The sequence below is a fragment of the Sphingobacterium bambusae genome (assembly GCF_033955345.1).
GTDB lineage: Bacteria > Bacteroidota > Bacteroidia > Sphingobacteriales > Sphingobacteriaceae > Sphingobacterium > Sphingobacterium bambusae.
Window position 1 is genome coordinate 4497328 of sequence record NZ_CP138332.1, and the last position, 115343, is coordinate 4612670.

Sequence of the window (115343 nt, forward strand, 5' to 3'; positions counted from 1 at the left end):
AATGGGGTTAGTAGTCAATTTCAGCTGTCCTTAGCTTTACCCTAGTAGTTTTCGTAGTAAAACAATTTGGCCCAAGTGATAGTAGCTATGTTCCAATACGCCTTCTATATTACGCAGGTAGTTTCCATACCTCTCATCGAAAAAAGGCTTTTTCCATTGTTCATCTTCAAAATTTTCTATTTCGTTGGCAAATTTTTCGGCATGAACAAATAGCTTTTCGCGAAGACCATTCCAATCGCTAGCCGAAGCAATAGGGGGAAGATCGAAACTGAATTTATCTAGGATGGTCAGTTCACCGGTTTTGAAGGCTTGAAGAATACCCTCTAGGTAGTAATTGATATGAAAAGTAAGCGCAGCAATGCTGTTTAATTGGTCGATTTGCTGTGTTGCCTGCCGCCAATCTACAAGGCTAAGCGCTGCTTTGTAATTACTGTTGGCAATGAATGTTCCGCTGAGGAAAACTTCGCGGATCCTGTCTGCTAAATCTCTTGATAGCGTTTCCATGTTTGTAATTATTCTGTTTACTATTAGTTCTTTTATCGGTGAAACAATCCAAAAGCGATGTTGTTTACATGAATCTACAGAGGCAGTGATCGACTTTTGAAATGTGTAGTAGTTCATTATGATGTGATTTTATTTTTTTACATTTGTGCATAAATTATTCAATCGATGATGCTGTATGTTTCGGCATACAATCGATGATTATTAACCTTTACGTTTTACAAATCAACATGAAGAAAAATCTTTTGGTGGCAGCTTTGCTAATTGGGGCTGCAACTGCTGTATCGGCTCAAAGCACATTTGGTCTGCGAGCTGGACTAAATCTTGCCACGGAATATGCTAGGCAAAACAATCAATCGTCGACAACTAAAATTGCGCCTTCCTTTCACATTACAGGTTACTACGATGCAAGGGTGTCAAATGGGTTTTCTATCCAGCCGGCGCTGTCGTTGCAAGGGAAAGGTGGTAAATCGGATTTGAACGGCGAAACATTGACGGATAAGCTTCTTTACGTTGAGGTACCTGTTAACTTTTTGGGTAGGGTGCAAGCAGGTAATGGGGAACTGTTTTTTGGTGGAGGACCTTATCTAGCGTACGGCGTTAGCGCGAGGGTTACCTCGGGGCGCAATGCGCAGCATCTTGAATTTGGAAGCAATCCCGATCAGTTAAAGCCATTTGACGCAGGATTAGGGTTTATGACTGGCTACAGATTTTTTAGTGGATTGGTCTTAAGCTTGTCTAGCTCTGCTGGATTTGTTAATATCGGCAATATCGAAGGTACGACTTTCCAAAACCGAGTTACGTCCTTCAGTATCGGTTATGAGTTTAGTAAACGCTAATTAATTTCTGCATAAGAGACGAGTAACAGTAGAAAAGCGCATCAATCCGGAAGGTTGGTGCGCTTTCTATTTTTGTGTTCTTTCCCTATTGATTGAATACGGAATGCTAACTAATGTAATGTTTAACAAATAAGTAACACCATTTTATGACAACGTGGGTACACTCTATTATGACCATCAGCAAAGGAATGCTGCAATACATCCATATCCTGTAGGGCTTGAATTTATTCGTTTTCGTAACAATATTCCAAACGGCATAGAGCTTTGCTCGTTCGCGATGCAGAATAAGTCCGCAAAGTACGAGATAGAACGTCAATCTAAAGATAAAGCCGATCTTGAGCGCTTTTGGCATAATCATAATATCGATAACAAGAATGTTCAATAGAATAGGAATGAGTATCGCTACACCAATAATAAAAGTTCGTCGAAACAATAGTAATAGGGCAGCGGTAATTTGACTAATACCGACAAAGCAAGAAAATAGTCGATCCTCAAAAAGATACCACGCTACTTTAAATAAACTTAAATCTCGAAGTGCTGTCCCCATTTCAGTATCGGTAAGATTGCCAAATTGTAAACCAAATAATTTGCTGACCCCATAAGAAATAAAGACGGCGGCAAGGAGATAGCGAACTGAAAGTAAGGTGAGATCCCATAGCTGCGGTTTGATGCTTGTTTTTTTTTCCATGTATTCAGGTGCTTATGTTAATTCGGTAGATAGCAGCTTTATCAGCTACTACCGTTAAAGATGCTTAACATAATAACATTCCATAAGGAAAAAATAAATTTTCTTACTAGTGATGCTTATGGTTTTAAAGGTACGGATGGATAACCTTGAAGAAAATGTCTTGATGATTCGGTGCGGCAGCTGATTTTGTTATAAAACGCTTACCCAAAAAGTCTAGAAAAAAAGCCTTTTTTCCTGTTTTTTAATACCCAGATTAGTTCTGTAGGATGTCTTTGCGCAAGCTGGTTTGGTCCGAACTTTCCCCATGCAAAGCCCATTCCGTTTTGTCCTTGACTAAGATCGGCGATTGTCCAATCGTCACCGACAAAAGTTGACAGAAATTCCGAGTAGTCAGGTTGTTGTTCCATGAAATCAACTTTGGAAAGAAAACCGTTTTGCTGTTCCCAAACCGTTGTGACTGTATTAATTTGGAAATTTTCGATGTAATTGTCGCCTGGGTTTTGGTGAAAGTCGAGTAAGTGTTGCAAATACTCGTTGATATTTTGTGAATGCACAATAAATACGGCAGGATCGTGGCAAGCAAAGAATACCTTGCCCAAGCTTCCATCACTGTCGATATCAAGCACCCAATAATTTCCAAATCCATCATGTCCAAGCGTGATTGAGTTGGGAGATAGCTCCCAAAAACCAAATTCGTCGATAGAATCAAAATAAACCATACTGAATATTGGGCTGTCCCATCCACGGGTCACCTGTAGGATCTCGAGGATTTCCGTCGCGATATGCTTGTTAGGGAAGGACGCGCGTAAGTTTTCTATTTCTAGATCGCTCAGTTGGTCATGAAAATCTAGGGTATAGCTTTCCCCATCTTCGTCAAGGAAAGTAGTTTTTTTTAATGTATCTATTATCTCAAGGTTTGTCATACTGTTCCGCTAAAAGGTCTTCCAAATAAACAAACGGAGGAAAATCCTGATTAAACTCTAATATACGAAACAGCCTCGTTTCTACCAAGAATGCTAAACCTGAAAGCTATCTAACATACATATGGAAGGATCGAAAAACATAAATATCCACGAGCCACTTTGTAAAATTAAACTTATAACCCTATTTTAGCTTGCCAAAACCAATACGATATACACCGCTTTATGCCGTTTTTAGGGAAGTTTTTATTGCTGTTTATACCTATGTATTCCATGGTCTCTGCTACATGTGCACAGCAGGGAAAAGCCTACTATTTTCAACATATCAACAAAAACAATGGTTTATCCCAGAATACGGTAAACACTATTTTACAGGATCGACAAGGATTCATGTGGTTCGGCACAAAGGATGGATTGAATAGGTACGATGGTGTTTCGACGAAGGTTTACAGAGATGAGCATACAAGCGGTTATGGCTTAAAACATGCATTTGTTACCACATTATTTGAGGAGTACCAAGGCAACATTTGGATCGGTACCGACGTTGGACTCTATGTTTATAACCCCATTTATGAGCGTTTTGTTCGTTTTACAAGTAAAGCGGATGATGGTATCTCTATTAGCAAAACCGTCAACAAGATCGTTAATGGTGTAGGACAGCATGATGTATACATTGCGGTGCATGGGCAGGGACTTTTTGTTTTTGACACGATGCGGAAGCAGCTCAAGCACTACGCGTTTGAAGACAAAGGGCCTGTGCGAGATATACAGAGCGATAATCATGGACGTATATGGATCAGCTTTTATCGTGGTCTCTACTATTCCGATGATAAACTAGCTACCCTGAAACCGTATTTGGATCAGGACGGTAATGAGCCTTTTAAGCTAGAGGCAGTTACTGCAATAGCGCTAAGCGATGCTGGGAAGATGTATGTCGGTACGGAAAAGAATGGGCTTTTTGATGTCAACTTGTTGGAGCGGAGTCTGCAAAAAGTAAATTTGTCGAGAGGCTCAGCTACACCAATTTTTGTGCGTTGCTTGTACAGCTACACCGGCAATGAGATTTGGGTAGGCACAGAAACGGGAATCTATATTTACAATACCGCAAATAAATCACACAGGCAGTTACGACATGACCCTTCCGATCCTTATTCTATCGCCGACAACGCAATCTATTCGCTCTACAAAGATCGAGAAGGAGGGATGTGGGTAGGATCTTACTTTGGAGGTGTCAACTATTATCCCAAGCAAACATCGCATTTCGAAAAGTATTACCAAACGAATGTCGTAGGAAGCCTTCAGGGGAAGCGTGTACGCGAGATACGCGCGGGAAAAGGTGCTGATCTTTGGATCGGAACGGAAGATGCTGGAGTTTTTCGTTTCAATCAACAGACGAAAAAGTTTACACAGCTGGAAGCTAGCCGAGACTTTTCAAATGTACATGGGCTCGCGGTAGACAATGATGATCTTTGGGTGGGTACCTTTTCCAAAGGTGTCCGCGTGGTCAACAGCATTTCGGGAGCCGTTCGGTTGTATACTGCCGAAGATAATCCGCGTACCATTGGCGACAATTATGTGTTTTCTATTCTGAAAAGCAAGAATGGTACGATTTATCTAGGCACATCCCAAGGCTTAGTAAGCTATGACAAACAGTCGGGTCGCTTTCAAGATATTGATGCGCTAAATCATAACTTGATTTACGACATCAAGGAGGATAGCGACGGAAATCTATGGGTCGCTACCTATACCAACGGGGTGTTTCGCTATGAGCGTAGCAGCAAAACCTGGGAACAGTTTCAGCATAGCGATAAACAGGGAAGCCTGCCCTATGACAAAGTGCTGAGTGTTTTTGAGGATTCCAAGCAAAGGATTTGGTTGACAACGGAGGGTAAAGGCTTCTGTCGCTTTGATCCGAAAAAAAAGAGCTTCATTACCTATGCCAAGCAGGAAGGGTTGATCAATAGTGTGGTTTATCAGATCACCGAGGACGATAAAGGCTTCTTTTGGTTGACCACCAACAATGGTTTGATTCGCTTTCAGCCGGATGATGGAACGATTAAGACTTTTACCACCGCGAGCGGTATTTTAAGCGATCAGTTTAATTACAAGTCCAGCTTCAAAGCGAAGGACGGTAGTTTGTTGCTTGGTAGCATCAGCGGATTGATTGCCTTTAATCCCAATGCCTTTGTCGATAACACTTACGTTCCGCCAGTTTATATTACCGACTTCTTGCTTTTTGGGAAAACTCCTGAGGTAGCTGCTAAAAACTCTCCCTTGCAGAAAAGTATACTATTTTCGGATTCTATTAGCTTGGCACATGACCAAAATCATTTTTCATTGCGCCTAGCTGCGTTAAGCTTTCAAGTGCCGCAAGCAAATAACTTGCAGTATAAACTGGACGGTACGGGAGAGGACTGGCAACAGGTGACCGAATCATCGTTAATTAATTATTCCAATTTGCCAAGCGGAAGGTACACGTTTCGGGTACGCTTGGCAAACGATGGAACAGATGAAAGTCCAGCCCAACGAACCTTGTTCATCGAAATTAGGCCACCTTTCTATTTAACTGTTTGGGCTTTTCTGTTTTACGCACTGGCTACCTTGTTGATAAGCTATATGCTGTGGCGATTCTTTAAGCATCGGGCTAAATTGAAGCGATCGTTGTTTGTGCAGCAGTTGGAACAGCAGAAAGAACGGGAAATTCATGATGCGAAGATTAGTTTCTTTACCAATATAACCCATGAGATCCGAACGCCGCTGACCTTGATTAAAGGTCCTTTGGAGAATATCATCATCCAGAACCAAGTGTCGGATGTGGAAACCAAAGATGATCTTTTCGTGATGAAGAAAAATACGGACCGTTTATTGGATCTAACGAATCAGCTTTTGGATTTCAGAAAAACAGAGTTGGAAGGTTTCGGTCTACATCGAACGGAAAATAACATTAGCGAGATCTTATCGGAAATTTACAGCAGCTTTAAACCGCTGATCAAGGAATATGATCGTGATTTTAGATTGCAACTTCCGCCAGCGGGCTGCCATGCCGTAGTAGATCGAGAGGCATTTATCAAAATATTAAGCAATCTTTTCAGCAATGCCATTAAGTATGCCGATCGTAATATCATCGTACATCTGCGAAACGATGTGAAGGAAGAACAATTCGAAGTTTATGTGGAGAGTGATGGAGAACCGATTGCGGAGGAATATCAGGATGATATTTTTAAGCCTTTTAACCGTGGAAGCCAGCCGGAACATTTGTATCGCCCTGGCACAGGCATTGGCCTGCATCTCGCCCGTACGTTAGCTGAACTGCATGGCGGATCCCTTCGCCTCGAAATAGCGGGAAACAGCAATGCCTTCGTCCTTACTATACCATCAGCGTTACCATCTGTAAAGGAGTTACCAGCCGAGCCAATCGATGATATGTCGATGACAACTGCGGAAACTGAAGGCCCAACATATACCTTACTCATTGTAGAAGATAGCTTGGATATGCAGCAATTTATTCGAAAAACGCTTGCCTCAAAGTATCAGGTTATCATCGCCTCCAATGGAGAAGAAGCATTAACGCTTATTGCGCAACATTTTGTGCATATGATCATCAGCGATATCACCATGCCAAGGATGGATGGTATTGAACTGTGCAGAACATTGAAGTCCGATATACAGTATAGCCATATTCCTCTGCTGCTGCTCACGGCAAAATCTAGCTTGCAAGCTAAAATTGAAGGCATGGATGTGGGGGCTGATGCTTACGTGGATAAACCCTTTTCGCCGTCCTATCTGTTGGCGGTGGTGGCCAATCTAATCAACAGTAGGGAAAAACTGAAAGATGCATTTATGCGGAATCCCATGGTGATGTCTAGTTCGGTCATTAATACCGACACAGATAAAGCGTTTTTGAACAATCTCCGCGAGGTCATCTTGCAGAACATACAAAATGCCGATCTGAAGATGGAGGATATTGCCGAATCGATGAATATGAGCCGCGCAAGTTTTTATCGAAAAATCAAAGGATTGGTTGATTTAAGACCAAATGAATACCTGCGGTTGGAAAGGCTGAAAATGGCCGCACAACTTATTAAGGAAAATAAGTACCCTATAGGTGAGGTCTGCTACCTCGTAGGCTTCAACTCACCGTCTTATTTTGCCAAATGTTTCCAAGATCAATTTGGGATGTCTCCAAAAGACTACAAATAGCTAAGTTATTGTTTGTTAGTATTTTATAAAATAGTTTCATTGAAATTTGATACGATTTTGCTATTTAATGAGACTTTTTTAATAACAAAGATAGGCCGTCTGCTCTAAATTTGTTCCTGTTATTTCATGCTCACGGAGCATAGGGAAACAAGCTACCAAAAACATTATAAACGTATTATTTAAAACCAATGAAATCTATTCGCAAGAAAATTATTCGTGATTGTATGGGAGCATGTATTGCACTCTCATCGCTGTGGCTGTTGGCATGCAGCTCGGAGGTTAAGCCCGATCCGATTGGAGATCCCGTTGTGGAGGGGTTTTCTCCAGAAGTTGGTCGCGCAGGAACAGAACTCATCATCCGGGGCAACCATTTTGGAGATGATGTTGAACGTGTGAAGGTATCGGTCAACAACATATCAGCACAAGTTTTGGCTGTAACCGCTACGAAAATCTACGCACTCGTTCCAGCGGCCGCAGGAACCGGAGCTGTTAAAGTTACTATTGACAGTAAAGAATTTCAACCTACAGCCTCCTTTACCTATGAATTTGTACGCAAAGTGCAGACCTACAGTGGAAGTGGCGCAGCCGTATCGGTGGATGGCAGCTTAAGACAGGCGAGCTTTAATCGCCCCTATTGGTTGGCCTACGATCGTAAAGATGATGCCCTATTTGTTCTGGAAGAAGGTCGGCGGGTGCGTCGTATCAAAGATGGCCGTGTAGAAACAGTAGCCTCCTTAAGCGGCTCGATCAACAATCCTCGGAGCATAAGTATGTCTCTTAGCGCGGATACGCTCTTTATCGGTAATGATAACGCCGGTAATAACAACAATGTGAGCGTTGCCATCCTTACACGCAATACGGGTTTTCGTGTGCAAGAAGATTATGTGCGCTCAACAAATGAAACACGACATGTGAATTTTGCAGGTGTACATCCCGTGGATGGAACGCTTATGTTTTACTGTTGGCCGCGCAAACTCTACACGTGGAATAAAACCGAAAATAGGGTAGAGTTACTACAAGATTTGGTGAATGTGGCAGGTATTTCGGGCGATTATTACGCGAATTTCTCGTTCTCTCCAGATGGAAGAGAGATTTATCTGGTGGTGAAATATCCATTTATAGGCGTGCTTAAGGCAGGTTATGACGCTTCCAGCAAGCGTATTGTCAACGGATTTCAACGTTTGGCAGGAACCGGGTCTTGGGGCGCTCGCGACGGACAAGGCACGGAAGCCAGCTTCGATCAACCAGCACAATCCGTCGTAGCCGCCGATGGCAGCATTTTTATAGCCGAGAAATACAACCATATGGTGCGTCGTGTTACACCGGCCGGTGCGGTGACACGGTATGCTGGTGATGGCGGTCCCGGCAACCAAGGTTTTTTGGAAGGAGATCAGTTTGCTGCAAAATTCAACGAACCTGAAGGGATTGCTATCGATAAAGACGGGAATATATTCATTGCCGATCTACGCAATTCAAGAATTCGCGTAATCCGAGAAGAATAGTCAAAATAAGAGATGAAAAGAAATAAAAACATAGTGCGAAGTTTATTGGCCTGTACGTTGCTGTCCATGTCATGTAGTAGCCAAAAATTAAATCAGGAAAGCAACTTGCCTTTGGCTGATCCGTTTATCCTACGACACAACGATCGCTATTTTGCGTATGGTACGAGCTCGGACGAAGGGTTTGAAGTTTACCACTCGACGGATCTGCAGTCTTGGACGAAGCATAACCAATTGTTGCTGAAAAAAGAAGACTCTTATGGTAACAAGTGGTTTTGGGCACCCGAGGTTTACTACAATGCCAAAACAGCTAAGTTTTACCTGTTCTACTCTGCGGAAGAACATATCTGTGTGGCTACTGCCGACACACCATTGGGGCCGTTTAGACAGGACGAGCCTAAGCCTATGCGTGCAGAAAAGGGGATTGACTCTTCGCTTTTTATTGACGAGGATGGCAAAGCTTATCTCTATTTCGTTCGTTTTACCGATGGCAACGTGATTTGGGTCGCTGAATTGGAAGACGATTGGCAAACGATCAAGGAAGAGACATTGACAAAATGCATCGATGCGTCGACCCAACCTTGGGAGAAGGCACTGGGTAAGGTCGCGGAAGGAGCCTCCGTCATAAAGCATGAAGGGACGTATTATCTGCTCTATTCGGGTAATGATTTCCGCAGTCTAGACTACGGCGTTGGATTTGCTACGGCGAGCTCCCCAACCGGACCATGGACAAAGGATCCAAACAATCCCATTTTGCAACGTCCCGAGAAAGGCCTCGTTGGTACCGGTCATGGCGCATATTTTACCGATGAAAAAGGGAAGTTAAAGTATGTTTTCCATGCGCATCGCGATACTTCGAATGTCAACCCTCGATTACTGTATATGGTCGACATGGCCATCAAGAATAAGCAGGTAACGATGGATAAAAGTAGCATCATTCGGCCACAAGTAGTGGAACCGAATGTGCAAGGTAACTAATGGATAATAAACGTATAAAATTATGATAAGGATATTTTTAATACTTCTATTTGCAGTTTGGTCTAGCTCAATGTATGCACAGCAGGCAAACGTAAAGGGAAGCGTGCTTGATGGGCGTGCTGCGGCCTTGCCCAGTGTAAATGTGAGCGCTAAAGGCAAGCAAATTGCTACCCAAACAGATGCAATGGGTGATTTTTCTATCGCTATAGCAATGGGCGATACCTTGGTGTTTTCAAAAGTAGGCTTTAAAGGTGTAGAGCATCCGTATACAGGGGAAGTACCTTTGCAAATCACGATGACCGAGGATGATCGCGAGCTGGATGAGGTGGTTGTCATTGGTTACCAAACCGTTCGTAAAGCAGATCTCACGGGGGCCGTGTCTGTATTCAAGCCTGCGGAGATGAAAAACACGATTGTGACGGGAACTGTGGGCGATGCATTGGTTACCGTGCCTGGCGTCAATGTGCGTACGGCGGGTGCGCCTGGGAGCGAGGGTAAGGTCGAAATTCGTGGTACGGGAACCTTCGGAAACAGCAATCCACTCTATGTGGTGGACGGTGTGATCTCCGGTGCGAACCGTGACTTCAACTTCAACGATATCGAGAGCATACAGGTGTTGAAAGATGCCTCAGCTGCCGCTATCTATGGTTCACGCGCCGGTAATGGGGTGATTATCATTACCACTAAGCAAGGTAAGGAAGGCAAGATGAAAATTGATCTTTCCTCCGTACGGACATCACAATGGTTGCCCCGTTACAACTTGACCGATAGGGAGCAGTGGATAAAGTTAAATGACTTGGCTTTTATGAACGCGATTTCCAATGGAAACACCAATATCAAGGGGCTTGCAAATCATTTTGAAGGAAATACCGACTGGCAGGATGAAGTTTTCAAAACTGGCGTCGTGGAAGATCACAACATCTCTTTTTCCGGCGGCAGCAGTGCTGGTCGTTATTTTATCTCCGGCAACTATCAGCGTAACGCTGGAACTACAATCGGTTCGCAAAGTGAACGTTTCACCCTTCGATCCAATACGTCTGCTACGCGCGATTTTGGTGACCATGTTAAGTTCACCATTGGTGAAAACATCGTGTTAAGTCATTATGGTGTCGATGAACTGGATACCAACCCGATCATCGATGTGTATCGGATGTTGCCTACCATTCCGATCTATGACGATAGGAATTTTGGAGGTTACGGTTATGGTAACGGTGCTTACAATATCACCTTTGGTACAAATCCGTTTGCAAAAGAGGATTTTACGGATACCAGAAACAGCAACCTGCGCGTGCGTGGTAATGCATTTGCCTCTTTGGATATTTTCAAGATGTTCAAATACAAGTTTAATTTTGGTTTTGATTTCAGCAATGACAAATACCGCTACCTGCGCAAAGTAGGCTCGTGGCAGGTAAACCAGCCTATAGATCCATCCTCGCTCACCAAACGGCAGGCTCAGTCGCAGGAATTCGTATTCGACAACACACTAGAGTTTAACAAGCAGTTCGGAAAGCATGCGCTATCTGCTGTTGCGGGTGTCAGCTTTCAACCCTTTGCTTACGAACAGATATGGGGATCCAAGAACGATGTGTTGCTGAACAGCGGCACAGGCGCTTATTACGAACAGCTAGATGCAGCCCTGCGTGACCCACGTACCGGCGGATTCGAAAACCTGTCAAAGTTGTATTCGGTATTCGGCAGGGTGAACTATAGCTACGACGATCGCTATCTATTGAGCGGAACCTTGCGTCGAGATGAGTCTTCACGTTTTGCTCCTCAATATAACACGGGCTATTTTCCCTCCGCATCGGTGGGCTGGCGCATCAGTGAGGAGCGTTTCTTCAACGTGCCCTGGATCAACGACTTGAAGATTCGCGGAAACTACGGTATACTAGGAACATCCAATATCGGTTTTTGGGATTGGGTCGAGCTAATCAATTCCTTTCCACAGGCTTCTTTTGGGGACAACATGACATCGGTACCGGGGATGACTCAAATACAGTTGGCTAACGTGGATTTACAGTGGGAGAAATTATCGCAAATGAATGCCGGATTGGATGTAGCGCTGTTGGATAATCGACTTAACCTTTCGATGGAGTATTTTATCAAGACGACGAAAGATGTGCTGACACAGATGCAGATTTTGCAGTCTACAGGTAACAACGGAGGTAATCCGTTCGTTAACGCCGCCAGTTTGGAGAATAGAGGCGTTGAAATTGCCTTGAGCTGGAAAGATAAAATTGGCGAAGATTTTCAGTACGGCATAGACCTTAATGGTTCCTATCTGAAAAATACGATCAAAGAGTTAGGATATGGCCGTACAGAGTTCACCCAGTGGGATACCAAATCCGTTGTTGGGCGGTCTATTGGCGAATGGTATCTGATTAAAACCGATGGTCTTTTTCGTTCTATGGAGGAAGTTATGGCACATCGCAATGGCGATGGTCGGTTGATTCAGCCCAATGCACGCCCCGGAGACGTCAAATATATAGATTTCAATGACGATGGCATGATTACCGATGCCGACCGCCAATATTTGGGCACCACCATCCCTAAGTATCAACTGGGCATGAACCTGATGTTTGCTTACAAAGGCATTGATCTACAGGTGCAAATGACCGGTGCCTTTGGACATATGGTATACAATGGTCCACGTTCAGGGTTCGATCGTTTCGACGATAATTCCAATTATCGTGCAGATTACGATGCCTGGACACCAGAGAACCCAAATGGTAAAGACCCAAGGCCGATCTTCGCTGATTCGCGCAATGCACGCCCAGATCAAGATCGCTGGTTGGAAAATGGCAACTATGTACGCGTGAAACAGATCGCATTTGGGTACAATCTGCCGAAGGCCGTTTTGGGAAAGGTGTTTACTGGTGCAAGAGTGTTTGTCAACGGTCAAAACCTGCTCACTTTCACACCTTATACAGGGCTTGATCCTGAATTCCTTAACCGGAATATTTGGGATCGTACTTACGATGGTGGCGCATTTCCCAATCCGAAAGGTTTTACGTTTGGCGCTCAACTATCCTTTTAACTGAAAAACAAGAAAATGGGTTAACAACGAAGGAAAGTTAGACCGTAGGTCAGCCTTAGCAACCCTTTTAACGATATATCATGAAAAAATTAATCTATATATTTTGCGCCTTATGTCTGCTTCAGGCATGCAAGGTGGATGTAGAAAATCCGAATTCGTTGATCAAAGAGAACTTTTGGAAAACGGAGTCCGATGCCTTACATGGTGTAAATGCCATCTATAATATGTTTTATAAGCCGGGTACTTATGCGCGCTGGATGTGGTTTCGCCATGATCTGACATCCGACGAGGGCTTCAGCCAAAGCCCTTGGGCGGAACTGCGAGAGTGGACGCAGTTTACCTATAACAATTACAACTTCGCGGAGGGTAATGGCATGACCTATTCGGAGTGCTATCAAGCAGTTTTTCGCGCAAATCAAGTGTTGTTTCACGTGCCGCAGATAGCCTTTGCGAATGAAACAAACCGGGAACAGCTGCTTGGGCAAGCTTATTTTCTTCGGGGCTTATATTACTACAATTTAGCGGTGCTATGGGGAACGGAGAACAAAAGTTTACCGATCATCTTGGAGCCCTCTACGCCGGGGATGCAACCGGAAGGACATACCGAAACCGAAGTCTTTCAACAGGCTATTCTCGACCTAACCGAAGCACAACGTCTTTTGCCTAATGCTTGGAGCGGTTCCGATAAAGGACGTACAACAAGAGGAGCAGCGCTCGCCTTACGTGCTAAATGTTATATGCAACTGCACCAATGGCAAGAGGCACGTGCCGACTTGGCTTGGCTCGTCGATGGTGAAGGACGCAGCTTTTACGATTTGGTGCCAAACTATGCCAATAACTTTAGCTCGACGCAAGAAAATAACATCGAATCGGTGTTCGAAATCCAGTATTCCGATGTGAATAAGGCGCCAGCGGGCGATGGTGCGTTTTCCGTAGACCCCAATTTGGGACTGCATCGGGGACAGTTTTTTGCACCTCCCGGCGTGGGCTGGAATGATGGTGAATTACGTCCTTGGATTGTAAGCGAGTTTAAAAAGGAAAAAACTAGAACCAACGGTAATGATGTGCGTCTGAAATTTACAGCATTTTACCAAGGAATGGAGAATGACTATGCGGATAACACCAAGATTTACAGCCTCACCAGCAACAACGCCTTATGGCAACAAAGCAATTGGCAGGGAAGGGTCTTCTTTAGGAAATATTCCTCAACCGATAGAGGCTTGGATGACTACTACAATCCGATCAATGTGCGCGTCATTCGATTTGCGGATGTATTGTTAATGTATGCGGAATGTATTGCCGAGAGTGATGGAAATTTGGATGAAGCTGTGGCCTTGGTGAATCGTGTGCGTGAACGCGTTAATATGCCTGCTTTAACGGTTAATCATTTCGCGAGTACAACGGATAAAGCCCGTTTTCTAAAACGCTTGCAGATGGAGCGATTCTTGGAACTGGCGACGGAAGGCCATCGGTGGGCAGATATCAAGCGCTGGGGCTTGTTGAACAACCAAGCCGGTATTGATGAATTGAAACAGCGGGATGCCGACTTCAATAACTTTGTCATTGGACGCCATGGAAGTTTACCGATTCCTTCTGATGAGGTCAACAACAATCCGAACGTGGTACAAAATCCAAATTATTAATGCTTTATTACTAAGATTATGAAAATCATACCTTATATACTTTTCGCACTTAGTTTTCTGCTGTTTACAGGATGCGAAAAAAATGAAACAACGGATGTCCCGTATACGACGCCCGTTTTATTGGGTGACCCCAATATCATGTTGCACGATGGCGTTTATTATGCTTATGGCACCAATGCCGCTGACGGGATTGAGGTTTATACCTCGGAAGATCTAAAAAGCTGGACAAAGTCCCCTAAGCTAGCGCTGCACAAGAACGATACGTGGACACAACGATGGTTCTGGGCTCCAGAGGTCTATTATATAGCTTCCAAAAATAAGTTCTATATGTATTTCACCGCTGATGAGCACATCGGCGTCGCTACCGCAGACTCGCCACTTGGGCCATTCACGCAGGATGTAAAGGAGCCGATGTGGAAAGATGCCAAGGCCATTGACAATTCACTATATATCGACGAAGACGGAACTCCCTATCTTTATTTCGTTCGATTTACCGACGGGTCTGTCGTTTGGGTAGCCGAACTGGAAGACGACCTCAAGACAATAAAAAGTGAAACATTGAAAAGCTGTATCCAAGTGTCCCAAGGCTGGGAAAATATTCAAGGTCGAATCAACGAAGGGCCTTTTGTTATCAAGCATGAAGGCCTTTATTACATGACCTACTCGGCCAATCACTTTGAAAGCCCGTATTATGGTGTTGGTTACGCTACAGCGACTTCACCCACCGGTCCATGGATGAAATACAGTGGCAATCCTATTTTACAAAAACCACAAAATTATATTGGCGTGGGACACCACTCTTTGTTTTGGGACAAAGAAGGGCAACTGAAGATTGTCTTTCATGCCCACTATTCCACGGGTAGCGTGTTGCCCAGGGTAATGCTTATTGCTGATGTTAATTTCTCCAACGATGATGTTCCGGTTATGGAAGTCAGTGAGGAGGTTTTATATCCCGTTGTTGTACGTTAAATTATGTGCCGTATCTAAACTTAAATGAATTAATAAACGAAAAAATGATGAAAAGAATTCTAGGTGTTGTCCTGTTGACCTGTATGCATGTGTTATCATGGGCGAAAGATGATGGGACAACATCCGAATGGCGTATCGCCCTCAAGAAACCTGGTAACAAAGCTACAACCTACGTGCTGCATGCAGGCGCAACCAATCAATTGCAGGCGGATAAGCCATTGCCAGTATTGGTTACGCGAACAGTAGAGGACGCTGCTGATGTGAAACGCATCACCGTAACCTTGGAAGCAAAGGAAACGCTGTATTACAACTTTGAAGAAGTGCAGCAGCTTGCAGGCTTTGTACATCAGGACTGTCAATTCCTGATGCCCGGCTTTTGGTACCGCAAAAATTTGCGTTCGCCGAAAGAAGCTCCTTCCTTTGCCACGAGCGACAACTGGCAGGTGCGTGAAGATCGCTTGAGCACACCATTGACAGGCATATACAATGAGCAAAGTCAGGATTACTATACGGTGTTGCGTGTAGACAAGCTTGACGAGGAGGCCTTGACGACGCACAGCACTGGGGAGGTCATTCTCTCCGGTAGAACCTCGCTCGGATCGACAGGATTCAGAAACCACAACAATACGGTAGCGCTTGTCTTTGGCTTTCCCTACAGCGAAGCACCATATACTTACCTTCGTAAACTGACTTTGGCGCCGTCCGTTCAGGCCTTTGAGAAGTTAGAGCAAGGGGAGAAGCGAACGCTAACCTGGGAGATCAGAAAAGGTCGTGCCGTAGATTACTCGACTTTTGTCGCCGACGTGTGGAACTACTCGTTTGATGTGTTGAAGCCGGCAGTTTATCCTGATGCGCTGTCTACAGCTGATGCGAAGAAAGCACTTTCCGGTTTCTTTGCACAAAGCTACGTAGATCGTCACGAGCTAAAATACTTTTCTGGTATACACATGCGTGTAGACGATTGCGCGAGCAATGATTTGACAGAAGTCGGTTTTATTGGCCGTGTACTCTTAAATGCTTTCAATGCCTTGGAGTATGCGGAGGCAAATGGCGATGCCGAGTTGGCCAGAAAGGCCAATAGCATATTTGATTCGTATCTTCAATTTGGCTTCACTGCTAATGGATTCTTCCGGGAGTTTGTGGATTTAAAAAACAAAAGCGAAACCCAAGAGCTTAGTATCCGACGACAGTCGGAAGGGCTCTTTGCTGTGCTCAACTATTTAGCCTACGAAAAACGTCAAAAGAGGATGCACCCAGAATGGGAAGAGCGTGTAAAGAAGCTGTTTACAAATTTTGACAGATTACAGCAGCCGGACGGCAAGTATCCGCGTAAGTTTGATGACGCTTTTAACGTGGTAGATCCCTCGGGAGGAAGTACCCCATCCGCGGTATTACCTTTAACAATGGCCTACAGCTATTTTAAGCAGGAGGCTTATCTGAAAAGTGCAAAACGTTCAGCAGGATACTTGGAACGTGAATTAATAAACAAAGCGGACTATTTCTCTTCTACGTTGGACGCCAACTGTGAAGACAAGGAAGCCTCCCTTTATGCCTCTACGGCGATGCACTACTTGGCACAAGTTACCAAGGGGAAAGAGCGCTCGAAATATGTTGACCTTTGCCAGAAAGCAGCATACTTCTGTCTCTCTTGGTACTACCTATGGGATGTTCCTTTTGCACAAGGGCAGATGCTTGGCGATGTGGATTTTAAAACGCGCGGATGGGGCAACGTTTCCGTAGAGAACAACCACGTGGATGTATTTATCTTTGAGTTCGCCGCCATTTTGGATTGGTTGGCTGTCGAGAAGAAGGAAAGCCGTTTTTCGGCATTCTCCTCGGTAATCAAAACCAGCATGTTACAGCTCATGCCTGTAGAAGGTGCCATGTTTGATGTTGCGAAGACAGGTTATTATCCGGAAGTGGTGCAACATACCAATTGGGATTATGGCAAGAATGGAAAAGGATTTTACAATGATATCTTCGCTCCGGGCTGGACGGTGGCCTCGTTGTGGCAACTGTTAAGTCCCGATCGCGTTTCAACCTATTTTAACAAGAGCGGTAAATAAAATCGTACTTAACGCATCGGGGAGCCTGTCGAAAATCCAAGCGAACCTGATCACAAAATGGAAGGATATTGACGAAGCGATCTGACATTTTTCGAAATGTAGATGGCTTCGTCATGCTTTCTCGCAAAAATACATTTTTCAATATTCAACAGGCAATCTGGAAATCTTCTGTTGTTTTTCTTGCGTTTTGGCTGCTGCAGCGCTGGTAAAAAGGATGCAAATAGCTATTGTTTTCTGAGCGTAATAAAAATGTTTTAGCTTCTTTTTTGTTGCGCTTTATTTTCTAAATAATATGTACCTTTGCAGCATCAATTCAAGCTATGAGTGACGCTATAAAACATGAGTGCGGTATAGCACTCGTTCGATTACTGAAACCCCTATCTTATTATCAGGAAAAATACGGTACGCCCTACTATGGCATCAATAAGTTGTATCTCCTTATGGAGAAACAGCATAACAGAGGTCAGGATGGAGCTGGTATTGCAACGATTAAATTCGATGTAAAACCCGGTAACCGCTATATTTCCCGCTATCGAGCGATGGGATCATCTGCTGTAGCCGATATTTTCGAATACGTGCAGAAGAAGTTTGCCGCGGTGAACAAGGCTTATCCGGTAGAATCCAAAGATACCGATTGGCTGAAGGAACATGTGAGCTTTACAGGGGAGGTTCTATTAGGACATCTTCGCTATGGAACGCATGGTAAAAACAGTATAGAGAGCTGTCATCCTTTCCTACGTCAGAACAACTGGATGACGCGTAACCTCGTCGTTGCTGGAAATTTTAACATGACCAACGTAGACGAATTGTTGCAGCAATTGTATGAACTGGGGCAACATCCGAAAGAGCAAGCAGACACGGTAACGGTATTAGAAAAAATAGGTCACTTCTTGGACGACGAAAACCAAGAACTCTTTGACCAATTCAAACAGGAGGGTTACTCCAATATTGAGATCAGTGCACAAATTGCGAAGAATTTGGACGTTGCCAAGATATTGACCCGCTCCGCGAAAACTTGGGACGGTGGATACACCATCGCGGGTATTTTCGGTCATGGCGATGCGTTCGTTATGCGCGATCCTGCAGGTATCCGTCCGGCATTTTATTATCAAGATGATGAAGTGTTGGTCGTTGCTTCTGAGCGTCCCGTTATCCAAACAGCATTTAACGTGCCTTTGGGCGCTGTACAGGAGATCAAACCTGGACATGCTTTGATTGCTAAAAAAGATGGTACCATTACGCAAGAGATGTTCCGCCAGCCGGCAGAACAAAAATCTTGTTCCTTTGAGCGTATTTATTTCTCTCGCGGATCGGATGCCGATATCTATAAAGAGCGTAAAGAATTGGGTCGTTTGTTGTGTCCACAGATCTTAGAAGCAGTAGGTAGTGATATAAAAAATACGGTATTTTCCTTTATTCCAAACACGGCAGAGGTTTCCTACTACGGCGTGATGGAAGGGATCAATACCTATGTGCGTAAGTACCAAAAAGATGTCTTGCTTAACAGAGCGGATAAGATTTCAGACGGTGAACTGGAAGAGATGATAAACATTACGCCGCGATTCGAGAAGTTGAATGTGAAAGATGCGAAATTGCGTACCTTCATTACACAGGATGCCGACCGTACGGATATGGTGCAGCACGTGTACGATACGACTTATGGTATTGTCAAAGATCATGAAGACACGATTGTGGCCATTGATGATTCTATTGTTCGTGGTACAACCCTAAAGCAAAGTATCTTGACGATTTTGGATCGCTTGAACCCAAAGAAAATCGTGATTGTTTCTTCCGCTCCACAGATTCGTTACCCCGACTGTTACGGTATTGATATGTCTAGGATGGGCGAGTTCGTTGCATTCGAGGCAGCAATATCCTTGTTGAAGCAAAAAGGGCTAGCACATGTTGTGGATGAAGTGTATCAACGTTGTTTAGCTTCTGTTACGAAGCCTAAGCATGAGGTGGAAAACTATGTAAAGGCAATCTACGAACCTTTTACAGACGTGGAAATCTCTGCAGAAATTGCACGTATTATACGCCCACACAATCTTAAAGCCGAATTGGAAGTGGTTTATCAAACCTTAGACAATTTGCACCAAGCTTGTCCAAATCACTTGGGTGACTGGTATTTCTCTGGTGATTATCCAACGCCAGGAGGAAATAAAGTTGTGAACAAGGCGTTTATGAACTGGGTGGAAGGAAAGAACGTTAGAGCATATTTTAGTAATTAAACATTAGGAGTGCTTAGCGCACTTCCTACGATGTAAAAATACAGGATGAAAGGATTGTTTTGATAAGGCAATCCTTTCCCGTTTTTTCGGATATCCATGCGTTACGACAGAGCGCTACTTTTTTTACTTTTTACTTTTTCTTTTTTACTTTATTTCATATCTTTGCAGCTCATTAAATATTAACATATATATTATATAACAATGTACGCAATAGTAAATATAGCAGGACAGCAATTTAAAGTTGCTAAAGACCAGTACCTTTTTGTACACCGTTTACAAGGAGATGAAGGCGCTAGTATTGAATTTGACAATGTATTGTTAGCAGAAGACGGTGGTAAATTCACTGTAGGTACGCCAAGTATCTCAGGCGCTAAAGTTTCGGCTACTATTTTGTCTCATTTGAAAGGTGATAAAGTTATCGTTTTCAAGAAAAAACGTCGTAAAGGCTACAAAAAGAAAAACGGTCACCGTCAACAATTCACTAAAATCCAGATCACTGGTATCAGTTTATAATCGAATTTTTAATCTGACTTTTTAAGAGTCATAAATTAGGATAAAGAAATGGCACATAAAAAAGGTGCGGGTAGTTCCAAGAACGGCCGTGAGTCACATAGTAAGAGATTAGGTATCAAGATTTTCGGTGGTCAACAAGCTATTGCTGGTAACATCATCGTACGTCAGCGTGGTACATTGCACAATCCTGATGCGAACGTAGGTGTTGGTAAAGACCATACATTGTACGCATTGGTTGATGGTACGGTAGTTTTCCGTAAGAAAGCAAACAACAAATCTTATGTATCAGTAGTTCCAGTTGTTGCTGCTGAACAAAACTAATTAGGTTTACACCTGAAGAATTAAGGCCGTGAAGATTTTCTTTACGGCTTTTTTGTGGATTAACGTTGTCTGAAAGCTTGATTGATTTGTGTTCGTAGCTCAAACATGACTACTTGCTATTCATCACGTATAGTTTCTCGATATGCTGTGCTTGATGCTCTTGTAGCAGTGTTTAATTTTGAATGGTGGTTTGCTTCCCTCGGAAATAAAGGAAAACACCAAAGGCAAAGGTTGGGATGCTACCAAATAGGTAAAGTTGAGCGATAGAACCAGTATCACTATGGCCATGACTGCTGAATTGCGATAAACAAATAAATAGCATAATTATTCCGGCGATCATCATGAATTTTCCTGCGTTGCTCATCTTTAGTGTTTTATTTGAAGTGAATGTAAGCAATCTTAAGGGGTAATCAAATTCTTCAGTGTATGCTGATTGCAAGGCGCTCGTGTTTTAAGTTGATCCTACGTGTAATTTTTTTTTTAACGCCTTGATTCGTGTTTTTTGTTCTGTTTTCAGATTCGCATATAGAACTTTGAGCAATTTTGGTGTTTTCGACAGGTGTTTTTACCTGTTTTTACTTTATTGCCTTACTACTGTAACAAAAAAGGTTCCTATCAATTGACAGGAACCTTTTTTATATTTTTTTACCGATAAACTAGATGATCAACATCGCGTCACCGTAGGAATAAAATCTGTACTTTTCCTTAACAGCTACTTCATAAGCATTCATCGTGTTCTCGTATCCGGCGAAAGCGGCGATCATGACCAACAATGTTGATTCCGGTGTATGGAAGTTGGTGATCATAGAGTTGGCAATGCTAAAGTCGTAAGGAGGATAAATGAACTTACTTGTCCAGTCATTTGCCGCCTTTAGGTGTCTATCTGCCGATACGGAAGACTCAATGGCACGCATAGAAGTGGTTCCGACAGCACAGATACGTTTTTTAGCATCGATACCCTTGTTTACCACGCGGGCAGCTTCGTCTGAAATAATAAACTGCTCGGAGTCCATTTTGTGCTTAGTCAAGTCTTCTACTTCCACGGTACGGAATGTGCCCAAACCTACGTGCAGGGTTACTTCCGCGAAATCAACGCCTTTAAGCTCCAGCCTTTTCATCAACTCGCGAGAGAAGTGAAGTCCTGCGGTAGGTGCAGCAACAGCTCCTTCGTTTTTCGCATAAATTGTTTGGTAGCGAAATTTATCTTCTGGGGTAGCCTTGCGTTTAATGTATTTAGGAAGTGGTGTCTCACCAAGGATTTCGATGTTACGGCGGAACTCTTCGTCCGTTCCGTCAAACAAGAAACGAATAGTACGTCCACGGGAAGTTGTGTTGTCTACCACTTCAGCAACCAGTAGATCGTCGTCGCCAAAGTAAAGTTTGTTACCCACGCGGATTTTACGTGCTGGATCAACCAAAACGTCCCACAATCGTAACTCCTTGTTTAATTCTCTTAACAAGAACACCTCAATCGTTGCACCCGTTTTTTCCTTGTTACCGTACATGCGGGCAGGAAATACTTTGGTGTTATTCAATATCATGACGTCTTTATCATCGAAGTAATCTAAAACGTCCTTGAAAATTTTGTGTTCAATCTTTCCCGAGTCACGGTGCAAAACCATCAGGCGAGATTCATCCCGTTGTTCCGAAGGCTCCGATGCCAATAAAGATTCTGGTAGATTGAATTTAAACTGTGATAATTTCATCTTATGCTATGCTATGTTTTGTCCGTTGAAACCTTAAACAATCTGTGTGCAGAATGGTTTCAAAAAGCTTACAAAGTTAAGGATTATAAATCTAATATGTGCTATTGCTGCGGTTATTATTCGTTAGAATTCAATAAATCTGCTATATTTATACGCAGATATGTTTTTGGTTATCACGCTTCTGAAAGAAAGTTTTCTATTCGCGTTATCCGCGTTAAAGGATAACCGTACACGTACTCTTTTGTCCCTTTTGGGCGTGACAATCGGGATCATGACGATCATTGGCGTGCTCTCGGCTGTAGACACACTTCGGAGCAACCTCGAAGAGTCGGTTCGTAAGATCGGTAGCCGCACACTTTATATCGAAAAGTGGCCCTGGGACGGCGGTCCTGATTTTCCTTGGTGGAAGTATGTGAATCGGCCGGAGCCCAAATATGCGGATTTCGAAGCGGTGAAAGCGAGGATGACAACTGCCGAGGAGGTGGCTTATTCGATAAACATAGGAAATTCCACTGCGAAATATAAAAACAATTCGGCATCTAATATCAATGTCGTCGGTGCGACGCATGGTGTTTTGACTATAGGGAACCTCGATATTGTAGATGGACGCTATTTTTCTGAACAGGAGTCGCGCGCCGGCACGAATAGCGTGATCTTGGGAGCTACCATTGCTGAAGGTTTGTTTCCCGTGGAAGAGCCTGTTGGGAAATACATTTCACTCATGGGAAGGAAGCTGCAGGTGATCGGTGTCTTGAAGAGAGAGGGATCGGGGATGCTCATCGATGTATCCAATGATGATGTAGCGTATATTCCGTTCAGCCTAGCCCGAAACCTCGTAAATTACGAGAACTATTCCCCCAGTATCTCCATCGAAGTAAAGCCGCAGATTACTCTTGAGGAAGCCGAGAGTGAACTCACCGGTATCTTGCGCTCGGTGCGCCGTTTGCCGCCTGCGCGGGAAAACGATTTCTCGGTAAACAAAACTACCTTGATCACTGCGCAACTTGATCAAATGTTTGCCGTTATTAACCTCGCAGGATTTTGTATAGGCATATTTTCTATTCTCGTCGGTGGATTTGGTATTGCTAACATTATGTTTGTGAGCGTGCGGGAACGCACTAACCTAATCGGTATACAAAAAGCCCTAGGAGCAAAGCAATTTTTTATTCTTTCGCAGTTTTTAATCGAGAGTGTCGCTCTATGTCTCATTGGAGGGGCTGTGGGTTTGCTTTGTGTATATGGATTGGCTGCATTGGTACAGGCTGCACTCGATTTTAAAGTTGTAGTTAGCATGCAGATGGTGATTCTCACAACGGGTCTCTCTACCGTTATAGGCCTTGTAGCTGGTATTGTGCCAGCCATCAACGCGGCCAGCATGGACCCCGTAGAAGCTATCCGTAGCAAGTAATTCGATTTTTTACTACACTTTTCTTTTTTTATTGTGCGAAGGCTCTGCTTTCCTCAAAAAATGTTGTATTTTAATTCCGACAAATTGAAATGTGAACTGTAAATTAAGAGAAGATTATGGCAGAATTAGACAAAAAAGAAGAATTCGCATCAGAACTCCTAAATGAAGAATCCTTAGACAACATACACCACGTCAATAACCCTGTGCTTGATGTGCCCGCAGTGGAGAAAAAATATTTGGGCAAAGCTACCTCTTACTTGAAAGATGGCAATAAATTCATCTTTACGGATGGAAAGGCTAGCGTTGAGATTAAGGTGTTCTCCGATGAGATTATCCGGGTTCGCCTTGCTCCGCAAAGCTCTTTTTTGGATGATTTTTCCTACGCTATAAAGAAGGATTTGGATTTGCATCCCATTTCATTTGTGTTGGAGGAAACCGAAGAGGCTTATCTAGTAAAAACAAGTGTCGTTACTTGTCGCATACAAAAGGAAGATTTTTTGGTGTCGTTCGAGAATACCTATGGCAAAGTGATCAATGCTGATCATAAACCGATGCACTGGGAGGAAAATGTAGACTTTGGCGGATACTATGTTTATTGTACAAAGAGGACTGCTCCAGACGAAGCTTTTTTTGGTTTAGGTGACAAGTCATCCAACCTCAACCTGCGCGGACGACGTTTTAGCAATTGGAATTCCGACACCTATGGTTTTGGTTTCAATCAAGACCCCTTGTATAAAACGGTTCCGTTTTACATTGGTGTAACCGAAGGGGACGCCTACGGTATTTTCTTTGATAATACCTTCAAGACCTATTTTGATTTCGCTTCGGAGCGGAATGACCGCACCAGCTACTGGTCAGAAGGAGGCGAGATGCAGTATTACTATATTCATGGGCCGCAGATGATGGAGGTTGTTAAGCACTACCACGAGCTCACGGGCACCCACTTTATGCCACCACTATGGGCTATTGGTTATCATCAATGCCGCTGGAGTTACTATCCCGAAGCCAATGTACGCGAGGTCGCTACTCAGTTCCGTAAAAGGCAGATTCCTTGCGATGCGATTTACCTCGATATTGACTATATGGATGGCTACCGATGTTTTACCTGGAATAAGCGTTATTTCCCTGATCCAAAGAAAATGATTGCTGATTTGGCCGCTGATGGCTTCAAGACGGTAGTCATGATCGACCCCGGTATTAAGGTAGACGAGGACTACTGGGTATTTAAGGAAGGCAAAGAAAATCGATACTTCTGCCGTCGGGGCGACGACTACTTTATGGAGGGTTACGTTTGGCCAGGACGCTGTCAATTCCCGGATTATACAAATCCAAAAGTGCGCGAATGGTGGGGAACCTTGTACCGCGGGTTGGTAGAGGATGGTGTAGCTGGGGTGTGGAACGATATGAATGAGCCTGCCGTATTCGGACGGGGCACCTTTCCTGGAGATGTACGCCATTATTATGAAGGCTTTAGGGGATCTCACCGCAAAGCGCATAATATCTACGGAATGCAAATGGTACGTTCCACCTATGACGGTTTGAAAAAGCTGCAACGTAATAAGCGGCCATTTACAATTACCCGTGCAGCTTATGCAGGTACACAACGTTATTCTTCGGTGTGGACCGGCGATAATATCGCTACTTGGGAGCATTTGCGTATTGGTACTTTGCAGCTGCAACGTCTTTCTGTATCCGGTCTTTCTTTCTGTGGTACCGATATCGGTGGCTTTACAGGCGAACCTGATGGTGAGCTTTACACCCGCTGGATGCAGTTTGGTGTGTTTTCACCTTTCATGCGGGTGCATTCTGCTGGTGACACACGCGACCGTGAGCCATGGAGCTTCGGCCCGGAATGGGAAGCCATCTGTAAGAAATTTATCGAGCTGCGCTATAAATTACTGCCTTATATCTACAGCACCTTTTGGCGCCAGCATAAGTACAAAGAGCCTATTTTGCGTCCTATTGCCCTTATCGAACAACATAAAGCGCAAAATTTGTTGCGTGAAGAAGAGTTTGCTTTCGGTCATCACATCTTGGTCTCACCGGTACTTCACCCGGGTCAGCAGTCGAAAATTGTATACCTGCCGGAGGGTAATTGGTATGGTTATTTCGACAATATTTTATACGCAGGTGGTACCGAACATCAGGTAGATACCCCATTGGATGAAATGCCTATTTTTATTCGTGGTGGAAGTGTTATTCCGGAATATCCGGTGATGCAGTATACTGGTGAAAAGAACATAGACGCATTGCGACTTAATATTTACTATAATGAAGGCCGTCAAGATTCGGATATTTATATCGATCATGGGGATACATTTGCTTACGAGCAGAGTGTTTACAATGAGAAACACTTTATTGTGGAAGGAAAAAAAGATGGCTTGACTGTAACTCAAAATCAAGAAGGTCTGTATAACGAACGTTTCGATACCTATAAAATTTATTTCATCGGACTGCCATTTGCCGTGAACAAAATCGAGGTAGATGGTGTTATAATAAATACATCAATGGACGAAGATAACTCGCCTTATTTCGCCGTAGAGAAGGAATTTAGAAAGTTAACGATAGAATAATATAGCAATAATGAGCGAAACGGTAGTAGTTTATTCTTTATTTACGGAGTTTGATATCAGCCTGTTTCGGTCAGGAAAACATTTTAAGCTTTATGAGAAATTAGGTTCCCATGCCTGTCATGTGGACGGAAAGCAGGGTGTTCATTTTGCGGTATGGGCACCCAACGCACAATCCGTTTCGGTAACGGGCAATTTCAATGGTTGGAATCCACATAGTCATCAGTTGCATGTGCGTTGGGACAGTAGCGGTATTTGGGAAGGTTTTATTGAGGGACTAAATTTGGGTGAGGTCTACAAATATCACATCCATTCCAACACCGGCGAGCTGTTGGAAAAGGCAGATCCCTTTGCACTATACAATGAGATTGCACCCCGTACGGCTTCTTTCGTATCCAGCACTTGGTACCAATGGGACGATGAAAAGTGGATGAAGAATCGTCAAGAGGTAAATGCATTGGATAAGCCATTTTCGGTTTATGAGATGCACCTCGGTTCTTGGGCACGAGATCCTGAAGATCCCTTGCGTCTATTGAATTATCGCGAAATTGCGCAGAAATTGGTGCCTTATATCGTCGAGATGGAGTTTACTCACGTTGAGTTTATGCCTATCATGGAGCATCCCTATTATCCCTCTTGGGGCTACCAGATCACGGGTTATTTTGCCGCCTCTTCACGTTATGGCAGCGCACAAGATCTGATGTTTTTGATCGAAAGCCTCCATAAAAACGGTATCGGCGTATTGTTGGATTGGGTTCCCTCTCATTTTCCGGGCGATGCACACGGTCTATACCGCTTTGATGGATCCCATCTGTTCGAGCATGAGGATCCTAGAAAGGGCTACCATCCGGATTGGAAATCCTATATCTTTAATTATGGACGGAATGAAGTGCGCTCCTTCTTGATATCCAATGCTTTCTTTTGGCTAGATCGGTATCACATCGATGGCCTTCGTGTGGATGCTGTGGCTTCCATGTTGTATCTTGATTATTCCCGTGAAGAGGGACAATGGGAACCCAATGCTTTCGGTGGACGTGAAAATTTGGAAGCCGTCCATTTTCTTCAGGAATTTAATGAGGCTGTTTACAGCCACTTTCCGGACGTACAAACTATTGCCGAAGAATCTACTTCTTGGCCTGGTGTCAGTAAGCCGACCTTTGCCGGCGGATTGGGATTTGGGATGAAATGGATGATGGGCTGGATGCACGATACGCTTAATTATTTTAAAGAGGATCCTATCAATCGCAAGTACTACCATAATCAAATGACTTTCGCTACAGTTTACGGTTTTCACGAGAACTTTATGTTGCCCCTTTCACATGATGAGGTAGTGTATGGAAAACAGTCATTGATCTATAAAATGCCGGGAGATGAATGGCAAAAGTTTGCCAACTTGCGTGCGCTTTATTTGTACATGTATACGTTTATTGGTACAAAACTTTTGTTTATGGGAGGCGAGTTTGCACAAACATCCGAGTGGAACGTAAATCAGTCGTTGGATTGGCACCTTACGCAATATGCTCCACATCGGGGGATGCAGCGTTTCGTAAAGGCACTTAATAAGTTGTATCGAGGAGAACCGTCCTTGTACGAGAAAGGTTTTAGTACGGATGGTTTTGAATGGATCGAGCTGGGTGATCATACCAACAGCATTTTTGCGTTCTTACGGAAGGGACATGAGGAAGATAACGATATTTTGGTTGTTCTCAACTTGACACCTGTTGTTCGAGACTACCGTGTCGGCGTTCCGAAGGCGGGAAATTGGGAGGTAATTTTAAATTCGGACGATCTCGCATTTTACGGAAGTGGACTGGAACAGGAACAGGTGGCCTCTGATCGTATTTTTTGGATGAATAAGCCACATTCTATACAACTTATTTTGCCGCCATTGGCCGGCATAGTACTAAAAAGGATCTAACATGCATGTAATACATTTGAGTGTGGAATGTTTCCCGCTTGCGAAAGTAGGCGGATTGGCTGATGTTGTTGGTGCTCTACCGAGATATCAACGCAAACTAGGACTGGACGCTTGGGTGGTGTGTCCGTTTTTCGATAAAGCATTTACCAAGGAAAGGGTTTTTGGTACAATACATCAAGGGAGCTTCATGCAAGGAAACGAAAAATTGGATTATGAGGTGCTTAAAGAAGAAAGTGATCCGCTTGGATTTCCACTGTATCTGATTCGTATACCGGGGAAATTGGATAGGGAAGAGGTTTACTGTTATCCCGATGAGGCCGAACAATGGATTGCCTTTCAACATGCATTTTTGCATTGGATAACGGCGGCACAAATTGTTCCAGACGTAGTTAATTGCCATGACCATCATGTAGGCTTGATTCCATTTTTGATGAAACATGCGGTGGATTTTAATCATTTGTCTTCCGTAAAAACACTTTTTACCATTCATAACGGTCAGTACCAAGGCTGGATGCCTTGGAGTAAGGGTATTCTGCTTCCAGCATTTGATACTTGGCGGTGGGGTTTGTTGGATTGGGATGGTTTGATTAACCCATTCGCAGCAGCTGTAAAATGTTGCGATGCTTTTTCGACAGTGAGCGGCGGCTACTTGCAAGAGCTTTATCGCGATGCCAATGGGCTGGAAGATCTGATACAGTCGGAAAGCCAAAAAGGTTATGGTATTGTAAATGGTATCGACGACGAATATTGGAATCCAGAAATCGATACATTGATTGCAAAGCAATACAAGAAGTCTGCAGTTAAATCTGGTAAAAAGTCAAACAAGAAGGAATTTTGTGAGGAAGCTGGATTAGATGCTAATGTGCTGCTATTGGCCTTTATAGGTCGTTTTGCAATCGAAAAGGGAGCGGATTTATTACCTCATATTATCGAAAATATTTTTTCGAATTCTGATTATAAAGTCAGTATATTTATACTAGGATCCGGAGATGATGCCGTGCAGGCTGGTATAGCCGAGCTGCTGGATCGTTATCCGGGTCAATTGGCAACATTCTTTGGTTACAACGAAACCTTGGCACACCGCGTGTATGCAGCAGCAGATTTACTGCTAATGCCGTCGCGCGTGGAGCCTTGTGGTTTGAACCAGTTGTATGCCATGAAATACGGAACAATTCCCATCGTACGCGGTATTGGAGGGTTAAAAGATACCGTGATTGATGTAGAAGAGGAGGGAGGATATGGCTTCGTTTTTAGCGATGCCGATTCGCAATGCGCAGCTGAAGCGGTGCTGCGTGCATTGGAAGTGACGGCTGATCCCAACGCGCTGCAGAAGATTCGGCAACGCGAAATGTCGTTGGACTTTTCATGGGATAAATCAGCAAAAGAGTATATACAATTGTATGACCAGTTATAAGTTTTCGTTATGGCACATAAAGTAGTCTCCATCGTATTGGGAGGCGGACGTGGAACACGTCTATCCCCCTTGACAGAACAGCGTTCAAAGCCAGCTGTTCCTATTGCAGGAAAGTATCGTTTGGTCGATATACCGATCTCCAATTGCCTTAACTCGGGCTACAACAAAATTTTTGTGTTGACGCAATTCAATTCGGCCTCGCTGAACAAACACATTAAGAACTCTTACAATTTCAGTATTTTCAGTAAGGGCTTTGTTGATATCTTGGCCGCAGAGCAGACTATTGAAGGTGATCGTTGGTTTGAAGGAACCGCCGATGCCGTGAGACGTACCCAAAAGAATCTCCTCAATGTGGAGTATGAATATGTCCTTATTCTATCTGGCGATCAACTGTATCAGATGGACTATTCCGCCTTGATCGACTTCCATGTGGAGAATGGTAGTGATGTAACCATTGCTACGATTCCAGTTAATGCCAAAGATGCCACAGGTTTTGGTATCTTAAAAGCCAACGAAGAAAACGAAATTGTCTCTTTTACTGAGAAACCAGATAGCGTAGAGGTACTGAATTGGGCTTCAGAGGTATCGGAAGATATGGAGAGACAGGGACGTAGGTATTTGGCATCAATGGGGATTTATGTGTTTTCGAAAGGCATTTTAAAGAGTCTGTTGACCGATAACCCTGGTATGGATTTCGGTAAAGAAATTATTCCCGATGCCATTGATTCCAAAAAGGTACTGAGCTATCAATTTGATGGATATTGGACCGATATTGGGACCATTAAATCTTTTTTCGATGCTAACATCGGATTGACGGATGATGTGCCTGACTTTAACTTATTTAATGAAACGGTATTTACGCGCGCACGTATGTTGCCACCATCAAAAATATCCGGAACCACTTTAAATAATACGATTGTCTCCGATGGGTGCATTCTCAATGCTGATAAGTTGGAACGCTCGGTGATAGGTATCCGTTCACGCATCGGCCGAGGGACAGTAGTCAAAGCAACTTATATGATGGGAACGGATTATTATGAGCCTTTGGAAGAGGTGCTTGAACTTGGAAGTACGCAACAACCGCCTCCAGTAGGTGTGGGCGAGCGTTGTTACATCGAAAATGCCATTTTAGACAAGAACTGCCGTATTGGCAATGACGTTCGTATCAAAGGTGGTGCGCATCTTGCCGATGGCGACTTTGAAACGCATACTATTCAAGACGGTATCGTTGTGGTCAAAAAGAATGCGATTATACCGAATGGCGTAACCATTGGTTGTTAATCGCTGACTTGATATAGCAAAAAAGGTCTGTTACATGCGTGTAACAGACCTTTTTTTATAACTTATGTTCGGAAAACTACGCTAGCTTTCCTAAAGCTTCCTTCATTCTGCGCAAAGCCTCTTTCAAGTTATCGTCTGAAGCTGCGTAAGAAAGACGTATATAGTTGTTGTTTCCGAATGAGTCTCCACCCACAGTAGCAATATGGCCTTCATTTAAAAGGTATAGCGCTAAATCCGAAGAATCTTTAATAACATTGCCATTTGCATCTTTTTTGCCGAAGAATGAACTAATCTCCGGGAAGAAATAGAACGCGCCCTCAGGAAGGTTTGTCTTCACGCCAGGGATTGCATTTAATAAATCATACACCAGTTGGCGACGACGTAGAAATGCTTCCTTCATGGTTTGTACGCTGGCTAAGCCCTCGTTGTATGCGATTATACCTGCGCGTTGCGCTATCGAACAAGTTCCAGATGTTGTCTGTCCTTGTAACTTGTCATTAGCTGCCGCAATTTCTTTGTTTGCTGCAATATAGCCAAGACGCCATCCTGTCATCGCAAAAGCTTTGGAAAAGCCGTTCACAATAATCACACGTTCTTTGATGCTCTCAAATTGTGCAATGGATTCATGTTTGTCGACAAAGTTGATATGTTCGTAAATCTCGTCGGAAAGGATGAAAATATCGGGATATTTTTCAAAAACTTTCGCTAAACCTGCCAATTCCTCCTTGCTGTATACCGAACCTGTCGGATTACACGGAGAAGAGAACATAAACAATTTTGTTTTAGGCGTTATAGCTGCTTCCAATTGAGCAGGCGTGATCTTGAAGTCTGACTCGATATCGGTATTGATGAATACAGATTTTCCCTCTGCCAATACCACCATTTCGGAATATGAAACCCAGTAAGGCGTAGGGATAATGACTTCGTCCCCTGGATTGATTAAGGTCAAAATAACGTTGGAAAGCGACTGTTTTGCCCCTGTAGATACTACAATCTGGGAAGGTTCATACGTTAGGCCGTTTTCGTTTTTCAACTTGTCAACAATCGCTTGACGTAGCTCTGGATAGCCCGGTACTGGAGAGTAGCGGGTGAAATTATCGTCCAGCGCCTTTTTAGCCGCTTCCTTAACATTATCAGGTGTGTTAAAGTCGGGCTCACCCACACTTAAACTAATTACGTTGATGCCTTTGGCAGCCAACTCGCGACCAAGCTTTGTCATTTTAAGCGTCGCTGATTCGGATAGATTATTAATCCTATCTGATAAATATGATGTCGTACTCATGATATTACAAATATATTATATAAGCTGCATTTATCACACGGAAATGTTGATAAAAAAGAAACGCATGGCCATAATCTTAATAAAATTGCTAACAAGTTGGTTATTCTCTTATCGATGCAGGTTCTTGATTTTTAGTATGTCGAACTTTAGATCAGATTATTTTTAGCTGCTCGTCGTCACTATTATCGCATCGCGCTATCGCAAAGGCTGACGTGCGGAATAATGAACGGTACAGCTATTTGCTAGCTTGCAATGCATACACCATCGGAATTCGGTTGTTTAGATGATTGATTCGAAATTTATTAGGTTCAAACTCGATGGTGTTTCTAAAACAGTTGTAAGGCAAATAGTCGAATTCCTTAAATTCTTGAATATGTAAGCCCTGTTCCAGTAAACTGCTAAAGACTTCGCTCAAGTTATGGTTCCATGTCACATATTCTTGCTGAATGTCTGCATCTCTTTGGGCATATGTTCCCTGTTCAGTCTCTATAATTGGCCCTTCATTGGAATAGCTGTATCGTATCTCGCGAAATTCATCATCAAACATCCAGATAAAGGGATGAAATTCTACAAAAATAAATTTTCCCTTTGCTGTAAGAAAATGATAAATAATATTTGCCCATTTGCTGAGATCGGGCAACCATCCAATAGTTCCATAGCTGGTAAACACAATGTCAAAATCACCCGTCAAATGTTCGGTAAGGCTGTAAAGATCGCAACAAATGAAATTTACCTCCATGCCGCTTTGTTTAGCTATACTTTTAGCCTTTTCTATGGCTTTGTCGGAGAGATCAATTGCGGTAACAGAGGCGCCTAGCCGAGCTAATGAGATGCTGTCCTGACCGAAATGACATTGAAGATGTAATATTCGTTTGCCCGAAACATCGCCTAGCAAATCTAGTTCGATCGTATTCAGCGATGAGCGTCCGTCTAAGAAGCTAGCGATATCGTAAAAGGATGATTCAACATGCGTCTCCAGCCGGTTGTTCCAAGAGGATCGATTTATTTCGAGGTAATTCAGATGTTTCATTGTTTTCGGTCGTTGCGTTAGTCGATCTCAAATGTATGCATTATCGGCGATCGCCAAATAAAAACGCCCACATTTTTTTGTGGGCGTTTCTTATAGATGATATAACTAGCTACCGTATACTTCGTTCAGTTCCTTAGCCAAACGAATACCGGCCTTTAAGAGGCAATCTTCCATGGAGTATTTAAAGCGGTAGATGTATTCGTATCGTAAATTCGCATTCTTGGCGACATCATCGTAGATAACATTGGCCAATTGATGCGATTCATACAACCATTGCTCAAAGCTGCTGGAGGTGTACTGTTTGTAGTGCGCTGCATCATAAATGTCCAACACACGGGCATACTCTGTATAGCTGTATTTTTCATTATCCACTAGATCAGAGTCCCAAACACGGTGGATATTGGCTTTACGGCCGAAAAATTCCACTTCGATTTTGTTTCCTCCTAAATCTTCAGCGCGACTGACATGCATGGGCTGGTGGGCATCTGCCAACAAATGAATGAGAAAATAGAGGTTTTGTTGCTGCGCTTTCACATCCCCGCTCTTCTGTTTCGCTTCGTCTTTGATGCGCAAGTAAGACTTGTAGAGGTTTTCCGAAGGCGACGCTGCTAATGCCGCTGCAAATGCATCGTAGCTGAGGTTGCCCGCTGTATTGAGGAAATGTGCATTTCCTGTTCCATTTAAAGCGGGGTCGGGATCTGATTTGATGAAATCAGCCCAATTAGACCAATAGGCTAATTTTTGATTGCCGATAAGCTTATAGATGTTTTTCTTTGCTTTTTTGTTGAGGTGGTTCTCTGCAATTTCCGCGATCACGCGATGTCCCGTCATGCCCCATGCGGCAGCCCATTGATGTTGTAGGAAAAGGATACAGATAAAAGCAAGTCTTAAAAAATTCTTCATGCTAGTTGATTTTGAAACGTGGCACAAAGTTAAGGAAAGCAAGTCGATCCCAAGCTTTGTCACTTAAAAATTTCAAAGCCATACTTTGCCGTTGACCAAAATCGGTCTAGCGCGATAATCCTAGGCTTGAAAAAAGAGATTAGTGTAGGCCAATCCGCTTGGTTAAAAATAGATACTTTCTCGTCTATGAATCGACCAACACAGGCAATCTCTTTTCCGTAATTGTCTTCACGCAGCTCTATCCAATCCCACTCTTCTTCTTCTAGTTCGGCAAGTAGAACCGCTTTATAGGCCAACAATTGTTCATACATCAATGCGCGTATTCCGGCATCAGGATGTGTTATTTCTATCGCAATACGCGCTGTTTTGTTTTCTGCTTCCATCCGAAAATACAGATGTTTAATGCCAGTCTTGTAGTTGACCCAATTTATCTTTACACCCTCTTCATTGGGAACCAATACCATGAACTGACCAAAGCTGGTCCAAAACTTTTCCTTTAATTTTTTAGCTTCTGCTCTAGCGTACAAATTCTATCTCTTTTCTGTTTTAGCTTGGTCTTACCACGCTCAAGTCTCGTTTTGACCGTGGAAGCACCTCTTTCCAAAACTATCGATTTCTAGCCAAACTTTTGCATACCTTGTGCTGTTTACTAGGTATGATGGATCGTAAAAAATCATTGTTGTTGCTGACAGCGGTAGCTGCAGGAACGACGTTATATAATCTATTAAAGCCGGTAAAATCAAATACTCCCGTTGTGCAGGGCTTTAAGAAAGATCGTTATTTGGGGGAGTGGTACGAAATTGCGCGGTTAGATTTTTTCTGGGAAAAAAATCTGAAGAATGTAATGGCTTCGTATTCTTTAAATGATGATGGTACTATACAGGTGCTTAACCAAGGTTATGACTACGTGAAAGAAAAGAATAAACAAAGTCGTGGGAAGGCTATTTTCGTGCGTAATGAAGATGAAGGGGCACTCAAAGTCTCTTTTTTCGGGCCGTTCTATTCCGGATACAATGTGGTGATGCTTGATGAAGAGTATCAATATGCCTTGGTGTTTGGGCAGAATTTAGACTATATGTGGCTACTTTCTAGAGAAAAGACTATGCCAGAGGCAGTGAAGCAACAATATCTTGATTATGCTGAAAAGTGCGGTTATGCAATTGATAAATTGGTATGGACTGTTCAAGAGTAGGCAGGATATCATGTATCAATGGAGGATAATTTAGAGAAAAATTAAACGGGAATTTTATTATTGGGAAGTATAAAAAAAGCTTGGTGCATGCACCAAGCTTTTGTGGAGAATATCGGAGTCGAACCGATGACCTTTTGGCTGCCAGCCAAACGCTCTAGCCAGCTGAGCTAATCCCCCGCTCAAAAATCATCCAAATATAGGATTTAAAATGGAATAATCAATTGTAGAATCTGAAATTATCAGGCTAGCTATTTCTTGGAGATCATCGTTAGTGATACGGTTACTTATTCCTGCATTAAATGATCTACTGAGTATCAGTGCAATGTCAATCCTGTCGGTCTCCTTAATTAGATTGGAACCTTGGTAAAAATTTATTAAGGAAGTGGCAAAAATAATGAAGTTTTCTAGGGTGAACCCTTGTTTATGCTGTAAAATGAAGCGCATATATTTTTCAAAATCACTAATTGCCATGTCTTGTTGCTCTATTGTCATACTACAAAAATAGCTTTTTCATATATAAAAGCGATATGTAGGCGATACTTCATGACTTTACTGGTTTTCGTCCATAAGATTTTCAACTTTATGGTTAATCGTGAACAATTCTCGGTATCTTTTGTTTTATGTTTTAAAGCCAAGCTTAATACTGAGTTTACATGAACATCATATCTTTACCGACTCAAAACAAATTAAAATGAAGAAGACCGTATTATTTTTTTTCCTCTTGTTATTCGCTGTACAAGGACTTTTTGCGCAACAAAAGCCGAAATACATTTTTTTTCTTATTGGTGATGGCATGGGCCTTAACCAAATCAATCTTACGGAGGTTTTTCTCGCTGCGCAGGAAGATCGCAATACGGTGTTCCCTTTGGTATTTTCAACCTTTCCTTACGCCACATTCGCAACCTCTTATTCACTGTCTCATGGCGTTACGGATTCTGCCGCTGGTGGCACAGCACTTGCTGTGGGCAAGAAAACAAAAAATGGTGTGTTGGCCATGGATAGCACTGGGAAAGTATCTTACAAAAGCATCGCTTATGCAGCAAAGGAAGCTGGTTTGAAGGTAGGAATTACGACGTCAGTCAGTATAGACCACGCTACACCGGCATCGTTTTACGCAAAACAGCCCAACCGTGGCCGTTACTATGAAATAGGACTAGACCTCGCAGCATCAAATTTTGATTTCTTTGCCGGATCGGGCTTTTTGAGCCCAGATAAAAATTCGGAGAAGAAAGCAGCACCTTCTTTGTTCCCAAAATTTAAGGAGGCAGGATACAAACTTGCTTATGGTTTAGCGGATTACAACGCCGTTAAGGAGAAGTCGGACAAGATTATCTTGATGAATGTGAAAGGCTCGGAAAGCGATGCGTTGAAATATGCTATCGATCAAGAGCCCACGGATTTGACCTTAGAGCAAATTACATCGGCTGCGATTGAATCATTGACCAAGAACAATGAAAATGGATTTTTCTTGATGGTCGAAGGTGGTAAGATCGATTGGGCAGCGCATGCAAACGACGCAACGACAACCATTCGTGAGATGCTCGATTTTAATAAGGCCGTGAAGCGAGCTTATGAATTTTACAAACAGCATCCTGATGAAACACTTATTATTGTTACTGCAGATCATGAGACGGGTGGCATTGCCATTGGTAATGGAGGTAGTCGTTTGAATACGAAAATTCTAGCCAATCAACGGGTTTCTCAAGGCGAGTTATCCAAGCGCATCGCAGCTTTGAGAGGAACAAATAAAACGGCTAGTTGGGAAGAAGTAAAGGTTGTTTTGGATGAGAATCTAGGACTATTCAGCAAAATAAAAGTCGGTAAAGAAGACGAACAGCTGTTGATGGATATCTACCAAAAAAGTTTTGTACAACATGAGGAAGAGACTGCCAAGAGTTTATACGCGATAGATGATAAGATTGCGAGCGAAGCGGTTAAGATTTTAAATCGTGCCGGATCAATCAGTTGGGCTTCTGGGAATCATTCCGCTGCCTATATCCCAGTTTTCTCCGTTGGGGTGGGGGCGGATCGCTTTTCCCATAAAATGGAAAATACCGATATTCCTAAGAAATTAGCCGAAATTACAGGATTTGTAATCGAGTAAGCGCTTTCTAAACTATTGAAAAGCCCGCCCAGTTGACTAAGTCGACAGGCGGGACTTTCCCCCTCATTGATGTAACCGAAGTGTTTTTGCTAACCTACCTACAGCTCCAGCCCTAGGGCCTTATTATAGTTGTTCTTCCTCGTCAGGCAGCCCCATACTGCTTGATTTATTTGTGCTGTTGATGACCATGAATTGCAGCACGCGTATCTCACAGGATTGCCGCTTGATGGCATGCGTATCTACATATTCTTGATATACCAAAGAGCCTTGTATCAATAATCGAGTGCCTTTTTTAGATGTGCTCGATAGTTTTTCCGCATGCTTTCCCCAAAAGACCAGATTGTGCCAATACGTTGTCTCTTCCCATTCCCCCTTTGCATTTTTGAAGTATTCATTGGTGGCAAAGCGTATGTTGGCCACTTTGGTGCCTTGATTCGTTGTTTTTATCTCTGCGTCGGCCCCCAATCGACCTAACAGCTGAACGGAATTAACTAGTATACTCATCGTTTTGATTTTTTAATTGTGTTAATCTATTTTTTGTTATTAAATTTATACGCTATCTATTGTTGTTAATAAGTTAAAATAACGGATATTATTTTATATTAGTCGGTAGTTAACCAGTTATATACGTTTATAAACGATTATACGCGTTTAAAAACGTCTTTAATGCTCATTTTAAAAAATTGGATTATGGAGGAAAGATTTTGCCTACACTGTCGCGGCCGTGTGAGAGGTCGTTCGGATAAGAAATTCTGTAGCGAAAGCTGTCGGAATATGCACAATAATCAACTAAACAGCACTGCAAATGCGATCATAAGGAACGTGAATATCATCTTGCGTAAAAATAGACGTTTGCTGGGAATGTTTTTGGGAGATGAAGAACGCTTGGTGATTTCTCGGGAGAGCATGTTGTTGAAAGGTTTTAATTTCGAATACTTTACCAAACGCTTTGTTGACAATGACGGATACACCTACTTTTTCGTTTATGAATATGGTTACTTCGCTCTTTCAGCGGAAGAATTTGTTATTGTCAAAGACCCCGCGCTAGACGAAGGGGAGCTTGATTGAAAGAGGAACCCCATTTCGTTTTCTTCGGATAGTCAGTATTGATCGGAATCTTTTAATGTCAGTTCGGTGTCCTTTTGTGCTACCGTAAATGTTTTGTATTGCGAGCTAGGTAGTTTGTCGCGATATTTGTTGTTACAACAGTTGATCTGTTCCTTTATACAAAATAGGAACAGAGATTTATATAGATATAAAAAGAACAAAGTAATGACGTTGATCGATAATTTAAATTGGAGGCATGCTACAAAAGCATATGATCCTACAAAAAAGGTAAGTCAAGAAAATATAGGGAAGATTGTAGAAGCGGCACGGTTGGCGCCAACTTCTTCGGGGTTGCAGCCGTTCCGCATTGCTGTGGTCGCGGATCAGGCCATTAAAGATCAACTTGCAGAAGGCGCATTCAATCCAGAGTGTATGCGTGAATGTTCACATGTGCTGGTATTCGCTGCTTGGGATGAGTATACCGATGAACGGATTGATGCGATCTATAATAAAACAACCGATGACAGGGATCTGCCTCGCGGACGTTTCGATCGCTACACCGATATGATTAAAGGACTTTATGCTTCGCAAACAAAGGAGGATCATGTTATTCATGCGGCTAAACAGGCCTATATCGCCTTTGGATTGGCATTGGCGCAAGCTGCTGAGCTTCGCATCGATTCTACTCCAGCAGAGGGATTTGACAATGCTGTGGTTGATCGTGTGCTCGATCTGCCGGGGCAGGGCTTGCGAAGTGTGCTTGTTTTGTATGTTGGCTACCGCGATGCCGAACGCGATTGGTTGGCGCCGATGAAAAAAGTACGAAATGAAACGGCAGAATTCGTGTTGAACTATTAAGAATAGGCAAGAACAAAAAAGGAGCAAAGCTCCTTTTTTGTTATCCCTCTAGAGCCATAATCTCTTCAGCCAACTTTTCCCAATCTAGCTGTAGCTTTTCGAAGCTTGCTTTGTATGAATTGTACGCCCGAGTTGCCTCTTGCAGCCTGCTTGCATCCGAATAGATTTCTTCTTTCGCAAGATGAAGTTCCAACTCTTTAAGCTGTTGTTCTCCTTCCACAATTTTCTGTTCAAGTACGGCGAGTTCTTTGTTCTTGCGACTTAACAAGCGGGTGTTGTCTTCAGACGGAACTGCTTTTTCTTTTTTCGGCTCGTCTTTGGTAATTTTTTTCTCCGCCTTTGGTTCTGTCTTCACGACACGCTTGGCATTCCATATTTCATATTCCTCATAGGTGCCGGGATATTCTTTGATCTCTTTATCTTCGATAAACCAAATTTTGTTGGCTACATGGTCTAGAAAGTAACGGTCGTGGGACACCACAATCAGCGTGCCTTCATATTGCTGTAAGGCCTGTATTAAGATGTTCACTGAGGCCATATCCAAGTGGTTGGTCGGCTCATCTAGGACCAAAAAATTCGCATCTGCAGTTAAGGCTTTAGCTAAAGCAACTCTAGACTTTTCCCCACCGGATAGCACTTTGATCTTTTTGAAGACATCATCGCCGGTAAAAAGGAAACAACCCAATATGGAACGAAGCTCTGTCTCTGTATGTTTAGGAGCAAAGGCTATCAATTCCTGCAAAAGATTGTTCTCGAGATGCAACGCTTCCAGTTGATGCTGCGCGAAAAAGGTCTGCGATACATTGTGCCCTTTGGTGCTGCTACCTTTGTATTCCTGGTCTGCATCGGCCACAATACGTAATAGCGTGGACTTTCCTTTACCGTTTGCGCCTATCAATGCAATCTTGTCGCCTTTCTCAATAATGGCGCCCGTATCTTGAAGGATCTCCAAGTTAGGGTAGGATTTTGATACATGCTCTAGCGTGACGACATGCCTGCCCGATGGCTTGGAGAATTTAAAGCTAAAGTTAACGGCGGGATTGTCATCATCCACGTCGTCAATTTTTTCCATACGATCCAATGCTTTGATACGCGATTGCACCATTTTCGCTTTGCTAGCTTTCGCACGGAAGCGCTCGATAAGTTTTTCTTCTTGCTTTATCTTTGCTTGCTGATTTTTGAATTGGTTGCTTTGTATCTCTTCGCGAAGCGATTTTTCCTCTATATAAAAGGAGTAGTTTCCTGCGTAAACAGTTAATTTACCTTTACGTGATTCCACCGTCTTATTGATGATGCGATCTAAGAAATATCTATCGTGCGATACGATGACAATAGCACCTTCAAAGGCCTGTAAATAATTTTCCAACCACTTGATGGACGGAAGGTCCAAGTGGTTGGTAGGCTCATCAAGAAGGAGAATATCAGGTGTTTGCAAAAGAATGCGTGCCAACATAACGCGCATGCGCCAGCCTCCAGAGAAGGTTGCTAATGGGCGTTGTTGTTCTTCTTCGGAGAATCCGAGGCCGGCAAGGATCTCATGGGCACGGAACTCGATATTGTAGCCATCTAACGCGTCAAACTCCATTTGCTTGTCGCTTAATTTGTTCAGGATCTCATCAGAATAATCGGTTTCCAGCTTCTGCAATAAGATCTCGATCTCTGCATGCAATTGATTTTGCCGTTCAAAAGCCTCCATGGCTACATGAAGGATGCTCTTCTCGGAATGATAAGACAGCAAGTCTTGGTTGAGGTATCCAATTTTGAGATCTTTGGCCATGGAAATGCTGCCCGAGGTAGGGGAGTAGTCGCCCACGATCAATTTTAGCAAGGTGGATTTTCCAGCGCCATTTGCGCCAATTAATCCTGCTTTATCTCCGGGTTTTATATGCCAATTGGCCTCGTCATACAAAGCGCGAGAACCAATTTCGAATGTTAAATTGTTAATTGATATCATTTGCTACAAAAGTAATGATTATTTCTGCTTGTTTGGCTACCTTTGCATATATGTATAAACTCGTCAAACCTTTATTCTTTTCCATGAATCCCGAGCTGGCTCACCATCAAGTGACTGGCGGATTAAGCAAGTTTACCAAAGTGTGGGGGGCGAAATCCCTTCTCAAATCGATTTACACGGTGGAAGATAAACGTTTGGAGAGAGAGGTCTTTGGTCTTAAATTTAAGAATCCCGTGGGACTTGCTGCTGGGTTTGATAAAAATGCAGAATATATAGAGGAGATGGCCGGATTGGGCTTTGGCTTTATCGAGATAGGGACCGTGACGCCGCGTCCACAGCCCGGTAATGATAAACCTCGTATGTTTCGTTTGGTTGCAGATGAAGCCTTAATTAATCGTATGGGCTTCAATAACCAAGGTGCGGATGTTGCCGCAGGTCGTTTGCAAAAATTGGCAGATAGGAAAGATTTAATCATCGGTGGGAATATCGGTAAAAATAAGGTGACGCCCAACGAAGATGCCGTAAACGATTATGTATACTGTTTTAATGCTTTATTTGCCTACGTGGATTATTTTGTCGTGAACGTAAGTTCACCGAATACGCCTGGTTTGCGGGATCTACAGGAAAAGGAACCGTTGAAACATATCTTAAACACATTGCAGCAACTCAATGTGGAAAAGCCTGCTCCTAAGCCGATCCTACTCAAGATAGCACCGGATTTGACCAATTCGCAGTTGGACGATATTGTAGAGATCGTAACGGAAACCAAAATCGCTGGCGTGATCGCAACCAATACGACGATCGCTAGGGAAGGCTTGCAAAGCCCAGCTAGCGTAGTGAATGAAATGGGTGGAGTTAGTGGTCGACCGTTGACAAAGCGATCAACGGAAGTGATCCGATATTTAGCGGAAAAATCGAATCACACATTCCCAATTATTGGTGTGGGCGGGATACATTCTGCGGAAGATGCAATCGAAAAGTTGGAAGCAGGTGCCAGCCTAGTGCAGCTGTATACCGGGTTTATTTATGAAGGACCTGCTTTGGTCAGCAAAATATGTAAAGGATTGCTACGCTAGATATAGCGTATTAGAAAATAGTAGAGACAGCGCAAGACGCTGTCTTTTTGTTTTGAGTCAAAAAAAAGCGACCAAACTTTCGTTTGATCGCCACTGTTATGGTTTGTTTTAGATAGGTGATTAATCAAACCAAGTCAAGACATCTTCTTTGCTAGGCATCGAGATATCTAGTTTCATCTTTTTGCGTAATCCGCCCAAATCATTGAACACTTTATTGGGATTTGCTTCTTTTAGCAATTCGATCGTTGTTAATCCCATTTTCTGCAAGACAGGAACCCACTCTGCGGGAATACCCTGTGCCGTATAGTCATCTACAGACGCTACTTTTGCAACTTTTTCAGGACGCATCTGTGGGAAGAACAATACTTCTTGGATAGACGCATTGTTCGTCAGGAACATGATTAAGCGATCCATTCCTATACCCAAACCGGACGTAGGAGGCATGCCATATTCTAGTGCGCGCAGGAAATCCTGATCGATAAACATGGCTTCATCATCGCCTTTTTCCGACAAGCGTAACTGATCTTCAAAACGCTCACGTTGATCGATCGGGTCATTTAGCTCGGAGTAGGCATTAGCAATTTCCTTACCGCAAACCATCAATTCAAAGCGTTCGGTCAATTCCGGGTTGTCTCGGTGTTTTTTCGTTAGTGGCGACATCTCGATGGGGTAGTCGGTGATAAAAGTAGGCTGTATATAGTTGCCCTCACATTTTTCGCCAAAAATTTCATCGATTAACTTGCCTTTGCCCATGGTGTCATTAACCTCAATACCCATTCCTTTGGCAGCCTCTCGAATCTGATCTTCGGTTTTACCGCTGATATCAAAGCCGGTGAAGTCTAAAATGGATTGAGCCATAGTTACCCGTTTGTAAGGAGCCTTGAAATCAATATTATGTTCGCCGAAGGTTGCTTTGGTGGAGCCATTTACTGCGACGGCACATTTCTCCAACAGCTGTTCGGTGAAGTTCATCATCCAGTTATAGTCTTTGTAGGCTACGTAAATTTCCATGGCCGTAAACTCTGGATTATGCGTTCTATCCATTCCCTCGTTGCGGAAGTTTTTGGAAAACTCGTAAACCCCCTCAAAGCCACCAACGATCAAACGCTTTAGATAAAGCTCGTTGGCGATACGTAAATATAGGGGTATATCAAGCGCATTGTGGTGCGTGATGAAAGGGCGTGCCGTAGCTCCTCCTGGAATGGATTGTAAAACCGGTGTTTCTACTTCCATGTAGCCGGCATCATTGAAAAAATCGCGCATCGCTGTGAAGAGCTTATTACGCTTGATAAAAATATCGCGATTTTGCGGGTTGACGATTAAGTCGACATAACGCATACGATACCTTTGTTCTGGATCAGTAAAGGCATCGAATGTTTTCCCATCGGCTTCTTTAACAATAGGCAATGGGCGCAGCGATTTGGTCAAGATTGTTAACTTCTCGACGTGAATAGAGATCTCTCCGGTTTGTGTTGTAAACACATAGCCTTCCACACCGACAATGTCACCAATGTCTAAAAGTTTTTTAAATACCGTGTTATAGAGCGTCTTGTCTTCGTCAGGACATAGGTCGTCACGTTTCACGTAGGCCTGTACGCGACCTGTAGCATCTTGCAGCTCCATAAAAGAAGCACTCCCCATAACACGACGGCTCATGATACGGCCTGCAATACGGATGCTCTTATAGTTTAATTTATCTCGTTCGTAGTTTGCTAAAATGTCTGCCGCAGTGACGTTTACTTCAAATTCATCGGCAGGATAAGGGTTGATGCCCAAATCAAGAATAGCTTGAAGGTTCAGTCTGCGCTGTTGTTCCTGTTCGGATAATACAGTACTCATGTATTAATATTTAAAATGCTAGATAAGAACGCAAAAATAACAAAAAAAGCCAATTGTACATCGATGGAAGCCTAAAAAAGCAGCGGTATGTATATTACAGAGCTTGTAGTTCGAGCTTGTCGCTGTCCTAGTAGGATATGACGAGGCTTGTAGGTCGTGGTTTTGGTTGTTGTGTAGATTGTTCTTTTTTAGGAAAAACCGTAACTTAGCGCAATCTTAAAAAGCATAGGTGCATAAAATGTGTATTGTGGATAATTATTATTTTGTTTTTTCTGAAAATATAAATTATCTTTGCACCTCAATTGTTGAATATACGTAATCATAACATAAAATGAAAAAAGATTTGCATCCATCAAACTACAGATTAGTGGTTTTCAAAGATATGTCTAATGACTATGCTTTCTTAACTAAATCATGTGTAGACACGAAAGAATCGATTACTTGGGAAGATGGTAATGAATATCCATTAGTGAAATTAGAGATTTCTCATACTTCACACCCATTCTATACAGGTAAGATGAAATTGGTTGATACGGCAGGACGTATCGATAAATTCCGTAGCCGTTACAACAAGAAGTAATTTCTCGCTTCGGTACACACAACTTTATCCCGTTAAGTTCGCTTATCGGGATTTTTTTATATAATTTTATCGCCAACTATGTTGGAAGTTGTATTACATGATCATGCTGCATGGCGAGAGCATTTGCTGCCTTTGGTTTATACTCGTCCAGTAAGTGACCTCCGTGTCGGCATTCTTACCCTCCGGGAAAAGTGGGAACACTTGCTTTCCCAACCGGTTTCTTTCTATACTGTTCCGTATCTTCAGCAAAAATTTCCGTTTTCTTTAGCCGCTTCCGGTTATCTTGTTGTTCGTGGTAATGTGCTTCCTTCTAGTAGCCTGATGGACGCAATTACGACTTTGCCTCTACAAAGCGTGTTAACGAAAGATGGCGAATGGATTGCCTATAAGGTAGCGGTATGGGCGGAAGAACCTGATGTTTCTGCATTGCATGAGATCCGCTTTATGGATGCAGCGAAGCAGCTGACTTTTCTAGAGGATGTTTATCGCTTAAACGAAGAGCAAATTCTCGCTGACTTTGATTTACTGACAAGAGATCGCTCATCGGCGGTATTGCCTGGGGCAAATACGCTTTTGGGAGACCGTTTGTTTGTGGGGCAGCATGCTGAAATCAACTGTAGCATACTGAATACGACAACAGGGCCTATCTATATTGCTGACGGTGCCATTATTGAAGAGGGATCTATCTTGCGTGGCCCTATTGCCATCTGTGAAGGCGCAAGGGTGAAGATGGGAAGTAAGCTTTACCCGAATGTAACGGTTGGGCCTGGCGCTACGATTGGGGGAGAAGTAAACAATAGTGTGTTGTGGGGAAATTGTGCGAAGGGACATGACGGTTACCTAGGCTGCGCTGTTATTGGCGAAGGTTGTAATATTGGCGCTGGTAGCAGCAACTCGAACCTGCAGAATACGTGGTCATCCGTTAAACTATATGATTATGCCGAGGATACGATGCGTGATACGGAACGTGCCAAGGTGGGTACTTTCATGGGAGACTATGCTATGTGTGGTATCAATTCCAGTATCACCACGGGTAATGTGATTGGGGTGGCAGCACAGGTTGCAATGTCAAATATTATTCCCAAATTTGTGCTGGACTTTTCTTGGTTTACGGATAATAAAAAAGAAATTTACCATTTTAATAAGTTTGTGGAAATGTTGCGTGAACGGGCTAAATTGAAAAAAGAACATCTATCGGATCTGGATATCCAAATTTTACGACAAGTTTATGATTTGACGGAAATCCGGAGACAGGAATATTTTAAAACAGAAAAATAAGACTATTATGCGTAAAAACATTGTTGCAGGAAACTGGAAAATGAATTTGGATTATGAAAAGGGCCTAAGCCTTTTTTCGGAGATTGTAAACATGGTTAAGGACGAGGTTGTTGGCAACCAAGAAGTAATCGTTTGTAGTCCGGCCATACATTTATATAGTATCGGTAAATTGGCATCGCCTGTGGCTAACGTAAGTGTTGGGGCACAAAATATACATCAGGCAGAATCCGGCGCTTATACCGGAGAGATTTCTGCAACGCAAGTGAAGTCGACGGGAGCCGATTATGTGATCCTTGGACATTCAGAGCGTAGAGCCTATTTTGGAGAAACAGATGCTTTGTTGGCAGAGAAGACTGATGCGGCGTTGAAGCACGGATTATCACCAATCTTCTGTATTGGCGAAACAAAAGAGGAGCGTGAGGGCGGTAACTTTTTTGAAGTTATCAAAACCCAATTAGAAGGAGGTGTTTTTCATTTATCTGCTACAGAATTTGAAAAAGTTGTGTTGGCCTATGAGCCTGTTTGGGCTATTGGTACTGGCTTGACTGCTTCACCGGAGCAAGCGCAGGAAGTACATGCCTTTATCCGGGAGACAGTGGCAGCGAAATATGGAGCTGAAATTGCTGATAACACAACAATTCTCTATGGAGGAAGTGCAAATCCTGGCAATGCAAAAGATCTTTTTTTACAAAAAGATATAGACGGAGGTTTGATTGGCGGTGCTTCTTTGAAATCTCGTGATTTCTTAGATATCGTTAAGGTATTCAACGCGTAATAATGAAGTATTCATCCGTCATCTTTACATCTCCTACTATGGAGGACTGGCAGAAGGATCTGTTGATCGCTTCTTTGGGAGATATTGGTTATGACACGTTTGAAGATATCGATCAGGGATTTGCAGCCTACATACCGGCTGCAAATCTTGATCTTCAAGCTTTGGAAACAGTTCTTCTTTCGGAGACTGAAGGTTTCGAAGTAGCTTATGAGGTGCAAGACGTTGAAGAGCAGAATTGGAATAAATTATGGGAGAGCAATTTTAACCCGATTACTGTTGACGATCGCTGTCATGTGCGTGCTACCTTTCATGAGCCCCGCCCAGATATGCCTTACGAGATTGTAATCGACCCAAAGATGTCCTTCGGTACAGGACATCACCAAACTACGTCTATGATGCTTTCTTACGTGCTAGAAGACGATTTTCAGGGAAAAGAGGTCTTGGATATGGGGTGCGGAACAGGTATTTTGGCGATTCTTGCCATCAAATGTGGTGCCTCAAAAGCATTGGCAGTTGATTATGACGACATTTGCGTAGACAGTGTGGAGGAAAATAAGCTATTGAACGACGTAGACAACATCGAAGCATTGCTGGGCTCCAAAGAGGTTTTATTGGGAAAGGAATTTGATGTTATTTTGGCGAACATCAATCGCAACATTTTGTTGGACCAATTGGATCAATATAGTGCAAGCACGCGTCAAGGTGGTCGGTTGTACATTAGTGGTTTCTATGCGCTGGAAGACTTGGCTATTTTACGCGAAAAGGCGGAGTCTGTCGGGTTTCAGTATGAGCGTATGAAAGTGTTGGATGCTTGGTGCTCCGCGAAGTTTAATAAAATTAGCTAATGCATATTCATTTTATAGCCATCGGTGGAGCTGTGATGCATAATTTGGCCATTTCATTGGCTGAACAGGGACATCAAGTGTCTGGTTCCGACGATCAAATTGTGGAGCCATCGAAATCTCGACTTAAAAAAGCAGGTTTGCTGCCTGCGAAGGTGGGCTGGTTTCCGGAGCAGATCACCGAGGATATCGATGCAGTCATTTTGGGTATGCATGCAGAGGTGGACAATCCAGAACTGTTAAAAGCGCAGGAGCTTCATATTAAGATCTATTCTTTTCCGGAGTTTATCTACGAGCAAAGTGTTAATAAAACACGTGTTGTCATTGCCGGTACTTACGGAAAGACAACGATCATGAGTATGATTATGCACGTGCTGAAAAAATTAGGTAAGGATTTTGATTACCTTGTGGGCGCACAACTGGAAGGTTTCGATTCCTTGGTCAAACTTACCACCCACAATAAGATCATTCTGCTCGAAGGCGATGAATATTACGCATCACCCATCGATCATCAATCGAAGTTTCACCTATTTCATCCAAATATCGCCCTAATCAGTGGTGTGGACTGGAATGAAAGTCGTACGGATATAAGCCGTGATGATTATTTTCAGCAATTTGAAACATTTGTCGATACGATCGTCAAGAAAGGTACTTTGATTTACAACAAAGATAATACCTATCTGCGAACCATTGTGGAAGAAACTTCTGATTGTAAGATTAACAGACACGGTTATCGATTGCCTGAATATTCGATTAATAAAGGGGTGACTTATCTTCATTTAGGTGAGGAAAGAATTCCGTTACAGGTATTTGGTAAACTTAATTTGTCCAATATTGCGGGTGCTTATACAGTTTGTGAGTGGTTAGGGGTGAAGCGGACGGATTTTTACAATGCCATTCGCGACTTCAAAAGTTCTATCCGGTATCTGGAATTTGTTGCTAGTGACAATGAACGTGTGGTTTATCAGGATTTCAATTATTCTTCCTACAAACTTCAAACGAGCATACATGCTGTGAAGGAGCAGTTTCCTAATCAAGGACTTGTTACCATTATTGAATTGAATCCATATGAAGCCGCTGATGGCAATTTTCTTGGCCAATATAGATCATCCATGGATGAGTCTGATTATGCGATTGTATTCGTTAATAAGGACGCAATCAAGGATAAAAATATATTAATAAGTAATTTGGAAACAGAAATTAAGCAAGTTTTTAATCATAAAAACTTCACATTTTTAAAAGATGTGATTTCTTTGGAGAATTATTTAGAAAGTTTTAAATCATTGGGGTTCAATATGTTATTTATGGTTTCTCCAAATCACAGTTCGGTGAATATTGTCGGCTTTGCGGATAAGTTCTTTAAAAATTATTAATTATTTTTTTTCTAGGTTTTTCTTTAGTATTTTTTTTATTACTTTTGGAATAAGAAAAACAATTTACCCATGAATGCATTAGGAAAAAAAATTCGTCTTTTGAGACATCAAAAAGGCTGGAGCCAAGAGGACGTTGCTAAACGTTTAGACATTTCTATTCCAGCTTTTTCAAAAATTGAAACAGGTATTACGGATGTAAATCTGTCTCGATTAAATCAAATTTCTAAACTTTTCGGTCTTTCCTTAGTTCAGCTGTTGTCAACAACTGATTCTGAGGAGGAAAAGCAAATTCAGGATGAGATTAATGTATTGAACAAAAAGCTTCAATCGAGAGATGGAGAAGTGATCGAATTGCAGAAAAAGGTGATTGATTTATACGAGCAATTGCATAAGAAATAACCCGAATCAATCGGTATTTAAGTAAAAAGGCAGCGTTATATTGGTAACGCTGCCTTTTTCATTTCTTCTCAGTTTGTCCGGTTGAATTCAATTAGGTCGTGTTGATTAAAAATCGTCATCATCAAAATCATCAAGATCGCCGATTGAATCGATTTCATCCAGTTCGAAATCGTCATCATCATAGACATCATCTGCATCATCCTCCGGACCGTTAAAATTGACAAACTCGTCAACTAAAACTTCTTGTTCTGCCACTTGCATCATAGTCTTTTCGTATTAAAAATTGATAAATCTTATGTTTGTTACTAAGCGTAAAAATAATCAAGAATATGCTAACTTTAAATTTTTTTTATTTTTTTAATGGCTGAAATACAGGTGTTTAAGTTTGCTTATTGTTATTCGCTTATTTCACCAATGCTATTCTCTTCAGCGACGATGTCCTTCAGCTGTGGCAAATCTTTCGCACTTTTTATACCGAAGTGTTGCATAAACTGATCGCTGGTTGTATAAAGCAGAGGTTTGCCAATACTATCGGATTTTCCGGCAATCTGAATAAGCTTTTTTTCCAGAAGTCGCTGGATGGAGTAATCGCAATTGACGCCGCGAATTTGTTCAACTTCCAATTTAGTGATGGGTTGTCGGTAAGCGATGATAGCCAACGTTTCCAAGGCTGACTGGCTCAGTTTTTTGCGGTCTTTGTGTGCTTGCAATTGATTGATCACTTCATGATAAATGTCTTTCGTCAAAAACTGGTATTGATTGGCTATTTCTCGCAACTGAAATACCTGATCATCGTGCGCATACTTTTCCTTTATTTTTGCAAGAAGATCGATCACTTCTTGCCGATTGATATCGATGGCTAAACCATCTTGCAAAACCTGCTTTATCTCGTTTGCTCCAATGCCTTCTTCTGCGGCGAAAATGATGGCTTCTATATTCAAAAGGATATCTTTCATCCGTTTTTCTTTAATAGTTTATGACCTGTTCTTCCATTTGCGGCAACACACGGAAGTCATACTTCTGCGTGCGCAGTTGAGGTTCGAATCCTGCTTCACGGATGGCATCTTGTATGGATTTGGAAGTAAACCGATGCGGCGCTCCCGCTGCCGAAACAACATTTTCTTCGATCATAATAGATCCGAAGTCATTCGCTCCAGCATGTAAGCAAAGCTGCGCGGTACGTTTTCCTACCGTTAACCATGATGCTTGTATGTTTTTTACGTTGGGCAACATAATCCTGCTTAGGGCGATCATGCGAATGTATTCCTCACCCGTGACGTTGTTGGTTATTCCGCGCAGACGTTTCAACAAGGTGCCATCGTCTTGAAATGGCCAAGGGATGAACGCTATAAAACCATGCGCATCGACGGGCTTTTCCGCCTGCACTTCCCTGATCCATACCAAATGTTCAAATCGCTCGTCGATCGTTTCTATATGCCCAAACATCATCGTTGCCGAAGTTGGTAAGTTGATTTGATGTGCTGCACGCATGACGTCGAGCCATTCCTGTCCTCCACATTTACCTTTTGAGATCAACCGACGCACGCGGTCATTCAGTATTTCTGCCCCAGCACCAGGCAAGGAGTCCAGGCCAGATTCTTTCATAGCGCGTAGCACTTCAATATGGGGCAGGCCTTCGAGCTTCGAAACGTGTGCTATTTCTGGCGGTCCTAGCGCGTGCAATTTCAAGTCAGGGTAGAGTTCTTTCAGTTGCTTGAACAAGGTCGTGTAGAAATTGAGTCCCAAATCAGGATGGTGGCCTCCTTGCAATAGAAGTTGATCTCCACCGTAGCGAAAGGTTTCCTCGATCTTTTGTCGGTAGGTCTCTATATCGGTAATGTAACTGTCCTCATGCCCCGGTCGGCGAAAGAAATTGCAAAATTTGCAATTGGCAATGCACACGTTCGTTGTGTTGACATTGCGGTCTATTTGCCAAGTCACCTTTCCATGTGGAACCTGCTTTTTGCGAAGCTCGTTGGCCACATAAGTAAGGTCGGCTGTAGCGGCGTTATGGTAGAGGTACATGCCTTCTTCTTTGCTCAGAAAGTCAAAGTTTAATGCACGCTCTAATAATTTATCTACATTCATCGTTAACAAAGATACACAGGATTTTTTTTAGTGTGAAATGTTTGGTGTAAACTGCCGACTGGAATTTTTGCCAATTTGAAGGCGCACTTATTTTAAAATAATCGGCTTGTCTTTGGCCTTTTGAAACAGTTGAAAAAGGCCTAGTTAATCAGACTTTTTAAGGCCTATTTTTTTCAACAGACCGTAAACTATTTACCACAATATTTGTTATATTTATTGAAAAACAATTGAGGTATGATAAAGCCTGCACCAATCCTAGTTGAGCGAACTTATTCTGCAAGTCCAGATCGTGTTTGGGAAGCCCTTACCGATAAAGACAAATTGACCCTGTGGTATTTTGAAATACCCGAATTCGAGTTGAAGAAAGGAGCGGAATTTAATTTCTACGAGTCAAAAGGTGTAAATCGTTACCACTACCGGATTAAGATTCTTGACTTTAAGCCTAATGAGCTTCTGCAGTACGTATGGAGCCATCCAACGGAAAGCAAGGGACTTTCGGTGGTAACCTGGTACCTTACACGACGGGGAAATGCCACGGCGGTACGCGTCGTACATGAAGGCATAGAAAGCTTCGCGGATGCTGGCGTTCTAGTGGATCGTACAAAGTATGAAAAAAGCTGGAACAATATCTTAGGAACCTCATTGGCTAATTTTTTAGAAGAATAAGAACAACGTATAATGGAATTAATACATGTAGAGGATCAAAGCAAATGGTTGGCTTTGAATGATGAAGTACAGATTGGCGAGTTGGTATACACGCGTAATGAGCGTACGTTGACTATTACCAATACGGAGGTTGAACCTTATTATAGAGGAAATAAAATAGCGGAGGAATTGGTGTTAGCTGCAATTAAGCTGGCGAGAGACAATGGGTTAAAGGTTGTTCCTGCTTGTTCTTTTGCGGAAACGGTCTTTGAACGCTACCCCGACGAACGCGACGTTTTGGCTTAAATATTAGCGATGCTTTTAGGCTTTAGACTCTTTTAGTGTATAGTGTTGTTAGGTCTTGATGCCAAAACATTCGCTAGCCCTACAACGTGATCAACAATAAAGCAGAAACAATAATCAAACCCATTATTAGCCGTCGGAATTGTTTCTCGGGCAAAATGTGGATAATGCGGATGCCTATAAAGCCGCCTAATAAGATAAATGGTAAGGCTAATAGGTTGAGGAATAAGCCTTGCCAGCTTAAATTGTGCCATACAAAGGCTTGTAACGGTATTTTGCTGAAATTGAGGATCATGATAAACCATGCTGAAGTGGCTGCAAATGTTATTTTATCGAGCCGTTTCGACAACATATACACCGATAGGGCTGGACCCGCAGCATTTCCTATCATTGTTGAAAATCCTAAAATAAGCCCAAAAATAGGAGAGTACCAGCGATTTTGAGTTAATCTGTCCTGCAGTTCTCGTGGCGATCGCTCCAACCATATCATAATGCCCATTCCCACCATGATGCAGCTGCCGATTAGTATTTTGAAAGTTTTGTCGTGCAGATAATTACCTAAAAGTAGTCCTGCTACAAGTCCAACGACGGCTGCAGGAAGTAACTTCTTAACTTCATGCCATAAGAACGCTTTGCGGTAGTAAATAACAGCGATTAGATCGGCGAAACATAGCAGGAGCAAAACAATGCCCGTCGAATATTTTGCACCAAACAGAAACGCAAATAGAGGCACAGCTAACGTCCCGATGTTTTGGATGCCCGTTTTCGACATTCCAATAAGTATGGCACAAAGAAAGTAAACGGCCCAACCGCTGGGTGATGTTATGAGCTGTAGCGCTTCAGCCATCTTAATCTTGGCGAATGAGTTGTTTTACTTTTGCTGCATTGATTTCAGCGTAGTCAGTCAAGTAAGCGACACAGGGCGGCAATTGGTCTTTTGGATGCGAGCTGAGCACACCAATAACCTTCATGCCTGCATTTAAACCTGCCGTGACACCCGAAAAGGAATCCTCGAATACCAGACAATTTGCAGGATCAACGCCAATGTTTTCTGCTGATTTAAGATATACTTCTGGATGGGGTTTATGTAAGGTAACATTTTCGCTAGCAAGTAACGAGTCCATCTTATCAGCTATTTGGAGCACATCGAGAATCAATTCCAAATTAGCACGAGGGGCGGACGTGGCTACTGCTGTTTTGAATCCGTTGGCCTTTAAATCATCTAGAAAAGTCAGGTAATTGGGTAAGGTTTTTACTTCGGATCGGTAAATCTCTCGAAACAAGGCTTCTTTTTCACCTTCCAGCGCAATAAGCTCCTCGCCAAAGATGTTACGTTTGAAGAAGTGTGTCATGATATAGCTGTTGTGCTTGCCAAACATATGGTCTTCAAACTCTTTGTCGGTGTAGGCTATTTTGTATTTGTCAAAGAAAATAGCAAAGGCTTTTGCATGATAGGGATTCGTGTGGCAGATAACACCATCCATGTCAAAAATGACTGCATATTGATTCATTGCGCAAAGATAATCAAAACAATTTTATTGTTCGGGCTGTTCGCTGTAAAAGCAAATTTGACAGGATGGGAGCGACCTTAAAATGAATTTATTGTCCGTTAACGAATGTGGCCTGTACTGTAAGCAGGGGAATTTTTATATTGATCCATGGAAACCAGTCAAGACGGCCTTGATTACGCATGGGCACAGCGATCATATGCGTGCCGGGATGGGCAACTACATTTGCCATCATCATACTATCCCCATACTTCGGCTGCGTTTAGGTATCGATAATGTGGTGCAGGGGGTAGCTTATGGAGAGCAATTCCACATCAATGGCGTAACGATATCCTTCCATCCGGCAGGTCACATCATTGGATCGGCGCAGATAAGAATGGAATACCAAGGAGAAGTATGGTTGTTTACCGGAGATTATAAACTTTCGGTAGATGGAGTGAGCCAACCTTATGAATTGGTGAAGTGTGACCATTTCATCACAGAGAGTACCTTTGGACTCCCGATCTATAATTTTCCTTCCAACCAGTCTATCTACGAGAGCATCAATGCTTGGTGGCGCAGCAATGCGCAGGAAGGAATGAATACGGTGCTTTTGGGATATGCACTAGGCAAAGCACAGAATATTCTAGCGCATGCAGAGGAAGACATAGGTGATATATTTCTGCATGGCGCCGTTGATAATGTTAATGAAGCCTTAACAGAGGTCGGATTTAAATTCCCCGGAACGAGAATAACTAGTGATACGCGCCGCGATGCTATACGAGGCGCGTTAATCGTTGCACCACCATCAGCGATGGATACACCTTGGTTGCGCAGCCTAAAGCCGTTTCGCATAGCGATGTGTAGCGGATGGATGCAGATTCGAGGTGCAAGGCGGAGGCGAGGGGTGGACCGCGGTTTCGTGTTGTCTGATCATTGCGATTGGCAACAGCTTAACCAAGCTGTGGTCGAGACAGGGGCGAAACAGGTATATGTCACGCATGGTTATGAACACAATTTCAGTAGATGGGTGCAAGCAGAATACAATATTGGCGCTTCGATATTCAAAACACTTTACAACGATGCTGAGGAGGAAAATGTATGATCGACTTTGTTCAGCTATTTGAGGCTATAGACAGTACAACGAAAACTTCGGTGAAAGTAGCAGCTATGTTGGATTACTTTAGGACGGCAAAGGAATCGGACAAATTGTTTGCGATGGCGATACTGACGGGCAATAAACCCAAAAGACCGATACGAACAACGGATTTGCGTGTTTGGGCTTCGGAAGAAGCAAATATTCCCTTATGGCTGATTGAAGAGAGTTACTATGTCGTCGGGGATTTAGCCGAAACGATTTCGCTTATTCTGCCGTTAAAGACGGAAGCCCATGCGTTGGATGTTTCCCTGCGTTCTCTTTTTGAAGCCATTGTGGCCTTAAGGAGCAAATCATTAGAAGAGCAACGTGCCTTGGTCGTTGGCTATTGGTCGAAATTGGATGGCACAGCGCTTTTTATCTTCAACAAATTGCTTACCGGAAATCTTCGCGTTGGTGTCTCTCGCAAATTGCTGGTGAAGGCTGTAGCACAGTATCTCGAGTCTTCAGATCCGGAAGTAGAACATCGTCTGATGGGAAAATGGAGCCCTTTTGAGGAGACGATGGACTCTCTGTTTCAGGGAGACTTACAGGAAAATAAACATTTTTTACCCTATCCATTCTATTTGGCCTACGCACTGGATAAAGATCCGGCCGAGCTGGGCGAGTTGCGCAATTGGGTGATGGAAGCAAAGCTTGATGGTATTCGTGGACAATTAATTGTGCGCAAGGATGAGCTCTTTGTATGGAGTCGTGGAGAAGATCTGATGACCGATAAATTTGTGGAGTTTGAACCGTTACGTTCCATTTTGCCGGATGGCACAGTTATCGACGGGGAAGTGCTGCCTTGGAAAGACGACAAGCCGATGGACTTTTCAGTGATGCAAACTCGCATCGGTCGCAAAAATATTTCAAAAAATGCGCTAGCCGCAGCGCCGTTGATTATGGTATGTTATGATTTGTTGGAGTGGCAAGGTAGTGATATTCGCTCGTGGCCGCTACACAAACGAAGAAGGCAATTGGAAGCTATTTTAGCCAACTATCCGGTAGGGGATATCCTAAAATTGTCCGCGGAGATGTCGTTTGAAAGCTGGGATGCGGCGGAGCGCTATCGGCGAGAAGCAAGGCAACAGCATTCAGAAGGACTGATGATCAAGCACCGCGAAAGCATATATGAAGTAGGACGGAAGCGTGGTAATTGGTGGAAATGGAAGACCGACCCCATGACTATTGACGGCGTTTTAATATACGCCCAATCGGGACATGGCAGGAGAGCAAATTTGTTTACCGACTATACCTTTGCCGTTTGGGATGAAGGTGAGCTGGTGCCCTTTACAAAGGCATATTCGGGTCTTACCGATAAAGAATTGTTTACCATTGATAACTGGATCAAACGACATACCATCGCAAAGTTCGGCCCAGTACGCAGCGTAACGCCTGAGTTGGTCTTTGAACTGGCCTTTGAAGGGATTAACGTCAGTACAAGACATAAATCTGGTGTCGCTCTTCGCTTCCCTCGGATCATACGTTGGCGTCAAGATAAACCCGCAAGTGAAGCCAATACTAAAGAAGATTTGTTAAATTTGATTGCATCACAACATGAATCAATTCGCTGACGTATGGTTTCATAATCAAGGCTGGGAGCCACATGCTTTCCAACGGAACGCCTGGAAGGAAATTGCTAAAGGCCGATCGGGATTGTTGAATGCGCCAACTGGATTTGGAAAGACATTTGCTATTTGGTTCGGCATAATTGCACACTATTACGACGATAAAAAGTACCAAAGCGAGAAAAGAAAATTTAAAAAGAATAAGTTGCATGCTCTTTGGATTACGCCTTTGCGCGCGTTATCCAAAGAGATTTATAAAGCAACTACGCAAGTCAGCAGCGACTTGGATTTGGATTATCAGGTGAAGTTACGTACAGGTGATACCAGCTTGAGTCAACGACAAAAGCAACGCAAGAAACCTCCTCAGGCACTGATTACTACACCGGAAAGTGTACATCTATTATTGGCGTCGAAGGAGGGAACAGATTACTTCAGCCAACTTGCTTTTATCGTCGTGGATGAGTGGCACGAATTGCTGGGTAGTAAGCGTGGCGTTTTGGTCGAGTTAGCCTTAAGCCGTATCAAAGCCATAAACCCAAAACTTAAGGTGTGGGGAATTTCTGCTACCATCGGTAATTTGGCGGAAGCACAAGAAATATTGTTAGGAACAGGACATAAAGGAGCAATGGTTCGGGCGAGTCTGAAAAAAAAGATTCAAATAGAAACGGTGCTGCCCGATAATTTAGAAAAATTTCCATGGGCGGGTCATCTTGGCATACGATTGTTGGATAAGGTGGTTGCTATCGTGAACCGTTACCAGTCTACATTGATCTTTACCAATACACGCTCCCAAGCGGAAATCTGGTACCAGCAAATTATTATGCACTATCCATCCTTTGCAGGAATTTTGGCTATCCATCATGGCTCATTAAGTGACGAAGTGCGACTATGGGTGGAGGATGCGTTGCATGAGGGGCGTCTAAAAGCTGTAGTATGTACCAGTAGCTTGGATCTCGGGGTAGATTTTAGGCCGGTAGATTGCGTAATTCAAATTGGATCACCGAAAGGTGTTGCACGCTTTCTACAGCGAGCAGGACGTTCGGGGCATCGACCTCATGAAACGTCACATATCTATTATGTACCCACCAATTCTTTAGAGATCATTGAGGGAGATTCGTTGAAGTACGCCGTGAAGGAACAGATTATTGAGCAGCGCCTCCCGTACATTCGAAGTTTCGATGTGCTTATACAATACTTGATGACCTTAGCGGTTGGCGACGGTTTCATAGCCGACGAAATTTTTGAAGAGGTGCGCGGTACACATTGTTTCGCCTCACTCACGCGGTCTGAATTTGATGAATGTCTCGCGATGCTGATTCACGGAGGAAAGACGTTAAATGCGTATGATGATTTTCACCGTTTGGTATTAAAAGATGGTCGCTTCACCGTCGAGTCGAGAAAGTTAGCCATGCGGCATCGATTGAGCATAGGAGCTATTGTGTCGGATGCGATGATGAAGGTAAAGTTTATGTCGGGTAAATATTTAGGTTCAATTGAGGAATCGTTCATTTCCAAACTCAATACAGGCGATGTCTTTTGGTTTTCCGGACGGCAATTGGAACTTCTGCACGTGCGTAATATGGAAGTCGTTGTACGCCCAACAACGAAATCGAAAGGCGTCGTTCCCTCGTGGATGGGCGGACGTTTTTCTATTTCTCCCAACTTAGGCGTAGCCATTCGGCACAGTTTTGAAAGTATACATAATAAAGATCGGTTAAGTCCTGAGGTTGCTTTTTTGCAGCCACTTTTTAAGGAACAGCAACGACGATCGGGTTTGCCTCGCGAAGATGAACTATTGGTGGAGTATATTACCACCAAATATGGACATCATCTTTTCGTCTATCCTTTTGATGGGAAACTGGTACATGAGGGGATGGCACAAGTATTGGCTTACCGATTGGGGAAGATTAAAGCTGCAACATTTAGTATCGCCAGCAACGAGTATGGTTTCGAATTGTTATCGGCTACGAAATATGAGATTGACAATACCTTTATCAAGGAGCTGCTATCTCCACGAGAGCTTCACCGCGATATTGGTTCGGGGATCAATGTGCAGGAAATGGCACGTCGTCGATTTCGGGATATCGCCGGTATTGCCGGTTTGGTTTTTCAAGGTTTTCCAGGAAAAGCAATGAAAGCGAAACATCTGCAGGCGAATGCCGGTCTGTTTTTTTCGGTATTCGAGGATTATGATCCCAACAACTTACTGCTAAGAGAGGCATATGATGAGGTTTTTGATTTCCAACTGGAGGAGGGAAGGATGCAGCTTGCCTTTGAACGTATAGCCCGACACGCGATTGTTTTGACTTTTCCTAAACAGTTAACCCCCTTTTCATTTCCCATCTTTTCGGAATCTTTTCGAGAGAAATACAGCAACGAGGATTGGCAAAGCCGATTGGAACAGATAAAATTACAGTTAGAAGGAAAGTTGGAATAATGGCAAAAAAGATTGAGTTGAATGGGGTCGAACTTTTCCTGTTACCCCAAAAAGTGGTTTATATTCCTATACATGAGCTATTGATCGTTTCCGATTGGCACATCGGCAAGCTGGGACATTTCCGGAAAGCAGGTGTGTTTGTACCTCCAATGCAACTGGAAGAGGAATTCGCACGGTTGGACATATTGTTGAATGCATTGACGATCAAGCAAGTGGTCTTTCTAGGGGATCTTTTCCATTCGGAATGGAACTATGAATGGGATGAATTTCAACTTTTTTTAAATCGTTTCCCTGCAATCAGGTTTATCTTGACGCGTGGTAACCATGATATATTGCCTGAAGCTGTACTTGCCAAATCTATTATTCAGGTTAAAGATTATATACTCTTACCCGAAGGCATAGTCTTGTCGCACGAGCCGATCGTACAACTTGATGCAGGACTATACAATTTGGTGGGTCATCTGCATCCCGGATGTGAAGTTGCTATGCAAGGACGACAATACTATAAGTTGCCTTGTTTTCACCTAGAAAAAAAAGTGCTTACCCTGCCCGCCTTTGGTCGCTGGACAGGTCTTTTTATCCTGCCCAAGAGGCAGGATAATCGCCTGTTTGCTGTGGTTGGCAATGATGTCGTTGAGCTAAAGTAAAGACTCCCAACATACATTGCTCGGCAACAACGTTATCTCTAGAAGAAGGTACGTTTTATTGTCTCTAAGTCCTCTGGTCTATCTACAGCGACGGTATCGTATGCTGTTTCCGCAACACGGATACGGTAGCCGTTTTCCAGCCAACGCAGCTGCTCCAATGCCTCTGCTTTTTCTAAACTGGAGATAGGCAATCTGGTGATCTCTTGCAACACCGCTGTCTTATAGCCGTAGACACCAATGTGTTTGTAAAAGTTATGTTTACGCAGCCACTCGGCGTTTGGTATTCCGCGTAAGAAGGGGATCGTTTGTCTAGAAAAGTACAGCGCTTGTTGCTCGCTTCCGACGATTACTTTTGGAGTATTTTCACTAAAGAGATCCTCCTGTTTGTCAATTTTCTTAATAAGCGTCCCGATATCTGTTTTTGGATCATTAAAAAGGGAACATAGAAGATCGATTTGTAACGGATTGATGAAAGGTTCGTCGCCTTGAATATTAATGGCTACGTCAAATCCATTAATTTTCGATACCACTTCTGCGCAGCGATCCGTGCCTGACTCATGTTCAGTGGAAGTCATGATTACATTGCCAGCAAAAGAGCGTACGTGTTCTTCGATGCGTTGATCGTCCGTGGCCACAACAACTTCTGCCAGACTCGCGCAACCTTTAACCTGTTCGTACACACGCTGTATCATCGATTTTCCACCTATATCCGCCAAGGGCTTGCCTGGGAAACGCGATGAAGCATAGCGCGCCGGAATGATTCCTATAATTTTCATAGTTCAAAGTAACAAGTAAATATTAAGACCGAGAAATGTAAATACGGATTTATCTAGCATAATCGAAGTCATCTTTTTATTTCAGTCGTTCAAGCACACCCTTACGTTTTACGATGTTTTTGTAATCCCATTGTATATCTCTAGCTTTCTCGAGCCAACGATTTAGATCATTTTCGATTACCTGTTCGGGATCCGTGTAGCGTATTTCTGCGGCCATAAATTTGCCCTCCGTACCAAGCATAGGTTCGTCAAAAGATTGACCGCTCCAAAACAACAAACGTACCGAATCTTTGAGTTTGCTGTATCCAACAATAGGGTTACTATCGATAAACCACACGGGATGTGCATGCCATAGTTTATTGTCCGCTTCAGGCAGTTTTTTGCTGATATAATCCGCAAGTAGCGAGCAGATGCGTTGATCGATTGCTGTCTGTTGGTTGTTATACTGGTGTACATCGGTATGTATCATACGCAAGAGCATTTAGTTAGCCTTTTATAAAGATTACAGGCAAGGTAAAAAAATGTTTCGTAAAAAAGGGTCTATTTTTTGCTATCTTGGTTCAAGCAATTGTAACAACAACATGCATATATGTTTTATAATGTATTAAGATATTTTGTACGATTAGGCCTACATTGGTATGCTCCAGCACTACGCAGCATTAATCTGGATCTGGCGACGTTTCAGGGACCAAGCATTATTGTTTCCAATCATCCCAACTCGCTTTTCGATGCGTTGGTCATTGCAGCTTATAGCCCGGTAGAGATCCGTTTTTTAACACGTGGAGACATTTTCAAGAAAAGCTGGGCAAACCTGCTATTACGGAATTTGTTTCAGCTACCTATCTACAAGAAGAAAGACGACGAAGAGTTTGCGGTGAAGAACGACTTCACCTTTGATGAGTGTATGCGCTGTTTGGCAGCAGGAAAGCATGTGCTGTTGTTTCCGGAAGGCAGGTCGTTGAATTTGTGGGGGCTACAGCCTTTCATGAATGGAGGATTAACTTCGCTCTTGGAACGAGCTTACCGCGCCGAGATCCCGATACAGATCCAAGCGTTTGCCTTGAACTACAACTCGTTCCAATACGTGCCAAAAGCAGTAGAAATACAGGCTTTAACGCCTTTGGACAGCACCGACTATATCGCTGCTCATCATATAGATGCTGCCGCGGTTATAGCAGAGCTACGCTCGCGCCTACAACAGGTCGTTTCGGAAACACCCTTGGAACCTGTAGTAACTTCTGAAGGCGATAGAAATATGTACCGGATTCCAGCTAAAATAGGTTACTATACGCAATTTTGGTTTTACAGACTGTGGCGGGATTATGTACGTAAAAAAACTGCAGGGACGATTTTTTTCGATTCTATGCTTTTCGCAGGGCTACTCTTTTCCTATCCGATTGTTGTCTTCCTCTTTAGCTTGATGATCGGCAAGTTGTTGGGGTTTTGGATTGGGCTGCTGGTTTTTCTTTTCTTGCCGGCCACTGCCTACTGTATGGCAAAGTATCAAAAAATTACAGTAGAACAGGATTTAACTAGCGCTAAAGCTAATCGGTTGTAGGTAATATGGGTTTATTTGCGCGAAGGAGCATCGACAAGACCTAAGCATGGATATCGACCTAAAGCAAACATCCCCCTTTACGTGGTAAAGAGGGATGTGGAATATTTATGACTGCCAGCGTATCGCTATTTGGCTTGTTTCTCGATCCATGATCTTGCATTCACAAAGGCCTCAATCCAAGGAGATACTTCATCCTGACGATTTTCTGGATAGTTTGCCCAGTTCCATTGGAATGTAGAACGTTCAATGTGTGGCATGGTTACCAAGTGACGTCCTGTTTTGTCACACATCATTGCCGTATTAAAGTCCGAACCATTAGGATTATGCGGATAGGCTTCATAGCCATACTTCGCTACGATCGCATATTGGTCTTCCCCGTATGGTAAATTGAATTTTCCCTCACCATGGGAAATCCAAACTCCGAGGGTACTGCCGGCCAAGCTTGATAACATCACCGAATTGTTCTCTTGTATTTTTACCGAAACAAAGTTCGACTCGTGCTTCTGCGAGGTGTTGTGTTGCATTTTGCCATGAACTTCGTGATCAGGATTGATCAACTCGAGTTCCATAAACAATTGACAGCCGTTACAGATTCCTACAGATAGGGTATCAGGTCGAGCAAAGAAATTTTCCAGTGCTTTTTTTGCTTTCTCGTTGTACAGAAATGCTCCTGCCCATCCTTTAGCAGAACCCAGCACGTCTGAATTGGAAAAACCACCTACCGCGCCAATAAACTGAATGTCTTCCAACGTTTCCCTGCCAGCGATTAAATCCGTCATATGCACATCTTTCACGTCGAATCCGGCAAGATACATCGCATTGGCCATCTCGCGCTCAGAATTGGACCCTTTTTCGCGGATGATTGCCGCTTTCGGACGGGAAGTCAGGGTCGTTGTGTCTGGTTTCTTACCCGTAAATTGCGTAGGAAATGTATATTGAAGAGGCTGGTTTTTATAGTTGGCGAAGCGCTCCTCTGCCGTACCATTTTTAGCCTGCTTCTGATCTAATAAAAACGATGTTTTGAACCAAGTGTCGCGTGTTTCGGCGATGTTGAACGTGAAAACATCTGCGTTGTTTTTGATCGTAGCTTCGGTACCTTCTTTAGCACTTCCTATTTTAACCGCGGCAATACCAGCGCTTGCTAACGTTGCTTCGAACGATGTATCATTTCTCGCTTGCAATACCAACGCAATATTTTCGTTGAAGAACGCTTTTACGGTGTCGGCTTCGTTCAATCCGGATAGGTCGTAATCTGCAGCCAAGTCCACATCGGCAAAGGTCAGCTCCAACAGCGTTGTCGCCAATCCTCCCGACCCTACGTCATGACCCGCAATGATTTGATCTTCATGGATAAGATGTTGGATCGTATTAAAGGCTTTCTTGAAGTAGTCCGCATCTTGTATAGTCGATACCTCATTACCAATCTTATTGTTGATTTGAGCAAAGGACGACCCTCCGAGCTTTAATTGATCTTTCGAAAGGTTTATGTAGTAGATGGATCCTGCATTTTTCTTTAAAACAGGCTCCACAACTTTGTTGATGTTTGTACAGTTTCCACCAGCGGAAATAATCAAGGTACCTGGCGCGATGACATGGTCACCATCTGGGTACTTCTGTTTCATGGATAAGGAGTCCTTTCCAGTGGGGATGTTGATGCCCAGAGCGATCGCAAAATCAGAGCATCCTTTTACGGCTTGGTATAAACGAGCATCTTCACCTTCGTTATTACATGGCCACATCCAGTTGGCAGAGAGTGATACTCCAGCTAAGCCATTTTTTATTGGTGCAAACACCAAGTTTGATAGCGCCTCGGCAATGGCGTTGCGGGATCCCGCAACAGGATCAATCAAAGCCGTTAACGGAGAGTGACCAACGGTGGTCGCTATACCTTCCGTTGATTTATAGTCTAGTGCCATGACCCCCACATTATTGAGCGGTAACTGCAAGGAACCTACACATTGTTGTTTGGCAACGCGTCCGCCCACACAGCGGTCTACTTTGTTGGTCAACCAATCTTTAGAAGCTACCGCCTCTAATTGCAATACCTGATTCAGGTAAGCCGGTATATTTTCTACGTTATAGCTAAGGTCAGCATAGCTGCGGGTGATTGTTTTGTCGTTCATCACCGTCTTCGGTGAAGATCCGAAAAAGTCCGCCAAATCGTAATCCATTGGCTTTTCGCCCGATGATGATGAGGCAAAGGTGAAGCGGTGGTCTCCCGTGACATCACCTACGGTATACATCGGGGAACGTTCCCGATCAGCCACTTTCTGTAGCTGCTCAATATCTTTTTCTGCAATAACCAAGCCCATACGCTCCTGTGACTCATTACCAATAATCTCTTTCGCGGATAGGGTAGGGTCACCTACAGGCAACTTATCGAGGTCAATGAGACCTCCTGTTGCTTCCACAAGCTCCGAAAGACAGTTTAAGTGTCCGCCAGCACCGTGGTCATGGATCGATACAATAGGGTTGTGATCAGATTCTACGAACGCGCGTATCGCATTGGCAGCGCGTTTTTGCATTTCTGGATTCGAACGTTGAATGGCATTCAATTCGATGCCCGAGCCGAAGGCTCCGGTCTCTGCCGAGGAAACTGCTGCACCACCCATACCGATGCGGTAGTTTTCGCCACCCAAAACGACAATTTTATCGCCTTCCTGTGGCTCGTGTTTTTTCGCTTGGCTTAATTTTCCGTAGCCAATACCGCCGGCTTGCATAATCACTTTATCGTACCCCAGTTTTCTGCCGCCCTCTTCGTGTTCGAAGGTCAAAACTGATCCTGTGATCAAGGGTTGACCAAATTTGTTACCGAAATCGGATGCACCGTTGGATGCTTTTATCAGGATATCCATGGGTGTTTGGTAAAGCCAAGCACGTTCTTCAACGCCCTTTTCCCAAGGACGGTCATCCAATAATCTCGAATAAGCGGTCATGTAGATAGCTGTTCCCGCTAGTGGAAGCGCACCCTGTCCGCCGGCCAAACGGTCGCGAATTTCACCGCCTGATCCTGTGGCAGCGCCTGCGAAAGGCTCTACTGTTGTCGGGAAGTTATGCGTTTCTGCTTTCAGGGAGATAACAGAGTCGAACGTTTTCTCGGCATAAAAATCAGGTTTGTCACCCGATAGTGGTGCAAATTGCGTCACCTGCGGCCCTTTTATAAAGGCCACGTTATCTTTATAGGCCGAAACGATGTCGTTAGGGTTCGTCTCGGAAGTCTTTTTGATAAGTTTGAATAAGGAGGTTGGCTGTTCTTCACCGTCGATCACAAAAGTACCATTGAAGATCTTGTGTCGGCAGTGTTCTGAATTGGCCTGTGAAAAGGCGAAAATTTCAGAGTCCGTTAATTTCCTGCCCAGCTTTTCTGCTAAATTATGTAGGTAGGTCACTTCCTCAGCACTTAAAGCCAAGCCTTCTTGTTTGTTATAGGCTTCAATATCATCGATGTCCAGAATTGGCTCGGGCTGTATATTGATGCTATACATTTCTTGTGTAAGCGCGGTATATTTCTGCGAAATCATCGGGTCAAAATCCGAAAATTCTGCATCTACCGGATTGAATTCTTCGATGCGGATGATGCCTTGTATCCCCATGTTTTGGGTAATTTCTACTGCGTTTGTACTCCAAGGAGTCACCATAGCAGCGCGTGGCCCTACATAATGGGCGTCAAGCGTTGTCTCCGCAAGTTTTTTAGCATTTCCAAAGAGCCAGTTGAGTTTCGAAATATCTTCTTGGGATAGTTCTTGTTGCGTTTGCACACCGTAAACAGTGTTGCTGGGGTTCACAAAGAAAAGAATCATTATAACTGTGTGTGTTGAACGTTCGTCAAATCAAAGCACAAAGTTACGGAATATTTTGATGAGAAATAGCGAAATTCTAAATTCTGATGCATCTAAGGAAATCAAGGAAGCACGAGTCAGAATTTTGTGTAGACTCACCGTTAAGCCAAGTGGTTTTGCTTGACAGACACGAAGTTATTATTGGTCGTAATATTGGTGAATTTTATCGGTCGCCTTGGAGATCATCGGGGCTTTCCGGTAAGTAGAAGAATTCAAGTTCTTTAGGGGCTGCGATACGACGACAACTGCCATTTTGCAACAAGAGGGTCTCTGTTGCAATCGCTAACACGTCACGGTAGTTATGATCAGAGATGATGAAACCTTTCGTGTCGGCAAACTTCGCAATCAAATCTGAAATTCTTTGTATTGCAAGGGGCTCCAGTCCGGTAAACGGTTCGTCAAGAAGTAGGAAATCAGTAGGTTGGTAAAGAAGTAAGCAAATTTCCAAATACCTACGCTCTCCACCAGAAAGTTGGTAGACACGCTTGCTGATCAAAGGGGTGATACCACTATCGTTTGATAGCGCATGTTGCTCTGCCTCGTTGAGGACAAGAAGTTTGATTAATTTAAAGACTTTTTCGTTGCTGGGGAGAAAAGAATCCTGTGGCAGATAGCCCACCTTTCCACTCAAGTAAGGCTTTGTGCTTCTTTTTCCGTTTATTAAGATATGACTGTGTTGCGCTTTAATAGAGCCAAAGAGAATCTTGAGTAAGGTCGATTTCCCAGCACCATTTCGACCCAACAAGCCGACAATGTCACCTGTTCGGCATTTTATGTATGCCCCCGTGATAATCGGTCGCGTTCCGACGTATCGAAACTCAACGGAGTCTGCGTAAAATTCGTTTATTACCTCCATAGGATTATGACGAATAGGTTTATTGCCAATACTAGTAAAACATTGGCAATAAAGCCAAATGCGTATAATCTAGGAAACGACATGCGCATATTAAAGTAGAGGTATTGCGTACGTTTTCCAAAATAATGAAAAGCAAGTGCCGTTATGCCATGACCGATAGTCGTGAAAACTAATGAAAATGAGATGAGCATTGGAATGGGATGAAAAGATAGATCTAAAGGGGACAGTACTGAAAATAAAAAAGATAATGCGACGTTGACCAGAAGTGTGTTTTTATAGTGATATAAGTAAAGTTTATAAGGCATCGCTCTGTTGTTTCATGATTTGTTTTGGTAGGAGGATACTTCATCCATGCCGTAGATGGAAAACGATTCTAGGATAAATATAACAAAAAATCAATAATTATCTTAGCGCGTACTTGTCTTCTTTCCATAAGATGAAAAGAGTAGGACACTTAAAAAATCTTGCCGTTAAATGGGAGGCAACGTTCTAAAATTCTATCTTTGTGCTTTAAACAGAATTTCGAGATGAATATTTCCTATAATTGGCTTAAAAATTACATAAATACAGATAAAACACCGGAGGAGCTTTCGCTTATCTTGACCGATATCGGCTTAGAAGTTGAGTTGTTGGAGAAAGTACAGCAAATTCCGGGAGGTCTTGAAGGCCTTGTTGTGGGAGAGGTGAAGAGCTGTGAGCAACATCCGAACGCCGATAAATTGAAAGTTACGACTGTTGATGTTGGTGCTGAAGAATTACTGCACATTGTTTGTGGAGCTCCCAATGTACGAACGGGGCTCAAAGTAATTGTTGCACCAGTAGGAGCTAGCTGTCATCCGACGACTGGAGAGCCTTTTAAAATTACGAAATCCAAGATAAGGGGTGAAGTTTCCGAAGGGATGCTTTGTGGTGAAGATGAGATTGGATTGGGCAGTTCGCATGCCGGTATCGTCGAGTTGGCGGATAGCGCCGTTATTGGATCTTTGGTACGGGATTATTTTGAAATAAAAGACGACTATCGATTCGAAATCGGCTTGACACCAAACCGTGCCGATGCCGCATCCCATTTGGGGGTTGCGCGAGATCTTGCCGCCTATTTCCGGGAGGCCTACTCTTCAAGCGATGTGTCTGCTTTCCGCGAAGGGGAAAAGGCGGCGGTGACAGTTGAAGTGGCTGACGCGGATCTAGCACCACGTTACGCAGGCGTTACCATCTCTGGATTGACGGTTGCCGAATCTCCCGACTGGTTGAAAGAACGTTTGCAAACGATCGGGATTCGTCCGATCAACAATATCGTCGATGTGACGAATTATATTTTGCATGATTTAGGGCAACCGCTGCACGCATTTGATCTGGATAAGATCAGTGGTAACAAAATTATCGTACGCAAAGCCGCTGAAGGAGAACCTTTCGTTACGTTAGACGGCGTAGAACGCACGCTTTCTGCCGAGGATCTGGTGATTGCAGACGCCGAAAAGCCGATGTGTATCGCTGGTGTTTTCGGGGGCGCAGATTCGGGCGTGTCTCAATCGACAACAGCTATATTCTTAGAATCAGCGTATTTCAATGCTGTTTCTGTGCGTAAGACATCAAAAAGACATAACTTGAAGACCGATTCGTCTTTCCGTTTTGAGCGCGGGACAGATCCAAATATGCCTTTATACGCTTTGCAAAAAGCTGCCTTGCTTATTCAGGAGGTTGCCGGCGGCGAGATTAGTTCCACGGTAACGGATCAATACCCTAACCCTGTATCACCTTTTATTTTTGAGGTAAGCTACGAGCGTGTTCAACGCTTGATTGGCAAGGCTATTCCCGCAGAAGAGATTAAAGCTATCCTGCTGGCTTTAGGAATCGGCGTTACGCCGATCAGTGAAGATGTGATTAATGTGAGCGTACCGGCCTACAAAGTTGATGTAACCCGTGAAGTGGATGTTATTGAGGAGGTGTTGCGTATCTATGGCTACAACAACATCGAGCTGCAATCCCAAATCAAGTCATCACTCAATACAACCGAAAAACCGGATAAAGAGGTCGTGTTGAACCAAATTGCGGATATGCTCATTGGCAACGGCTATCGCGAAATATTGAACAATTCGTTGACGAAACTGGCCTTTGTAGAAAATGAAGAGACTGCGGTACGCTTGGTAAACCCGTTAAGCTCAGATCTTGATACGATGCGGCAAAATCTATTATTCTCGGCTTTGACGAGTGTGTCGTATAATCAAAAACGCAAGCGCCCGAATGCCAAGTATTTCGAGTATGGTAAATCCTACTTCAAGAACGAGGAAGGCTATACCGAAAAACAACATCTAGCTTTAACATTGGCCGGAAACCAAGTAGACGAAAATTGGATCGTTGGCGACAAGAAAAGTAGTTTTTATCATATCAAAGCTGCGGTCGATCAGATCGTTCGTCGCTTAAATATTTCTGGACTACAGTTGGTAGAGGCTTCGGGTGAATATTTCGACTATGGCTTAACCTACATGAAAGGACAGAAAGCTCTCGTGACGGTGGGCGCTGTATCGGTTGAAAACCTGAAGAAAGCGGATGTGGACGGCTCCGTGTTTTTTGCTACATTTGATTGGGATTTGGTGCTTAAAGTGATCCGTAAGAATGAAATCAAGTATCAAGAGGTTTCCAAATTTCCTGCGGTGCGTCGTGACTTAGCGCTGTTGGTAGATGATGCGGTTACGTTTGAGCAACTGAAGGTGGTTGCCAGCAAGACCGAGCGCAAGCTATTGAAAGAGGTGTCGATATTTGATGTCTATAAAGGGGATAAACTGCCAGAAGGGAAGAAGTCTTATGCGCTGAGTTTTATCCTGCAGGACGAAGAAAAAACGTTAAACGACAAACAGATTGACGGCATAATTAAAAAATTAATGCTTAACTTTGAAAAGGAGACAGGAGCGACCGTTCGCTAAGTCTCGCATTCAATAATTGCGAAGTAAAATTATATGGCTACACTATCTACACAAATGAATATTATCGTCGAGAAGACGAGGAACCTTATTCAATTGTGCGATGCGCTTCAGGAGGAGAACGATCTGTTAAAGTTGGAAGTACAGTCCTTGCAGGTCGCTTTCCAGACCAGCACCGACAAAGTTCAGCAGTTGGAGGAAAAGCTTAAGGCTATGGCAGTTGCGAAAACCTTGGAAGAATCAGATGTAGATCGTGGTGCAATAAATGAAAAAATACTTGACACAAAGCAAAAAATTAACGATTTTGTGCGAGAAATAGACAGATGTATAGGCTTGTTGAAGTAGTCGGAGAGAGAAGAAAAGCCTTTTACGTTATTTAAGCTCAAAAAAAATGGGAGAGATTTCCATAAAAATAAATATCGCTGATCGTGTTTACCCCTTAAGGGTTAATACGGAAGAGGAAGAAGTGATCAGGCATGCAGCGAAATTGATAAATGAAAAGATAAAAGAACTGCAAGATAATTATGCGGTTCGTGATAAGCAGGATCTGCTGTCCATGTGTGTGTTGCAATATGCTACCGGTATGATTAAGGCCGAGCGTAACGCCCAACAGCATGAGGAAGGTCTAGAAGAGAAGATTCACGAATTGGATGATATACTGACAGATTTTTTTAAGAAATAAACATATCGTTCTTTATTTAGAGCTTTATAACGACGAATTTGCCGCAATTAAATTCGGGTTGTCACTATTTTAAACTTAACGCTTCAATATCACGAGCGAAAACAAGATGTAGACCATTTTGCGTAAGCCATCTAGGTCATGATCAATTGCTCAAATCATGTGTAATCGAAGTTTAATAATACATGGGACCTGTACATTTAATTGCGGTTTTTTTTTAAACCAAAAAAAACAATTAATATATAATATACATATACACAAATGGAGTTATCTACAACAATTTCGATTATAATTTCGCTTATCATAGGTGTCGTTATCGGTCGTTTTTTGTTACAATTAGTATTCAAAAAGCAGGAGCAGTCAGCGCAAGAGAAGGCCGAGCGGATCGTTAAGGAAGCTGAACAGCAAGCCGAGCATCATAAAAAACAACGGGGACTAGAAGCAAAGGAAAAATTCTTGCAATTAAAGGCGGAGCACGAGAAAGAAGTCAATCAACGTAACAACAGCATGGCACAAAAAGAGAATACTTTGCGCCAAAAAGAGACCTCGTTGAACCAGAAATTGGAAAGCATCAATCGCGATAAACAAGACCTTGATAATAAGAACAAGAAGTTGGATCAACTGGTTGAACTCAACGAAAAGAAGAAGGAAGAGGTTGACCAATTGAAGAACCAACACATTAAGCAGTTGGAAACTATTGCGGGTCTATCTGCAGAGGAGGCGAAGGAGCAATTGGTGAGTTCGCTGCGCGAAGAGGCGCGCTCACAGGCGATGATCCAAATCAAGGATATCGTTGATGAAGCGAAGTTAACAGCGTCCAAAGAAGCCAAGAAAGTAGTTATCCAAACAATACAGCGTACCGCAACGGAATCTGCTATTGAAAATACCGTATCTATTTTTAATATTGAAAATGATGAAATTAAAGGTCGGATCATTGGTCGCGAAGGGCGTAATATTCGTGCTTTGGAAGCGGCTACCGGCGTAGAGATCATCGTGGATGATACCCCAGAGGCTATTATTCTTTCCGGATTCGATCCTGTTCGACGTGAAATAGCGCGTCTTTCCTTACACCGTTTGGTTACCGATGGACGTATTCACCCCGCACGTATTGAAGAAGTGGTGGCCAAAACACGTACCCAGATCGAAGATGAAATTGTGGAGATCGGTGAGCGTACAGCAATCGATTTAGGCATTCACGGTCTACATCCAGAGCTTATTCGTATGGTCGGTCGTATGCGTTACCGTTCTTCCTACGGACAAAACTTGTTGCAACACTCGCGTGAGGTAGCAAATTTTGCAGCGACAATGGCATCTGAGTTAGGCTTAAACGTGAAACATGCGAAACGTGCAGGCTTGTTACATGATATCGGTAAAGTGCCAGACGATAATCCTGAATTACCACACGCCATTTTAGGTATGCAATTGGCGGAGAAATATAAGGAACATCCTGATGTATGTAATGCCATCGGTGCCCACCACGACGAAATTGAAATGACGTCACTTATCTCACCTATCGTGCAGGCATGTGATGCCATATCTGGCGCTCGGCCGGGTGCTCGTCGCGAGGTTGTTGAAAGTTACATCAAGCGATTGAAAGAGTTGGAAGAGCTAGCACTATCTTATCCAGGTGTGGAAAAAACATTCGCTATTCAAGCAGGACGCGAGCTTCGTGTGGTCGTTGAGTCAGAGAAAGTTTCGGATGCGCAGGCTGAAATCTTAGCCGCCGACATCTCGAACCGCATTCAGACAGAAATGACCTATCCCGGACAGATTAAAGTAACGGTAATCCGTGAAACCCGATCGGTTTCTTACGCGAAGTAAAATTTTAGCAAATAAATCATAATAAAATGCCCGCAGCGCGGGCATTTTGTCGTTTCATGTGATACGGTGCGTTTTAATGAGCTCCTCCACATTTAATCTAAATTTCAGCTGCTAGGGCTCATAACCTATGATACCTAAATTAGAGCTACATTAGAAAGCCTAAGCCCGTATATAGAGCTCGGCAGAAATCCCTACTTTTGTGTAAATTGAATGCTATGCAAATTCTAGTTGTAGAAGACGATAACCGAATTAGTAATTTCCTGATCAAAGGATTGGAGGAGTTTGGTTATTTGGTCACTTTATGCAAAAATGCAGAAGATGTCCTTTCCAATTACTTGCAAGTGGACTGGGATCTTATCATACTGGATATCATGTTGGAAGGTGTCGATGGGATACAGTTGTTGCAGACGTTGCGATACAAAAAGGTTTACACACCAATTTTGATGCTTAGCGCTTTAAATAGCGTGCAGGATAAGGTCGCGGCCTTGGACTACGGTGCGGACGACTATCTCACTAAGCCTTTTCATTTTGATGAGCTTCTTTCGCGTATCAAGGCATTGACGCGTAGGCAGCATTATCAACAACAGGAAACTCCGAAAGCTGAGCTCGACTTTGGTGCACTGCATATTAATTTGGAACAATATAAGGTAACGCTAGGAGATAATGTTGTGGAATTGTCGCCTCGCGAATATAAACTCCTTATTTACCTCGTAGAAAATATCGATAAAACCGTCGGACGCATACAGATATTGAATGCCGTATGGGGAATAACGTTCGACAACCATACCAATGTAGTGGATGTGTACATCTCTTATCTACGGAATAAAATTGAGAAAGATGGAAATAAGTACATCTACACGGTTAAAGGTGTTGGATACATGTTTAAAGTTTAGTAGATGAAATTAAAGCATCGCTTATCCCTGTATTCTGTTGCTATCTTCAGCATCGTTATACTAATATTTGCCGTATTAATCTATTTTGCTTACTACGCGCAGATGCGGGATAAGGAGTATCAATCGCTGGAAAGCAAGTCCCTGTTGGCAGCCATATTTTACCTAGAGCAGGACGAACTTTCCCTGCGCGAACATGCCAATGTAAAAAGCCAGTTGCAGAAAACGATATCACGAACCAATATAGTTGTTTTTGATAGCTTAGACCGTCGTAAGAATGGCGATATGCCTTCAATTGCAGATATATCACCTGACTTTTTAGCGCAGGTCAGAAAGCAAAGAGTCGGCTTTTTTCATACGGACTCTTTTTTTTACAACGGTATTTTTTATCACGATAATGAGGGTGATTTCGTCGTAGTAACGCGTGAGCCAAAAGACGATTTCAATGGGCAGATGCGCTCGCTATCCCATATCATGCTTCTTGTATTTTTGTTGGGTGTTGTTTTTATTTTTCTTTTTTCGCAATACCTCAGCTACATCGCCTATCAGCCTATCATCCGCATCATTGATCAACTGAAGGAAAAGGATAGCAAAAATTTCAATGAGCCACTTCAACTCAAGCAAACCTATGCGGAGGTGGAGGATCTTGTAGAGACCTACAACCACTTTGTATCGCGTATTGCGGAAACATTCAATGTACAAAAGAATTTCATCGACTATGTATCCCATGAGTTGCGTACCCCCATCACTGCCTTGTTGGGAACTTTGGAAGTAACGAATGCTAAACAGCGAACTGTGGCTGAATATGAAAATGTGATCACGGAACTGCGTCAATACACGAATGATTTACAAGAGACCTTGGATCAGATGATGTTGCTATCTGGAGCAAAGACGAGCTTCGAATTTCAACCGGTGCGTGTTGATGAGGTGATATGGCATTTGGTAGAAAATATGGTGTTGTATCATCAAGCGCACATCGATGTTGACTTACAGGTTGACCAACCTGCGCTTCTTACCGTTGATGCCAACGATAAATTGCTAGAACTGGCCATAGGTAATCTTTTGGAAAATGCTATTAAATATTCCGATAACAATGTGGTCAAAATTCTGTTCACAACGCAGCAAAATCGTCTAAAGCTTTGTATCAGCGATCAAGGGATAGGTATTCCCGAAGCGGATTTACAACACATCAAGCAGAATTTCTTTCGCGGAAACAATACTCAGAAGTATCAAGGAAAGGGCGTGGGATTATCCATCGCCAGCATTATATTTACGTTGCACAAAGTAGATATGCAGATAGCGTCCAGTGCATCCGGTACTCGAATTTCTCTTCTTTTTTAATCAAATTCTAATCTACCTTGAAAATCCTCTTAATACGTTTGCGCTAGTTTTGCGGGAAACGTTTAAGAGGTGAGATATATTTATACGATAGTGTTGACGTTGTGCACGTTCTTGGTTTGCCAGTCGCAAACGTATGATCTGCAGCAGTTGGAAGCCAGTTTTTTGCAAAACAATTATGCATTGCTGGCGCAAAAATTTGAGATCGGACGTGCCGAAGCCGAAATTGTTCAGGAGAAATTATGGCCTAACCCAACGCTAGCAATCAGCGAAGTGAACCTGTGGGCTAATGGTACAACAGAAACTTTACCTCGACTTTTTGGGAGCTATGGACGTGGACAGCAGGTATCCGTGGAATTGGAGCAGCTTATCGAAACCGCAGGAAAAAGGAGCAAACGCGTTGCGATAAAACAGATAGAACACCGCAGTTCAGTCTATGCATTCGAAGAGCTGGTTCGCGAGTTGAAAAAAGAACTGCGACAGACCTATTATCAGCTTTCCAGCTTATCGCAGGAGCGAAAACAACTGGCGGCCATCGTTGATCTCTTTACGCAATTGAACGAGCAATATGGTCGGCAAGCAGCCTTACAAAATGTTTCTAAAGTAGATTATTATCGCGTACAGTCGGAATTGATTACACAGCGAAAGGAGTTAGCGAATTTGGATGATGATGTTGCAGCATATCTAGAAACCTTACGCGTGCTGACCAAAATCGATGGTATTTCGCTTGCGCAACTGGCCTTAGTGTCGGATGATAATACCGCGCTAAAAGCCGTGCCGACAGATATGTTAGCCATGGCTTTGGATCAAAACATTGGTTTAAAGCGACAAAATTTGCAGGTGGAGCAAGCAGGTAAACAATGGCAGTTGGAAAAAGCACAGCGTAAGCCAGATCTGACCTTGCAATTGGGCTACGATCGCGGAGGAAATATCATGCAAGATTTCATAGGGCTTGGTCTGAGTCTCGATTTGCCCGTTTTTAACAGAAATAAAGGAAATATCAAGGCCGCAAAATTTCAGCTCGACAAAGAAGAAGCTAGCCAGCAAGCTTTAAAGTGGGCTTTGGAAAATGCCGTTGTACGTTTGGAAGGACAATTGCAGCGATACCAACAAGCGCTTTCTGCATGGCCCGTAGAAGCAGCTCAGGAGCAAGAGGATATCCTAAACCGATACAAGAAACACCTGCAGTCGGGACAAGTTACCTTAATCGAGTTCATCGATTTTACACAAGCATCCAGAGATGCACACAAAGCCTATTTAGATACCTGGGAAAATTACAATATTACGTATGAAGAGTTACAATACTTGGTGGGGAAAGATTTTTAATCAGCAAATGATAAACGGTAAGCACTTATTGTCCCTAGCGGGACTTATAGTTGTTGCTGTCGGTTGTGCCGAACCGACGGCTGAACAGACGAATGATAGCATTGATTCGCTAGCGAAGAGCTCATTTTGTCTGAATGAACAATTGAAGAAATCGACGGAGATCATGACCGTTAGTGAGCAGCCGATCAATGAGCAGCTCAGTTTGTCGGGCAAGATTGAATATAATGAGAACGACATGGTCGCCTTTCGTAGCTTATTGGATGGTGTGGTGGAAAATGTAAAGTTTGAATTGGGAGATTATGTGCAGAAGGGGCAGGTGTTAGCAACCATCAAGTCAACGCAGATACAGGATCTCTATCAACAACAGCGAAGCCAACAAAGTCAGATTGCCTTATTGGAGAAGCAAATTCGCACGAAAAAAGAGCTGGCAGCGGATGGCCTGCTTAGTATGCCCGAGGTGCGAAGTGCAGAACAGGAGTTGGAAGGTGCGCATATTGAGCTAGATCGTATACAGCAAAGCTTGCAGCTGTATCGTGCTGCAGGAAGCGGCAGCTTTCAGATTTTAGCCCCTAAAAACGGATATATCATCCAGAAGTCCGTTAGCTCAGGTCAAAGTATTACAGCAGAGAGCGATCCTATCTTTTCTATATCCAATTTAAAGCAGGTGTGGGTAATGGTTAATATTTACGCGAACAATTTGCGTTACGTTAACGAAGGCGATGAAGTCAAGGTGAGAACGATCGCCTATCCCGATAAGTTTTACACGGGAAAGATCGATAAGATCTATAATGTATTTGATGATAACGAGCATGTGCTCAAAGCGCGTGTCGTGCTAGAGAATCAAAATTTAAATCTGATGCCCGGATTAAGCGCAGATATCATCATTAACACGAAAAATAGTTCGGGCGAAGCTTTTGCCATACCGAATCGAGCCAAGATTTTCAGCAACAACAAAGAATACATCGTGCTGTATAAAGACGATTGCCATATGGAGGTGCGTCGCATACGCGCGGTGGCCGAGAATGAAGAATACACTTTTGTGAAAGAAGAGCTGCAGGAGGGGGATAAGATTATCTCGACGAACGCATTGCTGCTTTTTGAGCAGTTGAATCCATAAGTATAGGGAGAACGGATATGAAGAAATTAGTACAAAACGTAGTTACCTTTTCACTGCGTAATACCACATTTATCTTGTTTGCTGTTTTTGCTCTACTGTTTAGTGGAATCTACGCTCTCCGACACACCGCCATTGAGGCATTTCCGGATGTCACCAATACGCGGGCACGGATAATCACGCAATGGCCGGGCAGAAGTGCCGAGGAGATGGAAAAATTGGTGACCCTGCCTATCGCCAAAGAGGTAAATAGCATTCCAAAGAAGTCCAATGTACGCTCGATTTCCCTTTTTGGGCTTTCAGTCGTGACTGTGCAGTTTGAAGATGGCGTAGACGATTTCTATGCGCAACAATATGTGTCCAATAAATTGGGTGGAGTCGATCTGCCTGAGGGGGCGGAATCATCTATTGAGCCTCCTTCCGGGGCTACTGGCGAGATCTTTCGTTACGTCATCAAAAGTGATTTGCCGATTAAGGAAATAACGGCCATTCAAGATTGGGTGGTCGAACGTGAGTTATTGGGCGTTCCCGGTGTTGCCGATGTGGTCAGCTTCGGTGGCGAAGAGAAGATTTATGAGATTAAGATCAATCCGACAGAACTGAAGAACTATGACCTCTCCCCATTGGATATCTACGAGGCGGTATCCAAATCAAATGTAAACGTCGGTGGTGATGTTATCCAACAAGGCGACCAAGCTTATGTAGTTCGTGGTGTCGGTCTATTGGATAAGTTGGATGATATCGGAAATATCACGATCAAGCTGAATGGATCAACACCTGTTTTGATAAAGAATGTGGCTGACGTGGTGGTTTCCAGCAAACCACGATTGGGGCAAGTAGGCTTTAATACAGATAGTGATCTGGTGGAAGGAATCGTGATCATGCTGCGTGGCGAAAATCCATCGGCAGTAATTGAGAATCTGAAAGCTAAGATTGAGGAATTGAATACGCGTACTTTACCAAAGGGGGTGAAGATAGAGACTGTCGTAGATCGTACAAAATTGGTCGATAACACCGTACATACCGTATCGAAGAATCTTATCGAGGGCATTTTACTGGTGTCGCTTATTGTTTTTGTTTTTCTGTATAACTGGAAGTCTACCCTAATTGTGGCTTCCGTTATTCCGCTTTCCTTCCTATTTGCTATCATTATGCTACGCATTCAGCGACTTCCGGCGAATCTTATTTCCATGGGGTCCTTGGATTTTGGCCTGCTGCTGGAGGGAACATTGGTGATTGTAGAGACCGTCTTTGTCGCATTGGCGGGACTCTCTCACCGAGTGGGGCCGGCAAGGTTTGCTAAGATGAGTAAGTTGGGAGTTATCAAAAAAAGTGCGGGAAGCGTGGCCTCTTATATCTTTTTTGCGCTGTTGATTCTCATCGTGGCGCTGCTCCCGATTTTCTCCTTTCAAAAAGTGGAAGGCAAGATGTTCACGCCCTTGGCATTTACTTTGGGCTATGCGCTGCTGGGATCCTTGATCTTAAGTTTAACTTATGTCCCCGCGATGTGTAAGTTGCTGTTCACGAAGGGTATGGAAGAGAAGGAAAATTGGGTTACCCGTTTTTTTCAACGTACGATCTACGGCATGTTTAGCAAGGCTTTCCATTACAAGAAGACAACGGTCGCTATTTTTGTCGGTATTCTTGTTGTTTGCTTGTTTAAGTTTCTACATTATGGATCCGAGTTTCTGCCGAAGCTTAACGAGGGAGCCATTTATATTCGAGCTACCTTGCCCAACAGTGTAAACCTAACGGAATCCACACGCTTGACAAAGGAAATGAAGAAGATTATGGTCGATAGTTGTGAGGAGATCGAATTTATTCTGACCCAAACGGGACGACCAAATGATGGAACAGACCCTACAGGATTTTTCAATATAGAATTTAATGTACAGCTCAAAGATGAGGCCGACTGGAAAAGAAAGGTGAGCAAAAACGACATTATTCAAGAGTTACGCGAGCAGCTACAGCATTATCCGGGTATCAATTTCGGGTTTAGTCAACCCATTCAGGACAATGTCGAGGAGTATGTCGCGGGAGTAAAGAGCTCGTTGGTGATCAAGATATTTGGAGATGACCTGTATGATCTAGAGCGTTATGCCAATCAAGTTGCAGGTGCAATTGGAACCGTGCACGGCGTTACCGATGTCAATGTATATAAAAATATTGGTTTGCCCGAATTGCGCATACAGCTGCATGATTCTAAGATGGCAAAGTACGGTGTCTTCACGTCCGATGTACAGGCCGTTATTGCGATGACCATCGGTGGACAGGCCGCAACGAGATTCTATGAAGGCGACCGGCAATTTGATGTTGTGCTACGATTTAACGAGGCCTATCGCGATACGCCGGAGAAGATCAAGAACATCTTGATCCCGACAAGTAATGGACAGAATATCCCCTTGCAGGAGATCGCAACCGTTGCTTACCAAACGGGCCCAGCATTTATCTATCGTGAGGGCAATAGCCGATATATAGGTGTAGGCTTCAGTATCGAAGGTCGTGATCTCGGAAGCACCATAGAAGAAGCCAAGAAGGTGGTCAACAAAACCGTTTCTTTGCCGCAGGAAAACCATATGCTGTGGGCAGGGGAATTTGAAAGTAAAGAGCGCGCCGCCAAACAGTTGGCCTTGGTAGTACCTATCTCTTTGGTACTGATCCTGCTGCTGCTCTATGTCAATTTTGGTAACGTCAAGGACACGCTTATTTCTTCTTTGACACTGGCGTTCGCATTTATTGGCGGCTTTATTTCGCTTTGGATGACGGGGACGATCTTTGGTATATCTGCAGGTATAGGGTTCATCATCCTATTTGGTGTGGCAACCATTGATGGGATTGTACTGATTGGGGTAATCCGCGATAACATCAAGCATAAGATGCCCTTGTTGGATGCGATCAAGACTGGCGTGCGAAGCCGTATTCGTCCTGTGGTGATGATCGCCCTGATGGGTTCCATGGGGCTGCTGCCTGCTGCATTGTCAACCGGCATGGGATCCGAAATACAAAAACCGTTGGCCATCATGATCGTCGGTGGACTACTAATTTGTTTGGTCTTGAGCTTTACCGTAATTCCAGTGGTGTTTTATTGGATGAATAGAAAAGAGGGGTTGGCAGGCAAATAATTACTGCGAATAATAATTACCTTTGTGGCATGAAGAAAAAAGACAAAGGAAAGAGCCGCACACCGGTATTTGAAAGGCCGGTAGATCAACATTTCTACACGTTAGATCAGCAGTTTGGACAGGGCAACAAGCTGATCTACGTGCTATCTATAGGCTTGTTCTTTTTCGGTGTCATGGGCTTGGTCTGGATGATTCCCTTTCCGCAGTTCGAATTTTTGCAAAAACATAATATGCAAACGTTCTTAAACTGGGGATCGTTCTATATTGCCATTTTAATCTATCTCTATCTGCGCCTAGCGCCTACTTTATCCTATGCTATGCTTTTCACCATAGGTATCCTTAGCTTTTTCATTGTTCAGTTGGAGTATCTGGAACGCGCGGGCGGTCCAGCCGTTTGGTTGGTTTCTTTGATCTTCGTATTGCTAGGTGCTGTTGGTTCTTATCTGTTAGCACGTAGAGATCATCCGACACTATCTATGCAATCGTTTTGGCGTTTATTGACTTTAGGTCCCATTTGGTTGTGGTCGAAGGTATTTCTCTTACTTAAGATCAAATATTAGTTGTTTTTGTGTACGTTTGATTAGGTAATACGTCAATAACGATCATCATGGAGAAAAACGATTTCATCTCAACACAATATCCGCTCGCCTTTAAATTTCAAATAGGCACCATAGCCAACGATTTCATAGCCAGTGATGCGTTGGGGCGGCAATTGTTCTATGTGCGTGAGAAAATGTTTACATGGCGTGATACGATAAAGGTATACCGTGATTCGTCAAAATCAGAATTACTTTACGAGCTGGTTTCTAATAAACTCATTGATTTTCAACAAACCTTCACACTAAGTGATGCGACGGGGCGCGTGGTCGGAAAAGTGCGTCGAAAATCACTGCGATCGCTGTGGCGATCAACTTTTTATCTGATGGACGATAATGATGTGCACGACCATAGCATTACAGAGAAAAATCCTTGGACAAAAATGTGGGATGGTCTCTTTGGAGAAATCCCTATTATAGGTGTTCTTTCTGGTTACATCCTTAATCCTGCTTATGTGTTGCGCAGCGAAACAGGCGAAGAGTTGTTCGAAATTCGAAAAGAGCCCTCTTTCTTCGGACGGAAGTTTTCTGTGCATAAACTCGCTCAGGGAACAGCTGATGAAGAACGTCTTTTGCTCAGCTTGATGCTTATGGTCTTAATCGAACGCAGCAACGGCTAGTAGGACGATTCAAGCGATTTCTTAAGTAACATATTTTTCCCTGTGAAACTTTTGTTTTGATTTGTTTTGGCAAAATAAGTTCATGGTTTACTACAATCCGTTTATACCTTTTGGCAGAGAATAGCTAACTTTATCCTATCATTTAAAAAGGAAAGTTATGTTAAAAGGATTTTTTAATGTTCCTGCGCCGATAAACGAACCTGTAAACTCGTATGCGCCAGGTACAAAGGAAAGAGCATTATTGGAAGCCGCTATTCAGGAAGCGAGAGCTACGGAAGCGGATATTCCGATGTATATAGGTAGTAAAGAGGTACGTACAGAGAAGAAGGCTAAGTTAAGCCCTCCGCACGATCATCAACATGTTCTTGGCTACTATTACGAAGGAGGCAAGGAACACGTTACGGAGGCAATTGATGCTGCTTTGGCTGCAAAAGCTAATTGGGAAAACCTACAATGGGAGCAACGCGCTGCAATATTTTTAAAAGCAGCTGAACTTGCTTCTACGAAATACCGCTACAAATTGAACGCAGCCACCATGTTAGGTCAATCGAAAAACGCTTATCAAGCGGAGATTGATGCAGCATGTGAATTTACCGACTTCCTTCGCTTCAATGTAGCTTATATGAGCGAGATCTACAGTCAACAACCTCCAGCAAATAGTAAAGGCATTTGGAATAGGGTAGAGCAACGTCCACTCGAGGGATTTGTGTTTGCCTTAACGCCATTTAATTTCACGGCTATTGCGGGTAACTTGCCAGCTTGTGTGGCCATGATGGGTAATGTTGTAGTTTGGAAACCTTCCAATACGCAGATTTATTCGGCGAATGTCTTGATGCAGGTGTTTAAGGAAGCTGGATTGCCTGATGGCGTGATCAACTTGGTTTATGTCTCTGGTCCTGATGCTGGTGACGTTATTTTCAAACACCCTGACTTTGCAGGTATACATTTCACAGGATCTACAGGTGTTTTCCAAAATATTTGGAAGACAATTGGTGAAAATATTCACCAGTATAAAACTTATCCACGTATTGTGGGCGAAACGGGCGGAAAAGACTTTATCGTAGCGCACCCTTCTGCTGATTTGGCGGTTTTGAATACCGCTTTGGTACGCGGTGCTTTCGAATACCAGGGACAGAAATGTTCAGCAGCATCACGTGCCTACATTCCTGCTTCTTTATGGGCTGACCTGAAAGTTCGCATGGAGCAAGATTTGCAATCGTTTAAAATTGGTGGAACTGAAGATTTCGGTAACTTCATCAATGCCGTGATTGATGAGAAAGCATTCGATAAAATTACTTCCTATATTGATCGTGCTAAAAATAGCAACGATGCCGAGGTGATTATCGGTGGCGACTACGATAAGTCAAAAGGGTACTTTATCCATCCAACCGTAATCTTGGCTAAAACCCCAGATTACGAAACTTTGTCGGAAGAGCTTTTCGGTCCAGTTTTGACCATCTATGTGTACGAAGATGCAGATTGGGCTGAGACGTTGAAACTTGTTGATCGTACATCGATCTATGCTTTGACTGGTGCCGTAATTGCGCAAGACAGATACGCTATCGAAGAAGCAACACAAGCTCTTCGGAATGCTGCAGGTAACTTCTACATTAACGATAAGTGTACGGGAGCCGTGGTAGGTCAGCAGCCATTCGGCGGTGCCAGAGGTTCTGGAACGAATGATAAAGCCGGATCGATGATCAACTTGCTACGTTGGGTATCTCCACGTACCATCAAAGAAACGTTTAATCCGGATACCGATTATCGCTATCCATTTTTAGGATAAACGATATACAGTTTTTTGTTTTGTATTTGGGCATCTATCTTTTAGATGCCCATATTTTCTTTTTGCTAACCGTGTGCTAACATGAAATCCCTAGAATATAGAAAGCCCATTGAGTTTACAGTTCCTGCACATGGCGACGGTGCATTTTATGTCATGGAGGATATTGGTGACGATTTTTACGGTTACTACCACCGCCATCGTGAATTTCAGATAAGTTACATTGTCAAGGGAAACGGATCCATCATGTTGGGTAATTTGCTACGCCCCTGTGCAGAAAATGAAATATTTCTTATCAAGCCTAACGATCCGCACTTGTTTTACAAGGAGGAGAGTAAAAGCACGGATACCTCGGTACATATTGTTCATCTTTTCTTTTCTTTGGAAAAGCTAGCGCCATTTTTTGAAATGGCTGAATTGCAGGCAATACGGAGTTTATTTTACCAAATTCCTTCAAGCAAGATGCTATCTGCCGAGCAGGCAATCGCTATAAAAGATGTATTTTTACAGCTCGATCGCGAAGAGGGGGTACAAAAGCTAACACAAATTTTGTCTATTTTCGATTTTCTTCGACAACAAGAAAACCAATTGATTTCTTTGTATTCGGGCTTACATAAGGTAGATTTCCACGATTCTGATGGTCTTCGAATCAACTCGGTCGTCAAGTACGCAATCGAGCATTACAAACGGAACATAAGCATTGAAGATGTCGCTACACTCGTGCACATGACGCCCACCGCTTTTTGTAAATTCTTTAAAAAGCGAACAAAAAAGACTTTCGTGTCCTTTTTGAATGAAATCCGCATAGAAAAAGCATGTCAGTTGCTGGTCAACAAACGTGTGGAGAGCATTTCGGAGGCGGCCTATCAATGTGGTTTTAATACCGCTGTACATTTCAACCGTGTTTTTAGAAACGTGATGCATGTGTCTCCCACGACATTTGTCGCGCAGCATTCGGTAGAAAAATAAAAGAACAGCGAAGGCCGAATCCCTGCTGTTCCTGTAATGCTTATTTAGCCTCTTCTTTTCCCGTTCGTTTTAAGATCATGATAGCCTCATACTGACTTCCATCATAATGAGGCGGCTCAATTTGGAGCGTTGTTGGGAATGGCTTATTCTTGTCGAAGAAATAGATCTTTGTCAAGCTACCAAAGTCGTTGGTAGGGAACAGATCTGCACAGGCATCATATTTCGCGTTGGCAGGATCGCCTACAGTGACGGCATAAATCCGTATGATACCTCCTTTGTTTTGTTCGTTTCTTACAAAGGCTACCTCTTTGAAATCGCCAGGCAGGTCTTCGATTGAGGGTTGATTGAAGGCTTCCCAAATACCATAACCAAGGATGATGATTAGGCCTAGTGCGATCCACCAGATTCTTTTATTTTTCTGCATGTGTTAATAGGGGATTATTGATTCTGTTCAAACTTGGCTTTCAACATTCGTTTTGTCTTGCGTACTTTGGCCTCTAGTTGGCTACGGAGTAAAATATTGGTAACGCCTTTTCCTTCTTCAAAATGTTGGTTAAACTCCGGTAAACTAAAAGTTTCCAAGAGTTCGGCTCCGTCGTAGGGTAGACGTGCTGTAGCAATATCCAATACACTTTGTCCACCTCGTTTTCCAGGGCTAGTGGCCATCAAAAACACCGGCTTCCCATTATAGATCTTCCGGCCGGGGATACGCGATATCCAATCGATCAAGCTCTTGTACGCTGCGGAGTAATTACCATTGTTTTCCGCGAGTGAAAGTAATATAAAGTCTGCTTCGTCTATTTTCTGGGCAAAGGAATATGCTGCTGCAGGAATACCTTGCTCCCTTTCCAGATCGACGGAAAATAAAGGCATGCTGAAATCGTTTAGATCCAATACCTCTATATAATCATCCGCTTCCTTATAGTACTTGCTTACACTTGTCACAAATTTCTTGTTGATCGATCGGCTGCTGTTGCTACCTGCGAATGCGATAATTTTCATAGGTTAAAATTAATACAAAAAATGGAAGGCGAAAAATGGATTGGGCTGTATTCTAAAACTATTTGTGCATAGGATCGCTATGTTTACGCTACGAAGGCTACAAAAAAATAGCACTCAACAATTACTGTTGAGTGCCGGTTATTAATAGGTGGTTAGTAGTCAGTATATGTTTAACGTAAGAACAATAGTTCACGTAATTTTGGCAATGGCCATTTGTTATCGTCTACAATCTTCTCTAGTTTGTTTACGTGGTAACGAATCTCGTCGAAGTATGGTTTTACGACTTCGTCATAAGCGATAGACTTCTCACGAACATCTTCGATGTTGTTTGCTGTCTTGCGCGATTGACGCATTTCTTCAGCCTTCTCTAAGATAAGGTTTGTATGCTTGGAGATACGCTCTACCAAGTTCAACTGCGAGCTGAACGCTTCTTTTGCCAAACCAAGATCTTTCAATCCCTTCACGTTTTCGATCAATTCATTTTGGTATACGAAACAAGCAGGTGCAATTTGGCTAGTAACAACCTCTTCGATAACGCGAGCTTCGATCTGTAGTTTCTTGTAGAAGTTTTCTAACAAAATTTCGTGACGAGCTTCCGATTCGCGCTTAGAATAGATACCTAATTTCTCAAATAAAGCTAGAGTTTCCTCTTTTACGTAAACGTCAAGTGCTTTAGGCGTCGATTTTACGTTGGAAAGACCGCGTGATTCTGCTTCTGCAGCCCACTCATCGCTGTAACCGTTACCTTCAAAGCGGATAGCTTTAGAATCTTTGATATATTTACGGACAACGTTCAAGATAGCTAGATCTTTCTTCGTTCCTTTTTTGATTTGCTTGTCTACTTCTACTTTAAATTCGATCAACTGCGCAGCAACGATTGCATTTAAGATCGTCATTGGTAATGCAGAGTTAGCTGAAGAACCTACTGCGCGGAATTCAAATTTGTTACCTGTAAAGGCGAAAGGTGAAGTACGGTTACGGTCGGTATTATCCAATTTCAATTCTGGAATTTTTGGAATACCGTGCCATAAGTTGGTTTCGTTTTTAACTTTCTTCGCTACACGTGCCGATTCAACTTCTTCCAAGATCTCATCCAATTGTGATCCCAAGAAGATGGAAATGATCGCAGGAGGAGCTTCGTTAGCACCAAGACGGTGATCGTTACTGTGGCTTGCAATGGAAGCACGCATTAAGTCGGCATATTCAAAAACAGCTTTGATGGTGTTCACGAAGAACGTTAAGAACATCAAGTTGTTTTTAGGCGTTTTGCCTGGAGACAATAGGTTAACACCTGTATTGGTAATTAAAGACCAGTTATTGTGTTTACCAGACCCGTTTACACCGCTGTATGGCTTTTCGTGCAACAACACTTTAAAGTTGTGGCGAACAGCAACCTGCTCCATTAAGTTCATCAACAATTGGTTATGATCGATAGCCAAGTTGATTTCTTCGTACATTGGAGCACATTCAAACTGTGAAGGAGCCACCTCGTTGTGACGAGTTTTTAATGGGATACCTAATTTTAAAGCTTCATTTTCTAAGTCTACCATGTACGCTAAAACACGCTCAGGGATAGCTCCGAAATAATGATCTTCCAATTGTTGTCCTTTAGCAGACATGTGTCCGAAAAGAGTACGACCTGTCAATTGTAGATCTGGACGACCATGGAACAAAGAAAGGTCAACTAAGAAATATTCTTGTTCGATACCCAAAGAAGCATTTACTTTAGATATAGATTTGTCAAAGAAGTGTACGACATCTGTCGCTGCTTTATCGATCGCTGCAACAGCTTTCAACAAAGGTGCTTTGTAGTCAAGTGATTCGCCTGTATAAGAAACGAAAACTGTAGGGATACATAAAGTCTTGCCTGCTACCGTCTCGAAGATAAACGCTGGAGATGAAGGATCCCAAGCGGTATATCCACGTGCTTCAAACGTGTTACGGATACCACCGTTAGGGAATGAAGAAGCGTCAGGCTCTTGTTGTACCAACGCATCGCCCGTAAATTTCTCAATAGCATTGCCATTTTCATCAGGCTCAAAGAAAGCATCGTGTTTTTCTGCCGTGGATCCTGTAAGCGGCTGAAACCAGTGCGTATAGTGAGTAGCACCGTTTTCAATAGCCCAAGTTTTTACAGCCTGTGCGATGTGATCCGCAATCTCTCTCGAGATCTGTGAACCATCCTCTACAAGTTGTACTAACTCTTTGTAGGTGTTTTTAGAAAGATAATCCTTCATTTTAGCGATCGTAAATACGTTTTTCCCGTAAATCGTGGTCGCTTTTAAAGATTCTACTTTTTTACCATCCCCCAGAGGTCGCGATACGGCTGACTCTGCTGCTTTAAATCTAAGGCTTGACATTTTCTGTTTAATAGTTTTATTATTTTTTATACAGTTATTGGTTGTTTCGTGTTGTAAATGTACGTTTATTTTTAAAAAACAAGCAACAAAAATAAAAAAATTATAATTTTTATGTGTTTTTACTGTTATGAAAGTGAAAATGCGACTCCATTTGCTGATGGAATCGCATTTTCACACTTTTTTATTTGCTGTTTTACTGAAGTCCCCAGTCTATTCCTTTTTCAATAGCCGGAACGCCGCTGCTAATCCATTTCGTAGCCGGTTTCCCTTTTAGGAAATGATCAAAAAACTGCGCTTGTCGCATCTGTATGTCTTTGCGGTTTTGGCGCTTGATTAGGTTATGCTCATCACCGTTGTAGTTGAGCATCCAAACGGGCTTTTGTAGCCTGCGTAAAGCGGTAAACATTTCTATTCCTTGATACCAAGGTACCGCGCCATCGTTGTCGTTGTGCATGATGACAACCGGCGTCGTAACCTTGTCGAGATGAAATAGAGGCGAGTTTTCTAGATAAAGTGCCTGATCTTCCCACAGGGTTTTGCCGATGCGCGATTGGGTATGTTCGTATTGGAACTGACGCGACATGCCAGATTGCCAACGTATACCGCCATAGGCCGAAGTCATGTTGACAACAGGCGCACCTGTCCAAGCTGCGGCATACATATTAGTGCGCGTAATGAGGTGTGCCACTTGGTAACCGCCCCAGCTTTGTCCTTGTATGGCCATCTTTGTCGAATCTACCCAGCTATTTTTTGCCAGATGGCGCATGCCCGAGTTGATATATTCTTCGGCAGATTTGCCCGGATGCCCGATTTCATAGCGGATGTCGGGCGCAAATACCAAGTATTCATTGCTCACATAGTAAGGTATGTTCAGGCGAGACGGCGTAGGTGCCGGTGCTTGATACGTGTATAGCCCACTGGTCAATGTTTCGTAGAAATAAGCGATAATCGGGTACTTTTTATTGGGGTCGAAATTCTCCGGTTTATACAAAATGCCCTCCGCAGGTTTTCCGCTTGGTGTCGTCCATTTCACGAGCTCCGCCGTGCCCCAGTTGTAGGTCTGTTGTTGTGGATTGGCATCGGAAAGCTTATGTTCGTCTTTAAAGAGCTTGCTTACGTATAAGTTGGGCGATTCGTTATAGTTTTCCTTTGTGTAGATCACCGTTTGTTCGTCTTCCGAAGCGCTGAACGCACGAAAGCTGAAGTTTGTCAGTCCAACGACTTCATTGGGGCGTTTGCTTTTAGCAGCAGGCGTTTCGAAGATGGCATTTTGTTTTGTTTCTTCGCTAAAAGCACTTAGGTACATGGCTTTTTTGTCCGGAATGCGTGTTGTCCGTTGGCGCGGATCATCTGTCCGTGCCAAGTTGATGTAACGGAAAGTGGTCTTTGTAGCACGTCCTTCGCCGTTGGTCACCAATTGCTTGTCTTTGCCCGTCAAATCGAATTTCCAAATGTCATAACGGTCATAGATAAACACACTGCGGTTGTCTTGCGACCAACCAGCGATACCGTAGGCTCCTGGCAGCGTAGGCGAGTCGTTTTCTTCATCCACAAAACTCACCGGTACACCATCGTTCAATAATGCAACTTGGTCATTCTTAATTTGATGGCTATACCAATTGCCCTGCTCGCGATCAAAATAAAGCACATAGTCGCCCAATGGTGATAGGTAGGCATAACCGTTCAGGTCTTTCTTGATGATTCTCTTTTGGCCTGATTGGGTAGATACAATATACACGTCCGATCGTGTGCCACCTTCCCACTGTCCTTGAATGCGTTTTCCGAAATCTGACGTGGTCAGTGCCCATTCGTTGTTTGCTTCATCGGTAAAACTTGTCCGGCTGAAGGTCTCGTCTGTTAAAGCGAGCAGTCGGTTGCCATTCTTCGGGTAGATGACGGCAGGGTAGGACCTGCTGAGGTCTCTTTTTAAGTTGACGAGCTGCTGCGGCTGTAGATAATCATCTTGCCAATGCCAAATGTCCAGCTGTGCGTGTTCAAATTCTACGAGGGTTGTGTCCTTAACGCGAGGAACGGGCGCTAGTCCGAAAAATAGCTTCTGACCATCGGCACTAAAATTAAGGGAGCCATCACCACTCACATACCAGTTCTGTGGCACACCGTTACTTTGTTGGCTGGCGATGATGCGCGCCGAATCGAGCTGAGGGGTGTAGTAGTACAGTTTGAAGTCCTTCAGGAGTGCTTTCTCTGGCGATTTATCGGCAAGGAAGGCCAGCTGTGTACCTTGGTCGTCAAAGCTAAGCTCTTTGTAGGTGCCTTTCCCGTTGCTTATTTTCTTCAGGCTTTTGTTTGCGATGTCATAAATATATAAACCGGCATCCGTGGCGGTAGAATCTTTAGCTTCATTTTTTTTGGAGAACAGTAGGAAATCTTCGTTCGGACTCCATGCATACTGATCTGCTTTCCAGAAGTTCAGGGTGTCGCCCGTGGCGAGGTTTTTCAAGCAAAGAACAGAAACGCTTTTTCCTTTCGAAGCATTAGGCTTAGTCGTGGAGCTGCTATCAGTAACCGTAGTTGAAGATTTTTTTTCTTCTTTTAAATCGGTTAAGAAGGCAATATAGTCATTTTTGTTTTGCGCCAGTTTGAATGATTTTACCTGCGGGAATTTCCATTCTTCTTTACTTTCTAAGTTAACGATGAGCAACGAATCTTTAGGCATGTCATCTGCCTTTTTCTTTTTGATTTTCGCCTGTCTCGTTTCTTCGAAAGTGGGTTTGATTGCCGCTACCAAAAATCCTTCGTTCTTGGTGAGCTGTGCGGATGCTGCTCGCGCTATCCGCAGTAAGATTTGGTTTGTAGGGCTTTTTAGCTCGAATAAAGCGTCGCCTTCTTGCGGTGTTACGCTGTAAGAAATAAACTGACCGCTTTTACTAATGGATGTGCCCGTGATACTTTTCCAATTGTCATAGACGCTGTGGTCTAGTGGGCGCTTTTGGGCAAATGAGGCGCTCGTTAACAAAAGACAAATGCCAAGGCTGGCGATTTTATTATACATATAATGAACTGAAATTTATGAAAATTTAGGGGAAAGTAATCAAAAATGCGTAAATTTAACAGGATGTTTTAACATTTTTACACGGCAATACGGAGGTAAACCCATGAAATCACCAAGTATCATTGTATCCTTAATCTGCGCCATAGCAGTTGTTTTATTTGCTTTTATTCTAGGCAATGCCTACATGTTTAAGTATAAATCCGGCAATACGGTCAACGTAACCGGAAATGCAAAAAAGGATTTTGAGTCGGATATTGTCAAGTGGTCAGCATCATACAGCCGCAAGTCCATGGACTTAAGCGTGGCCTCGGGGCAGCTGCAGCAAGATCGCGAGTTGGTAAAGCAATTTTTGTTGACGCAAGGCATAGACCCCAAAGAGATTTTGTTTAACGCTGTCAATATCAACCGTGAATTTTCCTATCATTCTGATGGCAGCGGCAACAGCTACAATACCTTTACCGGGTATAACCTTTCGCAGAGCGTACGCATAGAATCGAAAGATTTGGATAAAGTGGATAATGCTTCTCGAGAGATCTCAACTTTGATCTCGCAAGGGTTGGAGTTAAGCTCCAATTCGCCAAGCTATTACTACTCCAAATTAGAAGACCTTAAATTGGAGCTCATTTCTCAGGCGTCGCAGAATGCCAAGCAGAGGGCTACCAATATTGCGGAGGAAGCTGGTTCTTCGCTGGGCAACCTCATTAAGGCCGATTTGGGAATTTTCCAAATCACAGGGCAAAACGATAACGAAGAGTATAGCTATGGTGGTGCGTTTAATACCACATCACGTAGTAAAACGGCCAATATAACGGTTAAAGCTAGCTATCTCGCCCGCTAAGATTTGCAGCTATGCAGCAGCATGCCTAGAATCACGATAGCAATACCCACAAGGGAAAACCAATCTGGAAAGGGGGCATGTAAAATAAGTACCTCTCCAGCGAGTGCAAAAATCACTTCGGTAGATTGCGTGGCCTCCACGGCCGCAAGACGCTTTTGGTCGGTGCGCACCATGTCTGTCGCCTTAAAAAATAGCCAAGTTGCCGCTACGCCAGAGAGCAGAGCCACAAAAAAAGTCTGCAGCAACATGCTTTGATTAGGCAAGCTTTCCTGTGCGACACCATATACCGAAAGGACTATCCAAAAGGGTAGGCTGGCCAATGTCATGCCAAATAGACGCTGTATAGCCGAGAGCTTTCCTTGCGTTAATTGCATCATCTTCCGGTTGCCAAGCGGATAAGCAAAAGCAGCAATCAACACGGGTAAAATACTTTTTAAGAGATCGGTTGTAGATACGGACTTTGCCTGCGGAATTTGCAGGATAAAAACGCCGAACAGAATAATTAAGGAGAAGAAAATTGTTTTCCAAGATAGTTTTTCATGGGATGGGCCGATGATTGGAACAAGGCACATGCCGGCAATTATCGTGATCTGCCAAGTGCTAGCCAACAACCACCCAGGTGCAAAGGATGCCGCATAGGTTAGGCCCGCATAAAATATCCCAAAGCCCACTGTGCTCCACAGTAGCCAGGCGCCGAGCTGTTTCGACATTGTTCGCAGTAGCGGAAGGAGCTCTTTTCGCGCCAGCAAGATGGGCAGTAGCAGTGCAATCATCCAATAATACCGAAACGCGGCGCTCCAAATCCAAGAACCACCACCGAGGGACATGGATCTATTGAGCACAAAGGTGGCCGCAAAAAATAGGGCCGAAAGTATCCCAAGAAGAATGGATTTTGTTTTTATTGTCATGTGCTGTCCGCAGCCTAGAGATCAAGTCCTTTTTTTTCTTCCACCTCAAAGACCGAATCTATTTTCCAATTGGCTTTATCTTTCGATGCTTTTACGGCCAGCTGGTCGCAGCGCTCGTTCAATGGGTGGCCAGCATGCCCCTTTACCCAAACCAATTTAACCTGATGGTGCTTGTAAAGGTTGATCAGGCGGAGCCATAAATCTTTATTTTTTTTACCTTGGAAACCTTTTTGTATCCAGCCGAAAACCCATTTTTTGTCGATGGCGTCGATCACATACTTCGAGTCAGAATAGATGGTCACCTTTTGATTGATATTCTTTAAAGCTTCAAGACCTATGATCACTGCTAGAAGCTCCATTCTATTGTTGGTCGTTTTCCGGAATCCGCCTGAAAATTCCTTCTCGATAAGTTTCCCTTGAAACGCTTCATTGTTTCCCTGATAAACGGTTCTTAATATGGTGCCATAACCTCCCGGTCCGGGATTCCCGCTAGAAGCTCCATCGGTGTAAAGTTCAATCATCGCTCAAAATTACACATTATCTTTTTATCCTTTTACAATATATTTATATCTTCAACGGCAGTTTAAAATTTAAATGATGATGAAAATTAAAAGTCTAGCACTTAGTGTACCGCTGTTATGCTGCACAATGTTTACGTTAAAAGCGCAACAACAACCGCAGGACGATAAAATGACTTGGTTTGAAGATGCCAAATTGGGGGTTTTCATCCACTGGGGTATTTATGCTGTGGATGGGATTTCCGAATCTTGGGCTTTCTTCAACAACTACCTCAGCCATGAACGTTACCTACGTCAGTTGGATGGCTTTACCGCAAAGAAATATAAACCCAAGGAATGGGCAGATTTGATTCAGGCCTCCGGAGCTAAGTATGCCGTCATTACGTCAAAGCACCACGACGGTGTCGCTCTGTGGGATTCGCAGGCGCCAGAGGCCTTAACTACGAAAAAGCATGCCGCCGCGAAAAGTGACGTATTAAGTCCATTTATCGACCGATTGAAACAAACCGGTTTGAAAACAGGCATATATTTTTCCTTGCCCGATTGGAGCCATCCTTATTATGACGTACATACGCGCACGCGGAAACGCTATGATATAGCTGCCGATCCAAAGCGATGGGATAGCTATGTACAGTATTATCAACAACAGTTGGATGAACTTTCGAAAGCATACCGTCCCGACTTATTGTGGTTTGATGGTGATTGGGAGCATAGTTCTGCCCAATGGGATGCCCCCGGTACCCTGCAGCTGCTCCGCCGGTACAATCCACAGATCATTATCAACTCGCGCTTGAACCATCACGGCGACTACGAGACGCCAGAGCAGGGCGTGCCTGTCGTCAAGCCTGCAGGCGCACATTGGGAGCTCTGCTATACGATGAATGATTCCTGGGGCTACCAGCCTTTCGATCGGCATTATAAAACGCCGAATATGATTGTGCGCACACTTATCGATTGTATGGCGATGGGCGGTAATCTACTGTTGGATATAGGTCCCAAGGCCGATGGTACCTTGCCGGAAGAACAAGTTGCTATCCTTCGCGAGTTGGGGCGCTGGACAAAAAAACATGGGGAGGCGGTTTACGGAACACAAGCAGGGTTGAATGATGGTCGCTTGCGCGAAAAAAATACTTTTTCCAAAAACGGTAAGACGCTTTACATCTACCTCGATAGCCAGCGAGCTAGGTATCGTTTGCACAACCTGCTGACGCCTGTAAAAAATGTACGTATAGTTGGGCAACCGACCAAGCTCGTCTACAGCTTCAAAGAACAATTGTTGGATGTTAACTTGCCGACAAATGCTTTTGATGCGGTGGCTTCGGTGTTGGCTGTCGATTTTGATACTGCACCTCAGTTTGCGGAAGATAAGACCTCGACGGCCTACAGCCTCATGGAAATGCTCGCCGAGCCCAGCGTTGAGGATGCTGCCGAACATATCGCGGTAAGCAGCGATGCCGGAGATAATATCTTTGCAGGCAAGCTAACCGAGGATGGTGTTTTCCTAACTTCGGAATATGATGCGGCCAATGTAGAGTTGAAGCAATGGATAAGTAAACACGCGGAAGTTCTTCACGATGCACATGCCGGGATGCCACAAGGACATTATGCTGGATATTCCGCGCTGTCAAAAGATAGCAAAACACTGTATCTGTTTGTTGAGGGACAGCCGACTGGTCCAATTGCTTTGAAGGGGCTGAAAAATAGCATTGCCCGTATTCGTATCGTCGGCGAGGGGTCGATGTTAAGCCATCAGATCTTTAACAAGTTGTATTGGAGCGCTATTCCAGGCATCGTCTATATCGATATTCCGAAAGAACGACTGGATAAAAAGATGACGGTTATCGCTGTTCTATTGGATAAGCCTATTGATCTGTATCGCGAGAAGGTGGGCGCTATAGAGAATAACCTCTAACGACTTTTATTTTTTTCGGCTAAGGGCCTATTTGTGCCTATTGGTCGATAAAGATGCCAAATCGCTTTCGGATATTGCGTAAGATGTAGGCCGAGCTGACTACGATGGAAAGGCCGATAAGACAGCCTATCCCCACAGACGCGAAGCGCAGGATCGGCGTGTAGGAGAGTTCTTCCTGATGGGGCTGTACCATAATGATCAAGAGGGCGACAACAGCGACTCTCGCCATATTCATGATTTTGAAAAAACGACAGACTAAGATGGTGACAAGCATGCCGATGACGATCATGTAAAGGGAATTGCCGTTGATGATAATGCAAAGCAGCGCGACAACGGAGCCGACAAAGTTGGATTTAAATCGCTCTATCGATAGGCGTTTGGAGTCATTTTCTTCTGGCGATATCACTAAGATAATGGATAGTAGTGACCAGAATAGCTCGAAGTGTACGAATTTTGTGTAGAGCAGGTAGCCGATCGTGAATCCAATCAAGCAACGAAGCGTGTAAATAAGTACTGGAGATGCGATGGCTCTCCTTATCAGAGCATTAATCATTTTTCTTTTGTTCTGCGGAAGAGGGGAGACTCTTCTCGTATTATTAAAGGCAAAGTTAAGGCATTTCGTGTGGAATGTGCAATGGATGTAGACTGATTTTATAAAAAAAAACAAAAAACCACTGTGTATAGCAGTGGTTTTTTGTTTTGTACAAGCTTTAAGCCAGTTTAATAGATAGGTCTTTTGCTTTTTTGACTTTTTGTTTCAAGAGCGCCAAATCAATCACTTCCGACATCTTGGTCACATAATGAAAAGTAAGATCCTTAATATAGTCTTCTTTAATTTCCAAGATATCTTTTTCGTTTGCTTTGCAAAGAATGATTTCCTTGATGTTGGCACGCTTGGCAGCCAATATTTTCTCTTTAATCCCCCCAACAGGAAGCACGCGTCCGCGAAGTGTAATTTCGCCCGTCATGGCCAATTTCTCCTTCACCTTGCGTTGTGTAAATAGGGATGTAAGCGCTGTCAGCATAGTGATTCCTGCAGAAGGTCCATCTTTTGGTGTAGCCCCTGCCGGCACGTGTACATTGACATCCCATTGATCGAACACTTTGTAGTCGATATCAAAATCTTCGGCATGCGAACGCAGGTAGGCCATGGCAATCGCTGCTGACTCTTTCATCACATCGCCTAAATTTCCTGTTAGGCTCAGCTTTCCCTTTCCGGGGCTAAGGCTAGACTCGATAAACAGGATATCTCCTCCAACGGACGTCCAGGCAAGTCCCGTCACTACACCAGCAACCTCATTGTCTTCATATAGATCTTTGTCAAATATTGGTGCCCCAAGGATTTCTTCAACCATCGGCACATCAATCTTAGCGCTGTGTTCCTTTTCCATAACGATCCGTGTTGCGATTCCGCGAACAATGGAGCCTATTTTCTTTTCCAGTCCACGTACGCCCGACTCACGGGTGTACTCATCAATGATCTTTTCAATCACTTTATTGTTCAGGTTGGCGTCTTTTTTTGTCAACCCATGCACTTCCAGCTGCTTAGGCAGGAGATGTTTTTTTGAAATCTCGATCTTCTCTTCAATGGTGTATCCGTTTACTTCGATGATCTCCATACGGTCAAGTAACGCAGGCTGAATGCCATTCAGCGAGTTGGCCGTAGCAATAAACATCACTTTCGATAGATCATATTCCATCTCCACATAGTGGTCGTAGAAGTTGGTATTCTGTTCCGGATCCAGTACTTCCAGCAGCGCCGATGAAGGATCACCTTTAAAGTCTGAACCTAATTTGTCGATCTCATCCAATACAAAGACCGGGTTGGAGGCACCTGCCTTTTTCAAAGATTGTATAATCCGTCCCGGCATGGCACCAATATAAGTTTTACGGTGTCCGCGTATTTCCGCTTCATCGCGCACACCACCTAAGGCCATGCGCGTATATTTACGACCTAGTGCTTTTGCTACCGATTTGCCGAGAGACGTTTTACCCACGCCCGGAGGGCCCACTAAGCAAAGGATGGGCGCTTTCATGTTGTTCTTCAGCTTCAATACCGCGAGGTACTCGATAATGCGGCGTTTTACTTTCTCCAGGCCATAATGATCCTTGTCTAGCACCTTCACAGCACGATTCAGGTCAAAATTATCCTTTGTATAATCGCCCCAAGGCAAATCCAACAACAATTCAAGATAGTTGATCTGTACCGAGTAATCTGCCGCGGCAGGGTTGATACGCCCCAGTTTTTCCAACTCCTTGTTGAAATGCTTCTGTACCTCCACAGGCCATTTCTTTGCTTTCGATCGTTTTTCAAGCTCCTGCATCTCCAAATCAGGCGTATTGCCGCCCAATTCCTCTTGAATGGTCTTCAACTGCTGGTTTAGGAAGTAGTCGCGCTGCTGCTTGTCTAAGTCGATACGCACCTTGTTCTGAATTTGATTTTTCAGTTCCAAGAGCTGTATCTCGGTGGTCAAATGCTCCAACAAGGTTTTAGCCCGTTTCACAAAATCTTTCGTTTCCAAAAGGCTTTGTTTTTGTTCCGTCTCCAACGACATGTTCGATGAAATGAAATTCACCAAGAAGGTGGGGCTCTCGATATTTTTTATGGCCAAACCAGCTTCACTAGGTAAGTTTGGTGAAAGCTGTATGATTTGCAATGCCAATTCTTTGATTGAAGAGATCAAAGCCTTAAACTCCCTGTTCGCAACCTTCGGCTTCTCTTCGGGCACGCGCTCCACGCGAGCCTTCAGGTAGGGCTCACTGCTAAGTAGCTCGGTAATGCGAAAGCGCTGTTTTCCTTGGATGATCACCGTCGTGTTACCATCGGGCATTTGCAAGATCTTAATGATGCTCGCTACGGTACCAATCTTGTGCAATTGATCTACCGTTGGCTCCTCGATGTTCATGTCCTTCTGTGAAAGCACTCCAATCGTGCGATCGCCTTTATATGCTTCTTTAACGAGCTTGATCGATTTGTCACGCCCCACGGTAATAGGGATAACAACACCGGGAAAAAGTACTGTATTGCGTAAAGGAAGAATGGGCAATATCTCTGGAATATCTGCCTTGCTCATTTCCTCTTCGTCTTGTGAACTCATCAGGGGAAAAAATTCTGTGTCTTCATTAATGACAGAAAGTACCTGATTGAGGTCAAATGTGTCGTTTTTGTTCATATATACTGTATTCATCCGACATTATGTCAGATTTTTAGATAGTTTCTATTCTAGTAAATTATTTCCCCTATAATTGCAAGAGCAATGCCAACTTTAAAATTTGGTATTATTTATGTTAAGAAAGAGAATATCCTGCTAAATGGGTCCAAACGTGTCGCTAAAGAAACAATGCTTTCCGATAAAATGTGGAAATGTTAATAATTTCGCGTTGTGGGCTTAAACTATTTAACAGAGATTTATGTCAACTGTTTAATGTAAAATAGGAAAAAAATATTAGAATCCATAAAATAGAGAATATGAAACGTAGATTTTTGAATAAACAGTGGAAATCGGTAAGATTGGGCTTGGCTGCTGCGGCGTTGGCTTTTTGCACGTTGGGCGTTCAGGCGCAAGATCAATCGCAACATAGCAACCCGAATGTTCGTTTAGGACAGAAGGCATTGCTTGACGGCGATTTTAAAGCGGCGGCGGGCCACCTGCAAAAGGCGTTGCCATCAGAAGCTAACGATCCGGATGTACAATATTTGCTTGGCTATTCGCAATTTCACAATGGTGACTACAGCAAAGCTATAGAAACATTTAAAAAAGTGATTGCCTTGGATGCTAAGCATACATCAGCTTACTATTACAAAGGTAAAGCGAGCAATAACTTGGCGGTTGCCAGCGGAAGCAAATTGACCAATGCTGTAAAAGAGCAGTTGTTGAAAACAGCGATTGAAGATTACAGCAAAGCCATCGCTATCAATGCCAACGATGCTAAGTTATACCAAAATAGAGCAATTGCTTATCGCGACTTAGGTATCCTTACAGGAACGAGTGGAGCGGCAAACTACGACAAAACAAAAGCAGCTGATGCCTACGGCAAGGCTGTTACAGACTACGAAAAAGTGTTGACCTACGATGCTTCACGTAAAGACATACAGACCGAGGTGAAGAAAGCCAAGGTTTACAGAGACAACTTAAAATAGTAAGCTAAATTAGTAGGAAAACGGTGAGCAAAATTTTGTTCACCGTTTCTTTTTTTACACATTTCGAATCCAGCGCGCGTGTTTGGTGTTTCCGACTTGGTTGTATTATGCCTTTCGTGTCACGAAAACGTCATCTGCTGCGCTTCCAGCAAATAATTTTTATTTGCCAGGGCTGCTTCACGAATTTATGGCTATTTTAGCCTAGCAGACATTGGTTTTAGCGTTTTCTGCCAGTTGGTAGGTTTGAAGGATAGCGTACTCGGAAATTGGTGTATGAGGACGATAAGGCTGGGACGTAATAGCACGCGGAGCATTTTGAGCTATCAACGAAAGAATATTGGAATATATACACATATGAAGAATAGAAGAACATTTATTAAAAATAGCTTGGGCCTCGCGGCGGGATTGGCTGTAGCAAAAGTTGGTCAGGCAGGTACGTTTTTGGGCGATACATCGCTGTTTGCCTTTCAATTTGTGCAAGAGCCACTAGCTTATGCTTTTAACGCTTTGGAGCCTGCCATTGATGCACAAACCATGCAGATTCACTATGAGCGGCATTATGGCACCTATGTAAAGAATGCGAATGAAGCTATTGCTGCAGAAAATGTACAGGCCGCCGATGCGATAGCTATTTTCAAGGATATCGATAAATACAGCGCAAAGTTACGCAACAACGCTGGTGGCGCTTATAATCACGCTCACTTCTGGAAAACCTTGCGCGCGCCGAAAGCGGATAATAAACCAACAGGGGCATTAGCTGCCGCTATCGACAAGACTTTCGGAAGCTTTGATAAGTTTAAGGAGGAGTTTACTAAAGCGGCTACCCAACAGTTTGGTTCGGGCTGGGCTTGGTTGGTGCTCGATGCTGGAAAACTTAAGGTTGGCGGTACTCCAAATCAGGATAATCCTTTGATGAAAGGCGTAGCTCTTCAAGGAAAGCCATTGTTGGGGCTTGATGTGTGGGAGCATGCCTACTACTTAAAATACCAAAATAAACGTCCAGACTATGTAGCCGGCTTCTGGTCGGTGGTTAACTGGGACGAGGTGCAGAAACAATTTAGTGCCAAGTAGGCCGAAGCAATGATTTAGTGACATTGCGGTACGTCTCGTAAATACCCATGGACGATATCCTTTGCTGTGCTAGCGAGCATAGTAAAGGATATCGTTTTTTTTAGCACTTATTGTTCATCGAGGCAGCCCGTTGTTGGCTGTTGTTCATATTTGGCCAATAGCGCAAAGGATGTTAGTGCTGAAGCTGACGATGCACAATCGACGTCCTTATTTGGTAATTTATCCGGTATAGGGTTATCATTTGCTTTGCTACGCATCACATAGGATTTCTGTAGGCAACGGAAAGGCTCTTCGTCTTTGAGGTATATACGTTGCTCCTGCACCTCATCTCGGGTGGCGCCCTCTGCCGCCGAGCCACTGTCAAACGACCAAGTTGTGGCTTGTCTAAACTGAAAGAATGGTTTCTTATCCCGCACAAAGTAAGTTTCGTCCACTTCGTGATGGCTGTACTCACCATAGCTATGTTTGATCAGCAGCAGCTTGCCTTTTTCCGAATAGTATACCACACGTCCATTACGTTCTTCCTGACAGTCATATTCAAAAAATGTACTGTCCAAGGCTCCTTTCTGCAGGCGTTCCATCGTCTGCACATACGCATCCTGTATCGCTGCCACCGTTTCCAAAGACTGATCGGTAATTGGAGGTGTTAGGCTGTCTGCTGTTGAATTATCCGGAAGTATTTGTGTCGTATCATCGGTGCCGTTTTTTTTCGTTTCTGTATGGCAGGAGGCAAGCAGCGTGCTACCTGCAAGTAAAAGATATATTGGTCGCATCATACCTGTTTTTGTTCGAGGAAAGAACAAGTGAGCTTGTCTTTTGGTTTTTACAGCATAGCCTTTCCTCTGCAGCGTGTTGGCATATTACGCGCTGTTAGCTTTGTCAAATAATAGATATTCAGGTGTTTATTGTTGCTGTGTTAAAATAATTTTCGTACATTTAAGGAGAGCGGTTGGCAGCGCAGCAGAATGTGCAGTTGGCTTCCTTTACGTTAACCAAGGCAGCGGGTAGCTTCCGTCTGCGATTGTTTTATTTGTAAGACCCAATTATATGATATATTCCCCCGGCCTCCGTTTTAGGGAGGCCATGCAGCATGAGAAACCCTTACAGATTGTTGGCGCTATCAACGCCAATCATGCCCTTTTGGCACAGCAGGCGGGCTTCCAAGCCATCTACCTCTCTGGTGGAGGGGTGGCCGCCGGTTCTTTGGGTATTCCCGATTTGGGCATCACCAACTTGCAGGATGTATTGATCGATGCCGATCGTATCGGCAATGTATGTCCGCTACCACTGTTGGTGGATATTGATACAGGTTTTGGACCTTCGGCATTCAATATTGAGCGCACGATACGCGCGCTGATCAAGGTGGGGGTGGCAGCCGTACACATTGAAGATCAGGTGGGCGCCAAGCGCTGTGGCCATAGGCCCGGAAAAGAATTGGTGTCCGCAGGGGAGATGTGCGACCGTATCAGGGCCGCAGCCGATGCACGTACCGATGAAAATTTTGTATTGGGCGCGCGCACCGACGCGCTGGCAAGCGAAGGTTTGGAAAAAGCATTGGATCGTGCGGTGGCCTATAAAGAGGCTGGAGCCGACTTTATCTTCGCGGAAGCCGTTCATCGACTGGAGGACTACAGTCGGTTTCGCGAAGCGACGGGATTGCCCATTCTGGCTAATATCACCGAGTTTGGCCAAACTCCGTTATTTACCGTCGATCAATTGGAGGCGGCCGGCGTAGCGCTGGTACTTTATCCGCTTTCGGCCTTTCGCGCAGCCAACAAGGCCGCAGAAATGGTGTACAACAACATTCGGCAGGACGGTACGCAGGCGGCCGCGATTCCGGCGATGCAGACACGTGAAGAACTGTATAACAGCATAAACTATTACGCATACGAGCATAAATTAGATCAATTGTTTAATACCGATCAAGATGGAAAAAACAAATGAAACAGGTTTTAAGCCCAAGAAAAGCGTCGCCTTGTCGGGTGTGCTGGCGGGCAACACGGCCTTAAGTACGGTAGGGAAAAGTGGAAATGACCTGCACTACCGCGGTTATGATATTTTGGATTTGGCATGGAAGGCTTCTTTTGAAGAGGTAGCTTACCTATTGATATATGGCGCCTTGCCAACAGAGCCACAGTTGCATACCTTTCAAACGCAGGTAGCGAGCCAACGTGGTTTACCTATTGCGATACAACGTATCTTGAAGCAACTTCCAACAACGGCACATCCCATGGATGTGCTACGCACCTATGTCTCTTTTTTCGGCAGTCTACAGCCCGAGAAAGAAAGTCAGCCCTTGGCGGCTGCACGAGACATAGCAAGTCGTCTGATGGCTTCCATGGCCTCGGCACTGCTCTATTGGCACCACTTCAGCCAAAACGGTCGCGAAATTAACGTAGAAACTTCGGATGATACCGTGGGTGGTCATTTTCTACATCTGCTGCATGGCAGTGCGCCATCGGCTTCTTGGGTGAGGGCCATGCAGGTGTCGCTAAACCTGTACGCCGAGCATGAGTTCAATGCGTCGACCTTCACGGCAAGGGTGATCGCCGGAACAGGATCGGACATCTATTCCTGTATCGCTGGTGCCATTGGAGCCTTGCGCGGTCCCAAGCATGGAGGTGCCAATGAGGTGGCTTTTGAGATACAGAGTCGCTACGCCGATGCGGACGAGGCGGAGGCGGATATCCGAAAACGATTGGCGAATAAAGAAGTGATCATCGGCTTTGGGCATCCGGTTTATACCATCGCGGATCCGCGAAATGAGGTCATCAAGCGCATTGCCAAGGAGCTGAGCGAAGAAGCTGGAGATATGACACTCTATCGCATTGCGGAGCGGTTGGAGACGGTCATGTGGGAAGAGAAGCGTATGTTTCCTAATTTGGATTGGTACTCGGCCGTAGCCTACCATATTATGGGCATCCCCACAGAGATGTTCACGCCCTTGTTCGTTATTTCGCGCATCACAGGTTGGTCTGCCCATGTTTTTGAGCAGCGGCAGGATGGTAAGATCATTCGTCCAAGTGCCAACTATACCGGTCCAGATAATCGGGATTTTAAACCTATTGCCGAACGGTAGCACCCGTGGCATCGTAGGTAATCATCGTATGAATTGTTTAACATAGCATGTATGAGTGCATATATTTCGAATGAAAGACCTGAAGTTGACCAGGTAATAAAAGATATTGTCGACTATGTCAGCCAGTATAAGGTTGAAAGTCCGGTAGCTTGGCATACGGCCTTCTATTGTTTTCTAGATACCATGGGCTGCGGCTTTGAGGCACTTACCTATCCTGCATGCACGAAGATGCTGGGGCCTGTGGTTCCGGGAACCATCGTGCCGCATGGAGCAAAGGTGCCCGGAACTGCCTATCAGTTGGATCCAATTCAGGCGGCCTTCAATATTGGCACGATGATCCGCTGGCTGGATTTCAATGATACTTGGTTGGCTGCCGAGTGGGGGCATCCCTCCGATAATTTGGGCGGCATATTGGCTACCGCTGATTGGCTAAGTCGTACGCGCATCGCCAATGGCGAGCCGCCGCTAAAGGCCAAGGAGCTGTTGGAGGCGATGGTCATGGCGCATGAGATTCAGGGGGTATTGGCTTTGGAAAACTCCTTCAACAAAGTAGGGCTCGACCATGTGTTACTCGTGAAGGTGGCGTCCACGGCGGTGGTTGGCAAGATGCTTGGTTTAAGCTATGACGAGCTGGTCAATGCGGTGTCCTTGGCTTTTGTTGATGGCCAGGCGCTGCGCACCTACCGGCATGCGCCCAATACCGGTAGCCGCAAGTCTTGGGCGGCCGGCGATGCTACTTCGCGCGCTGTTAAGCTGGCGCTTATTGCCAAGACTGGCGAAATGGGTTATCCTTCTGTGCTCACCGCACCCGTTTGGGGATTTTATGCGGTGTCGTTCCAAGGCAAGGCGTTTAAGTTTCAACGCGATTACGGCAGCTATGTGATGGAAAATGTCTTATTTAAGATCTCTTTTCCGGCAGAATTTCATGCGCAGACGGCCGTAGAGGCTGCTATGCACCTGCATGGCATGTTGAAAGAGTTGGGGAAAACAGCCGAGGATATTGCGAAGATCAATATTCGTACGCACGACGCCGCCATTCGTATTATTGATAAGAAAGGACCATTGCACAATCCGGCCGACCGCGATCACTGCCTGCAGTACATGGTTGCTGTGCCGCTATTGTTTGGACGATTGACGGCCGAGGATTACGAAGATGCGGTGGCTAGCCATCCGCAGATCGATGTGCTACGCGCCAAGATGAGCTGCCTCGAGGATACAAACTTTACCGAAGACTATCACGATCCCGAGAAAAGAGCCATTGCCAATGCATTGACCATCGTCCTGAATGACGGCACGGTGTTGCCCGAGGTGCTGGTGGAATATCCCATCGGACATCCCCGTCGTCGGGAAGAGGGTATTCCCAAGTTGATTGAGAAATATAAACGTAATCTGAAGCGCGTGTTTGCTGAAAAACAACATCAGGCCTTGCTGCAGACCACGTTGGACTATGATACCTTTATTGCGCTAGATGTGCACACCCTCGTGGATATGATGGTTCATTAGCGAGGAAGAAATTGCTGAAGAAGAGGTTTTGTACGGCGCGGGACGAATAGATCACCCGCGCCGATTTTATGTCCTGCCCCTCGTTCCACACTTACAGTTGCCCTTTCCAATTGGATTCCAACCCATCATAAAAGCGGAAGTCTGATTCCGCCAATTGCCTAAGCCTTTCTGGTATATGCCATTCATCACCAAGCGCAGCGAATGCATGGCAATCGTTTACAAAAGTTTTTATGCCTACCTGATCGATGTGGCTAAACACGCCGCCGGTATGGCGAGGGAAGCCAATGCCAAGTATCGAGCCTATGTCTGCGTCGGTTACATCCTGCAATACACCTTCTTCCAAACAGCGAAAACTATCGAGTGCCATCACATGAAGCAATCGTTTTTGGATAGTTCCGCTTTGGTCATTCACCGCTTTTTGCGCGATGCTAGGGTCGTTCCATATAGCTCTTTTTCCCGTTGTTTCGTTATAATTGTAAAAGCCTGCGCCTGTCTTACGTCCATTTCGCCCTGCTACGATAAGCGATTCCAGATACCGATAGCAGCGTTCTTGTCCGGGATGTAGCTGTGGCAAGCTATCATAAACCTGCAACATCAATTTTAAAGATATCTCGTCGAGTACGGCCAGTGGGCCGATGGCAAAGCCTGCCTGCCGCGCTTCCTGCTCTAGCAGTTCGGCTGGCAGCCCTTCCAAAAGCATCGTAACCGCTTCCAGTAGGTAATTGAAAAAAATGCGTGAGGTGAAAAACGCCGGTCCATCGCCTACGACGATAGGCACTTTGCCGAGCTGATGTGCCAGTCTTAGCGCCTGCTGCAGTGTACGCTCGTCCGTCTTTTTGCCACGTATAATCTCGACGAGTGGCATGCGGTCTACCGGCGAGAAGAAATGCATCCCTATAAAGCGTTGTGGCAGCGGGCTCACCTCCGCGAGCTTGTTGATGGGAAGCGCCGTGGTATTGCTGGCAAAAATACCCTCGGGCTTAAGGTAGGGAAGGCTTTCCTTCGTTACGTTAGCTTTTAGCGTCTGGTTTTCGAAGACCGCCTCAATAATCATGTCGCTGTCCAAAAAATCTGCGGCATCGCCCGTCGGGTAGATGCGTGCAAGGAGATGATCCTGCTGCTGTTGGTCGATTTTTCGTTGCTCAAGCAGCTTGTCGGTGAGTCTCTTTGCATACCGTTTTCCGTGCTCGGCCGCCGCGCTGTCCACATCTTTCAATACGACCTGAATTCCTGCACGAGCGGCCTCATACGCTATTCCGGATCCCATGATGCCTGCGCCCAATATCCCAAGCTTGCCTATGGGGGAGGAAACTTTTTCCGTTGCCCGACGACTTGCTCGGTTGACACTGCAGTAGAGTGTGCGTAGCATATTTAAGGTTTCCGGTTTATCCCATAGCGAAGCCCATGCTTGCCGCTCCTGTTGCAGCATCTCCTCCAAGCCTCGCGTTGGATTATCCGCCACAAGCTCAAAAAAGAGATTGTCCGCGGGAATGAGACCACTGCTTTTCCTTCGCATAGCGCCCAAGAGGCTATCGGTCGTTGCATGCTGTGGCGGTATAGTCTTTTGCGTTTCGGCCGCGGCATAGGGTTTTAGTAGCTGTTGTTTAGCTAGCGCAAAGGCCTGCTCATAGTTCGCCACCTGCGCCTGAACGAGGCCGAGGTGCAGGGCTTCCAAAGCGGATAGAATATTGCCTTGGTAAAGAAATGGGATGGCTTTTTCTGGTTCCAGCATATGGAGAAGGAGGGAGCTGGCACCAAATCCGGGAAACAATCCCGTTGCGGAGGTGGGAAAACCGATGGTGGCGTCAGCCAAAGCGATGCGGTAATCTGCCCAGAGCAGCGAAGCCAAGCGCAAATCGGTGGATGTCGTATCCAGAATAGAAACAATGGGTTTATGCATGGCATGAAGGCGCATGAATTTAGCAAACAAGGCCTGCAATTGATCGGCAATGTCTATTTGTTGCCGCGAAGCCGCCAAGAAATAAGAAGGGTCAAAGTCGCCTGCCATTATCGGGCTACAGTATATCAATCCTTTCACTTCCGCCTTTTCAAGCTGCTCCAATGCATGTTCCACAAATTCGGACATACGTTCCATATAATGAGATCCGACAGGTGCCCCCGTAGGTTGTAAATCCATAAAGACGATACCGTCCCTATCTTGTTCAATATGTATATACTGCAGCTCGCTTATATCCTTTTTATCCATGCTGTTAGCGGTTTGTTTTTTTTATATGTGCTTGGTTTATTGCTTTTTCCGGTTGTAATCCACGCCGTCGATCAGCATCTTAGCGATGATCTCCAGCATAATTTCCGAGGTGCCGGCGATAATCGTTCCCACACGCACATCGCGATAGAGCCGAGCGATCTTATAGTCTTCGGTAAAGCCATAGCCCCCAAAGAGCTGCAAACAGCGGTTCACAATATCGACGGCTAATTCGCTGGCCTGCAATTTGGCAATGGAACATTCCTTCACCGCATAGCGCCCCCATTGTTGCAGATCGCAGCAATGGTAGATAAATGCTTTGGTGGTCTCTAATGCGGCAAACATGGTCGCTATCCGGTGCCGCAAAACTTGTAAATCCTGCAATCTCTTACCGAAGGCCTCGCGCTTGCCTATATACTCCAAGGTATACTGTAATGCAGACTCGGCTGTTGCCAAGCTATGGATGGCCGCCGTAAGCCGCTCCAATTGCAGCCCGTCCATCAGGTATTGAAACCCAGCGCCCTCCTCGCCAAGCAGGTTGGCCACCGGAACTTCCACCTCATCGAAATGCAATTCGGCGGTATCCGACGCATGCCAACCCAATTTTTCCAATTTATTGGCCTGCACGCCAACCGCGTTTCGGTCGATCAGCAATAGGCTAATGCCCTTGCTTCCTTTGGAAGGGTCGGTCTTCACGGCGGTGATAAAAAAGTCGCCGTAATAGCCATTGGTGATAAAAGTTTTTGATCCGCTGACATAGTAATAGTCACCGCGGCGAATGGCTGTCGTTTTAATATTCTTGACGTCTGATCCGGCGCCCGGTTCGGTGATCGCCACCGCGCTTACCAAATCGCCGGCGATAATGCCCGGCAAGTAGCGCTCCTTCAGTGCAGAAGATCCATGTTTTAGGAGATATGGTGCCGACATATATTGTATCACCAATGCCGAAATTGTAAATCCACCCGAATAACAATAGGAGAGTTCTTCACAAAAAATCATGCTGTAGTAGAAATCCAGATCCAGTCCTCCATATGCTTCAGGATAGTTGAGGCCCATAAAGCCCATGTCGCCCATCTTTTTCCAAATGGAACGGTCGATCTGTCCTTCTTTTTCCCATTGATCCACATGGGGAGCTATCTCCTTGCGTATAAACGCCCGTAAAGTTTCGCGAAATGTTTGATGCTCATCTGTCAGTAATGTTGCCTGCATATGCGCTAAAGTTTTATATTGGTTATCTCTTTTTTTCTTTGAACGGAAAAATATGTACACTAATGTACGATAAATAGATGGTTTTTGGGAAGGATTGTCTATATTTATTTGTGAATAAATCAGATCTCTTGAATTATCTGAGTTGAAATGCTACATATTTTTTTATAAATATAAAGTGGAAGATAAATAGAACATGCATTTGTAGATAAGGAATAATATAATAACCTAATGAAATACAGCATCCAATTTTTAATAGACTTTGTTGAGTCGGATAAAATACCTGCTTCAATTAAACACGATGTCTCGTGCCTTCTCGAATCTATCAACGACTGGCCCAATACGGTAAACGATTTAGATGATTTTGAGAAGCAGTTGACAGAAAATGTTCAAGCCGAACTGACGATTATCAATTTAAAGAACTACGCAAAGGAGTTATGTTTAAAAAACGATGCTTGGAAAATAGAAGCCCTCGGCTCATTGTATCGGTTGTATGATCAGTATGCTCATGGAGTAGTGTTGCATGAAATTTTAAATTCAATTGAAAGGTCGGTTGATGATTTGAAGACTCCCGGTGGTATAAATTAACCGTCTATATTTAGTTCTGTATTTTTTACTGGTATGAAGGAAACTGCTGAGAATGTCTATTTAGACAAGCCTGCCATGATTACGATATTCGGAGGTCACTCAGTTGATTATTAGAAGTTAAAAGATGAGAAAATTTTTCACATATATAGGCGTCTTTTCAATGGTGTCAGTAGTATTTAGCATCTTCGTTTGCAATGCTTTAGCCAGCGGCTTGAAAAATGATCCATTGAAGGTCTTGTCCATTAAAAAAGTGAAGGATTTCTATATTATGGAGTTAACCAGAAATGACTCCATTTTTACCGCACTTTCCTTCATACAAGAGATAGAAAATGGGAATGAAATTGAACGAGGAAACAGCTATCCACTTGTTTTAAAGAAAATTTTTCCAATGGAAAAAAGGGCCGCTTACAATGGAAATACAGGAGCGGCATACGTTTTCAGGGGTAAAAAAATTAAAAGAAATAATAGGAACCATTGGTCGGTCTATGTGGTCAAAAATTTGAACGGTAAAACAATACGCAATTAAGGCATTAGGAGAGCAGCTGTGAGATTCATTATCGGATTTTTTGTTGTTATCATGTTTTTGGTTTCCTGTAATGGCCAAAAGCGACTACCACAGACATGAATGATAATGTTCACAAAAAGTAACTGAGAAAAATGGATTTCAAATTAAGGATACAGCGATTTTTATTTGTTTTGGTTTCGGCGTTGGTTTTTCTCCTATCGTCCTGCTACACGACAAAGAGATTGCACGGTAATAGTTATGTATATAGAAGTAAACAGCGAACGCTTGAAATTATTTTCGAGAATGACAGCAATTGCATAATCAGGAATACATTCCATTGTCCGGATCTTCCGGAGCGTTATCGTATTATTGATATAGTTTGCAATTATAGTCGAAGCGAAAATTTTATCTACTTGACAAATAGAAATCCAACTAAGGATAGTGGCTTGTATATGGAGATGCCAGCACAAGAAAGTAAACGATGCTCTTTCTTAAATAAGGAGAGTCGTAGGCAGCCCAAATTTACGGTTGGGCCAAAATATGCAACTGATTTCGAAAAATATGGATTGATCCCGAATATTACTAATGATACGCTGAAAATTATCGGAAATAAAATTTTGTTTTTTAAAAAAGGTGAGGATAGAAGTATAGGTTTTGTGTTTAAATAATTTGTCTCAGATCGTTAATGCAGGTGCTCAAAATGTTTTATCTAAGCAGGCCTGTAGTGAATCCGTTAACGGACATATTTTCATATGTGTCTACGCGTATTTACGAAATGAACAATTCCATTTTGATGATTGATTCCCATCGGATGAAATCAGGTACTTCATTTGTAGGAAAGGTCATAGAGGTGCTTATTATTAAATTTAGATATGATTGATAACAAAATATATGCATGGAATCCAATCGATAAAATCCCTAAACAACTTTATCTGCATTCGTTGCAGCATGAAAGTGGTGTATTGACTATCTATTTAAGCACTGTTGACGTCGATAGGGAGCTATCTATTGTTTTTGATCGCGTCATTGCTTGCCAAAGTGTCATCGAAACGTGCAGTTTGGAACGACTCGAAAAAGATACACTATTAAGTACTGAATGGCCTCTTTTTTTGCAACAGACTCCGTTTATATGGATCAGTTAATCGCTCAAAGCTATGGGATGTATGAAAAAAATGAGTTAACTCATTATATGATCACGCATGGCACTGGTATAATCGATGTGGTGTGTGCCTCTCAGAATCCATTAGTGCACTGGGTTAACAATTTAGGCTCTGCTGCAGGTAGCGGCAAAATTAGGGAAGGCTAGCTAAAATATGGTATATTTGGTTAACGGCTAATTTTTAAGGAAACCTTTGGAAGAGACACTATAATAACATAAAACCATATTGAATCCACTTATGAAGCGCAAAACGATCTTAAGCAAGGCTGTCGTAATTAAAATAGTCGCTGCTATCGGCTTGATTGTCTTCTGGTTTTTAATTCGCGATTACTTGGTGTCAGGAAGTAATGTTATGGCAGAACGGTATGAATTTAAAGTCAGCAAGGATTCATTGATGAAGGTAATAACGGATTTTAACAATCTGCAGACGGGTAATGGAGACGACACCATTTTCAAAGTAGATACAGCTAATAATCCCTATTTTTACAAACTGTTGGTTTTTACGCCTATTTATGAAGAACGTTATCTTGTACTTGTTCCTGTAGGAGAGCGGGAAGCAACAGAGTTACTACTTATTTCGGTGATAGATGTAAAAACCGACAGCGTGATTGGAATCAATCGCCGTCCTGAAAACAAAGAGGAAATTAGGGTAAGAAAGATGGTCATCAAGAATTTTGAAGAACGTGTTTTAGATCATCTGGGTATTCATTATAAGCATGTTGGGAATGCTATGAACGAAGTATATTGATATTTAGCTGCAATAGACCAGTTCTTAATTAAATGAAGGGCAAACAGCCATGAAAATTTGTGTTGGATTTTTTGTTGTTATCATGTTTTTGGTTTCCTGTAAAGGTTTGCATCGATCAAGCCAAGCAAAAACCGAAGACGAGAAACTTTTTAAGATTAGGAAGATTGTAAAACTTCATAGCTTATACGTGATTTATGCTGCCCGCCATGATTCTGTATTTACGATACTCTATCCTAAAGTAAACAACGATTTATCCGATTTTAGAAAAGGGAGAACCGCGGCGTTCAATCTAAAGCGGATTTATCCTCGTAAAAATTTTGTCTCCTATTTGGAAACACACTCTTATCAGGTTGGTAATTATAGTATAAGGTTAAATCGAAAAAATCATTGGTCTATCTACACGGATACCACCGCACTGCAACAACAAAAAAACTAAACAGAAATTCCCTATCTTTAAAGCCTAACTTACTGCCCATATCGGCAAAGAGTTATCTGATTTTTGATCGTTTTATTACTTATAAATGTGGTATCGAAACAGGGGTTGGGACGAAATTAAGCTGCACTATGACCAATATATTTTCGATGTCTACTAAATAAGATGAAATGGATAATCGCAATCACATAAAGGAAAAGATATTTGTGTTTTTAAAACAGGAGTCTTATATGGACTACCAGCCGATATCGTTTCAAGTGAGATTAGATGAAGATGCGATAAACCGTTGAAAAAATGGCCTCATAACTTAACCAAATAAATCTAAAACAGGAATAATGACGATAAGCAAAACGACCTTCAATAAGACTATTATCATAAAGATTGCCGGAGCTATCGGCGTGATTGTCTTCTGGTTTTTAATTCGCGATTACTTGGTGTCGGGAAGCAATGTTATGGCAGAACGGTATGAATTTAAGGTCAGCAAGGATTCATTGATGAAGGTGGTGACGAATTTTAACGATCGACAGACGGGAACCCAAGTTGATTCTGTTTTTTTTATAGATAAGGGTAATCCTAATTTTTATGAGGGCTACGCCCTCTCGTCAAGAGATCAGGATAGTTATCTTGTAATGATTCCTGTCGCAGAGGGAAGAGAAACAGAGCTGCAACTGATCTCTGTAACGAATTTGCAGACCGATAGTACAATTGGGGTCAATCACCGTCCTGAAAACAAAGCGGAAGTTAGGTTAAGAAAGATGGTCATCAAGAATTTTGAGGAGCGTGTTTTAGATCATCTGGGTCTTCCTTATAAGCATGTTGGGAATGCTATGAATAAAGTATATTGACATCTAGCTGCAATAGACCAGTTTTTAATTAAATGAAGGACAAACAGCCATGAAAATTTGTTTTGGATTTTTCGTTGTTATCATGTTTTTGGTTTCCTGTAACGGTTTGCGGCGATCGACCCAAACAGAAATGGAAGTTGAGAAATTTTTTAAGATTAGGAAGGTTAAGAAACTCCACAGCATATATGTTATTGATGCCGAGCGCAATGATTCCCTGTTTACCATACTTTATCCCCCAATGAATAATGATCCAAGTAAGCTGAGAGTAGGGCGAACTTTAAAATTTAATATCAAAAGAATTTTTCCTCCTAAAAATTTCATCTCCTACTTGAAGTTTGGCTCTTATGAGGTTGGTAATTATAAAATAAGGTTGAATCGAAGAAACCATTGGTCCATCTACGCCGATACAACCTCACAGCAACAACAAAAAAACTAAGCAGAAATTCACTATCTTTAAAGCATAAACTTATTCAAGGCATCCTTCGCTTGACGGGAAGAACAGGCAGCACAACGATTGCTGTCACAGATTTTTGGCGCTAAGCGTAGGTTAAGCTGCTAGAATTATATCGGAGGATTGCCATGCTAAAAAATCGATTATGAGTACAAGAAAGGTATTTATTGTTGCGGCAAAGCGCACAGCTATTGGAAGCTTTGGGGGCAGCTTATCCACACTATCGGCCGTGGAGCTCGGTCGGCGCGCAGTGATGTCTGCGTTGGAATCGTCGGGTATAGATAAGGCGGAAGTTGACGAGTTGTTGATGGGCTGCGTGTTGCAGGCAGGCCTGGGGCAGGCACCTGCGCGGCAGGTGGCTAAGTTGGCGGGGTTGCCAGATCGGGTGACGGCAACGACAATCAACAAAGTGTGCGCCAGCGGTATGAAAGCCGTTTCTTTGGCTGCGCAAGCCATATTGCTGGGCGATGCCGACGTGGTGGTTGCTGGTGGTATGGAAAGCATGAGTCGCGTGCCCTATTACTCGCTTTCTAGTCGTTGGGGTGCCAAATACGGAAACCAATCCTTGCTGGACGGCTTGCAATACGACGGTTTGCAGGACGCCTACAATCAAGAGGCGATGGGTGTATTCGGAGAGCTCTGTGCCGAAAAATACCAGATTGGCCGCAGCGCGCAAGACGGCTATGCCGTGGCTTCTTATGAACGTAGCCGAAATGCGTGGGAGCAGGGCAAGTTTGCGCAGGAGGTTGTTCCGTTGACGCTAAAAACCAAGAAGGGCGATCAGATCGTTAGTGAGGATGAAGAATTTAGGCAGGTCGATATTGCGAAAATCCCACATCTGCGCACGGCTTTCAAAGATGGGGGGAGCATTACGGCGGCGAACGCGTCCACATTGAGCGATGGTGCGGCAGCACTTGTTTTGATGAGCGAAGAGAAAATGTTGTCCTTAGGGCTAAAGCCTCTGGCAGAAATCGTGGCCTATGCTGATGCCGAGCAAGAGCCGGCTTGGTTTACCACCACGCCTAGCCTAGCCGCGGAAAAAGTACTGCGGAAGGCTGGCTTATCCGTCACGGATATGGATTACTTTGAGTTCAATGAAGCCTTTTCTGTGGTGGCATTGGCCAATGCGCAGATTTTAGATATCCCATTGGAGCAAGTCAATGTATATGGCGGAGCGGTATCCTTGGGACATCCACTGGGCTGCTCGGGCGCGCGCATACTCACGACGCTGGTCAGCGTACTACAGCAAGAGGGCGGGATCTATGGTTTGGCCTCCATTTGTAATGGCGGTGGCGGTGCCACCGCGATGATTCTAAAAAGTAGCGCCCAATAGGGGGCGCGATCTACTAAAGGAACCTCCTTTGGCGCGATATGCTTTGGTCGCTATGGCATTCTGAAGGGGTTCCGCTGATACCTCTTCAATTCCAGTTTTCAACCCTATCCTACTGCTCAGCAGGGCTATTGCTCTGACTTTCTAGGCGCGTAACGGTAATGTCATTTTTGCATGGCACATAATTGTTACTTCTACAATAAAACACTTTCCATTAAATTTGTTGTAACACATGATAACTGATAGACATGTTGAGCATCACCTCGCACAACCTGTCTATTGCTGAATAGGGTTTTGAAACAACAATTTCCATGAAATTTAAATCCATTTTTCTATATACGTTAGCCGCTCTATTGCTACTTTTTGGTCATCGCGATCTTTGGGACGAGCTGCAGGAAGAGCGTGAACAAAGCAAACAGCAGGAGAAAGCTGTGGCTGAAGCCGCTCAAGCGGCGTCGAAAAAGTTTGAAACACAAAAGCTCGTGCTGGATTCAGCCAGCGGAAAGTTGACGAATCCGCATCCCTATTTCCAACTGATCAACGTGAGCTATGTCAACTTTAAGGCTATCAATCGGGGAAAGAAAACCACCATAGAACTGGATGATGATGAACAGGCTTCGGACAGCAACTAAGAGCAAGGCGTATATGGCGCAAACCCGTTGGTTGTTCCATTGCCATTGCAAGATCAAAATACCGCTACATCATGGCGAAGGGCTGCTGGATGATTGTTTCGCCATCATGGAACAGGTCGATCGACTATACAACTCCTACCAAAGCGGATCTTTTTTCGACCAAATCAACCAGCAAGCAGGTACTTGGGTTAGGGTGGATGACACAACGATAAAGCTGCTGCAGACCTTAAAAAGAATATCGGTGCTAACGGATGGCGCTTATGCAATCAGTAGCATGCCGCTGTTGCAAGGGTGGGGCTTCTATGAACAGGATGGTGGTCGAATTCCTACGCCAACGGCGTTGAGCGATGCACTATCGCGGGTAGACGACGAAGCCATCCAACTAGAATCCAATCGCGTGCGCATCGCAAAAGGACAAAGCCTGATTACGGGATCCTTCGCCAAGGCCATTGCGGCAGACCGGGTGATTGCTCATCTTCGGGCGCAGGGCGTTACGGACGCCATTGTCAACGCCGGTGGCAGCAGCATTTGTGCGCTAAATGATGCGTCCCATCCGCAGTGGCATGTGCGGGTGCCCGATCCACTGTCGGCAGAACAGGCGCAGCTGCGATTGCCCTTGGCAAATGCTTGCTTTAGTCTTTCGGGTAGCGCTAACAACCATCTGGTTATCGACGACAAGCGGTATAGCCACATTGTCCATGGACGAACTGGCTGGCCGGCCAACACGAGACAAGTACTACTGCGAACTGATGATGCCTTCTTGGGCGATGCGCTGTCAACAGCCATCTTTGTCCTTACACCTTCGCAGCGCGATGCCGTGATCGCCAAGCTGGCGCAAGAATTTTCTTTTAGCTATCGCCGTGTCGAAGAGCAGGGCAAACAAATACAAAGTACATGCTTCTGATACCATCTTTAAAAAAGAAAACCAAACATCAGGATATCCTATCCTTGCCAGATCCGCCATTGTTTTACCTGCCGTTGGGCAGCTATGCCGGCGACATGCAGGTGCAAGTGGCAGAAGGGCAGCAGGTGCAGATGTATCAACAGCTCGCTGCGTCCACTGGACCCATGTCGGCAAAGGTGCACGCCCCAGTTTCGGGAACCATCGTTGGTATTACCGAAATTTCGGGAGATCGCTTTTTGACA

96 protein-coding genes and 1 tRNA gene (1 of these 97 running past the window's edge) are annotated in these 115343 nt (G+C 43.7%); 63 read left to right on the forward strand and 34 right to left on the reverse strand.

What is annotated here, in order from left to right:
* Positions 1 to 36 precede the first annotated feature (36 nt).
* Entirely contained in the window at positions 37 to 504 is a 468-nt protein-coding gene (locus SCB77_RS18650; protein ID WP_320183511.1) for a DinB family protein, read from the reverse strand.
* Positions 505 to 731: 227 nt separating this feature from the next.
* Between SCB77_RS18650 and SCB77_RS18655 the strand changes: the two genes are divergently transcribed.
* A complete protein-coding gene (locus SCB77_RS18655) occupies positions 732 to 1340 on the forward strand; it encodes an outer membrane beta-barrel protein (RefSeq protein WP_320183512.1) in 609 nt (202 codons plus the stop codon).
* Positions 1341 to 1446: 106 nt separating this feature from the next.
* Here the strand turns inward: SCB77_RS18655 and SCB77_RS18660 are convergent, their stop codons facing one another.
* The gene (locus SCB77_RS18660; protein ID WP_320183513.1) at positions 1447 to 2028 is read right to left on the reverse strand and encodes a DoxX family protein; all 582 of its coding nucleotides are present in this window, start codon (positions 2026 to 2028) and stop codon (positions 1447 to 1449) included.
* A 200-nt stretch (positions 2029 to 2228) separates the two neighbouring features.
* A complete protein-coding gene (locus SCB77_RS18665; RefSeq protein ID WP_320183514.1) occupies positions 2229 to 2951 on the reverse strand; it encodes an SMI1/KNR4 family protein in 723 nt (240 codons plus the stop codon).
* A gap of 270 nt (positions 2952 to 3221) precedes the next feature.
* Here SCB77_RS18665 and SCB77_RS18670 point away from each other — a divergent pair, with 270 nt between their 5' ends.
* From SCB77_RS18670 to rpmA, 10 genes are all read left to right on the forward strand, one after another.
* Positions 3222 to 7148 carry a two-component regulator propeller domain-containing protein gene (locus SCB77_RS18670; RefSeq protein ID WP_320183515.1) on the forward strand — a complete coding sequence of 1309 codons (3927 nt, stop codon included), beginning with the start codon at positions 3222 to 3224 and terminating at the stop codon, positions 7146 to 7148.
* A 188-nt stretch (positions 7149 to 7336) separates the two neighbouring features.
* Positions 7337 to 8650, forward strand: a complete 1314-nt coding sequence (locus SCB77_RS18675) for an IPT/TIG domain-containing protein (RefSeq protein WP_320183516.1) — start codon at positions 7337 to 7339, stop codon at positions 8648 to 8650.
* A gap of 12 nt (positions 8651 to 8662) precedes the next feature.
* A complete protein-coding gene (locus SCB77_RS18680) occupies positions 8663 to 9625 on the forward strand; it encodes a glycoside hydrolase family 43 protein (RefSeq protein WP_320183517.1) in 963 nt (320 codons plus the stop codon).
* Between the two features lie 22 nt (positions 9626 to 9647).
* A complete protein-coding gene (locus SCB77_RS18685) occupies positions 9648 to 12662 on the forward strand; it encodes a SusC/RagA family TonB-linked outer membrane protein (protein ID WP_320183518.1) in 3015 nt (1004 codons plus the stop codon).
* 80 nt (positions 12663 to 12742) lie between these two features.
* On the forward strand, positions 12743 to 14305 hold the full coding sequence (locus tag SCB77_RS18690; protein WP_320183519.1) for a RagB/SusD family nutrient uptake outer membrane protein: 1563 nt from the start codon (positions 12743 to 12745) through the stop codon (positions 14303 to 14305).
* An 18-nt stretch (positions 14306 to 14323) separates the two neighbouring features.
* Positions 14324 to 15274: a glycoside hydrolase family 43 protein gene (locus SCB77_RS18695; RefSeq protein WP_320183520.1), complete on the forward strand. Its 951-nt coding sequence runs from the start codon at positions 14324 to 14326 to the stop codon at positions 15272 to 15274.
* 44 nt (positions 15275 to 15318) lie between these two features.
* Complete coding sequence (locus tag SCB77_RS18700) at positions 15319 to 17340, forward strand: hypothetical protein (RefSeq protein WP_320183521.1); 2022 nt, start codon at positions 15319 to 15321, stop codon at positions 17338 to 17340.
* A gap of 320 nt (positions 17341 to 17660) precedes the next feature.
* Positions 17661 to 19571 carry an amidophosphoribosyltransferase gene (locus SCB77_RS18705; protein WP_320183522.1) on the forward strand — a complete coding sequence of 637 codons (1911 nt, stop codon included), beginning with the start codon at positions 17661 to 17663 and terminating at the stop codon, positions 19569 to 19571.
* 201 nt (positions 19572 to 19772) lie between these two features.
* On the forward strand, positions 19773 to 20084 hold the full coding sequence (gene rplU / locus SCB77_RS18710; RefSeq protein ID WP_037494579.1) for a 50S ribosomal protein L21: 312 nt from the start codon (positions 19773 to 19775) through the stop codon (positions 20082 to 20084).
* A 48-nt stretch (positions 20085 to 20132) separates the two neighbouring features.
* A complete protein-coding gene (rpmA, locus tag SCB77_RS18715; protein ID WP_320183523.1) occupies positions 20133 to 20405 on the forward strand; it encodes a 50S ribosomal protein L27 in 273 nt (90 codons plus the stop codon).
* A 172-nt stretch (positions 20406 to 20577) separates the two neighbouring features.
* Here rpmA and SCB77_RS18720 read toward each other — a convergent pair whose 3' ends face one another.
* Together SCB77_RS18720 and queA are read right to left on the reverse strand one after the other, a co-directional pair.
* Positions 20578 to 20769, reverse strand: coding sequence for a hypothetical protein (locus SCB77_RS18720; protein WP_320183524.1), 192 nt, complete (start codon positions 20767 to 20769; stop codon positions 20578 to 20580).
* Positions 20770 to 21061: 292 nt separating this feature from the next.
* The gene (gene queA / locus SCB77_RS18725) at positions 21062 to 22111 is read right to left on the reverse strand and encodes a tRNA preQ1(34) S-adenosylmethionine ribosyltransferase-isomerase QueA (protein WP_320183525.1); all 1050 of its coding nucleotides are present in this window, start codon (positions 22109 to 22111) and stop codon (positions 21062 to 21064) included.
* A 160-nt stretch (positions 22112 to 22271) separates the two neighbouring features.
* Between queA and SCB77_RS18730 the strand changes: the two genes are divergently transcribed.
* From SCB77_RS18730 to SCB77_RS18750, 5 genes are all read left to right on the forward strand, one after another.
* A complete protein-coding gene (locus SCB77_RS18730) occupies positions 22272 to 23519 on the forward strand; it encodes an ABC transporter permease (protein ID WP_320183526.1) in 1248 nt (415 codons plus the stop codon).
* Positions 23520 to 23635: 116 nt separating this feature from the next.
* Positions 23636 to 26092, forward strand: coding sequence for a glycoside hydrolase family 31 protein (locus SCB77_RS18735; protein ID WP_320183527.1), 2457 nt, complete (start codon positions 23636 to 23638; stop codon positions 26090 to 26092).
* Positions 26093 to 26102: 10 nt separating this feature from the next.
* Complete coding sequence (glgB, locus tag SCB77_RS18740; protein ID WP_320183528.1) at positions 26103 to 28007, forward strand: 1,4-alpha-glucan branching protein GlgB; 1905 nt, start codon at positions 26103 to 26105, stop codon at positions 28005 to 28007.
* A 1-nt stretch (position 28008) separates the two neighbouring features.
* The gene (locus SCB77_RS18745) at positions 28009 to 29421 is read left to right on the forward strand and encodes a glycogen synthase (RefSeq protein ID WP_320183529.1); all 1413 of its coding nucleotides are present in this window, start codon (positions 28009 to 28011) and stop codon (positions 29419 to 29421) included.
* Positions 29422 to 29430: 9 nt separating this feature from the next.
* On the forward strand, positions 29431 to 30702 hold the full coding sequence (locus tag SCB77_RS18750; RefSeq protein ID WP_320183530.1) for a glucose-1-phosphate adenylyltransferase: 1272 nt from the start codon (positions 29431 to 29433) through the stop codon (positions 30700 to 30702).
* 76 nt (positions 30703 to 30778) lie between these two features.
* On the opposite strand, the gene SCB77_RS18755 is transcribed toward SCB77_RS18750, so the two are convergent.
* The 4 genes from SCB77_RS18755 to SCB77_RS18770 all read right to left on the reverse strand — a co-directional run bounded on the left by SCB77_RS18755 (position 30779) and on the right by SCB77_RS18770 (position 34444).
* Positions 30779 to 31984, reverse strand: coding sequence for a pyridoxal phosphate-dependent aminotransferase (locus SCB77_RS18755; RefSeq protein ID WP_320183531.1), 1206 nt, complete (start codon positions 31982 to 31984; stop codon positions 30779 to 30781).
* 235 nt (positions 31985 to 32219) lie between these two features.
* Positions 32220 to 33014, reverse strand: a complete 795-nt coding sequence (locus tag SCB77_RS18760; protein WP_320183532.1) for a class I SAM-dependent methyltransferase — start codon at positions 33012 to 33014, stop codon at positions 32220 to 32222.
* Between the two features lie 105 nt (positions 33015 to 33119).
* Positions 33120 to 33917 carry a S1/P1 nuclease gene (locus SCB77_RS18765; protein WP_320183533.1) on the reverse strand — a complete coding sequence of 266 codons (798 nt, stop codon included), beginning with the start codon at positions 33915 to 33917 and terminating at the stop codon, positions 33120 to 33122.
* Positions 33918 to 33976: 59 nt separating this feature from the next.
* On the reverse strand, positions 33977 to 34444 hold the full coding sequence (locus SCB77_RS18770) for a DUF4268 domain-containing protein (RefSeq protein ID WP_320183534.1): 468 nt from the start codon (positions 34442 to 34444) through the stop codon (positions 33977 to 33979).
* 128 nt (positions 34445 to 34572) lie between these two features.
* Here SCB77_RS18770 and SCB77_RS18775 point away from each other — a divergent pair, with 128 nt between their 5' ends.
* Entirely contained in the window at positions 34573 to 35109 is a 537-nt protein-coding gene (locus tag SCB77_RS18775) for a lipocalin family protein (RefSeq protein ID WP_320183535.1), read from the forward strand.
* Positions 35110 to 35212: 103 nt separating this feature from the next.
* Here SCB77_RS18775 and SCB77_RS18780 read toward each other — a convergent pair.
* Positions 35213 to 35286, reverse strand: a tRNA-Ala gene (locus SCB77_RS18780).
* 9 nt (positions 35287 to 35295) lie between these two features.
* Positions 35296 to 35601 (reverse strand): hypothetical protein, encoded by a 306-nt coding sequence (locus tag SCB77_RS18785; RefSeq protein WP_320183536.1) that lies wholly within the window; start codon positions 35599 to 35601, stop codon positions 35296 to 35298.
* A gap of 199 nt (positions 35602 to 35800) precedes the next feature.
* On the opposite strand from SCB77_RS18785, the gene SCB77_RS18790 reads away from it, so the two are divergent.
* Positions 35801 to 37213, forward strand: a complete 1413-nt coding sequence (locus SCB77_RS18790; protein ID WP_320183537.1) for an alkaline phosphatase — start codon at positions 35801 to 35803, stop codon at positions 37211 to 37213.
* A 123-nt stretch (positions 37214 to 37336) separates the two neighbouring features.
* On the opposite strand, the gene SCB77_RS18795 is transcribed toward SCB77_RS18790, so the two are convergent.
* Positions 37337 to 37717, reverse strand: a complete 381-nt coding sequence (locus tag SCB77_RS18795) for a single-stranded DNA-binding protein (RefSeq protein ID WP_320183538.1) — start codon at positions 37715 to 37717, stop codon at positions 37337 to 37339.
* 186 nt (positions 37718 to 37903) lie between these two features.
* Here SCB77_RS18795 and SCB77_RS18800 point away from each other — a divergent pair, with 186 nt between their 5' ends.
* Both SCB77_RS18800 and SCB77_RS18805 read left to right on the forward strand, forming a co-directional pair.
* On the forward strand, positions 37904 to 38281 hold the full coding sequence (locus tag SCB77_RS18800) for a hypothetical protein (protein WP_320183539.1): 378 nt from the start codon (positions 37904 to 37906) through the stop codon (positions 38279 to 38281).
* Between the two features lie 204 nt (positions 38282 to 38485).
* Positions 38486 to 39118, forward strand: coding sequence for an NAD(P)H-dependent oxidoreductase (locus SCB77_RS18805; RefSeq protein WP_320183540.1), 633 nt, complete (start codon positions 38486 to 38488; stop codon positions 39116 to 39118).
* Positions 39119 to 39158: 40 nt separating this feature from the next.
* Here the strand turns inward: SCB77_RS18805 and SCB77_RS18810 are convergent, their stop codons facing one another.
* Positions 39159 to 41072, reverse strand: a complete 1914-nt coding sequence (locus SCB77_RS18810) for an ABC-F family ATP-binding cassette domain-containing protein (RefSeq protein WP_320183541.1) — start codon at positions 41070 to 41072, stop codon at positions 39159 to 39161.
* Between the two features lie 50 nt (positions 41073 to 41122).
* Between SCB77_RS18810 and SCB77_RS18815 the strand changes: the two genes are divergently transcribed.
* On the forward strand, positions 41123 to 42148 hold the full coding sequence (locus SCB77_RS18815; RefSeq protein ID WP_320183542.1) for a quinone-dependent dihydroorotate dehydrogenase: 1026 nt from the start codon (positions 41123 to 41125) through the stop codon (positions 42146 to 42148).
* Between the two features lie 120 nt (positions 42149 to 42268).
* On the opposite strand, the gene lysS is transcribed toward SCB77_RS18815, so the two are convergent.
* Positions 42269 to 43987, reverse strand: a complete 1719-nt coding sequence (gene lysS, locus SCB77_RS18820; RefSeq protein WP_320183543.1) for a lysine--tRNA ligase — start codon at positions 43985 to 43987, stop codon at positions 42269 to 42271.
* Between the two features lie 331 nt (positions 43988 to 44318).
* Between lysS and SCB77_RS18825 the strand changes: the two genes are divergently transcribed.
* From SCB77_RS18825 to SCB77_RS18850, 6 genes are all read left to right on the forward strand, one after another.
* Positions 44319 to 44567, forward strand: coding sequence for a type B 50S ribosomal protein L31 (locus SCB77_RS18825; protein ID WP_320183544.1), 249 nt, complete (start codon positions 44319 to 44321; stop codon positions 44565 to 44567).
* A gap of 78 nt (positions 44568 to 44645) precedes the next feature.
* Positions 44646 to 45845 carry a putative sugar nucleotidyl transferase gene (locus SCB77_RS18830; protein ID WP_320183545.1) on the forward strand — a complete coding sequence of 400 codons (1200 nt, stop codon included), beginning with the start codon at positions 44646 to 44648 and terminating at the stop codon, positions 45843 to 45845.
* Between the two features lie 7 nt (positions 45846 to 45852).
* Positions 45853 to 46620 carry a triose-phosphate isomerase gene (gene tpiA / locus SCB77_RS18835; RefSeq protein ID WP_320183546.1) on the forward strand — a complete coding sequence of 256 codons (768 nt, stop codon included), beginning with the start codon at positions 45853 to 45855 and terminating at the stop codon, positions 46618 to 46620.
* Between the two features lie 2 nt (positions 46621 to 46622).
* Positions 46623 to 47465, forward strand: coding sequence for a 50S ribosomal protein L11 methyltransferase (gene prmA / locus SCB77_RS18840; protein ID WP_320183547.1), 843 nt, complete (start codon positions 46623 to 46625; stop codon positions 47463 to 47465).
* The gene (locus tag SCB77_RS18845; RefSeq protein WP_320183548.1) at positions 47465 to 48835 is read left to right on the forward strand and encodes a Mur ligase domain-containing protein; all 1371 of its coding nucleotides are present in this window, start codon (positions 47465 to 47467) and stop codon (positions 48833 to 48835) included. Before prmA ends, SCB77_RS18845 begins: the two co-directional genes overlap by 1 nt.
* Positions 48836 to 48904: 69 nt before the next feature.
* A complete protein-coding gene (locus SCB77_RS18850; RefSeq protein WP_189624782.1) occupies positions 48905 to 49234 on the forward strand; it encodes a helix-turn-helix domain-containing protein in 330 nt (109 codons plus the stop codon).
* Between the two features lie 105 nt (positions 49235 to 49339).
* On the opposite strand, the gene SCB77_RS18855 is transcribed toward SCB77_RS18850, so the two are convergent.
* The 3 genes from SCB77_RS18855 to mqnC form a co-directional block, all read right to left on the reverse strand.
* Positions 49340 to 49498 (reverse strand): hypothetical protein, encoded by a 159-nt coding sequence (locus SCB77_RS18855; RefSeq protein ID WP_320183549.1) that lies wholly within the window; start codon positions 49496 to 49498, stop codon positions 49340 to 49342.
* A 131-nt stretch (positions 49499 to 49629) separates the two neighbouring features.
* Entirely contained in the window at positions 49630 to 50190 is a 561-nt protein-coding gene (scpB, locus tag SCB77_RS18860) for an SMC-Scp complex subunit ScpB (RefSeq protein ID WP_320183550.1), read from the reverse strand.
* Between the two features lie 10 nt (positions 50191 to 50200).
* Positions 50201 to 51322 (reverse strand): cyclic dehypoxanthinyl futalosine synthase, encoded by a 1122-nt coding sequence (gene mqnC, locus SCB77_RS18865; protein ID WP_320183551.1) that lies wholly within the window; start codon positions 51320 to 51322, stop codon positions 50201 to 50203.
* A 234-nt stretch (positions 51323 to 51556) separates the two neighbouring features.
* Here mqnC and SCB77_RS18870 point away from each other — a divergent pair, with 234 nt between their 5' ends.
* Together SCB77_RS18870 and SCB77_RS18875 are read left to right on the forward strand one after the other, a co-directional pair.
* Positions 51557 to 51988, forward strand: coding sequence for an SRPBCC family protein (locus tag SCB77_RS18870; protein ID WP_320183552.1), 432 nt, complete (start codon positions 51557 to 51559; stop codon positions 51986 to 51988).
* Positions 51989 to 52000: 12 nt separating this feature from the next.
* Positions 52001 to 52273, forward strand: a complete 273-nt coding sequence (locus SCB77_RS18875) for a GNAT family N-acetyltransferase (RefSeq protein ID WP_320183553.1) — start codon at positions 52001 to 52003, stop codon at positions 52271 to 52273.
* Between the two features lie 79 nt (positions 52274 to 52352).
* On the opposite strand, the gene SCB77_RS18880 is transcribed toward SCB77_RS18875, so the two are convergent.
* Both SCB77_RS18880 and SCB77_RS18885 read right to left on the reverse strand, forming a co-directional pair.
* Entirely contained in the window at positions 52353 to 53117 is a 765-nt protein-coding gene (locus SCB77_RS18880) for a sulfite exporter TauE/SafE family protein (RefSeq protein WP_320183554.1), read from the reverse strand.
* 1 nt (position 53118) lies between these two features.
* Positions 53119 to 53781 (reverse strand): HAD family hydrolase, encoded by a 663-nt coding sequence (locus SCB77_RS18885; protein WP_320183555.1) that lies wholly within the window; start codon positions 53779 to 53781, stop codon positions 53119 to 53121.
* Positions 53782 to 53863: 82 nt separating this feature from the next.
* Between SCB77_RS18885 and SCB77_RS18890 the strand changes: the two genes are divergently transcribed.
* Genes SCB77_RS18890 through pdeM form a run of 4 tightly spaced genes read left to right on the forward strand, consistent with a single transcriptional unit; the run spans position 53864 to position 59547 of the window.
* Positions 53864 to 54862, forward strand: coding sequence for a ligase-associated DNA damage response exonuclease (locus SCB77_RS18890; protein ID WP_320183556.1), 999 nt, complete (start codon positions 53864 to 53866; stop codon positions 54860 to 54862).
* The gene (locus tag SCB77_RS18895) at positions 54859 to 56469 is read left to right on the forward strand and encodes an ATP-dependent DNA ligase (RefSeq protein WP_320183557.1); all 1611 of its coding nucleotides are present in this window, start codon (positions 54859 to 54861) and stop codon (positions 56467 to 56469) included. The genes SCB77_RS18890 and SCB77_RS18895 overlap by 4 nt, the downstream gene beginning before the upstream one ends.
* A complete protein-coding gene (locus SCB77_RS18900; RefSeq protein WP_320183558.1) occupies positions 56453 to 58900 on the forward strand; it encodes a ligase-associated DNA damage response DEXH box helicase in 2448 nt (815 codons plus the stop codon). Before SCB77_RS18895 ends, SCB77_RS18900 begins: the two co-directional genes overlap by 17 nt.
* Complete coding sequence (gene pdeM, locus SCB77_RS18905; RefSeq protein WP_320183559.1) at positions 58900 to 59547, forward strand: ligase-associated DNA damage response endonuclease PdeM; 648 nt, start codon at positions 58900 to 58902, stop codon at positions 59545 to 59547. Before SCB77_RS18900 ends, pdeM begins: the two co-directional genes overlap by 1 nt.
* Before the next feature lie 38 nt (positions 59548 to 59585).
* On the opposite strand, the gene kdsB is transcribed toward pdeM, so the two are convergent.
* The gene (kdsB, locus tag SCB77_RS18910; protein WP_320183560.1) at positions 59586 to 60323 is read right to left on the reverse strand and encodes a 3-deoxy-manno-octulosonate cytidylyltransferase; all 738 of its coding nucleotides are present in this window, start codon (positions 60321 to 60323) and stop codon (positions 59586 to 59588) included.
* 76 nt (positions 60324 to 60399) lie between these two features.
* A complete protein-coding gene (locus SCB77_RS18915; RefSeq protein WP_320183561.1) occupies positions 60400 to 60792 on the reverse strand; it encodes a DUF1801 domain-containing protein in 393 nt (130 codons plus the stop codon).
* A gap of 120 nt (positions 60793 to 60912) precedes the next feature.
* Between SCB77_RS18915 and SCB77_RS18920 the strand changes: the two genes are divergently transcribed.
* A complete protein-coding gene (locus SCB77_RS18920) occupies positions 60913 to 61881 on the forward strand; it encodes a 1-acyl-sn-glycerol-3-phosphate acyltransferase (protein ID WP_320183562.1) in 969 nt (322 codons plus the stop codon).
* Between the two features lie 125 nt (positions 61882 to 62006).
* On the opposite strand, the gene purL is transcribed toward SCB77_RS18920, so the two are convergent.
* Complete coding sequence (gene purL / locus SCB77_RS18925) at positions 62007 to 65681, reverse strand: phosphoribosylformylglycinamidine synthase (protein ID WP_320183563.1); 3675 nt, start codon at positions 65679 to 65681, stop codon at positions 62007 to 62009.
* A gap of 202 nt (positions 65682 to 65883) precedes the next feature.
* A complete protein-coding gene (locus SCB77_RS18930) occupies positions 65884 to 66576 on the reverse strand; it encodes an ATP-binding cassette domain-containing protein (RefSeq protein WP_320183564.1) in 693 nt (230 codons plus the stop codon).
* A 527-nt stretch (positions 66577 to 67103) separates the two neighbouring features.
* Between SCB77_RS18930 and pheT the strand changes: the two genes are divergently transcribed.
* The 13 genes from pheT (at position 67104) to SCB77_RS18995 (ending at position 83752) form a co-directional block, all read left to right on the forward strand.
* Positions 67104 to 69497, forward strand: coding sequence for a phenylalanine--tRNA ligase subunit beta (pheT, locus tag SCB77_RS18935; RefSeq protein ID WP_320183565.1), 2394 nt, complete (start codon positions 67104 to 67106; stop codon positions 69495 to 69497).
* A gap of 33 nt (positions 69498 to 69530) precedes the next feature.
* Positions 69531 to 69839 carry a hypothetical protein gene (locus tag SCB77_RS18940; RefSeq protein ID WP_320183566.1) on the forward strand — a complete coding sequence of 103 codons (309 nt, stop codon included), beginning with the start codon at positions 69531 to 69533 and terminating at the stop codon, positions 69837 to 69839.
* A 46-nt stretch (positions 69840 to 69885) separates the two neighbouring features.
* Entirely contained in the window at positions 69886 to 70176 is a 291-nt protein-coding gene (locus SCB77_RS18945) for a cell division protein ZapA (protein ID WP_320183567.1), read from the forward strand.
* 258 nt (positions 70177 to 70434) lie between these two features.
* Positions 70435 to 71994 carry a ribonuclease Y gene (gene rny, locus SCB77_RS18950; protein WP_320183568.1) on the forward strand — a complete coding sequence of 520 codons (1560 nt, stop codon included), beginning with the start codon at positions 70435 to 70437 and terminating at the stop codon, positions 71992 to 71994.
* 215 nt (positions 71995 to 72209) lie between these two features.
* Positions 72210 to 72887 carry a response regulator transcription factor gene (locus SCB77_RS18955; RefSeq protein ID WP_320183569.1) on the forward strand — a complete coding sequence of 226 codons (678 nt, stop codon included), beginning with the start codon at positions 72210 to 72212 and terminating at the stop codon, positions 72885 to 72887.
* Positions 72888 to 72890: 3 nt separating this feature from the next.
* Positions 72891 to 74225 carry a sensor histidine kinase gene (locus SCB77_RS18960; RefSeq protein ID WP_320183570.1) on the forward strand — a complete coding sequence of 445 codons (1335 nt, stop codon included), beginning with the start codon at positions 72891 to 72893 and terminating at the stop codon, positions 74223 to 74225.
* A gap of 69 nt (positions 74226 to 74294) precedes the next feature.
* A complete protein-coding gene (locus SCB77_RS18965) occupies positions 74295 to 75548 on the forward strand; it encodes a TolC family protein (RefSeq protein WP_320183571.1) in 1254 nt (417 codons plus the stop codon).
* The gene (locus SCB77_RS18970) at positions 75511 to 76665 is read left to right on the forward strand and encodes an efflux RND transporter periplasmic adaptor subunit (RefSeq protein ID WP_320183572.1); all 1155 of its coding nucleotides are present in this window, start codon (positions 75511 to 75513) and stop codon (positions 76663 to 76665) included. The genes SCB77_RS18965 and SCB77_RS18970 overlap by 38 nt, the downstream gene beginning before the upstream one ends.
* 17 nt (positions 76666 to 76682) lie before the next feature.
* Positions 76683 to 79784, forward strand: a complete 3102-nt coding sequence (locus SCB77_RS18975) for an efflux RND transporter permease subunit (RefSeq protein ID WP_320183573.1) — start codon at positions 76683 to 76685, stop codon at positions 79782 to 79784.
* 29 nt (positions 79785 to 79813) lie between these two features.
* A complete protein-coding gene (locus SCB77_RS18980) occupies positions 79814 to 80344 on the forward strand; it encodes a DUF962 domain-containing protein (RefSeq protein ID WP_320183574.1) in 531 nt (176 codons plus the stop codon).
* Between the two features lie 47 nt (positions 80345 to 80391).
* Positions 80392 to 81000 carry an LURP-one-related/scramblase family protein gene (locus SCB77_RS18985; RefSeq protein ID WP_320183575.1) on the forward strand — a complete coding sequence of 203 codons (609 nt, stop codon included), beginning with the start codon at positions 80392 to 80394 and terminating at the stop codon, positions 80998 to 81000.
* Between the two features lie 157 nt (positions 81001 to 81157).
* Complete coding sequence (gene pruA / locus SCB77_RS18990) at positions 81158 to 82786, forward strand: L-glutamate gamma-semialdehyde dehydrogenase (protein WP_320183576.1); 1629 nt, start codon at positions 81158 to 81160, stop codon at positions 82784 to 82786.
* An 81-nt stretch (positions 82787 to 82867) separates the two neighbouring features.
* A complete protein-coding gene (locus SCB77_RS18995) occupies positions 82868 to 83752 on the forward strand; it encodes an AraC family transcriptional regulator (protein WP_320183577.1) in 885 nt (294 codons plus the stop codon).
* Between the two features lie 40 nt (positions 83753 to 83792).
* Here the strand turns inward: SCB77_RS18995 and SCB77_RS19000 are convergent, their stop codons facing one another.
* From SCB77_RS19000 to SCB77_RS19015, 4 genes are all read right to left on the reverse strand, one after another.
* Positions 83793 to 84176 (reverse strand): hypothetical protein, encoded by a 384-nt coding sequence (locus SCB77_RS19000; protein ID WP_320183578.1) that lies wholly within the window; start codon positions 84174 to 84176, stop codon positions 83793 to 83795.
* Between the two features lie 14 nt (positions 84177 to 84190).
* On the reverse strand, positions 84191 to 84754 hold the full coding sequence (locus SCB77_RS19005; RefSeq protein ID WP_320183579.1) for an NADPH-dependent FMN reductase: 564 nt from the start codon (positions 84752 to 84754) through the stop codon (positions 84191 to 84193).
* Positions 84755 to 84924: 170 nt separating this feature from the next.
* Positions 84925 to 87114: a glutamine synthetase III family protein gene (locus tag SCB77_RS19010; protein ID WP_320183580.1), complete on the reverse strand. Its 2190-nt coding sequence runs from the start codon at positions 87112 to 87114 to the stop codon at positions 84925 to 84927.
* A gap of 193 nt (positions 87115 to 87307) precedes the next feature.
* Positions 87308 to 90127 (reverse strand): S9 family peptidase, encoded by a 2820-nt coding sequence (locus tag SCB77_RS19015; RefSeq protein ID WP_320183581.1) that lies wholly within the window; start codon positions 90125 to 90127, stop codon positions 87308 to 87310.
* A 103-nt stretch (positions 90128 to 90230) separates the two neighbouring features.
* On the opposite strand from SCB77_RS19015, the gene SCB77_RS19020 reads away from it, so the two are divergent.
* Entirely contained in the window at positions 90231 to 90965 is a 735-nt protein-coding gene (locus SCB77_RS19020; RefSeq protein WP_320183582.1) for an SIMPL domain-containing protein, read from the forward strand.
* Here SCB77_RS19020 and SCB77_RS19025 read toward each other — a convergent pair.
* Both SCB77_RS19025 and rnhA read right to left on the reverse strand, forming a co-directional pair.
* Positions 90962 to 91873 (reverse strand): DMT family transporter, encoded by a 912-nt coding sequence (locus SCB77_RS19025; protein ID WP_320183583.1) that lies wholly within the window; start codon positions 91871 to 91873, stop codon positions 90962 to 90964. The genes SCB77_RS19020 and SCB77_RS19025 overlap by 4 nt on opposite strands.
* Before the next feature lie 14 nt (positions 91874 to 91887).
* Complete coding sequence (gene rnhA, locus SCB77_RS19030) at positions 91888 to 92394, reverse strand: ribonuclease HI (RefSeq protein WP_320183584.1); 507 nt, start codon at positions 92392 to 92394, stop codon at positions 91888 to 91890.
* Between the two features lie 127 nt (positions 92395 to 92521).
* On the opposite strand from rnhA, the gene SCB77_RS19035 reads away from it, so the two are divergent.
* Positions 92522 to 94303 carry an alpha-L-fucosidase gene (locus SCB77_RS19035; protein WP_320183585.1) on the forward strand — a complete coding sequence of 594 codons (1782 nt, stop codon included), beginning with the start codon at positions 92522 to 92524 and terminating at the stop codon, positions 94301 to 94303.
* Positions 94304 to 94340: 37 nt separating this feature from the next.
* Here SCB77_RS19035 and SCB77_RS19040 read toward each other — a convergent pair whose 3' ends face one another.
* Both SCB77_RS19040 and lon read right to left on the reverse strand, forming a co-directional pair.
* Positions 94341 to 94856, reverse strand: a complete 516-nt coding sequence (locus tag SCB77_RS19040) for an FUSC family protein (RefSeq protein ID WP_320183586.1) — start codon at positions 94854 to 94856, stop codon at positions 94341 to 94343.
* Positions 94857 to 95013: 157 nt separating this feature from the next.
* Complete coding sequence (gene lon / locus SCB77_RS19045) at positions 95014 to 97476, reverse strand: endopeptidase La (RefSeq protein ID WP_320183587.1); 2463 nt, start codon at positions 97474 to 97476, stop codon at positions 95014 to 95016.
* A gap of 296 nt (positions 97477 to 97772) precedes the next feature.
* On the opposite strand from lon, the gene SCB77_RS19050 reads away from it, so the two are divergent.
* Both SCB77_RS19050 and SCB77_RS19055 read left to right on the forward strand, forming a co-directional pair.
* A complete protein-coding gene (locus SCB77_RS19050) occupies positions 97773 to 98444 on the forward strand; it encodes a tetratricopeptide repeat protein (RefSeq protein WP_320183588.1) in 672 nt (223 codons plus the stop codon).
* Between the two features lie 354 nt (positions 98445 to 98798).
* Positions 98799 to 99515 carry a superoxide dismutase gene (locus SCB77_RS19055; RefSeq protein ID WP_320183589.1) on the forward strand — a complete coding sequence of 239 codons (717 nt, stop codon included), beginning with the start codon at positions 98799 to 98801 and terminating at the stop codon, positions 99513 to 99515.
* 107 nt (positions 99516 to 99622) lie between these two features.
* Here the strand turns inward: SCB77_RS19055 and SCB77_RS19060 are convergent, their stop codons facing one another.
* Positions 99623 to 100291, reverse strand: a complete 669-nt coding sequence (locus SCB77_RS19060; RefSeq protein WP_320183590.1) for a hypothetical protein — start codon at positions 100289 to 100291, stop codon at positions 99623 to 99625.
* Between the two features lie 271 nt (positions 100292 to 100562).
* Between SCB77_RS19060 and prpB the strand changes: the two genes are divergently transcribed.
* Genes prpB through SCB77_RS19075 form a run of 3 tightly spaced genes read left to right on the forward strand, consistent with a single transcriptional unit; the run spans position 100563 to position 104097 of the window.
* A complete protein-coding gene (prpB, locus tag SCB77_RS19065) occupies positions 100563 to 101459 on the forward strand; it encodes a methylisocitrate lyase (RefSeq protein ID WP_320183591.1) in 897 nt (298 codons plus the stop codon).
* Positions 101443 to 102594 (forward strand): bifunctional 2-methylcitrate synthase/citrate synthase, encoded by a 1152-nt coding sequence (gene prpC, locus SCB77_RS19070; protein ID WP_320183592.1) that lies wholly within the window; start codon positions 101443 to 101445, stop codon positions 102592 to 102594. The genes prpB and prpC overlap by 17 nt, the downstream gene beginning before the upstream one ends.
* A 51-nt stretch (positions 102595 to 102645) precedes the next feature.
* Positions 102646 to 104097: a bifunctional 2-methylcitrate dehydratase/aconitate hydratase gene (locus tag SCB77_RS19075; RefSeq protein WP_320183593.1), complete on the forward strand. Its 1452-nt coding sequence runs from the start codon at positions 102646 to 102648 to the stop codon at positions 104095 to 104097.
* 91 nt (positions 104098 to 104188) lie between these two features.
* Here the strand turns inward: SCB77_RS19075 and SCB77_RS19080 are convergent, their stop codons facing one another.
* Together SCB77_RS19080 and SCB77_RS19085 are read right to left on the reverse strand one after the other, a co-directional pair.
* A complete protein-coding gene (locus SCB77_RS19080; RefSeq protein WP_320183594.1) occupies positions 104189 to 106303 on the reverse strand; it encodes a 3-hydroxyacyl-CoA dehydrogenase NAD-binding domain-containing protein in 2115 nt (704 codons plus the stop codon).
* A 36-nt stretch (positions 106304 to 106339) separates the two neighbouring features.
* Positions 106340 to 107509, reverse strand: coding sequence for an acyl-CoA dehydrogenase family protein (locus SCB77_RS19085; RefSeq protein ID WP_320183595.1), 1170 nt, complete (start codon positions 107507 to 107509; stop codon positions 106340 to 106342).
* Between the two features lie 228 nt (positions 107510 to 107737).
* Here SCB77_RS19085 and SCB77_RS19090 point away from each other — a divergent pair, with 228 nt between their 5' ends.
* The 9 genes from SCB77_RS19090 to rsxC form a co-directional block, all read left to right on the forward strand.
* Positions 107738 to 108094, forward strand: a complete 357-nt coding sequence (locus tag SCB77_RS19090) for a hypothetical protein (RefSeq protein ID WP_320183596.1) — start codon at positions 107738 to 107740, stop codon at positions 108092 to 108094.
* Positions 108095 to 108218: 124 nt separating this feature from the next.
* Positions 108219 to 108620, forward strand: coding sequence for a hypothetical protein (locus tag SCB77_RS19095; RefSeq protein ID WP_320183597.1), 402 nt, complete (start codon positions 108219 to 108221; stop codon positions 108618 to 108620).
* 392 nt (positions 108621 to 109012) lie between these two features.
* Positions 109013 to 109267, forward strand: coding sequence for a hypothetical protein (locus tag SCB77_RS19100; RefSeq protein WP_320183598.1), 255 nt, complete (start codon positions 109013 to 109015; stop codon positions 109265 to 109267).
* A 729-nt stretch (positions 109268 to 109996) separates the two neighbouring features.
* On the forward strand, positions 109997 to 110506 hold the full coding sequence (locus tag SCB77_RS19105) for a hypothetical protein (RefSeq protein WP_320183599.1): 510 nt from the start codon (positions 109997 to 109999) through the stop codon (positions 110504 to 110506).
* Positions 110507 to 111274: 768 nt separating this feature from the next.
* Entirely contained in the window at positions 111275 to 111784 is a 510-nt protein-coding gene (locus tag SCB77_RS19110; protein ID WP_320183600.1) for a hypothetical protein, read from the forward strand.
* Positions 111785 to 112380: 596 nt separating this feature from the next.
* A complete protein-coding gene (locus tag SCB77_RS19115; RefSeq protein WP_320183601.1) occupies positions 112381 to 113568 on the forward strand; it encodes a thiolase family protein in 1188 nt (395 codons plus the stop codon).
* 308 nt (positions 113569 to 113876) lie between these two features.
* Entirely contained in the window at positions 113877 to 114197 is a 321-nt protein-coding gene (locus tag SCB77_RS19120) for a hypothetical protein (RefSeq protein WP_320183602.1), read from the forward strand.
* On the forward strand, positions 114166 to 115101 hold the full coding sequence (locus SCB77_RS19125) for an FAD:protein FMN transferase (protein WP_320183603.1): 936 nt from the start codon (positions 114166 to 114168) through the stop codon (positions 115099 to 115101). The genes SCB77_RS19120 and SCB77_RS19125 overlap by 32 nt, the downstream gene beginning before the upstream one ends.
* A protein-coding gene (gene rsxC / locus SCB77_RS19130) for an electron transport complex subunit RsxC (RefSeq protein WP_320183604.1) crosses the window boundary here: on the forward strand, positions 115092 to 115343 show its beginning. It continues 1023 nt past the right edge of the window; only the first 252 of its 1275 coding nucleotides appear in the window; its start codon is at positions 115092 to 115094; its stop codon lies off the right edge, out of view. Before SCB77_RS19125 ends, rsxC begins: the two co-directional genes overlap by 10 nt.

What these genes read in the sequence shown, in the direction of transcription:
- SCB77_RS18650 (WP_320183511.1), bottom strand. Translation starts at nt 504, where the DNA reads ATGGAAACGCTATCAAGAGATTTAGCAGACAGGATCCGCGAAGTTTTC.
- SCB77_RS18655 (WP_320183512.1), top strand. Translation starts at nt 732, where the DNA reads ATGAAGAAAAATCTTTTGGTGGCAGCTTTGCTAATTGGGGCTGCAACT.
- SCB77_RS18660 (WP_320183513.1), bottom strand. Translation starts at nt 2,028, where the DNA reads ATGGAAAAAAAAACAAGCATCAAACCGCAGCTATGGGATCTCACCTTA.
- SCB77_RS18665 (WP_320183514.1), bottom strand. Translation starts at nt 2,951, where the DNA reads ATGACAAACCTTGAGATAATAGATACATTAAAAAAAACTACTTTCCTT.
- SCB77_RS18670 (WP_320183515.1), top strand. Translation starts at nt 3,222, where the DNA reads ATGGTCTCTGCTACATGTGCACAGCAGGGAAAAGCCTACTATTTTCAA.
- SCB77_RS18675 (WP_320183516.1), top strand. Translation starts at nt 7,337, where the DNA reads ATGAAATCTATTCGCAAGAAAATTATTCGTGATTGTATGGGAGCATGT.
- SCB77_RS18680 (WP_320183517.1), top strand. Translation starts at nt 8,663, where the DNA reads ATGAAAAGAAATAAAAACATAGTGCGAAGTTTATTGGCCTGTACGTTG.
- SCB77_RS18685 (WP_320183518.1), top strand. Translation starts at nt 9,648, where the DNA reads ATGATAAGGATATTTTTAATACTTCTATTTGCAGTTTGGTCTAGCTCA.
- SCB77_RS18690 (WP_320183519.1), top strand. Translation starts at nt 12,743, where the DNA reads ATGAAAAAATTAATCTATATATTTTGCGCCTTATGTCTGCTTCAGGCA.
- SCB77_RS18695 (WP_320183520.1), top strand. Translation starts at nt 14,324, where the DNA reads ATGAAAATCATACCTTATATACTTTTCGCACTTAGTTTTCTGCTGTTT.
- SCB77_RS18700 (WP_320183521.1), top strand. Translation starts at nt 15,319, where the DNA reads ATGATGAAAAGAATTCTAGGTGTTGTCCTGTTGACCTGTATGCATGTG.
- SCB77_RS18705 (WP_320183522.1), top strand. Translation starts at nt 17,661, where the DNA reads ATGAGTGACGCTATAAAACATGAGTGCGGTATAGCACTCGTTCGATTA.
- rplU (WP_037494579.1), top strand. Translation starts at nt 19,773, where the DNA reads ATGTACGCAATAGTAAATATAGCAGGACAGCAATTTAAAGTTGCTAAA.
- rpmA (WP_320183523.1), top strand. Translation starts at nt 20,133, where the DNA reads ATGGCACATAAAAAAGGTGCGGGTAGTTCCAAGAACGGCCGTGAGTCA.
- SCB77_RS18720 (WP_320183524.1), bottom strand. Translation starts at nt 20,769, where the DNA reads ATGAGCAACGCAGGAAAATTCATGATGATCGCCGGAATAATTATGCTA.
- queA (WP_320183525.1), bottom strand. Translation starts at nt 22,111, where the DNA reads ATGAAATTATCACAGTTTAAATTCAATCTACCAGAATCTTTATTGGCA.
- SCB77_RS18730 (WP_320183526.1), top strand. Translation starts at nt 22,272, where the DNA reads ATGTTTTTGGTTATCACGCTTCTGAAAGAAAGTTTTCTATTCGCGTTA.
- SCB77_RS18735 (WP_320183527.1), top strand. Translation starts at nt 23,636, where the DNA reads ATGGCAGAATTAGACAAAAAAGAAGAATTCGCATCAGAACTCCTAAAT.
- glgB (WP_320183528.1), top strand. Translation starts at nt 26,103, where the DNA reads ATGAGCGAAACGGTAGTAGTTTATTCTTTATTTACGGAGTTTGATATC.
- SCB77_RS18745 (WP_320183529.1), top strand. Translation starts at nt 28,009, where the DNA reads ATGCATGTAATACATTTGAGTGTGGAATGTTTCCCGCTTGCGAAAGTA.
- SCB77_RS18750 (WP_320183530.1), top strand. Translation starts at nt 29,431, where the DNA reads ATGGCACATAAAGTAGTCTCCATCGTATTGGGAGGCGGACGTGGAACA.
- SCB77_RS18755 (WP_320183531.1), bottom strand. Translation starts at nt 31,984, where the DNA reads ATGAGTACGACATCATATTTATCAGATAGGATTAATAATCTATCCGAA.
- SCB77_RS18760 (WP_320183532.1), bottom strand. Translation starts at nt 33,014, where the DNA reads ATGAAACATCTGAATTACCTCGAAATAAATCGATCCTCTTGGAACAAC.
- SCB77_RS18765 (WP_320183533.1), bottom strand. Translation starts at nt 33,917, where the DNA reads ATGAAGAATTTTTTAAGACTTGCTTTTATCTGTATCCTTTTCCTACAA.
- SCB77_RS18775 (WP_320183535.1), top strand. Translation starts at nt 34,573, where the DNA reads ATGATGGATCGTAAAAAATCATTGTTGTTGCTGACAGCGGTAGCTGCA.
- SCB77_RS18785 (WP_320183536.1), bottom strand. Translation starts at nt 35,601, where the DNA reads ATGACAATAGAGCAACAAGACATGGCAATTAGTGATTTTGAAAAATAT.
- SCB77_RS18790 (WP_320183537.1), top strand. Translation starts at nt 35,801, where the DNA reads ATGAAGAAGACCGTATTATTTTTTTTCCTCTTGTTATTCGCTGTACAA.
- SCB77_RS18795 (WP_320183538.1), bottom strand. Translation starts at nt 37,717, where the DNA reads ATGAGTATACTAGTTAATTCCGTTCAGCTGTTAGGTCGATTGGGGGCC.
- SCB77_RS18800 (WP_320183539.1), top strand. Translation starts at nt 37,904, where the DNA reads ATGGAGGAAAGATTTTGCCTACACTGTCGCGGCCGTGTGAGAGGTCGT.
- SCB77_RS18805 (WP_320183540.1), top strand. Translation starts at nt 38,486, where the DNA reads ATGACGTTGATCGATAATTTAAATTGGAGGCATGCTACAAAAGCATAT.
- SCB77_RS18810 (WP_320183541.1), bottom strand. Translation starts at nt 41,072, where the DNA reads ATGATATCAATTAACAATTTAACATTCGAAATTGGTTCTCGCGCTTTG.
- SCB77_RS18815 (WP_320183542.1), top strand. Translation starts at nt 41,123, where the DNA reads ATGTATAAACTCGTCAAACCTTTATTCTTTTCCATGAATCCCGAGCTG.
- lysS (WP_320183543.1), bottom strand. Translation starts at nt 43,987, where the DNA reads ATGAGTACTGTATTATCCGAACAGGAACAACAGCGCAGACTGAACCTT.
- SCB77_RS18825 (WP_320183544.1), top strand. Translation starts at nt 44,319, where the DNA reads ATGAAAAAAGATTTGCATCCATCAAACTACAGATTAGTGGTTTTCAAA.
- SCB77_RS18830 (WP_320183545.1), top strand. Translation starts at nt 44,646, where the DNA reads ATGTTGGAAGTTGTATTACATGATCATGCTGCATGGCGAGAGCATTTG.
- tpiA (WP_320183546.1), top strand. Translation starts at nt 45,853, where the DNA reads ATGCGTAAAAACATTGTTGCAGGAAACTGGAAAATGAATTTGGATTAT.
- prmA (WP_320183547.1), top strand. Translation starts at nt 46,623, where the DNA reads ATGAAGTATTCATCCGTCATCTTTACATCTCCTACTATGGAGGACTGG.
- SCB77_RS18845 (WP_320183548.1), top strand. Translation starts at nt 47,465, where the DNA reads ATGCATATTCATTTTATAGCCATCGGTGGAGCTGTGATGCATAATTTG.
- SCB77_RS18850 (WP_189624782.1), top strand. Translation starts at nt 48,905, where the DNA reads ATGAATGCATTAGGAAAAAAAATTCGTCTTTTGAGACATCAAAAAGGC.
- SCB77_RS18855 (WP_320183549.1), bottom strand. Translation starts at nt 49,498, where the DNA reads ATGATGCAAGTGGCAGAACAAGAAGTTTTAGTTGACGAGTTTGTCAAT.
- scpB (WP_320183550.1), bottom strand. Translation starts at nt 50,190, where the DNA reads ATGAAAGATATCCTTTTGAATATAGAAGCCATCATTTTCGCCGCAGAA.
- mqnC (WP_320183551.1), bottom strand. Translation starts at nt 51,322, where the DNA reads ATGAATGTAGATAAATTATTAGAGCGTGCATTAAACTTTGACTTTCTG.
- SCB77_RS18870 (WP_320183552.1), top strand. Translation starts at nt 51,557, where the DNA reads ATGATAAAGCCTGCACCAATCCTAGTTGAGCGAACTTATTCTGCAAGT.
- SCB77_RS18875 (WP_320183553.1), top strand. Translation starts at nt 52,001, where the DNA reads ATGGAATTAATACATGTAGAGGATCAAAGCAAATGGTTGGCTTTGAAT.
- SCB77_RS18880 (WP_320183554.1), bottom strand. Translation starts at nt 53,117, where the DNA reads ATGGCTGAAGCGCTACAGCTCATAACATCACCCAGCGGTTGGGCCGTT.
- SCB77_RS18885 (WP_320183555.1), bottom strand. Translation starts at nt 53,781, where the DNA reads ATGAATCAATATGCAGTCATTTTTGACATGGATGGTGTTATCTGCCAC.
- SCB77_RS18890 (WP_320183556.1), top strand. Translation starts at nt 53,864, where the DNA reads ATGAATTTATTGTCCGTTAACGAATGTGGCCTGTACTGTAAGCAGGGG.
- SCB77_RS18895 (WP_320183557.1), top strand. Translation starts at nt 54,859, where the DNA reads ATGATCGACTTTGTTCAGCTATTTGAGGCTATAGACAGTACAACGAAA.
- SCB77_RS18900 (WP_320183558.1), top strand. Translation starts at nt 56,453, where the DNA reads ATGAATCAATTCGCTGACGTATGGTTTCATAATCAAGGCTGGGAGCCA.
- pdeM (WP_320183559.1), top strand. Translation starts at nt 58,900, where the DNA reads ATGGCAAAAAAGATTGAGTTGAATGGGGTCGAACTTTTCCTGTTACCC.
- kdsB (WP_320183560.1), bottom strand. Translation starts at nt 60,323, where the DNA reads ATGAAAATTATAGGAATCATTCCGGCGCGCTATGCTTCATCGCGTTTC.
- SCB77_RS18915 (WP_320183561.1), bottom strand. Translation starts at nt 60,792, where the DNA reads ATGATACATACCGATGTACACCAGTATAACAACCAACAGACAGCAATC.
- SCB77_RS18920 (WP_320183562.1), top strand. Translation starts at nt 60,913, where the DNA reads ATGTTTTATAATGTATTAAGATATTTTGTACGATTAGGCCTACATTGG.
- purL (WP_320183563.1), bottom strand. Translation starts at nt 65,681, where the DNA reads ATGATTCTTTTCTTTGTGAACCCCAGCAACACTGTTTACGGTGTGCAA.
- SCB77_RS18930 (WP_320183564.1), bottom strand. Translation starts at nt 66,576, where the DNA reads ATGGAGGTAATAAACGAATTTTACGCAGACTCCGTTGAGTTTCGATAC.
- pheT (WP_320183565.1), top strand. Translation starts at nt 67,104, where the DNA reads ATGAATATTTCCTATAATTGGCTTAAAAATTACATAAATACAGATAAA.
- SCB77_RS18940 (WP_320183566.1), top strand. Translation starts at nt 69,531, where the DNA reads ATGGCTACACTATCTACACAAATGAATATTATCGTCGAGAAGACGAGG.
- SCB77_RS18945 (WP_320183567.1), top strand. Translation starts at nt 69,886, where the DNA reads ATGGGAGAGATTTCCATAAAAATAAATATCGCTGATCGTGTTTACCCC.
- rny (WP_320183568.1), top strand. Translation starts at nt 70,435, where the DNA reads ATGGAGTTATCTACAACAATTTCGATTATAATTTCGCTTATCATAGGT.
- SCB77_RS18955 (WP_320183569.1), top strand. Translation starts at nt 72,210, where the DNA reads ATGCAAATTCTAGTTGTAGAAGACGATAACCGAATTAGTAATTTCCTG.
- SCB77_RS18960 (WP_320183570.1), top strand. Translation starts at nt 72,891, where the DNA reads ATGAAATTAAAGCATCGCTTATCCCTGTATTCTGTTGCTATCTTCAGC.
- SCB77_RS18970 (WP_320183572.1), top strand. Translation starts at nt 75,511, where the DNA reads ATGAAGAGTTACAATACTTGGTGGGGAAAGATTTTTAATCAGCAAATG.
- SCB77_RS18975 (WP_320183573.1), top strand. Translation starts at nt 76,683, where the DNA reads ATGAAGAAATTAGTACAAAACGTAGTTACCTTTTCACTGCGTAATACC.
- SCB77_RS18980 (WP_320183574.1), top strand. Translation starts at nt 79,814, where the DNA reads ATGAAGAAAAAAGACAAAGGAAAGAGCCGCACACCGGTATTTGAAAGG.
- SCB77_RS18985 (WP_320183575.1), top strand. Translation starts at nt 80,392, where the DNA reads ATGGAGAAAAACGATTTCATCTCAACACAATATCCGCTCGCCTTTAAA.
- pruA (WP_320183576.1), top strand. Translation starts at nt 81,158, where the DNA reads ATGTTAAAAGGATTTTTTAATGTTCCTGCGCCGATAAACGAACCTGTA.
- SCB77_RS18995 (WP_320183577.1), top strand. Translation starts at nt 82,868, where the DNA reads ATGAAATCCCTAGAATATAGAAAGCCCATTGAGTTTACAGTTCCTGCA.
- SCB77_RS19000 (WP_320183578.1), bottom strand. Translation starts at nt 84,176, where the DNA reads ATGCAGAAAAATAAAAGAATCTGGTGGATCGCACTAGGCCTAATCATC.
- SCB77_RS19005 (WP_320183579.1), bottom strand. Translation starts at nt 84,754, where the DNA reads ATGAAAATTATCGCATTCGCAGGTAGCAACAGCAGCCGATCGATCAAC.
- SCB77_RS19010 (WP_320183580.1), bottom strand. Translation starts at nt 87,114, where the DNA reads ATGTCAAGCCTTAGATTTAAAGCAGCAGAGTCAGCCGTATCGCGACCT.
- SCB77_RS19015 (WP_320183581.1), bottom strand. Translation starts at nt 90,127, where the DNA reads ATGTATAATAAAATCGCCAGCCTTGGCATTTGTCTTTTGTTAACGAGC.
- SCB77_RS19020 (WP_320183582.1), top strand. Translation starts at nt 90,231, where the DNA reads ATGAAATCACCAAGTATCATTGTATCCTTAATCTGCGCCATAGCAGTT.
- SCB77_RS19025 (WP_320183583.1), bottom strand. Translation starts at nt 91,873, where the DNA reads ATGACAATAAAAACAAAATCCATTCTTCTTGGGATACTTTCGGCCCTA.
- rnhA (WP_320183584.1), bottom strand. Translation starts at nt 92,394, where the DNA reads ATGATTGAACTTTACACCGATGGAGCTTCTAGCGGGAATCCCGGACCG.
- SCB77_RS19035 (WP_320183585.1), top strand. Translation starts at nt 92,522, where the DNA reads ATGTTTACGTTAAAAGCGCAACAACAACCGCAGGACGATAAAATGACT.
- SCB77_RS19040 (WP_320183586.1), bottom strand. Translation starts at nt 94,856, where the DNA reads ATGATTAATGCTCTGATAAGGAGAGCCATCGCATCTCCAGTACTTATT.
- lon (WP_320183587.1), bottom strand. Translation starts at nt 97,476, where the DNA reads ATGAACAAAAACGACACATTTGACCTCAATCAGGTACTTTCTGTCATT.
- SCB77_RS19050 (WP_320183588.1), top strand. Translation starts at nt 97,773, where the DNA reads ATGAAACGTAGATTTTTGAATAAACAGTGGAAATCGGTAAGATTGGGC.
- SCB77_RS19055 (WP_320183589.1), top strand. Translation starts at nt 98,799, where the DNA reads ATGAAGAATAGAAGAACATTTATTAAAAATAGCTTGGGCCTCGCGGCG.
- SCB77_RS19060 (WP_320183590.1), bottom strand. Translation starts at nt 100,291, where the DNA reads ATGATGCGACCAATATATCTTTTACTTGCAGGTAGCACGCTGCTTGCC.
- prpB (WP_320183591.1), top strand. Translation starts at nt 100,563, where the DNA reads ATGATATATTCCCCCGGCCTCCGTTTTAGGGAGGCCATGCAGCATGAG.
- prpC (WP_320183592.1), top strand. Translation starts at nt 101,443, where the DNA reads ATGGAAAAAACAAATGAAACAGGTTTTAAGCCCAAGAAAAGCGTCGCC.
- SCB77_RS19075 (WP_320183593.1), top strand. Translation starts at nt 102,646, where the DNA reads ATGAGTGCATATATTTCGAATGAAAGACCTGAAGTTGACCAGGTAATA.
- SCB77_RS19080 (WP_320183594.1), bottom strand. Translation starts at nt 106,303, where the DNA reads ATGGATAAAAAGGATATAAGCGAGCTGCAGTATATACATATTGAACAA.
- SCB77_RS19085 (WP_320183595.1), bottom strand. Translation starts at nt 107,509, where the DNA reads ATGCAGGCAACATTACTGACAGATGAGCATCAAACATTTCGCGAAACT.
- SCB77_RS19090 (WP_320183596.1), top strand. Translation starts at nt 107,738, where the DNA reads ATGAAATACAGCATCCAATTTTTAATAGACTTTGTTGAGTCGGATAAA.
- SCB77_RS19095 (WP_320183597.1), top strand. Translation starts at nt 108,219, where the DNA reads ATGAGAAAATTTTTCACATATATAGGCGTCTTTTCAATGGTGTCAGTA.
- SCB77_RS19105 (WP_320183599.1), top strand. Translation starts at nt 109,997, where the DNA reads ATGAAGCGCAAAACGATCTTAAGCAAGGCTGTCGTAATTAAAATAGTC.
- SCB77_RS19110 (WP_320183600.1), top strand. Translation starts at nt 111,275, where the DNA reads ATGACGATAAGCAAAACGACCTTCAATAAGACTATTATCATAAAGATT.
- SCB77_RS19115 (WP_320183601.1), top strand. Translation starts at nt 112,381, where the DNA reads ATGAGTACAAGAAAGGTATTTATTGTTGCGGCAAAGCGCACAGCTATT.
- SCB77_RS19120 (WP_320183602.1), top strand. Translation starts at nt 113,877, where the DNA reads ATGAAATTTAAATCCATTTTTCTATATACGTTAGCCGCTCTATTGCTA.
- SCB77_RS19125 (WP_320183603.1), top strand. Translation starts at nt 114,166, where the DNA reads ATGATGATGAACAGGCTTCGGACAGCAACTAAGAGCAAGGCGTATATG.